Source organism: Rufibacter sp. LB8, from assembly GCF_014876185.1.
In the GTDB taxonomy this organism is placed as follows: Bacteria; Bacteroidota; Bacteroidia; order Cytophagales; family Hymenobacteraceae; genus Nibribacter.
This window is the reverse complement of record NZ_JADALJ010000001.1, coordinates 3,675,880-3,791,222: the sequence shown is the minus strand read 5'-3', so window position 1 is coordinate 3,791,222 and position 115,343 is coordinate 3,675,880. Positions and strand designations below refer to the sequence as shown.

The 115,343-nt window shown below is 51.2% G+C and carries 94 protein-coding genes and 1 pseudogene (2 of these 95 only partly in view); 48 read left to right on the top strand and 47 right to left on the bottom strand.

The genetic code is table 11. The annotated features are described in order from the left end of the window. The 6 genes from IMY23_RS15810 to uvrA form a co-directional block, all read right to left on the bottom strand. Positions 1 to 1,988 carry the start of a hypothetical protein gene (locus IMY23_RS15810; protein ID WP_192823024.1) on the bottom strand. The gene continues 3,331 nt to the left of window position 1, outside the view, so 1,988 of the gene's 5,319 nt are visible here — the first part of the coding sequence; the start codon lies at positions 1,986 to 1,988; the stop codon falls past the left edge of the window. A 21-nt stretch (positions 1,989 to 2,009) separates the two neighbouring features. After that, positions 2,010 to 2,843 (bottom strand): 50S ribosomal protein L11 methyltransferase, encoded by an 834-nt coding sequence (gene prmA, locus IMY23_RS15805; RefSeq protein WP_192823023.1) that lies wholly within the window; start codon positions 2,841 to 2,843, stop codon positions 2,010 to 2,012. Between the two features lie 279 nt (positions 2,844 to 3,122). Then, complete coding sequence (tpiA, locus tag IMY23_RS15800) at positions 3,123 to 3,887, bottom strand: triose-phosphate isomerase (RefSeq protein ID WP_192823022.1); 765 nt, start codon at positions 3,885 to 3,887, stop codon at positions 3,123 to 3,125. Positions 3,888 to 4,024: 137 nt separating this feature from the next. Beyond that, positions 4,025 to 4,522: a hypothetical protein gene (locus IMY23_RS15795; protein WP_192823021.1), complete on the bottom strand. Its 498-nt coding sequence runs from the start codon at positions 4,520 to 4,522 to the stop codon at positions 4,025 to 4,027. 2 nt (positions 4,523 to 4,524) lie between these two features. Then, positions 4,525 to 5,208: a YiiX family permuted papain-like enzyme gene (locus IMY23_RS15790; RefSeq protein WP_225986523.1), complete on the bottom strand. Its 684-nt coding sequence runs from the start codon at positions 5,206 to 5,208 to the stop codon at positions 4,525 to 4,527. 123 nt (positions 5,209 to 5,331) lie between these two features. Beyond that, on the bottom strand, positions 5,332 to 8,148 hold the full coding sequence (gene uvrA, locus IMY23_RS15785; protein WP_192823020.1) for an excinuclease ABC subunit UvrA: 2,817 nt from the start codon (positions 8,146 to 8,148) through the stop codon (positions 5,332 to 5,334). A gap of 278 nt (positions 8,149 to 8,426) precedes the next feature. On the opposite strand from uvrA, the gene IMY23_RS15780 reads away from it, so the two are divergent. The 4 genes from IMY23_RS15780 to IMY23_RS15765 all read left to right on the top strand — a co-directional run bounded on the left by IMY23_RS15780 (position 8,427) and on the right by IMY23_RS15765 (position 15,525). After that, positions 8,427 to 8,576 (top strand): 30S ribosomal protein THX, encoded by a 150-nt coding sequence (locus IMY23_RS15780; protein WP_192823019.1) that lies wholly within the window; start codon positions 8,427 to 8,429, stop codon positions 8,574 to 8,576. A gap of 596 nt (positions 8,577 to 9,172) precedes the next feature. Beyond that, positions 9,173 to 9,556, top strand: a complete 384-nt coding sequence (locus IMY23_RS15775; RefSeq protein ID WP_192823018.1) for a hypothetical protein — start codon at positions 9,173 to 9,175, stop codon at positions 9,554 to 9,556. 447 nt (positions 9,557 to 10,003) lie between these two features. Further along, positions 10,004 to 14,371, top strand: coding sequence for a CusA/CzcA family heavy metal efflux RND transporter (locus tag IMY23_RS15770; RefSeq protein ID WP_192823017.1), 4,368 nt, complete (start codon positions 10,004 to 10,006; stop codon positions 14,369 to 14,371). 2 nt (positions 14,372 to 14,373) lie between these two features. Next, positions 14,374 to 15,525, top strand: a complete 1,152-nt coding sequence (locus IMY23_RS15765; RefSeq protein WP_192823016.1) for an efflux RND transporter periplasmic adaptor subunit — start codon at positions 14,374 to 14,376, stop codon at positions 15,523 to 15,525. Positions 15,526 to 16,048: 523 nt separating this feature from the next. Here IMY23_RS15765 and IMY23_RS15760 read toward each other — a convergent pair. Beyond that, positions 16,049 to 17,308, bottom strand: coding sequence for an MFS transporter (locus tag IMY23_RS15760; protein WP_192823015.1), 1,260 nt, complete (start codon positions 17,306 to 17,308; stop codon positions 16,049 to 16,051). 339 nt (positions 17,309 to 17,647) lie between these two features. Here IMY23_RS15760 and IMY23_RS15755 point away from each other — a divergent pair, with 339 nt between their 5' ends. Then, positions 17,648 to 18,079, top strand: a complete 432-nt coding sequence (locus IMY23_RS15755; RefSeq protein WP_192823014.1) for a hypothetical protein — start codon at positions 17,648 to 17,650, stop codon at positions 18,077 to 18,079. 180 nt (positions 18,080 to 18,259) lie between these two features. Continuing rightward, positions 18,260 to 18,655 (top strand): group III truncated hemoglobin, encoded by a 396-nt coding sequence (locus IMY23_RS15750; RefSeq protein ID WP_192823802.1) that lies wholly within the window; start codon positions 18,260 to 18,262, stop codon positions 18,653 to 18,655. 281 nt (positions 18,656 to 18,936) lie between these two features. Here IMY23_RS15750 and IMY23_RS15745 read toward each other — a convergent pair whose 3' ends face one another. After that, on the bottom strand, positions 18,937 to 19,341 hold the full coding sequence (locus IMY23_RS15745; protein ID WP_192823013.1) for a DUF202 domain-containing protein: 405 nt from the start codon (positions 19,339 to 19,341) through the stop codon (positions 18,937 to 18,939). 172 nt (positions 19,342 to 19,513) lie between these two features. On the opposite strand from IMY23_RS15745, the gene IMY23_RS15740 reads away from it, so the two are divergent. The 6 genes from IMY23_RS15740 to IMY23_RS15715 all read left to right on the top strand — a co-directional run bounded on the left by IMY23_RS15740 (position 19,514) and on the right by IMY23_RS15715 (position 25,237). Beyond that, on the top strand, positions 19,514 to 20,149 hold the full coding sequence (locus IMY23_RS15740; protein WP_192823012.1) for a DUF6799 domain-containing protein: 636 nt from the start codon (positions 19,514 to 19,516) through the stop codon (positions 20,147 to 20,149). Between the two features lie 290 nt (positions 20,150 to 20,439). Continuing rightward, positions 20,440 to 21,039 (top strand): RNA polymerase sigma factor, encoded by a 600-nt coding sequence (locus IMY23_RS15735; RefSeq protein ID WP_192823011.1) that lies wholly within the window; start codon positions 20,440 to 20,442, stop codon positions 21,037 to 21,039. Further along, positions 21,014 to 21,244, top strand: a complete 231-nt coding sequence (locus tag IMY23_RS15730) for a hypothetical protein (RefSeq protein WP_192823010.1) — start codon at positions 21,014 to 21,016, stop codon at positions 21,242 to 21,244. The genes IMY23_RS15735 and IMY23_RS15730 overlap by 26 nt, the downstream gene beginning before the upstream one ends. A 141-nt stretch (positions 21,245 to 21,385) precedes the next feature. After that, positions 21,386 to 22,060 (top strand): endonuclease III, encoded by a 675-nt coding sequence (gene nth / locus IMY23_RS15725; protein ID WP_192823009.1) that lies wholly within the window; start codon positions 21,386 to 21,388, stop codon positions 22,058 to 22,060. Positions 22,061 to 22,184: 124 nt separating this feature from the next. After that, entirely contained in the window at positions 22,185 to 23,156 is a 972-nt protein-coding gene (locus tag IMY23_RS15720; RefSeq protein ID WP_192823008.1) for an SUMF1/EgtB/PvdO family nonheme iron enzyme, read from the top strand. A gap of 197 nt (positions 23,157 to 23,353) precedes the next feature. Then, a complete protein-coding gene (locus tag IMY23_RS15715; protein WP_192823007.1) occupies positions 23,354 to 25,237 on the top strand; it encodes a gamma-glutamyltransferase family protein in 1,884 nt (627 codons plus the stop codon). A gap of 392 nt (positions 25,238 to 25,629) precedes the next feature. On the opposite strand, the gene IMY23_RS15710 is transcribed toward IMY23_RS15715, so the two are convergent. Next, on the bottom strand, positions 25,630 to 26,829 hold the full coding sequence (locus IMY23_RS15710) for a glycosyltransferase family 4 protein (RefSeq protein WP_192823006.1): 1,200 nt from the start codon (positions 26,827 to 26,829) through the stop codon (positions 25,630 to 25,632). Positions 26,830 to 27,241: 412 nt separating this feature from the next. Further along, a complete protein-coding gene (gldB, locus tag IMY23_RS15705; RefSeq protein WP_192823005.1) occupies positions 27,242 to 28,237 on the bottom strand; it encodes a gliding motility lipoprotein GldB in 996 nt (331 codons plus the stop codon). A gap of 91 nt (positions 28,238 to 28,328) precedes the next feature. On the opposite strand from gldB, the gene IMY23_RS15700 reads away from it, so the two are divergent. Then, positions 28,329 to 28,958: a porin family protein gene (locus tag IMY23_RS15700; protein ID WP_192823004.1), complete on the top strand. Its 630-nt coding sequence runs from the start codon at positions 28,329 to 28,331 to the stop codon at positions 28,956 to 28,958. A 308-nt stretch (positions 28,959 to 29,266) separates the two neighbouring features. On the opposite strand, the gene IMY23_RS15695 is transcribed toward IMY23_RS15700, so the two are convergent. The 3 genes from IMY23_RS15695 to IMY23_RS15685 form a co-directional block, all read right to left on the bottom strand. Further along, positions 29,267 to 30,871, bottom strand: a complete 1,605-nt coding sequence (locus IMY23_RS15695; protein ID WP_192823003.1) for an Rne/Rng family ribonuclease — start codon at positions 30,869 to 30,871, stop codon at positions 29,267 to 29,269. A gap of 218 nt (positions 30,872 to 31,089) precedes the next feature. Then, positions 31,090 to 31,992, bottom strand: coding sequence for a M48 family metallopeptidase (locus tag IMY23_RS15690; protein ID WP_225986522.1), 903 nt, complete (start codon positions 31,990 to 31,992; stop codon positions 31,090 to 31,092). 59 nt (positions 31,993 to 32,051) lie between these two features. Beyond that, complete coding sequence (locus IMY23_RS15685; RefSeq protein WP_048922421.1) at positions 32,052 to 32,357, bottom strand: HU family DNA-binding protein; 306 nt, start codon at positions 32,355 to 32,357, stop codon at positions 32,052 to 32,054. Positions 32,358 to 32,536: 179 nt separating this feature from the next. Between IMY23_RS15685 and mutY the strand changes: the two genes are divergently transcribed. From mutY to recG, 6 genes are all read left to right on the top strand, one after another. After that, positions 32,537 to 33,613 carry an A/G-specific adenine glycosylase gene (gene mutY / locus IMY23_RS15680; RefSeq protein WP_192823002.1) on the top strand — a complete coding sequence of 359 codons (1,077 nt, stop codon included), beginning with the start codon at positions 32,537 to 32,539 and terminating at the stop codon, positions 33,611 to 33,613. 100 nt (positions 33,614 to 33,713) lie between these two features. Beyond that, the gene (locus IMY23_RS15675; protein ID WP_192823001.1) at positions 33,714 to 34,235 is read left to right on the top strand and encodes a single-stranded DNA-binding protein; all 522 of its coding nucleotides are present in this window, start codon (positions 33,714 to 33,716) and stop codon (positions 34,233 to 34,235) included. 29 nt (positions 34,236 to 34,264) lie between these two features. Then, positions 34,265 to 35,617 carry a transporter associated domain-containing protein gene (locus tag IMY23_RS15670; RefSeq protein ID WP_192823000.1) on the top strand — a complete coding sequence of 451 codons (1,353 nt, stop codon included), beginning with the start codon at positions 34,265 to 34,267 and terminating at the stop codon, positions 35,615 to 35,617. Next, positions 35,607 to 36,212 carry a gliding motility lipoprotein GldD gene (gene gldD, locus IMY23_RS15665; RefSeq protein WP_192822999.1) on the top strand — a complete coding sequence of 202 codons (606 nt, stop codon included), beginning with the start codon at positions 35,607 to 35,609 and terminating at the stop codon, positions 36,210 to 36,212. The genes IMY23_RS15670 and gldD overlap by 11 nt, the downstream gene beginning before the upstream one ends. Positions 36,213 to 36,380: 168 nt before the next feature. Further along, entirely contained in the window at positions 36,381 to 37,508 is a 1,128-nt protein-coding gene (locus IMY23_RS15660) for a PD-(D/E)XK nuclease family protein (protein ID WP_192822998.1), read from the top strand. A gap of 519 nt (positions 37,509 to 38,027) precedes the next feature. After that, the gene (gene recG / locus IMY23_RS15655) at positions 38,028 to 40,124 is read left to right on the top strand and encodes an ATP-dependent DNA helicase RecG (protein WP_192822997.1); all 2,097 of its coding nucleotides are present in this window, start codon (positions 38,028 to 38,030) and stop codon (positions 40,122 to 40,124) included. 36 nt (positions 40,125 to 40,160) lie between these two features. Here recG and IMY23_RS15650 read toward each other — a convergent pair whose 3' ends face one another. Then, on the bottom strand, positions 40,161 to 40,391 hold the full coding sequence (locus IMY23_RS15650; protein WP_192822996.1) for a hypothetical protein: 231 nt from the start codon (positions 40,389 to 40,391) through the stop codon (positions 40,161 to 40,163). Between the two features lie 406 nt (positions 40,392 to 40,797). Between IMY23_RS15650 and IMY23_RS15645 the strand changes: the two genes are divergently transcribed. Together IMY23_RS15645 and IMY23_RS15640 are read left to right on the top strand one after the other, a co-directional pair. After that, entirely contained in the window at positions 40,798 to 42,246 is a 1,449-nt protein-coding gene (locus tag IMY23_RS15645) for a hypothetical protein (protein WP_192822995.1), read from the top strand. A gap of 70 nt (positions 42,247 to 42,316) precedes the next feature. Further along, a complete protein-coding gene (locus IMY23_RS15640; protein WP_192822994.1) occupies positions 42,317 to 42,913 on the top strand; it encodes a hypothetical protein in 597 nt (198 codons plus the stop codon). Positions 42,914 to 43,044: 131 nt separating this feature from the next. Here the strand turns inward: IMY23_RS15640 and IMY23_RS15635 are convergent, their stop codons facing one another. From IMY23_RS15635 to IMY23_RS15605, 7 genes are all read right to left on the bottom strand, one after another. Continuing rightward, a complete protein-coding gene (locus tag IMY23_RS15635; protein WP_192822993.1) occupies positions 43,045 to 44,832 on the bottom strand; it encodes an acyl-CoA dehydrogenase family protein in 1,788 nt (595 codons plus the stop codon). Positions 44,833 to 44,965: 133 nt separating this feature from the next. Then, positions 44,966 to 45,262 carry a GIY-YIG nuclease family protein gene (locus IMY23_RS15630; protein WP_192822992.1) on the bottom strand — a complete coding sequence of 99 codons (297 nt, stop codon included), beginning with the start codon at positions 45,260 to 45,262 and terminating at the stop codon, positions 44,966 to 44,968. Positions 45,263 to 45,381: 119 nt separating this feature from the next. Beyond that, positions 45,382 to 46,560 (bottom strand): acetyl-CoA C-acyltransferase, encoded by a 1,179-nt coding sequence (locus tag IMY23_RS15625; protein WP_192822991.1) that lies wholly within the window; start codon positions 46,558 to 46,560, stop codon positions 45,382 to 45,384. Between the two features lie 79 nt (positions 46,561 to 46,639). Then, a complete protein-coding gene (locus tag IMY23_RS15620; RefSeq protein WP_192822990.1) occupies positions 46,640 to 46,936 on the bottom strand; it encodes a GIY-YIG nuclease family protein in 297 nt (98 codons plus the stop codon). 85 nt (positions 46,937 to 47,021) lie between these two features. Then, the gene (locus IMY23_RS15615; RefSeq protein ID WP_192822989.1) at positions 47,022 to 49,424 is read right to left on the bottom strand and encodes a 3-hydroxyacyl-CoA dehydrogenase/enoyl-CoA hydratase family protein; all 2,403 of its coding nucleotides are present in this window, start codon (positions 49,422 to 49,424) and stop codon (positions 47,022 to 47,024) included. A gap of 143 nt (positions 49,425 to 49,567) precedes the next feature. Next, on the bottom strand, positions 49,568 to 50,023 hold the full coding sequence (locus IMY23_RS15610; RefSeq protein ID WP_192822988.1) for a MarR family winged helix-turn-helix transcriptional regulator: 456 nt from the start codon (positions 50,021 to 50,023) through the stop codon (positions 49,568 to 49,570). A 250-nt stretch (positions 50,024 to 50,273) separates the two neighbouring features. Further along, positions 50,274 to 52,040 (bottom strand): long-chain fatty acid--CoA ligase, encoded by a 1,767-nt coding sequence (locus IMY23_RS15605; RefSeq protein ID WP_192822987.1) that lies wholly within the window; start codon positions 52,038 to 52,040, stop codon positions 50,274 to 50,276. A gap of 150 nt (positions 52,041 to 52,190) precedes the next feature. Between IMY23_RS15605 and IMY23_RS15600 the strand changes: the two genes are divergently transcribed. The 6 genes from IMY23_RS15600 to IMY23_RS15575 all read left to right on the top strand — a co-directional run bounded on the left by IMY23_RS15600 (position 52,191) and on the right by IMY23_RS15575 (position 56,565). Next, positions 52,191 to 53,339 (top strand): formimidoylglutamase, encoded by a 1,149-nt coding sequence (locus IMY23_RS15600; protein ID WP_192822986.1) that lies wholly within the window; start codon positions 52,191 to 52,193, stop codon positions 53,337 to 53,339. A 119-nt stretch (positions 53,340 to 53,458) separates the two neighbouring features. Then, positions 53,459 to 53,836 (top strand): four helix bundle protein, encoded by a 378-nt coding sequence (locus IMY23_RS15595; protein ID WP_192822985.1) that lies wholly within the window; start codon positions 53,459 to 53,461, stop codon positions 53,834 to 53,836. Positions 53,837 to 53,884: 48 nt separating this feature from the next. Then, positions 53,885 to 54,118, top strand: a complete 234-nt coding sequence (locus tag IMY23_RS15590) for a cytochrome b5 domain-containing protein (RefSeq protein ID WP_192822984.1) — start codon at positions 53,885 to 53,887, stop codon at positions 54,116 to 54,118. Positions 54,119 to 54,179: 61 nt separating this feature from the next. Then, positions 54,180 to 55,031, top strand: a complete 852-nt coding sequence (locus tag IMY23_RS15585; RefSeq protein WP_192822983.1) for an N-acetylglucosamine kinase — start codon at positions 54,180 to 54,182, stop codon at positions 55,029 to 55,031. After that, positions 55,028 to 55,834: an N-acetylmuramic acid 6-phosphate etherase gene (murQ, locus tag IMY23_RS15580; RefSeq protein ID WP_192822982.1), complete on the top strand. Its 807-nt coding sequence runs from the start codon at positions 55,028 to 55,030 to the stop codon at positions 55,832 to 55,834. The genes IMY23_RS15585 and murQ overlap by 4 nt, the downstream gene beginning before the upstream one ends. Positions 55,835 to 55,995: 161 nt before the next feature. Further along, positions 55,996 to 56,565 carry a hypothetical protein gene (locus IMY23_RS15575; protein ID WP_192822981.1) on the top strand — a complete coding sequence of 190 codons (570 nt, stop codon included), beginning with the start codon at positions 55,996 to 55,998 and terminating at the stop codon, positions 56,563 to 56,565. 162 nt (positions 56,566 to 56,727) lie between these two features. Here IMY23_RS15575 and IMY23_RS15570 read toward each other — a convergent pair whose 3' ends face one another. From IMY23_RS15570 to era, 4 genes are all read right to left on the bottom strand, one after another. Further along, complete coding sequence (locus IMY23_RS15570) at positions 56,728 to 56,922, bottom strand: hypothetical protein (protein WP_192822980.1); 195 nt, start codon at positions 56,920 to 56,922, stop codon at positions 56,728 to 56,730. 58 nt (positions 56,923 to 56,980) lie between these two features. After that, complete coding sequence (locus tag IMY23_RS15565; protein ID WP_192822979.1) at positions 56,981 to 57,175, bottom strand: hypothetical protein; 195 nt, start codon at positions 57,173 to 57,175, stop codon at positions 56,981 to 56,983. 471 nt (positions 57,176 to 57,646) lie between these two features. Beyond that, positions 57,647 to 58,960 (bottom strand): ribosome biogenesis GTPase Der, encoded by a 1,314-nt coding sequence (der, locus tag IMY23_RS15560; RefSeq protein ID WP_192822978.1) that lies wholly within the window; start codon positions 58,958 to 58,960, stop codon positions 57,647 to 57,649. Positions 58,961 to 59,158: 198 nt separating this feature from the next. Next, entirely contained in the window at positions 59,159 to 60,061 is a 903-nt protein-coding gene (gene era, locus IMY23_RS15555; protein ID WP_192822977.1) for a GTPase Era, read from the bottom strand. A gap of 320 nt (positions 60,062 to 60,381) precedes the next feature. Here era and hemH point away from each other — a divergent pair, with 320 nt between their 5' ends. After that, positions 60,382 to 61,413: a ferrochelatase gene (hemH, locus tag IMY23_RS15550; protein ID WP_192822976.1), complete on the top strand. Its 1,032-nt coding sequence runs from the start codon at positions 60,382 to 60,384 to the stop codon at positions 61,411 to 61,413. A 132-nt stretch (positions 61,414 to 61,545) separates the two neighbouring features. Here the strand turns inward: hemH and IMY23_RS15545 are convergent, their stop codons facing one another. Then, the gene (locus tag IMY23_RS15545; protein ID WP_192822975.1) at positions 61,546 to 62,127 is read right to left on the bottom strand and encodes a TIGR00730 family Rossman fold protein; all 582 of its coding nucleotides are present in this window, start codon (positions 62,125 to 62,127) and stop codon (positions 61,546 to 61,548) included. A gap of 244 nt (positions 62,128 to 62,371) precedes the next feature. Between IMY23_RS15545 and IMY23_RS15540 the strand changes: the two genes are divergently transcribed. From IMY23_RS15540 to IMY23_RS15520, 6 genes and pseudogenes are all read left to right on the top strand, one after another. Further along, positions 62,372 to 62,992: a hypothetical protein gene (locus tag IMY23_RS15540; protein ID WP_192822974.1), complete on the top strand. Its 621-nt coding sequence runs from the start codon at positions 62,372 to 62,374 to the stop codon at positions 62,990 to 62,992. A 5-nt stretch (positions 62,993 to 62,997) separates the two neighbouring features. After that, complete coding sequence (locus IMY23_RS15535; protein WP_192822973.1) at positions 62,998 to 64,128, top strand: AAA family ATPase; 1,131 nt, start codon at positions 62,998 to 63,000, stop codon at positions 64,126 to 64,128. Then, positions 64,101 to 64,847: a hypothetical protein gene (locus tag IMY23_RS15530; RefSeq protein ID WP_192822972.1), complete on the top strand. Its 747-nt coding sequence runs from the start codon at positions 64,101 to 64,103 to the stop codon at positions 64,845 to 64,847. Before IMY23_RS15535 ends, IMY23_RS15530 begins: the two co-directional genes overlap by 28 nt. 3 nt (positions 64,848 to 64,850) lie before the next feature. After that, entirely contained in the window at positions 64,851 to 67,448 is a 2,598-nt protein-coding gene (locus tag IMY23_RS15525) for a ribosomal protein L7/L12 (RefSeq protein WP_192822971.1), read from the top strand. After that, positions 67,438 to 67,893 (top strand): annotated as a pseudogene (locus tag IMY23_RS20360) (hypothetical protein); the annotation flags it as partial. The gene IMY23_RS15525 and the pseudogene IMY23_RS20360, both read left to right, overlap by 11 nt. Before the next feature lie 135 nt (positions 67,894 to 68,028). Then, positions 68,029 to 69,165: a lipopolysaccharide assembly protein LapB gene (locus IMY23_RS15520; RefSeq protein ID WP_192822970.1), complete on the top strand. Its 1,137-nt coding sequence runs from the start codon at positions 68,029 to 68,031 to the stop codon at positions 69,163 to 69,165. A gap of 130 nt (positions 69,166 to 69,295) precedes the next feature. On the opposite strand, the gene proS is transcribed toward IMY23_RS15520, so the two are convergent. Further along, the gene (proS, locus tag IMY23_RS15515; RefSeq protein WP_192822969.1) at positions 69,296 to 70,774 is read right to left on the bottom strand and encodes a proline--tRNA ligase; all 1,479 of its coding nucleotides are present in this window, start codon (positions 70,772 to 70,774) and stop codon (positions 69,296 to 69,298) included. Between the two features lie 203 nt (positions 70,775 to 70,977). Between proS and IMY23_RS20220 the strand changes: the two genes are divergently transcribed. Next, on the top strand, positions 70,978 to 72,051 hold the full coding sequence (locus IMY23_RS20220; RefSeq protein ID WP_192822968.1) for a hypothetical protein: 1,074 nt from the start codon (positions 70,978 to 70,980) through the stop codon (positions 72,049 to 72,051). Between the two features lie 24 nt (positions 72,052 to 72,075). Beyond that, entirely contained in the window at positions 72,076 to 73,578 is a 1,503-nt protein-coding gene (locus IMY23_RS15505) for an OmpP1/FadL family transporter (protein ID WP_192822967.1), read from the top strand. Positions 73,579 to 73,859: 281 nt separating this feature from the next. On the opposite strand, the gene lpdA is transcribed toward IMY23_RS15505, so the two are convergent. From lpdA to IMY23_RS15480, 5 genes are all read right to left on the bottom strand, one after another. Further along, the gene (gene lpdA / locus IMY23_RS15500; protein WP_192822966.1) at positions 73,860 to 75,263 is read right to left on the bottom strand and encodes a dihydrolipoyl dehydrogenase; all 1,404 of its coding nucleotides are present in this window, start codon (positions 75,261 to 75,263) and stop codon (positions 73,860 to 73,862) included. 297 nt (positions 75,264 to 75,560) lie between these two features. After that, positions 75,561 to 77,213: a 2-oxoglutarate dehydrogenase complex dihydrolipoyllysine-residue succinyltransferase gene (gene odhB, locus IMY23_RS15495; protein ID WP_192822965.1), complete on the bottom strand. Its 1,653-nt coding sequence runs from the start codon at positions 77,211 to 77,213 to the stop codon at positions 75,561 to 75,563. Positions 77,214 to 77,280: 67 nt separating this feature from the next. After that, positions 77,281 to 77,661 carry a four helix bundle protein gene (locus tag IMY23_RS15490; RefSeq protein WP_370589873.1) on the bottom strand — a complete coding sequence of 127 codons (381 nt, stop codon included), beginning with the start codon at positions 77,659 to 77,661 and terminating at the stop codon, positions 77,281 to 77,283. Between the two features lie 27 nt (positions 77,662 to 77,688). Next, a complete protein-coding gene (locus IMY23_RS15485; RefSeq protein ID WP_192822964.1) occupies positions 77,689 to 80,448 on the bottom strand; it encodes a 2-oxoglutarate dehydrogenase E1 component in 2,760 nt (919 codons plus the stop codon). 393 nt (positions 80,449 to 80,841) lie between these two features. Beyond that, positions 80,842 to 82,455 carry a hypothetical protein gene (locus IMY23_RS15480; RefSeq protein WP_192822963.1) on the bottom strand — a complete coding sequence of 538 codons (1,614 nt, stop codon included), beginning with the start codon at positions 82,453 to 82,455 and terminating at the stop codon, positions 80,842 to 80,844. A gap of 200 nt (positions 82,456 to 82,655) precedes the next feature. Here IMY23_RS15480 and IMY23_RS15475 point away from each other — a divergent pair, with 200 nt between their 5' ends. The 3 genes from IMY23_RS15475 to IMY23_RS15465 all read left to right on the top strand — a co-directional run bounded on the left by IMY23_RS15475 (position 82,656) and on the right by IMY23_RS15465 (position 84,041). Then, positions 82,656 to 82,925 (top strand): hypothetical protein, encoded by a 270-nt coding sequence (locus tag IMY23_RS15475; RefSeq protein WP_192822962.1) that lies wholly within the window; start codon positions 82,656 to 82,658, stop codon positions 82,923 to 82,925. A 110-nt stretch (positions 82,926 to 83,035) separates the two neighbouring features. Then, on the top strand, positions 83,036 to 83,305 hold the full coding sequence (locus tag IMY23_RS15470; RefSeq protein ID WP_192822961.1) for a hypothetical protein: 270 nt from the start codon (positions 83,036 to 83,038) through the stop codon (positions 83,303 to 83,305). Between the two features lie 253 nt (positions 83,306 to 83,558). Continuing rightward, the gene (locus IMY23_RS15465; protein ID WP_192822960.1) at positions 83,559 to 84,041 is read left to right on the top strand and encodes a very short patch repair endonuclease; all 483 of its coding nucleotides are present in this window, start codon (positions 83,559 to 83,561) and stop codon (positions 84,039 to 84,041) included. Between the two features lie 106 nt (positions 84,042 to 84,147). Here IMY23_RS15465 and IMY23_RS15460 read toward each other — a convergent pair whose 3' ends face one another. Continuing rightward, complete coding sequence (locus IMY23_RS15460) at positions 84,148 to 84,702, bottom strand: hypothetical protein (protein WP_192822959.1); 555 nt, start codon at positions 84,700 to 84,702, stop codon at positions 84,148 to 84,150. Positions 84,703 to 84,964: 262 nt separating this feature from the next. Here IMY23_RS15460 and IMY23_RS15455 point away from each other — a divergent pair, with 262 nt between their 5' ends. Then, entirely contained in the window at positions 84,965 to 88,519 is a 3,555-nt protein-coding gene (locus tag IMY23_RS15455) for a BamA/TamA family outer membrane protein (protein ID WP_192822958.1), read from the top strand. A gap of 89 nt (positions 88,520 to 88,608) precedes the next feature. Here IMY23_RS15455 and IMY23_RS15450 read toward each other — a convergent pair whose 3' ends face one another. Next, positions 88,609 to 88,869: a hypothetical protein gene (locus IMY23_RS15450; RefSeq protein WP_192822957.1), complete on the bottom strand. Its 261-nt coding sequence runs from the start codon at positions 88,867 to 88,869 to the stop codon at positions 88,609 to 88,611. A 252-nt stretch (positions 88,870 to 89,121) separates the two neighbouring features. Here IMY23_RS15450 and IMY23_RS15445 point away from each other — a divergent pair, with 252 nt between their 5' ends. Continuing rightward, positions 89,122 to 89,364 carry a hypothetical protein gene (locus IMY23_RS15445; protein ID WP_192822956.1) on the top strand — a complete coding sequence of 81 codons (243 nt, stop codon included), beginning with the start codon at positions 89,122 to 89,124 and terminating at the stop codon, positions 89,362 to 89,364. Between the two features lie 13 nt (positions 89,365 to 89,377). Further along, a complete protein-coding gene (locus IMY23_RS15440; RefSeq protein ID WP_225986521.1) occupies positions 89,378 to 90,475 on the top strand; it encodes an MBL fold metallo-hydrolase in 1,098 nt (365 codons plus the stop codon). 88 nt (positions 90,476 to 90,563) lie between these two features. Here the strand turns inward: IMY23_RS15440 and IMY23_RS15435 are convergent, their stop codons facing one another. The 3 genes from IMY23_RS15435 to IMY23_RS15425 form a co-directional block, all read right to left on the bottom strand. Continuing rightward, positions 90,564 to 91,205: a PRC-barrel domain-containing protein gene (locus tag IMY23_RS15435; RefSeq protein ID WP_192823798.1), complete on the bottom strand. Its 642-nt coding sequence runs from the start codon at positions 91,203 to 91,205 to the stop codon at positions 90,564 to 90,566. Positions 91,206 to 91,228: 23 nt separating this feature from the next. Continuing rightward, on the bottom strand, positions 91,229 to 91,417 hold the full coding sequence (locus IMY23_RS15430; protein WP_192822955.1) for a hypothetical protein: 189 nt from the start codon (positions 91,415 to 91,417) through the stop codon (positions 91,229 to 91,231). Between the two features lie 894 nt (positions 91,418 to 92,311). After that, positions 92,312 to 93,319 carry a hypothetical protein gene (locus IMY23_RS15425; protein WP_192822954.1) on the bottom strand — a complete coding sequence of 336 codons (1,008 nt, stop codon included), beginning with the start codon at positions 93,317 to 93,319 and terminating at the stop codon, positions 92,312 to 92,314. Between the two features lie 140 nt (positions 93,320 to 93,459). Here IMY23_RS15425 and IMY23_RS15420 point away from each other — a divergent pair, with 140 nt between their 5' ends. The 4 genes from IMY23_RS15420 (at position 93,460) to IMY23_RS15405 (ending at position 96,382) form a co-directional block, all read left to right on the top strand. After that, the gene (locus IMY23_RS15420; protein WP_192822953.1) at positions 93,460 to 94,167 is read left to right on the top strand and encodes an SIMPL domain-containing protein; all 708 of its coding nucleotides are present in this window, start codon (positions 93,460 to 93,462) and stop codon (positions 94,165 to 94,167) included. A gap of 227 nt (positions 94,168 to 94,394) precedes the next feature. Continuing rightward, a complete protein-coding gene (locus tag IMY23_RS15415) occupies positions 94,395 to 95,543 on the top strand; it encodes a ribonuclease D (RefSeq protein ID WP_192822952.1) in 1,149 nt (382 codons plus the stop codon). 62 nt (positions 95,544 to 95,605) lie between these two features. Further along, positions 95,606 to 95,992, top strand: a complete 387-nt coding sequence (locus IMY23_RS15410) for a hypothetical protein (RefSeq protein WP_192822951.1) — start codon at positions 95,606 to 95,608, stop codon at positions 95,990 to 95,992. Positions 95,993 to 96,157: 165 nt separating this feature from the next. Further along, positions 96,158 to 96,382, top strand: coding sequence for a hypothetical protein (locus tag IMY23_RS15405; RefSeq protein WP_192822950.1), 225 nt, complete (start codon positions 96,158 to 96,160; stop codon positions 96,380 to 96,382). A gap of 237 nt (positions 96,383 to 96,619) precedes the next feature. Here the strand turns inward: IMY23_RS15405 and IMY23_RS15400 are convergent, their stop codons facing one another. Further along, the gene (locus IMY23_RS15400; protein ID WP_192822949.1) at positions 96,620 to 97,852 is read right to left on the bottom strand and encodes an NAD(P)-dependent oxidoreductase; all 1,233 of its coding nucleotides are present in this window, start codon (positions 97,850 to 97,852) and stop codon (positions 96,620 to 96,622) included. 206 nt (positions 97,853 to 98,058) lie between these two features. On the opposite strand from IMY23_RS15400, the gene gcvP reads away from it, so the two are divergent. Next, a complete protein-coding gene (gene gcvP, locus IMY23_RS15395) occupies positions 98,059 to 100,974 on the top strand; it encodes an aminomethyl-transferring glycine dehydrogenase (protein ID WP_192822948.1) in 2,916 nt (971 codons plus the stop codon). Positions 100,975 to 101,463: 489 nt separating this feature from the next. Here gcvP and IMY23_RS15390 read toward each other — a convergent pair whose 3' ends face one another. The 5 genes from IMY23_RS15390 to IMY23_RS15370 form a co-directional block, all read right to left on the bottom strand. Further along, a complete protein-coding gene (locus IMY23_RS15390) occupies positions 101,464 to 103,449 on the bottom strand; it encodes an OmpA family protein (protein WP_192822947.1) in 1,986 nt (661 codons plus the stop codon). Between the two features lie 21 nt (positions 103,450 to 103,470). After that, positions 103,471 to 104,418, bottom strand: a complete 948-nt coding sequence (locus IMY23_RS15385) for a type IX secretion system membrane protein PorP/SprF (protein WP_192822946.1) — start codon at positions 104,416 to 104,418, stop codon at positions 103,471 to 103,473. 32 nt (positions 104,419 to 104,450) lie between these two features. Beyond that, the gene (locus tag IMY23_RS15380) at positions 104,451 to 110,345 is read right to left on the bottom strand and encodes a gliding motility-associated C-terminal domain-containing protein (protein ID WP_192822945.1); all 5,895 of its coding nucleotides are present in this window, start codon (positions 110,343 to 110,345) and stop codon (positions 104,451 to 104,453) included. Between the two features lie 580 nt (positions 110,346 to 110,925). Continuing rightward, on the bottom strand, positions 110,926 to 111,810 hold the full coding sequence (gene lipA / locus IMY23_RS15375; RefSeq protein WP_192823797.1) for a lipoyl synthase: 885 nt from the start codon (positions 111,808 to 111,810) through the stop codon (positions 110,926 to 110,928). A 69-nt stretch (positions 111,811 to 111,879) separates the two neighbouring features. Continuing rightward, the gene (locus IMY23_RS15370) at positions 111,880 to 112,656 is read right to left on the bottom strand and encodes a hypothetical protein (RefSeq protein WP_192822944.1); all 777 of its coding nucleotides are present in this window, start codon (positions 112,654 to 112,656) and stop codon (positions 111,880 to 111,882) included. Positions 112,657 to 112,737: 81 nt separating this feature from the next. On the opposite strand from IMY23_RS15370, the gene IMY23_RS15365 reads away from it, so the two are divergent. Further along, complete coding sequence (locus tag IMY23_RS15365) at positions 112,738 to 113,136, top strand: OsmC family protein (protein WP_370589871.1); 399 nt, start codon at positions 112,738 to 112,740, stop codon at positions 113,134 to 113,136. Positions 113,137 to 113,234: 98 nt separating this feature from the next. On the opposite strand, the gene ytxJ is transcribed toward IMY23_RS15365, so the two are convergent. From ytxJ to IMY23_RS15345, 4 genes are all read right to left on the bottom strand, one after another. Continuing rightward, a complete protein-coding gene (ytxJ, locus tag IMY23_RS15360; protein ID WP_192822942.1) occupies positions 113,235 to 113,573 on the bottom strand; it encodes a bacillithiol system redox-active protein YtxJ in 339 nt (112 codons plus the stop codon). A gap of 44 nt (positions 113,574 to 113,617) precedes the next feature. Next, entirely contained in the window at positions 113,618 to 113,953 is a 336-nt protein-coding gene (locus tag IMY23_RS15355) for a hypothetical protein (protein WP_192822941.1), read from the bottom strand. Further along, the gene (locus IMY23_RS15350; RefSeq protein WP_192822940.1) at positions 113,950 to 114,237 is read right to left on the bottom strand and encodes a hypothetical protein; all 288 of its coding nucleotides are present in this window, start codon (positions 114,235 to 114,237) and stop codon (positions 113,950 to 113,952) included. The genes IMY23_RS15355 and IMY23_RS15350 overlap by 4 nt, the downstream gene beginning before the upstream one ends. Positions 114,238 to 114,471: 234 nt before the next feature. Then, positions 114,472 to 115,343 carry the 3' end of a thiamine pyrophosphate-dependent enzyme gene (locus IMY23_RS15345; protein WP_192822939.1) on the bottom strand. The gene runs 1,108 nt beyond the window's last position, so 872 of the gene's 1,980 nt are visible here — the last part of the coding sequence; the start codon falls outside the window, past its right edge; its stop codon occupies positions 114,472 to 114,474.

Sequence of the window (115,343 nt, the reverse complement as noted above, 5' to 3'; positions counted from 1 at the left end):
GTTAAGTCAAGCGTGGCATTCTTACCGGCCGGCGACAGCGCATTTAAATGGATGTAATCAAAGTCTTTCTTGTTTCTTGATGCGTCTACAAAATGGTAGGCTTTGTCAAGCAGGTAGACATTTCCGGTATTGGGGTCATAGTCTACATAACTGCCCTGGGCCAGCGTGGTCAAGGCATTGTGGAGCGTCTCTGGTTTTATCTTGGTGCTTTCAGACATCTCCGCAATATGAAACGCACGCGTGCCCTGCTGCAAACCATAACCTACCGCCGCGTACAGTGGGTGGAAGTTGGAAATGGTCTTAATCTGCTGAAAACGGGTCTCTGTGTAGTATTCTTTGGAGTTGACCTGCGCCGGTACCTGGTTTTTGGCCGTGAGTATAGCGAAATCAATCTTTTGCTGGGTTAAATCCCACACCGCCATGTCTGTGGTCAGTTCCATCTGGTGGTACGAGTGGGAGTAGGGCGTCATTTTGTACAAGCCGTCTGGATTCAGCAAAACCAACCGCTTGGCGTCTTTGTTGTACTTGAATTTGGTGCCCGGGTGCGTGATGGAGTCTGTGCCTTGGAAGACCGCAATACTGGCCAACGGCGCTGTGATCAAACTGTCTGTGATGGTATAGTTTCTAGACGACGCCCTGAATTTGCGCACCCCGCTTTCTGACACCCAAATGCTGGAGGTACTACCGTCTAAGGCAGCGCTCATCAAGGTATTGCCGTGCAGAGACATACCGCCTATGTACTGAATGTCTGCCCCAAAGCGCTTGATTTTGGCATCATTGGTATGGGAGATGAACCGTGGGTAGCCGCTCTCACCGTTGGCTTTGGGCTTGATGATTTTATGCTCCAGATTTCCTCTGATGTCATTTTCGGCCACGGTGGGCAGGTTAAGCAACACGTCTTCGGCTTTAAACCCGGATTTTGACACGTCAATGGCCAGGCCTTTGAATTCAGCGGTGGCAACACCGCCCAGGGTGTTCCAGGAGTATTTTCCGCCCTGGCCCACGTATTGGTTTCCGTTAAGAGACACGGCACCGGTGGTTCCTTTAATGGTCACGGAGTCAAACGGCGTGGTGAAGAGCAAATCTGCTTTGTCTAAGACAATAACAGGTCCGGCCAACACGGGTAGCGGCTGCGCGAAGTACTCAAACCGTTTCTGGGTCAGGGGTTCTTCTTTTACTACCGGGGCAGGTTCCTCTTTCTTAGCCGGCGTTTTTGCCGCAGTTTTGGCGGCGGTTTTTGGCGCTGTTTTCTTTTTTACGGGCTTCTTTTTGGGTTGATCCCAGGCGGCCCAAGGGTCATCTGCCACGGGTTTGGGTTTAGTGGCTTCCCAAGCATCCCAGGCGTCTTCCTGTTTGGCTACTTTCTTGGCAGGGGCAGCTTTTTTAGGCGCAGCCTTAGCAGCGGGTTCTACTTTAACCACGGGCTCTGCCGGAGCAGGCGCGGGTTCATCTCCCCAGGCGGGTGCGCCACCGGCGTCTGCGTTTCCTTCTTTGTAATCAAAAGAGAAACTTCCGCTCAAGACGCGCATGCCGTTGCTAGGGCCTTTGTACAAGGTTTTGGAGCTTAGGAATAAGTAGGAGTTGCTCAGGAATTTCTCGAAGACTTTGTAATCTTGCTTTTGCAGGGTCTGTTCAGTCACGTGCAGGAACTTGTCAAGGTTGGCGCCGGTGTATTGGTGCACGTTCACACTGCTGGCCAACGCCCCGAAGAAGTTCTCAAAATGCGGCCTTGACTTCAGCTTTTTCTTGAGCATCTGCTGCGTGAGGTCCATCACCTTGGTTTTCTGGGCGGCGCTGAATTTGCCGGAGTTCCAGGCGGTCTCCAGGCCGGTGGCGGCTTGCAGGGCGGCCTCGTTCTTGGTGGCGGTCATCATGGCCCGCACATCTACCAGAAACTGCTCCGGGTTATCTGCGGTCACTTTATAGGTCTGCGCAAACCCCGTTACCCAACCCAGCGCCAAAACCAGAAATAAAGAAAGATGCTTCATAAGAAGATAAGATACTGAAAATTAGCCGTTTTTCCTGAAAATGGCTGAAACCCAATTGTTTTTGCTTCGCTGGGACTCTAAGGTGAGGCCATGCGCGGCTGCTTTTTCCTGCAGCACGGGGAGGTCTTCGGTGTAAAAGCCGCTCAATACCAAGGGGCATTGGGCCGGGAGCAACTGGCTGTACACCGAAATATCTTCCAGGAGCACGTTGCGGTTGATGTTGGCCAACACTATATCAAAGGGCGCCTCGCCGGTTAATACTTCGGCATCGCCTAGTTTCACTTGCAGCGCTTGACAGCCGTTGCGGGCCGCGTTTTCCTGGGCGTTTTCCACGGTCCAGTCCTCAATGTCCACGGCCAAAACATTGGTGGCGCCCAGCTGTTCTGCTAGAATGGCCAGAATTCCGGTGCCGCACCCCATGTCTAATACGCGCTTGCCTACGTGATTCAGGGTTAATTGGTTCTCAATCATAAGCGTGGTAGTCTCATGGTGCCCTGTGCCAAACGACATTTTAGGCGTAATTACCACATCATATTCCACGCCGTCTGGTTTGGGATGGAAATCGGCGCGCACAGAGACTTTGTTGGAAATCAGCAGCGGCTCGAAGTTCTTTTCCCATTCCTCGTTCCAGTTCTGCTTGGGGATGGTTTTCACCGCGTACGGAAACGCACCCGCAAAACTGTAGCGGGCCAGCACTTCCTGCAACGCCTCTTCTGAGTACACATCTTCGGTGACATAGGCCTGAAAACCTTCTTCGGTTTCCTGGAAGGTGTCATAGCCCAGTTCGCCTAATTCAGCGATCAGCATTTCAGTGTTTTCTGGTGAGGCGGTAATGGTGACTTCAATATAATCCATGGTGATGTCTTGGGTTGGTGGCAGCTTTTCAGGGCCGCCTATTTAAAGGAAACGATGGGAATGGATAGAACGTGCGTTTTCGGGCTCAATTTTGAAAACGAAGGCAAAAACGGGCACCTCACCCCCAGCCCCTCTCCCACGGAGAGGGGAGCTTTTTAATAAGCTTCAGGGTAACATTACAACAAAGCGTTTTCGGGCTCATTTCTAGAGATGAGCCCGAAAACGCTTTTGACAAATTGCTTTAACTCAGAACTCCCGACTCAGAACTCAGGACTTTTCTTAAAAGCCCTTGATGATGTCTGTGAAGTCTCTGGATTTCAACGATGCCCCGCCAATCAAACCGCCGTCTACGTCTGGCTGCGCGAACAGTTCTTGGGCGTTACCGGGGTTGGCGCTGCCGCCGTACAGAATGGTTTTGTTGAAGGCTGCCTCGGCGTCAAACAGTCTGGAAAGTTCTTCGCGTATGCTGGCGTGCATTTCCTGGGCTTGCTGGCTGCTGGCCGTTCTGCCGGTGCCAATCGCCCAGATAGGCTCATAGGCAATCACAATCTTGTCGAACTCCTCGTTGCTCAGATGCGCCACCGTGTCTCTCAACTGTTCGTTCACGTATTTGAAATGGTCTTCGGCTTCCCGCACTTCCAGCGGTTCGCCGCAGCAGAAGATGGGTTTGATGCCTTGGCCCAGCGCCGCTTTCATTTTCTTCAAAAGCAAATCTGCACTTTCATTATGGTACTGGCGGCGCTCTGAGTGGCCCACCAACACATATTCCACACCTACAGATTTGAGCATTGCCGCCGACACTTCGCCGGTGTATGCGCCGCTTTCATGCGCGCTCACGTCCTGCGCCGCCAAATGCAAACGCGGGTTGCCCTGAATCAACTTGCCCACTGCGCTCAGAAACGGAAACGGCGGCGTCACAATCACGTCCACGTTGTCTGTGGTGACTTCGTCTCTGACCATGTTGTCAATCTCGCTCACCAGCGCCTGCGCGTCTTGGTCGGTTTTGTTCATTTTCCAGTTGCCGGCAACAATGTTCTTTCTCATAGGGGTTGGTTTTGGGTGATAGGGCGTACCCTGCGTTTTCGGGCTCATTTCTGAAAATGAAGCCGAAAACGAAAGTCTGCGCCAGCCGCTAAGTTAGTGAATTGACAGGATTTGGGTTGAAGGAAAGGGAAGGAATCTTACTTAGCTAGCGCTTCCAGTTTTTTGAAAGACTTTTTGCTTAGCTCAATTGCCAATACGCCGCACTCAGCTCTATAACCGTAAATGGCTGAAGGCACTGCGCCGCGTATAACTTCCAGTTTTTTTACTCTAGCGTCAATTAATATGCTAGCAATTTTCATTACATAAGAGGATGAAGTTTCTTCATATCCCAACAATTTGCCATTCACAATAATAATTGGTTTACAATCTGTTATGATTTTGTTTGGTTTAGCTACTCTAATCTGTTTGGCTGAAATTCTGTCCGGCATTGACCGAAGCACCATTACCGCTGTGTCCTGTACCATCCTAAATGTTAGCGCCTCAATTTTTCCTCTCAATGGAAGTGTCTCCAGACTATCTAGCCATTTGTTGTTTGCCTCAACGGTAGTGATTAGCCCAGAACTTGAACCTTGTTGAGCATACCCTAAAACGGTAATAAAATTCATGAACAGGCAGAGCAGATACAGCTTCTTCATATTTACTTTTCTACAACTGTCTCCAGCAATTCTGATTGAAACATGCTGGCTGGCGAAATTACTTTCTCATCATATGGAATATTGTTTCCATAACGCTCTTTCATTTTGGCCTGCACGGGTTTGGCGCTTAAGTCAAAGTCTTTCAGCTGTCCCAGTTTCCCAATTTGCAAACCGGTGGCGCGTTGGTACACTTTCCAAATAAGTTCTGAACAGTAAATTTTATCATCTGACCATTCAAAGGTGAGGTCATAGTCTTTGCCGGCCAACGCATTACCTTCCTTTTTCATTTTGGCTAGTACTGAGGGCGTTAACACCTGCTCAGCGTTTTTCAGGCGTTTCACCACAAAATGACCGTTTTCGCCGCGGGCTATCCATTTAGCTAAGGGTGTGCTGGAAACTGGCTGCACCGCCTCAAAAACATAATAGGCGCCGTTTTCTTGGTAGATGATGCCGCAGTGGCTGTATTTAGACTTGGTGGCCACTTGAATGGCCTGACTCTGCGCTGAACGAGACGTGTGGAAAATTAAGTCGCCATTCTGAAAGGAATTCTTCTTCGCCAAATTCTGCACCTGTGCTTCCGCATTCGCTAACAGAATTGGTTTATCGTACCGCCTCTTCAAGAAATAACCTGCCGCCAACAGCGGAATCAACACTAACAGCAACAGTATATATTTCGCCTTCATCATACAAGCAAAGTACTGAAAATTGAGGAAACAAAAAGACCTGTGAGGTTATGAAAACCTCACAGGTCTACCAAGAATTTCCGTTTTCGGCTTCATTTCTGGAAACGAGGCCGAAAACGGCTTTCCTTACAACTTCGGTTTCAGATACTTGGCGGTGTGGTTCTCTTCTGACTGCTTGGCCAAATCTTCTGGGGTGCCTTCAAAGAGCAGGTGACCGCCATTGGTACCGCCTTCGGGGCCGAGGTCAATAATCCAGTCGGCGCATTTGATGATGTCCATGTTGTGCTCAATCACCAGGACGGTGTTGCCGTTTTCTACCAGGGCGTTCAGCGCGGTCAGGAGTTTGCTGATGTCATGGAAGTGGAGGCCGGTGCTGGGTTCGTCAAAGATGAACAGGATGTTGCCGTTGTGCGGCGTGGAGCCTTTGGTCAGGAACGAGGCCAGCTTCACGCGTTGCGCTTCGCCGCCCGACAAGGTGTTGCTGCTCTGCCCCAATCTGATGTAGCCCAGGCCCACGTCTTGCAGCGGTTTGAGTTTCTCCAGTATCTTGGGCTGGTCTTTGAAGAAAGTTAGGCTGTCATCAATGGTCATGTCCAGCACTTGGGAGATGTTTCGCTCTTTGTACTGAATGTCCAGAATGTCTTGTTTGAACTTCTGGCCTTCGCAGGCCTCGCAGGTGAGGTAAATATCAGCCATGAACTGCATCTCAATCTTCACCTGGCCTTCGCCCTGACAGACTTCACAGCGACCGCCCTCAATGTTAAAGGAAAAGTGCGACGGCTTGAACCCGCGCGCCTTCGCCAAGGCCTGGTCGGCGTACATGGTCCGGATGGCGTCATACGCTTTCACGTAGGTCACCGGGTTGGAGCGCGACGACTTGCCAATTGGGTTTTGGTCCACGAACTCGACGTGCGCCACCTTGTTGATGTCGCCACTGAGTTTGTCGAATTTCCCCGTGGCATCGGCGTGGCCGCCTAGGGATTTTATCAGCGCCGGCGCTAAGATTTTCTTGATTAAGGTGGACTTACCCGAGCCGCTCACGCCGGTGACCACGGTCATCACGTTCAGCGGCATTTTCACGGTCACGTTCTTGAGGTTGTTCTCACGGGCACCATGAATCTCCACGCAGTTGCGCCACGGCCGGCGCTGTGTTGGAACGGGCACTTCCATGCGGCCACTCAGGTAACGACCAGTGTAGGTGTCGCTTTTGAGCAAGTCCTGGAACGTACCCTGGAACATAAGATTTCCGCCACCGGAACCAGCCTCTGGGCCGATGTCCAGCACTTGGTCTGCCACTTCCATCATGCCTTCCTCGTGCTCCACCACAATCACGGTGTTGCCCATCTGCTGCAAGGTTCTGAGTACGCCAATCAACTGGTCAGCGTCTTTGGGGTGCAGCCCGATGCTGGGTTCATCTAAGATATACATAGAGCCCACCAAGGCGCTCCCGAGGGAAGTAGCTAAGTTAATCCGTTGACTCTCGCCACCAGACAAAGTATTGGAAAGTCGGTTCAAGGTCAAATAGCCCAGGCCCACGCGCACCAAATAACTGAGGCGGTTGGTGACTTCGGTGACTAATCGGTCTGAAATGGCCTGGTCGTTGGCGCTCAGTTCCAGGCCTTGGAAAAACTCCAGCGTTTTGGTCACGGGCATCAAGACTAAATCTGTGATGCTTTTGCCCGCCACTTTCACGTAGCTGGCGTCTTTGCGCAATCTACTGCCTTTGCAATCTGGGCAGGTGGTGCGGCCGCGATAGCGGGAAAGCAGCACGCGGTACTGAATCTTGTGCGTCTGTCCCGAAATGTGCTTGAAGAAATCTGTGAGGCCCGAGAAGTACTTGTTGCCTTTCCAGAGGAGTTCCTGCTGTTCTTCGGTTAATTCATTGTAGGGCCGGTGAATAGGAAAATCAAACCGAATCCCGTTTTTAATCAAGGGCTGCAGCCATTCGTTCTGCTTCTCGGTGCGCCACGGGGCCACGGCTCCCTCAAACACGGTGAGGCTTTTGTCTGGAATGACCAGGTCTGGGTCAATGCCCAACACGCTGCCCCAGCCTTCGCAGGTTTGGCAGGCGCCGTAGGGGTTGTTGAAGCTGAAGAAGTTGACGCTGGGCTCCTCAAACACCATTCCGTCCAGCTCAAAGCGATTGGAGAACACGCGCTTTTCTTCGCCCATCTGAATGTGGCATTCGTCGTGGCCTTCATAGAACGCGGTCTGCACGGAGTCGGCCAGGCGCATCTGCACGTTCTCGGCTTCCTCGTCATGGCGTACTACGGTGCGGTCAATCAGAATGAATACTTCGCCTTTGGGTTCTGGCTTTCCTTCGGCTATTAGTTCTTCAATGAAAAACGGTTCACCGTTGAGCAATACTCTAGAATAGCCTTTCTGCAAAAGCAAGTCCAGTTCTTTGCTGAGTTTTCGTTCTTTGCTTTGCTTGAGCGGGGCCAGAATCATGAGGCGCGTGCCGTCGGGCTGGGTCATCAGAAAATCCACCACACTGCTCACAGTGTCTTTCTTGACTTCGTTCCCAGACACCGGCGAAATGGTCTTTCCTATGCGGGCGTACAGCAGCTTGAGATAATCGTAAATCTCGGTGCTGGTGCCTACCGTGGAGCGGTTGTTCCGGATGCTCACCTTCTGCTCAATGGCAATGGCCGGACTGATGCCGCGTATGTAATCCACATCGGGCTTGTCCATACGCCCCAAAAACTGGCGGGCGTAGGAACTCAGGCTTTCCACGTACATGCGCTGGCCTTCGGCGTAGAGCGTGTCAAAGGCCAGGGACGATTTGCCGGAGCCCGAAAGGCCGGTGACCACAATGAACTGGTTGCGCGGAAGGGCCACGCTCAGGTTCTTTAAATTATGGACGCGGGCCCGCTTGATGATGATGTTCTCACGGGCATCTAATGCGTCTATCTCTGAATCTTGGAAGTTGTCTTCTGTCATATGGAATAATAGCCTCTCCAGAACATAAACCGCGCAGGAATAATTCTGTTGCGCGATTAGAAAAACACCGGGAGGCCAATCCGCAAAGGTAACCAAACGCAACGGCATTTAGAAGCCTGTTTGCCAATGCGTTTTTGGCCTCGTTTCTCAAAATAGAGCCGAAAACAAAGGTTAAATTTGCGCTTACTGCGTAGAGTTCGTAACTTTCACGCCAAGTTTCTCATAAAAGACAACTTGTCACCTATTGTTCAACCACATTCATTAAAATAAGTACCGTCATGGGAAAAGGAGATCCGAAAAGTAAAAAAGGTAAAATCAGCATGGGTTCATTTGGCAACGCCCGTCCTAAGAAAGCCAAGAACGAAGCCACCAAAGCTGCGAAACTAGGAAAAGCCACTTCAGATAAGGCTGCTACGGCAACTGCGTAGTCTGCCAATTTTTTAGAACCGGGAACGCCCGCTGGATTTCATTTCCGGCGGGCGTTTCTGTTTTTGGCCTCGTTTCTGAAAACGAGGCCGAAAACAGCAGTTGGCAGAGACACTCGTAGGAGCTTCGCACACTACGAGGTCTTTTGTGCTGCTGCTATTCCACGCATTTCGTCCCCCTTTGAAGGGGGTAGGGGGATGATAACTCGTGCTGAATTTCTTTAAAAGAATCCATAAAAGAATCCATCGCATTCCTTTCTGCCCCTATATACCGCAAGTTTAGCGCTAGCGTAACTTGTGGTTTTGCACTTGTAAGTCTATTGACTTACGTAAATTTATAAACTTACCGTGTAGGCAGCAACCATTATGCTAGCGCTAAACTTATGGCAAGAACGGAAGCAACACGCGCCATCATCTCCCTACCCCCTTCAAAGGGAAGCGGAATGCGTGCAAATTCTAAAGACAAAATTCCCGTTTTCAGCTTCATTTTCAGAAACGAGGCCGAAAACGGAAATCTTACCTCTGCCTTTTCTCTGGGCTGACAGCTTAAGGCTACTCCTGAAAATATTCCCTACCTTTGTCAAAAGACTTCCCCAACCTTGAAAGCCAGAATTCTCTTTCTTGCCGTGTATCTGTTTCTGGGCTCTCTTTTGCCCAACTCAGACCTGCACGAGCTTTCCAAGGTGTCTTACATGCTGCAGCACTACCAAACCCACGTGGCCCTGAACGGTCAACTGAGTTTCACCGAATTCCTGCACATGCATTACCAGGGCGAGGAAAACACCCGCTCAGAAAACCACGACCAGCTTCCGCTCAAGCAGATGGGCAACTCGGCGTACGACTATTTTGTGGCCATGCCCATGTTCCAATCGCCGTTTAGGGTAAACACCGCCCCAGAGCCGCAGCAATTCATTCCTTTAACGCAACCCCGCGTGCCCGACGCCTTTACCGGCAGTATCTGGCAACCTCCCCAATTCGCGTAAGCACTTCTTTTTTGTTGGTGAGTTGAGCTTGACTTCTGGCTGATTTCAAAAGGCTGAATTTATGAAAGCAGGATTTTCGCTTTAAGTCGATTTTACTTTGCAAACCGAGCCACTTCTTCTCTTTTGTCATCCTGAAAGGACCTTTTGGGCGAATTAGAATAGCGTTTAAAAAGTGCTTTTGCAGTTTGCAACCGAGATGACAAAGAAAGGGCAAGTTCTTTCAGTTCTGTTTTTATTACTGGAACTTCCGTTTTCGGCTTCATTTCCAGAAATGAGCCCGAAAACGTCCGCTCAAAAGACCTCGTAGCGTCTGGAGGACCTGCGAGCGTCTGCGCCAACAATTCCCTATTCCCGGAAACCTTAAGCTGAAATCCTGCTGAAGTTTCTAGCTAATTCGCCGCCATCGCGCCCCGCGCGCCACGGTTGGCTTCATTCCTTTTCAAAAACATGTTACAGAAAATAATTGCCTTTTCCATCCAAAACAAGCTGGTGGTGGGGCTGCTGACGGTGGCGCTGGTGGCGTGGGGCGTGTACAATGTGCAGCGCCTGCCCATTGACGCCGTGCCCGATATTACCAACAACCAAGTGCAGGTCATCACGGTGTCGCCGGCGCTGGGCGCGCAGGACGTGGAGCGGTTCATCTCGTTCCCCGTGGAATTGGCCGTGGCCAGCGTGCCAGGCATTACGGAAATAAGGTCGTTCTCGCGCTTCGGGCTGTCTTTGGTGACGGTGGTGTTTGACGAGGACCGCGACATTTACTGGGCCCGCCAGCAAATTACTGAGAAACTGAAAGAGGCCGAAGAACAGATTCCCGACGGCATGGGCACGCCCACGCTGGCCCCGGTTTCCTCTGGTCTGGGCGAGATTTACCAGTACGAACTCCATCCCGCCCCCGGCTTCGAGGCCAAATATGACGCCACCGAGCTGCGCACCATTCAGGACTGGATTGTGCGGCGGCAACTGCTGGGCACGCCCGGCGTGGCCGAAGTCAGTAGTTTCGGGGGCAAGCTGAAGCAGTATGAGGTCGCGCTGCAACCCGAGCGGCTCCGCAGCTTCGACCTCACCATTTCTGACGTGTTTACCGCGCTGGAGCAGAACAACGGCAACGCGGGCGGCGCCTACATTGAGAAAGCGCCCAACGCCTACTTCATCCGGACCGAAGGCCTGGTAAAAACCCAGGAAGACATCGGGCAAATTGTCATTAAAACTACCCAGAATGGCACGCCGGTGTTGGTAAGAGACGTGGCCGAGGTGCGCGAGGGCTCGGCCATCCGCTACGGCGCCATGGTGAACGAACACGGCGAGGTGGCCGGCGGCATTGTCATGATGCTCAAAGGCGAAAATTCCTCGGAGGTCATCACCCGCGTGAAAAACAAGATTGCCGAAATCAGGAAAACCCTGCCCCAGGGCGTGGTGCTGGAACCGTTCCTGGACCGCTCCAAATTGGTGGACCGCGCCATTAGTACCGTGGAGAAAAACCTCGCTGAAGGCGCGTTGATTGTGGTCTTCGTGCTGGTGCTGCTGCTGGGCAATTGGCGGGCGGGACTTTTGGTGGCGTCGGTGATTCCGCTGGCCATGCTGTTCGCTATTTCTCTGATGAACGTGTTCGGTGTGTCTGGGAACCTGATGAGCCTGGGGGCGCTGGACTTCGGGTTGATTGTGGACGGGGCCGTGATTATTGTGGAGGCTGTCATTCACCGCATCCAAATCAGCAACTACGCCGAGGCGGGCATCAAAAGGCTCAGCCGCCAGCAGATGGACGACGAAGTTCAGAACTCGGCGGGCAAGATGATGGGCTTCGCTGCGTTCGGGCAAATCATTATCCTGATTGTGTACCTGCCCATTCTGGCGCTGGTGGGCATTGAAGGCAAGATGTTCAAGCCCATGGCCCAAACCGTTTCCTTCGCCATTCTGGGCGCTTTTTTGTTGTCCTTGACCTACGTGCCCATGATGGCCTCGCTGGTATTGAGCCGCAACACGGTGCACAAAGAGAACATCTCAGACAAAATCATGAACGCTATTAACCGGGCGTACCAGCCGCTTCTGAATTTTGCGCTAAAGGCCAAGGTATTGGTGTTGGCATTGGCGGTGGGCTTGTTTGCCATCAGTCTGATTTTGTTCACCCGCATGGGCGGCGAGTTTATTCCGTCCCTCACCGAAGGCGATTTTGCCATTGAAACCCGCGTGCTTACCGGCAGTTCCCTGAGCGAGACCATTGCCGTGGTGCAGAAAGCCTCCAAGCTGCTCAAAGAGAAATTCCCGGAGGTGGAGAAAGTGGTCACTAAAATCGGCTCCGCCGAAGTACCCACCGAGCCCAATCCCGTGGAACTGGGCGATATGATTGTGGTGCTCAAAGAACAGGCAGACTGGACCAGCGCCGACAACCGCATTGACCTGGCCAACCAAATGTCAGAAGTGTTGCACCAGAACCTGCCCATGGCCACGTTTGGCGTGCAGCAACCCATTCAAATGCGGTTTAATGAATTAATGACCGGGGCGCGGCAAGACGTGGTGCTCAAAATCTACGGCGAAGACGTGGACCAGCTGGCCAAATACGCCAACAAAGTAGGCAAGCTGATAGAGCCCATCTCCGGCGCGCAGGACTTGTACATTGAAGAAATGAGCGGCCTGCCGCAGGTGGTGGTGGCCTATGACCGGGCCCAGATGGCCCGCTACGGCCTAACCGTGCAAGACGTAAACCGCACCGTCACGGCGGCATTCGCGGGCTTATCGGCGGGGCAGGTGTACGAAGGCGAACGGCGCTTTGACCTGGTGGTGCGGCTGAACCAACAGAACCGGCAAGACATTTCAGATGTGCAGAAGCTGTACGTGAGCAACGCCGCCGGCCTGCAGATTCCGTTGCAGCACGTGGCCAAGGTGGAGATGAAAGACGGCCCCAACCAGATTCAGCGCGATGGCACCCGCCGCCGCATCACCATTGGCTTTAACGTGCGCAACCGCGATGTGCAGAGCATTGTAGACGAAATCCAGCAGAAGATTAAAGGCCAGATAAAGCTGCCGCCCGGCTACACCATCACTTACGGCGGCGAGTTCCAGAACCTGCTGGAGGCCAAGGAACGGCTGGGCGTGGCGGTGCCGCTGGCCCTGGCGCTGATTTTCGTGTTGCTGTTCTTCGCCTTCAAATCCATCAAACAATCCATCCTCATTTTCACGGCCATCCCGCTCTCGGCCATTGGCGGCGTTTTTGCCTTGCTCTTGCGCGACATGCCGTTCAGTATTTCGGCGGGCGTGGGTTTCATTGCACTGTTTGGGGTGGCGGTGCTCAACGGCATTGTGATGATAGGCTATTTCAACCAACTAAAAACCGGCGGCATGACCAATCTGGAACAAATCATTCGGGAAGGCACGGCGGCGCGACTCCGCCCCATCATCATGACGGCCACGGTGGCTTCGCTCGGGTTCCTGCCCATGGCCTTGTCTAATTCGGCTGGGGCCGAGGTGCAGAAACCTCTGGCCACGGTGGTGATTGGCGGCCTGATTTCGGCCACGCTGCTCACGCTGGTGGTGCTGCCCATTATCTATTACTACTCGGAAAGAGGCGTGGGTACCTTCAAAAAAGCCGCATTAGGTTGGCTGCTGCCGTTCTTTTTGCTGCTGCCTTTGGCTGGTCAGGCGCAAACATCGGCGCAGCCGCTTACGCTGGAACAGGTTTTGGAACTGGCCAAGCAACACAACCAGCAACTGAAAAGCGCCGGCTTGCAGGTGGACGTTCGGAAGGCGCTCCAAAAAACTGCTGTTGATTTACCCAAAACGGATTTCACTTACAGCCAAGGCCAACTCAACAGCCCAGTGACAGATGACCGCTTTGGGGTGAGCCAGACCATTCCGTTCCCCACCACCTGGAGCACGCAGCGGAAACTGTTGCTAGAGCAGAAAAACCTGAGTCAGCAGGAGTTTTCTTTGGCGCAGCATAAGTTACTATGGCAGGTGAAGCAGGCCTACGCGCGGCTGGCGTTTCTACACGCCAGTGAGCGGTTGTTGCAGGAGCAGGACAGTATTTTCAAAGTGCTGGAGCGTGCCGCCGATGTTCGGTTCAGGACCGGCGAGACCGGCTTGCTGGAGAAAACCACCGCCACCACCCAACGGCTGGAACTCTCGGAACGGCTGCGGCAAAACCTGTCGGCGTTGAACATCGCCCAAACCAATTTGAACGCCCTGATTCAGGCACCGCAGCCCTTGGTCATTGTGCCTGCGCCGTTGCGCGTGGACAGCTTGCTTGCCCAGCCTTCGGCTCCGGAAAATCACCCGCTGCTCCAGGTCTACCAACAGCAAATTGCCGTAGCCGACCGCGAGCAGCAGGTGGAGAAAACCAAACTGGCTCCGGACATCACGCTGGGCTACTTCAATCAGAGTTTAGTGGGTACGTATGACATCAACGGCAAAATAGAGAACGCGCCAGACCGGAGCACGCGGTTCCAGGGCGTGGAGGCGGGCGTGGCTATCCCTTTGTTCCGGGGGGCGCAGAAAGGCAGAATCAAAGCCGCCGGACTGGAGAAACAAGCCGCCGAAGCTAACTTCCTGAACCAACAGCACCAGCTGAAAAGCCTTTGGGCCGCTGCTCAACAGGAAAACCAGCGACTGCGCCAGAGCCTGCAGTTTTACCAAAGCCAGGTGCTGACCAACGCCCGCCTGGCCCTCACCCAGGCTGACAAAGCCTACCGCGCCGGCGAGGTCAGCTACCTGAGTTACCTGCAAGCCGCCGACCAGCTCTTGCGCATCCAGCAAAACTACCAGCAACTGCTGCTAGACTACCAGTTAAACGTGTACCAACTCCAATACCTAGGAGGAAACTAACCATGAAAGCATCTTTTATCACCTATAGCCTGGCCAGCCTTTTCCTGTTTTCTGCCTGTTCTGAGAAAGACAACCCGAAAACCGCTGATGCTGCATCCACAGAAATCACTACCACTGAGTTACTCACCCTCACCGAGCAGCAGATGCAGAACGCGGGCGTAGAATTAGGCGCGGCTTCTGAGCAGCGGCTGGGCAGCACCTTGCAACTTTCCGGCCAGGTAGACGCCCCGCCCACTAGCGTGGTCAGCATTTCGGTGCCCTACGGCGGCTTCGTGAAAACCATGAACCTGCTGCCGGGCCAGCACGTGCGCAAAGGTCAAGTGCTGGCCACGTTACAACACCAGGATTACGTGCAGTTGCAGCAGGATTACCTGGACACCCGCGCGCGCCTGAACCTGGCCAACCTGGAATACAAGCGTCAGCAGGAACTTACTGACGAGAAAGTTAGCGCCCTTAAAACCTTGCAACAGGTGCGCGCCGAGCGCGAAGTACTGCAAAACAGCCTGGCCGCGCTCCGTGAGAAACTGCTGATGATTAACATAAACCCCGCCCGGCTGCAGAACGGCAAAATCACCCGAACTATCAGCATTTCTTCGCCCATTAACGGCTTCGTGAAAAACACTTTTGCCAACGTGGGCAAGATGGTGACGCCTTCTGATGTGCTGTTTGAATTGGTGAATACCAGTGATTTACACCTGCAGCTGAACGCGTTTCAACAAGACGTGCCTTACCTGCGCGTGGGCCATACCCTCACCTATACTCTTCCTAATGACGCCAAACCCCACACCGCCAAAATCATTCTGATAGGCCACAGCGTGGAAGGCGACAAAACCATTCCCGTGCACGCGCACCTGGAAAACCATGACGAGCACAAATTACTGCCCGGCATGTACGTCACCGCCACCGTGAACATTGAGGAAAAAGCCGTCATCGCCTTACCAGAATCCGCTGTGGTGCAGTTTGAAGGGAAATCTTATGTATTTGTAGGCAACGGCCAGAATCAGTTTACCCGCGTGGAAGTGACTACTGGGCTCAAGGGCGATGGATTTGTAGAAGTGCAGCTGCCTTCTGAAGTACAGTCTTCTAACCGGATTGCTGTGAAGGGCGCGTACAACTTGCTGGCCATGCAGGAGAATACGGCGGAGGAAGAGTAAATTAATTGTTGATTGCTGGTTGTCGAATGTTGGCTGGTTTCGCCAATCTGGAGATTGGCTTTCCCGGAAGTGCGTAGAGCGCTGGCGCTAACTCTACGCACAACCTAAACGAGGCAAAAACTTGTCTACTGGATAAAATGCTGTTTTTGGCTTCATTTCTGGAAATGAGCCTGAAAACAGCCTATATCTACTTCCGCCGGTGCGGTTCTCGAGACCTTCGTTGTGCGTAGAGTTAGCGCAGCGCTCTACGCACTTCCGGACAGCCAATCTCCAGATTGGCATTCGTAAAGGCAACCGCTTTAGGAAAGGTCAAGCCCTGTCCCTACGGATTCTGAATACGTAAATCAGCAAGTGTAAACATCCCCCTTCGCCCTCTTCAAAGGGGGAACCTGCCTTGAATTAGGGGTATACTAGATTGGATGTGAATAGATGTAAATGCGTTTTCGGCTTCATTTCTGGAAATGAGCCCGAAAACGCAATATCAGAAAAGTCCCTCTCCATTGGGGAGGGATTTAGGGTGGGGTTACAAACTCAACTTCCGCAGCTTATCGGCTTTCCAGGAAGTGAAGGCCACAACCAACAACGTCATGGTTCCGCCAAACACCACCGACGGTACTACGCCCAATAGTTTAGCGGCCAGGCCAGACTCAAAGGAACCGATTTCGTTGCTGGAGCCAACAAAGATGTTGTTCACACTGGAGACGCGGCCTTTCATGTGCTCGGGCGTAAAGGTGTGAATCAAGGTGGACCGGATAATCATGGAAACGCTGTCCAGCAGGCCGCTCAAAAGCAGTAGGAAAAACGAGAGCCAGAACCAATTGGACAACCCGAAGCCAATCATACACGCCCCGAAGCCAGCCACGCACCATAGCATTTTCTTACCGGCGTTTTTAGTGATCGGCCGGTAGGCCAGAAACAGGGCCATGCCCACCGAGCCAATAGCCGGGGCAGAGCGCAAAGCACCCAAACCCTCGGGACCGATTTTGAGAATGTCTGAGGCGAAGATGGGCAATAGAATCACAGCGCCACCGAAGAGCACAGCAAACATATCCAAGGCCAGGGCGCTCAAGATAATCTGGTTCCCGAATACAAATTTAAGGCCCGTCTGCAGGCTTTCCTTGATATTGAGTTTGGGTCCTTCGGTCTGCGGCAACGGCCTGCCGGCAATGAGGCTGTAGAAAATCAAGGCCAGCAGCACCAGCGCGGCATCTACGCCAAAGGCCATGGTCACGCCGCCAAATGCGTAGAGTAATCCGCCAATGGCGGGACCGGCCACCGAGGCCGCCTGCCAGGTGGTACTGCTCCAGGAAATGGCGTTGGAATACAACTTTCGGTCTTTGACCAGTTGCGGCATGAACGAGAACACCGCCGGACCCATGAACCCGCGAGCGATGCCGCTCAGAAAAATAATGGCGTAAATAGGCGTGGTGCCCCAGGTGCGCAGGAAATGGCCTACTTCCATGGTGTAAACCAAGAGCGCCAAGGAACAGAACAGCAACACGCTCAGCACCGTCATGATAATGCGCTTGCGCGGCACAATATCAGCGACGTGCCCGGCGTACAAGGCAACGGTGATGGACGGAATGGCTTCGGCGAGACCAATTAACCCAAGGGACAAAGGGTCTTTGGTGAGGTCATAGATTTGCCAGCCCACCACCACGGCTTGTATCTGCATGGCCAGCGTAATACAGAAACGCGCCGATATGAAGCGTCTGAATTCTGGGAGACGCAGAACCGCGTAGGGGTCATGGCGTTCTTCGGGGGCTGGGGCAGGTGTAGTCACAGGTTTATCTATTTGGGACAAAGGTACTCAGCGCACGCTTACCTCCGCTGCCAGCCAAGGGCTTACTTTCAGATTCTTTCTTCCGACGCAAAAAATAACAGTACCGTAACACAGGCATCTTTCTTCGAAAATCGGCCTGAAAACCACTGCCTGCCAAAACGGCAACTGCTTGCCAGACTTGCTTTTATCTAACTATTTAAAAATAAACTCCTACCAATAGAACATTTTTGGAAACATAGGTGTTGGCTATATATCCAAATCTTAGTCTTCTTGTTCCAGTAGGGAATTTGATGGTTGTGGACATTCTTAGTAAGTTTACCCAATTAAACACCAAGCTGTATGTCTCCATTATTTTTAGACGCCATTGCTTTAACGTACCGCCCAGACCTGGACGTGCTGTTTCTGCGTTGGCCCCAGCCTGTGTATGCGTTCACCGTGAGGGAAGTATATAAACAGGTTCTTGAGTTGGCTCAGGAGACAAACGCCCGTTACTGGCTGTTTGACATCAGGAGCCGCGGCCCTTTGTCAGACGAAGACATGGACTGGGTGACCAAAGAATTCTACCCCAACCTGCACGCCAAAGCCAGCCTTACGCATGTAGCCTATCTCCTGGCCCCGGCCCACGCCGAAGACCAGCAGACCATTGCCCTCGGCCAGCAACTCAAAGCGCAGTCCTGGTTTGGCCGCGATGCCGATTTTGAAGGCTTCACCTCTGAGACAGACGCCCTGCATTGGCTTAAGAAATGTCAGTTAGTGGAAGTGGAACGATAGCCCTACCCAAGATACCACAGAGAGGCCTGCTAAAGAAATTTGGCAGGCCTCTCTGCTTTTAGTTTCCGTTTTTGGGCTCCATTCTGTAAATGCGGCCCAAAGTGACCAACGTCATTGTTATACAGGGCACTATCTGCTAACCTTGCGGTGTTGTATTTGAAGAAGTAACTCTTGACCACCATGACCGCCACGCCCCAACAAGACATAACCACCCAGGAAGACGTTATCCAGTTAGTAGACACGTTCTACGCCCACGTAAACCAAGACGAATTGCTGGGACCCATCTTTAACCAAGTGGCCCAGGTTGACTGGGAACACCATCTGCCCAACATGTACAATTTCTGGGGAACTGTGTTGTTTGGCACCATGGCCTACAAAGGGCAACCGTTTCCTAAACACCTGGCGCTGCCCATTGATCGGTCACACTTTACGCGTTGGCTGGCCTTGTTTGTACAGACGGTAGATGAACTGTTCACGGGTACCATGGCAGACCAGGCCAAACAGAAAGCCGCCAGCATTGCCAATATCTTCCAGATGAAGATGGGGCTCTGGGCCGTGCCCCAACCCAAGTCATAAGCCGTTTTTGGCTCCATTTCCAGAAATGAGCCCTAAAACGGAAATTTCCTTTAGCCTATAAAAGCAGCAAGCGGACACCTGGTGGGGCGTCCGCTTGCTGCTTTTTGGCTGTATATATACGTGAGATGGGCCCGGGCGTACCGGCATGAGCAGGGCACCATTCAGAAAGAGGAAAAGAAAAAGAAGCGGGCGGTTTTGCATTCCAACTACACAGGCTCAGGTTCGCCGCCGCACTCCTTTTATCTCTTAAATACAATTATAGAATATAACCCATATTAGTTTTAGGCCACGCCGCTGTAGCGCGGATCTGTTTCTTTCGCCTTTTCGGCTTTGAGCAGGGCCAGCATTTGCTTGGCCGGCACATAGGCTTCGCGCTTTCGTTTAATGAGGGCGCGCTTGGCCATAAACTTGTACAACCCAACCACGCCTATCACTACCCCAACGGGAATAATAATGGCCGCCAGCCACATAGACGCATTGGTATTAAAGAACTGGTGCAGCGAAAAACCCGCAATAATGAGCGAGAGCGCCGTTCTGAGATAAGCCAGAAACGTTCGCTCATTGGAGAACTCGGTCCGCTCAATGGCCAGCGTATCCTTGATCTCGGCGTTCGCCTTCTCCTTGACTTTGAGATCCTGCTTGACCTCTTTTTTAAATTCCGGTGTCATGTAAATGTTATATTCCATAGTAAAGTTATATACGCCTTTGTTTTGACAAGGATATAGCACTTTATAAAACTTTTCAAAGAACCTATTTGCATAATTGAAATATTCTGTATAATCTGAGTGAATTTATTTTAGTTTGCCTTTTACCGCTTGCCCGCGGAGCCCGTCAGAATCACTATAGATATTACAACCCATGAAAGCATTTCTTCTGTCTGCATTTTTTCTGAGCTTGGTTGGTCTGTCCTCGCCGGAGGCTTGCTTCGCCCAAACCAGTTCCTCTTCTGATTCCCTGATCACCAAGGCTACCATTAAAGACAACACTATTTTTTGGCAGCAGGGCAAGCTGGTGCAGAACAAAGGCGGTCAGTTGTATGAGGTGCAGGAGCCCTTTCAGTATGCCAACGGCACGGTGGTGTTGCCAGACGGCCGCGTGCGCACGCCAGACGGCAAGACGGTGGCGCTCAAACCCAAAAACGCGGTGAGCCCGCAGGGGCGCGTGGTGCTGGTGGCCGATGATATTTTCACCTACGGTGCCATTGTGAACCATGAACGCCAGGTGGTAGGCGACACCGAGACCCGCATTGTGGTCATTGACGGACAGGTAACTACCGTCTCTAACCACCAGGAGAAGCACGTGTACAGCCTGGCGCAGGAGAAAAAGATTCAACTGCTGGAGCAATTGGTCAGCCTGCTGGAGCAGCGCGCCAAACTGCTGGAGACCGCCCTCACAGCCGCAGACCGCAAAACCATACAAGCCTATTATGACGGGCTCAACAAACAGCTGGCCGCCGTAGAATTTCAACTGCAAAAGTTGGGCTCCGGTAAATAGTTGGCGTACTTATTGCGGCAAAAGACATTGGTAGACGTATGCCCCAGATAAACAGCGGCCCATGGCGCCTAACAGATTGAAATTCTGCTAGTCACCCAACTACCGAACAGGCTGTTTTGGGGCTCATTTCTGGAAATGAGCCCCAAAACGAAAAATATTTTTCTGTAGTTACAGCAACCGTTGCAAAAGTGTTTTCCGCTTTCTATATTTGGTACAGATAGAATTACATCATTTCATACTAACCTCACAATATGGCTTAAACCTCTACGTTACCTTTCATGTAGATTTAGATGAACACAGTACAGCTCAGCGATTCGGCGTTAATATCGTCGTACATTGCAGGTAACGAGAGTGCGTTTGAGGAATTGGTGCACCGCCATAAAAGCAAGGTGTACACCACCATTCTGTTAATAGTAAAGGATACCTATACCGCGGAGGACCTCTTGCAGGAAACCTTCATCAAGGCTATTCACACTATGAAAAGCGGCCGTTACAACGAAGAAGGAAAATTTTCATCCTGGATCTGCCGTATCGCCCATAACCTGGCTATTGACTACTTCCGGCGGGAGAAGCGCAGCCCTATGATCACCTTGGAAGACGGCAGCAACGTGTTTAACACACTAAGCTTCTCTGAGGAATCAGTGGAATCTGTGCGGATCAAGGAAGAAACCCATGCGCGCCTGCGGGAGCTGATTCAGCTGTTGCCGCCGGCCCAGAAAGAGGTGCTCATCATGCGCCACTACGCTGACATGAGTTTTCAGGAAATTGCAGAGGCTACCGGAGTTAGTATTAACACGGCATTGGGCAGAATGAGATACGCATTAATCAACTTGCGGAAAAAAATGTCCCTTGATACCAAAGCCTATGATCAAAACCTTTACTCAGAATGATCTAGTACAGTACCTCTACAATGAACTGCCCACGCAGCAGCGCCAACACCTGGAACACGCCATGCTGGCGGACCATGACTTGGCGGAGTCCTGTGCAGACCTGCTTCTCACCCAGTGCCACCTGGCCGAAGCCTACGTGCAACCCCACCGTCGGGCCACAGATGCTATCATCCGTTACTCCAAGAGTGTGAGTTCGCCGTTGTAAAAGAACTGGCATTCAACATCACAAAAGCCCCAGATTTGCATCTGGGGCTTTTTTTTTATGCTTCGTCTGTTCTGGTGATGGTTTTTGGCTGTCTCTTGTACAGACAAATTAGCTAAATTTACCCAAGCAATTTTATAGACAATGCGCAAACAGGAACGGTACCGGCACTTAATCTCCTACTTCACCCAGAACTTCCCAGAACCGGAGACTGAGTTGGCGTACCGCAACCCGTATGAACTGCTTATTGCCGTGGTGCTCAGCGCCCAGTGCACCGACAAACGAGTGAACCTGGTCACGGTGCCGCTGTTTGATGCCTTCCCTTCTCCAGAAATACTAGCCACGGCTACCGCCGAACACATTTTCCCTTACATCAAAAGCATTTCGTACCCCAACAACAAAGCCAAACATCTGGCTGGTTTGGCCAGAATGCTGGTAGAACGGTTTGGGGGCGAGGTGCCCAGCACCATTGAGGAACTGCAGCTGTTACCCGGCGTAGGCCGGAAGACCGCAAACGTAATTGCCTCGGTTATTTTCAACATGCCCGCCATGGCCGTGGACACGCACGTATTCCGGGTGTCAAAACGATTGGGGTTGGTGAGCGCCAAAGCCAGAACCCCGCTGGAAGTAGAACGCGAACTGCTCCAGCACATTCCCACAGATTTGGTGCCCAAAGCCCACCACTGGTTGATCTTGCACGGCCGCTACATCTGCCTGGCCCGCACGCCGCAGTGCGAACGTTGTCCCCTCACCCATTTCTGCGCCTACTTTGAGAAGAACTGGCCCAACAAACCAGACGACCCGCAGAACAAACTGTAATTCCCGTTTTCGGCCCCGTTTCTGGAAATGAGCCAGAAAACAGGAACCCTGGAGCACGTAGCTTGACTTATTTTTAATACCTTATATTCCAAATTCAATTTTACTCCTAACGTTCCACTCAGTTATGTTTTCTGTCTCCCCCGCAGGCCTTCTTGGTACGTCACGCCTTCGCCTGTTTATCTGTTGTCTGTTGGTATTGCCTTTCCTGGCACAGGGCCAGACCAAAAAAGAGGCGAATAGTGGTACTATCTACCAAAAGTTCACGCCGCCGGGCGTGGCGCACTTGCGTGATAGCATTTACATAGATGTCAGGGAAATGGACAATGTCAGCTACCTGGAATATCTGTACTATGTCAAGAAAGATTCCAGCGCGGCTTATTACCAATCACAATTGCCAGATTCCACGGTGTGGCAGAATTCCTTCCCGCAGCTTAACTTAGCCAACCCGTATTATCTTCGGAATCCAGCTTTCAGGTTTTACCCGGTGGTAGGTGTGACCTATGAACAGGCGGTGGCCTATTGCCAGTGGCGCAGTGCGCTTGTCAATAAAGGCTACCGGAAAGGCGTCATCAAAAAAAGCAAGGAGCTCAAAGGCTATGACATTACCGTAGAATACCGTTTGCCTACCAAAGAAGAATGGGAATTTGCCGCCACGGCTGGCTTAAACCCCAAAGTCTATCCTTATGGCATGGCAAGACCCAGCAAAGGCCCTGCACAAACGCCCGCGGTGGTTAGCTCCCTTGTGAACTGTATAGATTCTTTGGGCATTTCGCCCCCAAAAGGTGCTGTGGCCCACGCCATGGAATTCAATGTGCTGGAGGATTTCTACTTTACCACAGATGCGCCCGGGTTCAGCTGCTTGTCAGAGAAAAGCCTGGGGCCGGAGGACGTTCGGTACAATCCGGCGAATGCTCTTGGACTGTACAACATGATTGGCAACGTGGCCGAGATGACGGCTACTAAAGGCTTGGCCAAAGGCGGCACGTTCAAACACAGCCTCGCAGAAATCTCTATTAGCCGGGACTTCACCTATGACGCGCCCACCGATTGGCTTGGTTTCAGGTGCGTGGCCGTGGTGCATGTGAAAAAGAAGTAAGATGGCTTTCCGTTTTAGGGCTCGTTACTGGAAATGAGGCCTAAAACAGGAAACCTGGAACAGTTTGTTTTGGCACCGCCGAATAGTATCTTAGAGAGACTGTTCGGCGGTTTTGTTTGGGGTTTTGGCAACAATTCCTGCTGGTTCTGGCTTTAGGTATTTCTTTGTGCTTACAGACCTCTTATTCTTCAAAATCCATGAAAAGACTTCTACCCATACTTTTTTTCTCATTTTCCGCCCTCTTTCCCGTCCTAGCCCAGCAGACCCAAAAACCGCCGTTGCATGGCAAGAACTGGATGGCGATTACCGGAAAACCGTTGGCGGCCACGGCGGGGGCCATCACGTTCCAGAAGGGCGGCAATGCCATAGACGCGGCCTGCGCTATGCTGGCGGCCACCTGCACCATGTGGGACGTGCTCAGTTGGGGCGGCGAGACGCAGGCTTTGATTTACAACCCGAAGACCAAGAAAGTCATCGCCATCAACGCCATGGGCGTGGCGCCCACCGGCGCTACGCCCGAGTTCTTCAAAAGCAAAGGCTACAGTTTTCCGCCGGAATATGGTCCGTTGGCCGCTACCACGCCGGGCACGGCGGGCGGCATTATGCACATGCTGGCCAACTACGGCACCATGAGTTTGGAGGAGGTGTTGGCCCCGGCCTTGCAACTGGCGGCGGGGTACCCCATGGAAGCCCAGACCGCCAACAGCATTGAACGCCACAAAGATCGTCTGAAAGAGTGGCCCTACAGCAAGAAAGTCTTCCTCACGCACCCCGGCGAGAAACGCGAGGCCCCGGAAGCCGGCGAAATCTTCGTGCAGAAAGACTTGCTACAGACCTTGACTAAACTGGTAGAAGCTGAAAAGGCCGCGCTCAAGAAAGGCAAATCCCGCAAAGAAGCCATCATGGCAGCCTATGACCGTTTCTACAAAGGCGACATCGCCCAGGAGTTTGTGCGCGGCAGCAAAGAGCAAGGCGGGTTAATCACCATGGAAGACCTGGCCAAATGGAAACCGCTGGAAGAAGAACCGCTCAAAACCAATTACCGCGGCGTGGACGTGTACAAACTCCAGCAATGGACCCAAGGCCCCATGATGCTGCAGGCGCTCAACATTCTGGAGAACTTCGACCTGAAAGGCATGGGTTACAACAGCACAAAGTACATCCACACGCTCTACCAAAGCATGAGTTTGGCTTTCGCCGATAGGGATTTCTATTACGGCGATTCGTATTTCGGACCTGAGGAACCCATGAAAGGGCTGCTGAGCAAGGAGTACGCCAAGCAACGTGCCAGCCTGATTATGGCCGACAAGAACAACCCCAAGATTGGCCCCGGTGACCCGTATCCGTTTGAAGGCAAGAAAAACCCCTACCTGCAGCTGCTCAAAACCCGCGGCTACGAGATGGACACCACCAGAAGGAACTTCGCACCGTCACATGACATAAGAAACGGATCTTCCATGGTAGACTACCAGGAACGCCTCTGGCTGGGCACCACCACCGTGGAGGCCGCCGACAAAGATGGCTGGGTGGTGTCTATCACGCCCAGTGGCGGTTGGCTGCCCGCCGTCATTGCCGGTAATACGGGCATTGGCATGAGCCAGCGCATGCAGAGCTTTGTGCTAGACGAGCAATTGAACCCCTTCAACGTGGTGGCACCCGGCAAACGCCCCAGAGTCACGCTCACCCCTTCCATGGCCCTGAAAGACGGGAAACCGTTCCTGTCCTTCGCGGTGCAGGGCGGCGACACGCAGGAGCAGAACCTGATTCAGTTCCTGGTGAATGTGGTAGACTTTGGCATGACCGTGCAGCAGGCGTCTGAGGCCGCCAACATCAACACCAACCAACTCTGGCTTTCGCTGGGCGGCACCAAGACCGAAGACCGACAACCCAAACCCGGCCACATTCTCCTGAACAAGAACACTGCTCAAACTGTGCGGGATGACCTGGTGAAAATGGGCTACACCCTCAGCTTTGAGGACCGCACCAGTGGCCCCATCAACGCCATTTACTTTGACTGGAAACACGGCAGCCTCTGGGGCGGCTCCAGCAACCACGGCGAGGACTACGGTATTGGCTGGTAAAAATCTGTTTTCGGGCTCATTTCCAGAAATGAGCCCGAAAACAGGAAATATAAACTTATTGGATGACCACTCAGAGGCTATTTGACTTGCCTCAAAAGGAAACAATTCTCTAATTCTGGAGGGTTTGATGAAAGAGTAAGACAGCCAGCACAGTTACGCTGCAGATTATTGGGCAACATATTTTGACGCGATCCAGCTAACGGCTACATGTACGGACAGGTCGCGACCTGTCCTGAACGGTGGCCCAAGCAATCTGTTTGCCCTGGAGTAACCAAGTGAACGCCCTCAATGGCAATGCGTGAATCTGGAATGCCAAGATCAGGAATGCGTGGTGGCCAGGTCGCGACCTTTCCGTACTTTATCTGCAAGGCCACATTATTTTCAGGAATACCTTATTTCCTACTCACCGCCTCGGTAAAGATCCTCTCCAACTTGGGCACCATCTGCAAACGGTCAAATTGCTCCTGAGCCACAGAGTGCGCATTTTCACGCATAGTTTCTAGTTCAGCCTGGTTTTGTAATCGCATTAATAAGGAATTGGCCAAAGCCTCAGCATTTCCAGCGGGTGAGTACCAGCCGCAATGGTGGGTTTCCACCAAGTCTTTGGTCCAGCCGGGGTTGGTGACCACTACGGGTGTTCCGGCGGCCAGGCTGTCAAACAATTTACCAGGCGAGTTAGCGGCTAACACTGGCAAATCTATAAAGGAAACCAGGGAGACCGCGGCCATGGAAAACAACTCAAGCATCTGGTGGCGCGGCTGCGGCGGAAGCATAAGAATGTTCTGCTGTTTCTGCGCCGCGCTTTGCAACAAAGGCTCGTCAAACCCCTGCCCGGCAAACACGAAGTGAATCTGCGGATGATTCTGTAGTAATTCTGCGGCCTGTACCAGCATGGGAATATCATTCGCCCGGCCATAGGTTCCGGCATACAGCACCACTTGTTTTCCGGCCAAGCCCAGCTTTTCCCGTAAGGCTTCCCGTTCAGTAAAAGACAGTGGCCTTTCAGGAACCTCGGTGCCGTTGACCAAGGTGGTCATTTTCTGAGCCGGAATTCCCAGACTAGAAATGTACTGCTCCATGCCCATTGATAACGGAATGATATGCGCCGCGCTTTGGTACAGGCTCTTCTCCAGATGATAGAGAAGTTTCTGCGCCGGCTTGAAAGGGACCGCGCCCATTTGGATGGGGAACGATGGCCACAAATCCTGCACCTCAAACACCCAGGGCACCTGGTGGTACTTGGCTACACGGGCGGCGGCCCAGGCCGTGGTCAACGGTGTAGAGACGCCCCAGATCACATCGGGCTTAGCAATTTTACGGCCGGCCAGTAAGGCTTTCACGGCAAACTCCCCGAAGGCTTTCACGCGCTGCCCAATCCCCATTTTGTTGTGGTACGGCACGGGCACCGAAACCAGTTCCACGCCGGGCGGCACCCAATCATACAACTGCGTGAGGCGTTTGCTTTCCCAGGCGTTGGAGGTGATGAGTGTGATCTGGTGGCGCTTTACCAGTTCTGCCATAAACGTGTAATGCCGGCACGTGGCCGCACAGTCAGGGTTATGGTGGTACTGGTGAAACAGCGCGATGTGCATAGATGCTTTTGAACGGGGATTTCCGTTTTAGGGCTCAATTTCAGAAATGAGCCCTAAAACGCGCCTTAAAAATAAAGTTGTGCTCAGATTTTCAGCTTCCTGGCCTTTGTTTTACTAGAGATGTAGTAGCTCTGTGCACCGCTGTATGCAAACATTCCTAATGAATAGGTCTTGGCTTCAGCCAGGGCTCAGCTAGCAACATTTCGGGGCTTTAGCCAAAAATAAATTTGGCTAAAGCCGTTCACACTACTATGGGTTACCCCTGGCCAAAGCCAGGGGCTATTGACTTCTATAGAGAAAGCCTGGGCATGAATTAAAGGTAGCAGTAGCACCTAAATAGGAATTCTTGCTACCTGATACCTGCTACTTGATACTTGCTACCTGATACTTGCTACCTGCTACCTGATACCCACTACTTTTTCTTCGGTTTGTATTTGGAATGCTCCAGAATCTTGCGGGCGTTTTTCTCTTCCATGAGTTGCTGCAGCGTGACGTCTGGGTTGTTTTCCATGTAGGTGCGCACAATCTGCCAGCCCACCCAGGTGCCAATGCGGCCGGGACAACGTTCACTGATCTCGGGCACAGTGGGGCGCTCGCCAATGTATTTCCTGATGGTGAACTGGCCGGTTTCGTAGAGCAGGCCTTTCTCAATGAAGTGGCCCCAGATTTTGCCTTCGTTGTACTGCACGTCTGCTAGTTGCTGGCCGGTGAACCCAATAATCAAAGAATCTGGCGTGCAGGGCATCACTTTTTCCACGAAGTAGTATGACTTGCCGTAGTCAATCATTTCGTCCAGCATTTCTTTGTTCAGGAAATCTGTCTTGTTGAATTTATTGGAGACCAACAGCATGGCGGCGGGCACCATGGTGGGTTTCTCATAGCGGTTCAAAATGTACTGCGGCGCCTGCGGCCGATATGAGGCTTTCTTCCCGATGAAAAAATCCAAACCCAGCACAATCAGACTGTCGCCCACGTACAGATCACGGCTGAGGCCGGTGATGAACGTTTTCACGGGTGGCACGTGGAACTTGGGGTAATAGTATTTCACGTGCTTGAACGCATTCTCCAGCTCCTGCTCCACATCTTTCAGGTCTTTGAACGTGGCGTCTGACTCCCGCGCCAGCTTGGCGATGCTGGTATCAGTGGCCAGTTTGAGCAGGCTCTGCGTCAGGATCTCTTCTGACGGGTAGCCGGCGCGCTGCAGAAACTTATCGGCGAACAAAGGGTTCTTTTGCAGGAACGCCTGCATCTGCGCGGCATCTTTTATTTGGAAGAAGTCCTTCTCCAGACGCTCCACCGTGACTTCTACCGGTACTTTCTGCACTTCGGGGGCCATGTCACAGGCAGATTCTTTCTGGCACCCAAAAAGCACCAAAAGCGTAAAACACAACCAACTATATCCTCGCATGAATTCTTAAGTTATCTTTACCCAAAACTACTCAACATTCACCAATACCTCTCTACCTATGAAGACGATCTCTGTCCGCGCCCTATTTTGTATGGCCGCCCTTTTATTTTTATTTTCCCAGAAAGCTGCCGCCCAAATAGAAATAGGCTTGAAGGTCAGCCCGTCCCTCACGTACCTGCGCACCTCTGCCCCGGCTGCTTTCAACCTCCAGAGCGAAGGCTCCAAAGTAGGCATTGGCTTTGGCGTGGTGGCAGATTATTTCTTCGGGACCAATTATGCGTTCAGTTCTGGCTTGTTGTTCAACTCCAAAGGCGGAAGCATCTCTGTGCAGCCAGATGGCGCTGGCAAGATGGAACAGGAAGTTGGCCTGCATTACATTGAGATTCCGCTGGCCCTGAAACTATATACCAACGAGATAGCCACCGACACGCGCGTATATTTCATGGCGGGTGGTTCTTTGAACACTTTAGTGGGTGCCCGCATTGATGGAGAGAAAGCAGACGCAGAAGGCGACAAGTACACCAAGCAATTCAATCTGTTTGAGTTTGGAGCCTTGCTAGGTGCCGGCGCCGAACTGCAGATGGGCCCCAGCACAAAAATCTTTGGCGGTCTTTCGTATCACCACGGCCTCACCAACGTGGACGACAACCTGAGCAAAGGCAACAGCAACGTAGAAATCAAGAACAGCGGCTTTTCCCTTGATTTAGGGATTAAGTTTTAATTCCCGTTTTGGGGCTCATTTCTGAAAACGGAGCCGAAAACAGGAATATGTTTTTCTGCCGCAAGTTTAGCTATAGCGTAACTTGTGGTTTTAAATCTGGTGAGCTTATAAACGAATGTAAGTTTATAAACTTACAACGTGTGCAGCCACAAGTTACGCTCGCGCTAAACTTGCGGCAGATAAGGTAAAATTGCTTTCCGTTTTAGGGCTCATTTCTGGAAACGGAGCCGAAAACGGAAAATAAGGAAAAAGAAAGAGCCCCGCTTTTACAGGCGGGGCTCTTTTTATGTTCATTTGAACAGCCGGGGCTATTCTGCTTCTACGGCGCGGTCCTGGAGACCATTCACTTCTGAATACGCCGATTTCAATTCTATCTCGTCGCCGTGTTCGTCCATCACTTTAAAGTCTGTGAGGGCCAAAGACGTGTCTTTGACAATGTTCACCCACTTCATGTACTTCAAAAACCACCTCCGCTGTTTGGAGATGAAGCCCTTGGTGTAGTACGCGTGCAGGAACGGGTGCACGTACAAGCTAATGTTTTTCTGGTTTTGCCGCGTCAATAGATCTTCAATGGTCTGATCTATGTCATCGGTGACCAAAATACTGGCTGAGATTTTACCGCTGCCTTGGCAGGTGGGGCAAACTTCGCCGGTTACAATGTTCTGCTCAGGCCGTACGCGCTGGCGGGTGATTTGGCACAAACCAAACTTGGAGATGGGCAGCACGGTGTACTTAGACCGGTCTTTCTTCATCTCGTCTTTGACTACATCAAACACTTTCTGGCGGTTCTCGGCAGATTTCATGTCAATGAAGTCAATCACAATGATCCCGCCCAGGTCCCGGAGGCGCAACTGACGCGCTACCTCTTTTGCCGCGGTAAGGTTCACATTCAAAGCGGTGGCTTCCTGGTCCGTCTCGGAGTTGGATTTGTTCCCGCTGTTTACATCTACCACGTGCAGCGCCTCTGTGTGTTCTATCACCAGATACCCGCCGCCCGGGATGCTCACTGTCTTCCCGAACAGGGATTTCAGCTGCTTTTCAATGTTAAAGTGTTCAAAGGTCTTGACTTTGCCCGAGTAATGCTTCAGAATCTTCAGCTTGTCTGGGGCAATGGTCTCAATGTAAGTCTTGATTTCGTCATGTAATTTGGCGTCATCCACCACAATGCTGTCAAAACTTTCATTCAATATGTCTCTCAACATGGAGGAGGAGCGGCCTAGCTCCCCAATTACCTTGTCGCGCTCCTTGGCGGTGCGCAATTTGGTGATGCCTTCTTCCCAGGTAGCCAACATGCCGCGGAGGTCCTTGTCTAGTTCCGCCACTTCGCGGCCTTCGGCCACGGTACGGATGATCACCCCAAAATTTTCCGGTTTAATGGACATAATGAGGCGCTTTAGACGCGTACGCTCTTCTTTGCTCACTATTTTCTTAGACACGCTTACCGTGTTAGAAAATGGCACCAGCACCAGGTAGCGGCCTGCCAGAGAAATCTCACAAGAGAGCCGGGGCCCTTTGGTGGAGATTGGCTCCTTTACAATCTGGACCAAGATCTGCTGCCCTTTTTTAAGGACATCAGCCATTTTGCCCAACTTGTCTATCTCGGGTTCAAACTTCTGGCCGGTTAGCTTGGTAGACGTGTTTTTCTGGGTCTGCACCGCTTTCACGTATTTATTGAGAGTCTTGATGTTCTCCCCTAAATCATGGTAGTGCAGGAACGCGTCTTTGGTGTAGCCAATGTCAATGAACGCTGCGTTCAGACCGGGCATCACTTTCTTCACGGTTCCCAGAAAAATGTCTCCTACAGAGTAGTTGGTATCATTTCTATCAAAGTGATACTCTACCAGGCGCTTGTCCTGCAGAAGGGCTATTCGTTCTCCATCTTGAGTAGAATTAATAATTAATTCGTTACTCAATGTCTTAGTGTCTAAGTTAGAAGAATATACCAAAGCCCAGCATCACCGCAAGGCGGCAATGTGGGCTAGTAGTTAAATAAGCGAATGCCTATTTTTTCTTATGTCTATTCTTTCTAAGACGCTTCTTTCTCTTGTGAGTAGCAATCTTATGTCTTTTTCTTTTTTTACCGCAAGGCATAGTATTGATTTTTTATGGTTGAAAATATTTTGACTCTTGTTTACTCGGCGCTGTTGAGGCGTTGCAGGTAACTGTCTACAGATGCCAATACCTCGGGCTCTTTGCTCAGTTCCTTTACTTTCAGAAACGCTTTCTGCGCTTCTTGCTTTTTGCCGGTCTCGGCCAATGACACACCCAGGTAGAACGTACCGTCTACGTGGTTGGGGTTCACGGCCAATAACTCCCTGAAACGCTCTACCGCCCGCTCATATTGGTTGGACTGCATAGACAAAACCCCCAGGTTGAAAATGGCCTTCTCATTTTTAGGGTCAGCGGCTAGCACTTCGCGCAGCAGCGTGATGCCCTGCATGGGCGTTGGGCCGGCAATGTAGGTCATGGCCAGGTTGGTTTTGGCGTTCAGGTTGGCCGGGTTGTTTTTCAGGACCTGTTGGTACAGGCTCTGGGCTTTCTGGCTTAATTGGGCAGATCGCTCCTGCGTTGCCGCAAAGGTGAACGCCTCAAAGTACTGGTCGGCTGCTTTCCTGAAACTCTGCTCACCTGGCTTTACCTGGGCCACCTGCTCGTAGAAGTACCCGGCGCTGTCATGCTTGGCAATGGCCGCGTATTTCTGCGCCAGTTCATCAGCTAGTTTGGCTTTGGCCTGGCTGTTGGCCTCCCGGTTGAACTTGGCCCGCATGTCAGCAATTTCTTTCAACTGCGCGGGGCTGGCTACAATGTGGGCGTTGGCGGGGTTTGCGTTTGCTGGGGCAGCTGCCTCTGTGGCGTGGTCCTCATGGCCCGGATGGTTGGGGTCATGGTCTGACGCGTCAGGAGTGGCAGTTGCGCCGGCTGCGGCAAATTCACCGGCCCCTTTCTCTTTGTTGATGATTACTTTGGGCAACAGCGCCATGAGCACGACGAGCACCACAGCCGTTACAACCAGGGCTATCTTACCTTTTGACATACGCTACTTGACCGGAAATAATTATAAAACAATGAGTTAGGGGGTAAAGATACTAAAAACTAGGAAACTACGGCTTCTTTGATCTTCTTGCTGTTCTTGATTTTGGCTACAAACGTCTTAGAAGGCTTGAAGCTAGGAATAAAGTGCTCGTCAATGATGATAGAGGTGTTTTTGGAAATGTTACGGGCCACTTTTTTAGCGCGCTTCTTGTTCACAAAGCTTCCAAAGCCACGCACGTAGATGTTATTACCATCGGCCATAGAATCCTTCACTACTTTGAAGAATGCCTCTACTGTAGCCGCAACGTCAGATTTCTCAATCCCTGTCTTATCCGCAATCTCTGATATAACTTCTGCTTTAGTCACTTTTTAACTGATTTTAAGTAATTGAGTAATTTTGTCTTGTCTTTACCGCATTGCTACGGCACCCCTCAAACGGGGGCACAAAGGTAAGGGCCTTTTTTGGTTAGAAAAACTATTTATTTAAAAATCTGTTGAACTTGCCACAGCGTAATAGCAGCAAACCAACACGTTAAACCCCTTGCATGGCCGCAGCCTCGCCTTCTTTTTTCAGCCAAACGCTTATTGCCTGGTACCACCGCCACCGCCGCCCTTTGCCCTGGCGCGAAACCACAGACCCTTACGCCATCTGGCTGTCTGAGGTGATCCTGCAGCAGACGCGCGTGCGCCAGGGCTTGCCGTATTACCTCAGATTCATAGAGAGTTACCCCACGGTCCACGCTTTAGCTAACGCCCCAGAAGACGAAGTATTGCGCCTGTGGCAAGGCCTTGGGTATTACTCGCGGGCCCGCAACCTGCACTTCACGGCCAAACAAGTAGTGACTGAATTTGGGGGGCGGTTTCCTGAATCATACCAGGGTCTGTTACAGCTCAAGGGCGTAGGCAGTTATACCGCGGCGGCCATTGCATCTTTTGCTTACAGAGAACCCGTGGCCGTGCTGGACGGCAACGTGTACCGGGTCTTGGCCCGGGTCTTCGGCAGGCACGAAAACATTGCAGCCCCTGCCAGCAAAAAAGTGTTTGAGCAACTGGCCAATGACTTGATTCCGGCCGCAGAACCAGACACCTTTAACCAGGCCATTATGGAGTTTGGGGCTATTCAGTGCACGCCGGTAGCCCCAGATTGCCTTTTCTGCCCGCTGCAGCAGACGTGCTATGCGTTTCAGCATGGCTTGGTGAACGTGCTACCCGTGAAAGAGAAGGCCAAAAGCAGCCGCGAACGGTTTTTCCATTACCTGGTACTTCAGCATGAAAACGGCCTTTATCTGCGCAAACGCCCGGGCAACGACATCTGGCAGAGCCTCTATGATTTTTATAGCTTAGAAACCGAGACCAGGGCTTTGCCGCCAGAAACCTTGCAGCAACAGGCCGGGCATTTGCTTGCAGAACCTGCTACCACGCTGGTGAGCACCGGCAAAGTGTACAAGCATGTGCTGAGCCATCAAAAAATCTTCGCGCAATTTTATCTGGTTTCGTTGCCCAGCCGTTTAAGGGAGGAGCAGCTAGAGAACATAGGCTTGCAGCTATATTCACTGGACCAGATAGAGGCCTTGCCCAAGCCGGTGCTTATTGATTCTTTTTTGAGAGAACGCTTTTTTTAGTTATATTGTAAGAGCATATTTGAAGTCTGATTTCGCGGCGCGAAGGCAAGAATTCAAGGTAGCTCCTGATAAATAAGTTTGTACCCCCTTTATAAACCCTATGGCAAGCATTAACAAAGTAATCTTGATTGGCAACCTGGGCAAAGACCCCGAAGTGCGTCATTTAGAAGGTGGTGTGGCTGTGGCCCGCTTCCCGTTGGCTACTTCTGAGACCTTCAAAGACAAGAACGGCGAGCGCCAGGAGCGTACAGAATGGCATAACATAGTGTTGTGGCGCGGCCTAGCAGAGGTGTCTGAGAAATACCTTAAAAAAGGCCAGTCGGTGTACATTGAGGGCAAGATCAGGACCAACAGCTACCAGGACAAAGAAGGCGTGCAGCGCTACAGCACCGAGATTGTGGCCGACAACATGACCATGCTGGGCAGCCGCAACGAAGGCGGGTCCCAAAACGGCGGCGGTGGCGGAAGCTACAGCAATGAATCTTCTAACAGCGGCGGCGGTGGTAACATGTCGGCTAGCAACGGTGGCAACAGCGGTGGCGGGGCGGCCAAAGAAACCAGCGGCGGCAGAGCTTCGGCCTCTTCTTCTTATGACGCTGAGCCCGACGATCTGCCGTTCTAATCCCTATTTGTTGAACTAACGCTTATACTTTGGAAAGTATACCTCCCTTAGGAGAGCCCTCCAGTTGGGGCTCTCCGCTTCTTTTCACCCTCACTGAAAGCAATCAGTCCCAAGCGTATGGCCTGCTGGCCGTGGCGGGCCTGCTTTTCATTTCCATTTTCCTGCTTACGGCCGCCATGGCCTCGTTCCAGCGCTTTTTAGCACCCTACCAAGACAAACCCTTGGGCACCAAAGAAGGCGCCAAGCTGCAGAATTTGCTGCAAACCCCAGAAAAGGTAGTACTGGCCGGCGTGTTTGTGAACAGTCTGTTGCATTTGCTGCTGGCATTCTGTGCTTATCGGTTTTTCACCACCACTATTTTAGAGGCATTTGATTGGCAGCACCTGTTATGGTTGGCCAGCGGCCTGGCGCTTGCTTTGTGGCTGGTCAAGACCATGGCTGTTGCCTGGGGCAAGCATCAGGGCACCGACGGTCAGCCGGCGTTCTTCCCCATTACCCAAATGGCCAACACCCTGGGCGCCCCGTTTGTGGCGGTGTTCCTGCCGCTCCGGAACATGACCCAGCGCACCAGAACCGCCTTTGGCGCACCCACCGCCGCCGAAGAACTGACCAATAGTCTGGACCAGACCGCCAACAACCAGCCCATGTCGCCGCAGGAAAAAGGCTTGCTGAAGGCCATCGTGAATTTCAGCTCCATTACCGTTCGGCAGATCATGCGCTCCAAGGTGGAAGTGGTGGCGTTTCAGCGGCGCTTGCCTTTTCCGGCCCTTATCAAGCAGATTCAGCAGCACGGCTATTCCAGAATTCCGGTGTTTACTGATGGGCTGGACAAAATGGACGGGGTGCTGTATGTGAAAGATTTGTTGCCGTACCTTACCGCGCCCCAGGATTTTGTCTGGCAGAACCTGATCAGAACACCGTACTTTGTACCCGAGACCAAAAAGATTGACGAACTGCTCCGCGAATTCCAGGAACGCCGCGTGCACATGGCCATTGTGGTAAATGAATACGGCGACACCACCGGTTTATTGACCCTGGAAGATGTGATTGAGGAAATTGTAGGCGAAATACATGACGAATTAGACGACGAAGAGGACCATTACTATACGCGTATAGATGATCACACGTTCCTGTTTGAGGGCCGCACCTCTCTGCATGATTTCTGCAAGATTGTAGACCCACCCGCCGAACTTCTGAAAGACGTGCGCCAGGAAGTGGAATCGGTGGCGGGGCTCATGCTGCGGCTGTTCTCCCGCATTCCGCATACCGGCGAGGAGATTACGCTAGGGCCCTACGTGTTCAAGATTGAAGCCGCCGACAGTAAAAAAATAAAGCAAGTACGCGTGCATGAAACGGTGCCGCACCACAACAATGAAGAATAGCAAATCCCTGTTTGCGGCTGCGGCCTTCTGCGTCAGTTTATTTTTGGCCAGTTGTGCCTCTGATGACTACACGCCCAAGCCCAAAGGCTACAACCGCATTGACCTGCCGCAGGCCAAATACCAGCCCCTGCAAGAAAAGCACCCGTACACGTTTGAGCACTCAGTATACGCCAAGGTGCTCAAAGATTCCTCTCGCCTGGCTGAACCGCACTGGATAGACCTGTATTACCCGCAGTTCAAGGCCAACGTGCAGCTTACCTACAAGAACTTTAACCAAGATCCCAAAGTGTTCAATGACTTGGTGGAAGACGCGCGCAAGCTCACCGGCCGGCACCAGATTAAAGCCTACGCCATTGAGGAAAGCCAGATCCAGACGCCCACTGGCATCACGGCCAGCGTGTTTGAACTAGAGGGCGAAGTCCCCAGCCAGTTCCAGTTCTACCTAACCGACAGCAGCAAGCATTTCTTCAGGGGCGCCCTCTACTTCAGAACCTCCACCGCCAATGACTCGCTGGCCCCCGTGATTGAGTATATGAAAAAAGACATCGTGCATTTACTGAACACCCTGCACTGGACAGACCAGGTGAAGAAGTAGATTTTCCGTTTTCGGGCTCATTTCTGGAAATGAAGCCCAAAACGGGAAAGCGAGAAAGGAAATGTGAAAGCCGAACGGTATCTTGAGGATGCTGTCCGGCTTTTTTTGTTTATAATTGGGAAAAAATTATCTAAATATTTAATGTAGTTATCATTTTAAAAATACACCATGCAAAAAGACTATACAAAGGTTTTACTAGATTTTAAATCCATACCACGAATTAAAAGAACTCGGACTTTTATGGAGATTTCTGGGTATCCACATTATGAAAATGTTTGTAGTAACATTTTAAAATTCTATCTCAATCCAAAAAATGAACATGAATTAAAAGATTTAGTAATTAATTCCTTAGCCCGCCTAATTGATAAGAATTTTAAATTTGATATAGACTTTGAAGAAGTCGAAATTCTTAGGGAGATTAAAACCATAAATGACAAAAGGCTAGACTTATTAATTCTAACAGAAAATTATGCGATTGGAATTGAAAACAAAATTTTCCATCACTTACATAATGACTTGGGAGACTATAACAATACTGTAAATTCATATTGTTACAATTCCCGCAAACCAATCTGTATTGTTTTGTCTTTAAACAAATTAACTTCTGTAGAAGATATAGAAAAAATAAACAACAGCAATTTCATTAATATTACTTACGAGCAAATTTTCTTGAACATCAAAAAGAATATTGGCAAGCACTTAAGTAGCAACAATTTGAGTTATGTCAATCATTTAAATGATTTCATGAAAACTATAGAAAACTTAACTCCAAAAACTATGGAAAACAGAGCCTTATGGGCATTTTTTAAAAATAATTCAGAAGCAATTCAAGAATTAACAGATGGTTTTACATCATACAGGAACTCACTATATCAGCAAGTATATAGATTGAACGAGACTTTACCACAAAGTGAGTTTGCTCCTCTAGTCAAAAAACAATGGATTTGGGATGGAAGGAGAGAAGGTCACAATAAATTAGCATTAGTACATGATTACAAAATAAACAACTTATATTTTATATCAATTGACACATGTATCGATATTAATGGTTGGGAAATTCAGCTTTTCGGCAGAAACAACCAATCAGCAGAGTATCTTTTCAACATTATGTGTCAGAACAAAGACTTTTTGCCACAGCCCCTCGAAAATTTTGAAAGAAATGACAGATTGATATATTTCAAGTTTGACACAGATGCAGAAATAGCCGCAGTTGCTCAAAAACTAACTGACCTTCTTGCAAGAATTGAACAATATAAGATACGTACAGAAGGAATTGTAATAGACAATTTAATATAGCCTTAACGCACTGAATTGACAGTCAGCGAATCTGGTGAGGTTAAACATTGGATAACTTCAATTGAATATTTATCCACCACCCTAAATTAACTTATTTAATCACTAAAAAAGTTGCTTTCCGCCTCATTTCTCAAAACGAGCCCGAAAATACATCTCCCCAAAAAGAAAAGCCCCGGCTAAACCGGGGCTTCCAATTGCCACTCAATGGCGTAACGCTTACCAGCGTGGAAGGTGCTTACCAGTAACCCGTACTAGCCTAGCGCAGATTGTCCCTCCTTTCTTTGGTGAGTAGATAATCTATATACGAAAGCTTCTATTTTTAGCTGCGTTTTCAAAAGGAACAAATACGGCATTTCGCCAGAGCACACCAACAAATTTAAAGTCGAAGTTCAGCGGGCAAACCTGCAGGGCAAATTAGTCCGCGTCAGGTCTTTTCTGTAATTTTACAGAGCGGCTTGGCGGGCGTTTTCGGGCTCATTTCCGGAAACGAGGCCAAAAACGGAGCTGCGTCTGCTATAGGTGTCTTCCGGTTTTTTCCATACCAAAATTGAGTTTCTGAAGGGCGTGGGGCCCCAACGCGCGAACCTGCTGCAGCTGGAGCTGGGCATTTTCACGTACGGCGACCTCATCCAGCACTATCCCTTCCGGTACATGGACCGCACGCAGTTCCACGCCATCGCGGATCTGAATGAAGACATGCAATACGTGCAAATCAAAGGTCGAATCTTAGAGAAAAACCTCTTGGGTGAAGGCCGAAAGCAACGCTTGAGTGCCATCATTAGAGACGCGTCTGGGGAGATGGAGCTGGTTTGGTTCAAGGGCGTGAAATGGATGAACGTGCAACTGAAGGTGAACCAGGAATACATCGCATTCGGGAAGCCCAGTTTGTTCAACGGCAGGTTTAACATGGCTCACCCTGACCTGGAGGAAGCCTCTGAAGTAAAGGTGGAGCAAACCTACCTGCAGCCCGTTTACCACACCACCGACAAGCTCAAGAACCACCGCGTAGACAGCAAAGTCATCAGTAAAATGATGATGGAACTGCTCAAGCTGTCGCCCACGCACCTACCCGAAACGCTCACGCCTGACCTGGTGGACAACTACCGCCTGGTGTCTAAGCGCGAGGCCATGATTCAGATTCATTTCCCCAAAAACTGGGACACGCTGCAGGCCGCGCGGTTCCGGCTCAAGTTTGAGGAACTCTTCTACACCCAGCTCAAGCTCCTGCGCACCCGCACCAAACGCAAAGCCGAACTGGCCGGACAAATTTTCAGCAAAACGCCCACGCTCACCGAGTTCTATAAAAACCACCTGCCCTTTGACCTCACCGGCGCCCAAAAACGCGTGGTGCGCGAGATTTACCAAGACGTAATAGCGGGCAAGCAGATGAACCGACTGTTGCAGGGCGATGTGGGCAGCGGCAAAACCATCGTCGCGTTCGTGACCATGCTCTTAGCTACGGATAACGGCGCGCAAGCCTGTATCATGGCACCCACAGAAATTCTGGCTGACCAACATTACCAAGGCTTAAAGCATTTCGCAGAGAAACTAGGCATCCTGCTGGGCAAACTCACCGGCTCCACCAAAAAAGCAGACCGAAGAATCCTACACGAACAACTCCGTTCCGGCGAAATGAAAATGATTGTTGGGACACACGCCCTGCTGGAAGACGAAGTGCAGTATCAGAACCTCGGGCTTTGCATCATTGACGAACAGCACCGCTTTGGTGTGGCGCAGCGCTCCAAGCTCTGGCAGAAGAACCCACGCATCATTCCGCACGTGCTGGTCATGACGGCCACGCCAATCCCCCGCACGCTGGCCATGACCCTGTACGGCGACCTGGATGTTTCTGTGATTGACGAAATGCCCGCCGGAAGAAAAGAGATCATCACCGTGCACCGCTATGACAGCAACCGCCTGAAAGTCTTCGGGTTTATTAGAGAGCAGATAAAGCTGGGGCGGCAGATTTACATTGTGTACCCGCTCATTGAAGAATCTGAAGGTCTGGAATACAAAGACCTAATGGACGGCTACGAGAGCATCACCCGCGCGTTCCCAGAGTACCAAGTGAGCATGGTACACGGAAGATTAAAGCCAGCCGACAAAGACTACGAAATGCAGCGCTTCGTGAAGCACGAGACGCAGATTATGGTGGCCACCACCGTAATTGAAGTAGGCGTGAACGTGCCAAACGCCAGCGTAATGGTGATTGAAAATGCCGAACGATTTGGATTGGCGCAGCTGCACCAGCTAAGAGGCCGCGTGGGCCGGGGTGCTGACCAAAGCTACTGCATCTTAATGACGGGCTACAAACTCAGCAAAGAAGGCAAAACGCGCATTGAGACCATGGTGCGTACCAACAACGGCTTCGAGATTGCCGATATTGACCTGAAACTGCGCGGACCGGGAGACTTGATGGGCACCCAACAGAGCGGGGTGCTGGACTTGCTGATTGCAGATCTGTCTAAAGATGCCACCATTTTAAAAGAGAGCCGGGTGGCGGCGCAGGCGATCATAGAAAAAGACCCTGACTTAAGTCTTCCGGAGCATGCCAACTTGTTGCGGCATATTCGGTCACTGAGTGCCAACGCCGTGAATTGGAGCCGGATCAGTTAGACTAAAGTCAGGGCCTCTGAAAGAGGGAAAAAATTCTTAGTTCAACGAGTAAGTAAAGTTTTTCTCAGGATTTCCTATTTTAGTTACAGGTTCGTTTTTTTGATTAGTAGGCTGTGCAAACGGCAAAGAAGGCTTTTCTCCTAAAGAATAAATATTCTGTGTAGCCACTCCGTTTTGTTTCACAATTGTTGTTGAAGCGTCTTCTTTTAAGAATTTTCCGACCAGAATCATTCCCACCAGCACCAACATCTTAAAAATAAATTTCATATACTACTCGTTAATTTTCACTTGCTATCAGGCTCTAGCGCAGGGGCTTTAGAAGAGATAGTTTTACTTTAATTTCTTTGCTTACCACCACACCGCTCTCCCCCACCTGAACTTATCAACTCAATAAGCCTAGGTATGTACGGGCAACCTTTGTTGAGGTTCTGCAACTGGCATAAAAACTTATCCACAAGTTGCAGTATGACCGTAAATAGTACTTTCACACAGAATGCTATGGTATTTAGCAGCCTGCCCAATGCGGGTGCAAAGATAGGCGCAATTTTATTAATAGGCTAGCAATTAATTATTTACATTTTCATCAATACTATTTTAGTAATTCTCTTTCATGCGCTAAACAGTTCCTAAGGCGGCATGGCGTATATTTACGGTAGGTACAAATATGAATTTTATGCGGCTCTATTTCTTTAGAACATCATGGCTTGCCGTGCTCTGCCTCCTTTTTTGCCAACAAGCAGCCACGGCGCAGAAGATAAAATCTGTAGCATTCTCCTACGCCCCTGAGACCACCGGTGACCTCTACAACCAGCGCATTCCGCGCAAGGCGTTCCCGGTGGGCGGTGCTGATTTTGTCATCTTAAGCCGGAAATCGGCGGATGCCTACGCGGTGGAGCGTTACGGGGCAGACCTCAAAACCAAATGGTCTTCGCCCATTGCTCTGCTAAGGCAGGAAACCGTAGAAGCTTTCTCTGTAAACGGCACCACTGCCCTGGTCATCACCCACCGCTTGCTGGCCGACCAGGGAAGCCAGGCCCTGTATGCCCGCCTGATAGACCTCACCACCGGCAAAGAAGTACAACAGAAGAAATTGCAGGAAGCCCCCAGCAAAAGCAGGCGGCTGAATGTGGCCCTTTCTGAAGATGGGTCTAAGCTGGTCACCTACCACACCATCACGCAAGATGAGCAGCTGCAGTCCATGCAGGCCCAGGTGTTTGACGCCTCTTTGCAGAAACTGCGCGACCGCCTCTATGACTTCAGGACTTCGCAGGGCCAGGTGAGCGCGCGGGTTATGATTGACAATGCCGGGTTCCAGTACGTGACCCTGCTCACCGACAACGCCATGCGCCTGAGCGTGCGCCGCTACAACAACCAGGACAATGAGATCAAGGTCATGGAAGTAATGGTAGGCGGCGTGTTCAATGGTGTAAAAATGTACGTGATAGATGCCTTTTACAAGGTGCAGCAAGACAGCAGCCTCTACGCCGCCGTACTTGTAGCCGAAGAGAATACCGGCACCTACCAGGCCCTTAAAATGGTCAAGTTTGACTACACCATCAACAACATGCGCTTCGCGGATGAGTTTCAGTTCACGCCCGCCTTCACCCAGAAGCTCAACCAGGCCACCGGCGCAGAGCGCATGGAAGACATTTACCTTTCAGACATTCTGGTAAGCGCAGAGGGCCACTCGTTGATTATGGCCGAAAAGAAATTCACCGAAGGGGGCGAGACCAGCCCCTACCACGCCCGTGAACTTCTGCTCTTCGCCTATGATGAATACCAGAAACCCACCTGGAACTCCGTGATTCTCAAAAAACAGACCGCTCCGTCGCAGGAAGGCTTCTCAGGCATTTCCTACAGGGCCAATTTGTTCGGGAACCGGCTACAGCTGCTCACCCTGGAGACGCTCAAGGGCAAGACCGATCTGTACAACCGTTCCCTGCACCTGCTCACCGGCGCCGCCGAACCGCCCAAAGCCGTGGGTTTGAACGTAGCCAATGACATGGAAGTGGCCTACGCCAAAGACTTCACCACCTGGCTGGACGAACGCACCATCATCACCGTCACCCGCCCTTCCAAAGCATCGGCCGGTCTCAGGTTGAGCCGCCTCACGTTTAAATAAAATTTCCGTTTTCGGGCTCGTTTTCAGAAATGAGCCCGAAAACGCCCGCCAAACTTATACAGACAAACCTATGCAAGATTTTGATTTCCCATTAGATTTCCAGTTTAAGGTCACTACGCTGGCCAATGATTTCACCGTAAAAAACGCGGGCGGCCTCACGGTTTGCTACGTGCGCCAGAAAATGTTCAAGCTGGTGGAAGAAGTGAACGTGTTCACAGATGAGTCACAGTCTGACCTGCTTTACACCATTAAGGCCAACAAGTGGATAGATTTTTCGGCGGCTTATGTCTTCAGAGACGCCGCCGGGCAAGAAGTGGGCCGGGTGGCCCGCAAAGGCTGGGCCTCTATGTGGAAAGCGCATTACGAGGTCTATGACCAACACCAGCAGCAGGACTTCACCATACGCGAAGGCAACGTCTGGATCAGGCTGGGCGATGCGCTGTTGAGCGAGATTCCGGTAGTCAACCTGCTGACCGGCTACTTCTTCAACCCCAGCTACACCGTCACCCGCCCAGACGGCACGCGCATTGCCACGCTCAAAAAACAGAAATCCTTCTTCGGAAGAAAATTCACGGTCACGCAGGAAAGCGACTTTGAACCCGGCGAACAGGAACGCATTGTGCTCAGCCTCATGATGATGATTCTGCTGGAAAGACGCCGCGGGTAAATCCCTTCGTCCACAAAAACAGAAAAGCCCCACCAATTGGCGGGGCTTTTCTGTTTTCGGGCTCATTTCTGGAAATGAGCCCGAAAACGCAAGTATAAAATGGAGACAGTCTTTCGTTTTGTGTCTAAAACTTAGTACACGAACTCGTTGGACTTGATCATCTCAGCTGCAATTCTGCGGCGGGCTTCTTTGGTGTTGTACGGCTCCAGTTTGGTGAAGCGCTTGAGGCCAATCAGCAACAGTTTCTGCTCATCGCCGGGCTCGGTCATGGCGGCCAGGGCTTCTTTGCCAGCTTTGTTGATGCGGTCAGCGGCGTCATTGATGACCACGCGCACCATGTCTAGCTGGCGCTGGGCGGCTTCCTCGCCGTTTTTGCTCACCAGTTTTTCCACGCGCAGCAAGGTAGACTCGGCAATGTACGTCTGAATGGCCATATCAGCGATGTACATCAGGACTTCCTGCTCTTTGTCTAAGGTCATCATGAATTTCTGCACGGCGGTACCGGCGGTCAAGAGCACAGCTTTCTTGAACTTATCCACGGCTTTTTTCTCGGCGGCGAACAGGCTGTTGTCTTCGTCACCGAAGTCTGGGATGGCCATCAATTCCTGCTGCACGGCGGCGGCGGGGCCCATTAAATCCAGCTCGCCTTTCATGGCTTTTTTCAAGACCATGTCCACAATGAGCATGCGGTTAATCTCGTTGGTGCCTTCAAAGATGCGGTTGATGCGGGCATCACGGTACGCGCGGTCCATAGGATAATCTGCCGAGAAGCCGTAGCCGCCGTAAATCTGCACGCCTTCGTCTACCACGTAATCCAGCACCTCAGAGCTGTCCACTTTCAAGATAGCAGCTTCTACGGCGAACTCACGGGCCGCTTCCAGCACCGCTTCATTATAGCCTTTTCCGGCGGCCAATAGCTCCTGTTCTTTGTTGTGAATGTCGTTTCCGCAACGGTACAAGGCAGACTCCACGGCAAAAATTCTAATGGCCTGCTCGGCCAATTTATGCCGAATCGCCCCGAACTTAGAGATTGGAATCTTGAACTGAATACGCTCGTTGGCATACTTCACAGACAGGTCGGTTACTTGCTTACAGGCACCCAAACACGCCGCCGCCAGCTTAATACGGCCAATGTTCAAGATGTTAAAGGCGATCAAATGACCCTTGCCAATCTGGCCCAGCACGTTTTCCTTTGGCACTTTGCAGTCTGTGAGGAACACCTGGCGGGTGGAAGAACCTTTGATGCCCATTTTGTGCTCTTCGGGACCCAGACTCAGACCTTCATAGCCTTTCTCTACAATAAAGCCCGTGAACTTGTCACCGTCTACCTGCGCGAACACAATGAACACATCGGCGAAGCCCGCGTTGGTGATCCACATTTTCACCCCGTTCAGGATGTAGTTCTCACCGGCGGCATCTAAGACAGCTTTGGTTTTGGCCGCCAGCGCATCTGACCCAGAACCGGGCTCGGTCAAGCAGTAAGAAGCCGCCCATTCGCCCGAGGTCAGTTTAGGAATATACTTGGCTTTCTGCTCCTCGGTGCCGAAGTACAAAATAGGCAAGGTGCCAATACCGGTATGTGCCGCAAAGGCCACCGGGAACGAATGCCCTGACCCCACCGACTCCGTCACGAGCAAAGATGAGTTGAAGTCCATGTTCAGCCCACCGTACTCCTCCGGAATGGCCACCCCGAACAAACCCAAATCACCGGCCTTTTTCATAAGACCTTCCATCAGGCCTTCTTCGTGGTTGTCTAAACGCTCCACCAGCGGGTGTACTTCGGTGTGTACAAACTGTTGGGCCATGTCGGCCATCATGCGCTGTTCCTCAGAGAATTCCTCTGGGATGAAAATATCCTGGGCGCTGGTTGATTTGATGATGAACTCACCGCCTTTTAGGGTTTTGTTGGTAGTTTCCATATTGTTAGGTGCTAGATTCTAGTAGTTAGATTTTAGACTTTTCATACTGATTGACTCACCTAGTGGCAGTCAATCTACTGTTACTTCATCCCTTCTTTGTCATCCTGAAAGGATCTCGGTGGCGAACTGTAACTCAGTCAGCTATTGTCAGAAAAACCATCTTTGGATTCATCGTTTTGACCAAAGCAACTTTCTCTTCTCTGTTTAATAGCTTCAATTCCTTTTCTGTCTCTATGGCGTGTTGCACGTACGTAAACCGTTCATAGTAAAGTAGTTTGTAGCAGTAGTATTTCCCGGCAAACGTCTCTGGCTTGCCTCTATTCTCTCGGTGTTCAAACAGCCTTCTGTCCAAATCATTGGTCATGCCCACGTAGAAAACGGTCTTTGTTGGATTTGACGTGATGTAGACAAAGTAATTATGCTGTTTCATAGCTTCTGCTTGTCTAGCTTGCCTCCGAGATCCTTTCAGGATGACAAAGAAGGGAGGCAGAACTTAGTAGATTCTGCCAGCCAACTTTATTCTTGCTACCTGATACCTGCTACTTGATACTATTTAAGCAACTCATAAATACCGGCTACGCCTTGGCCACCACCTACGCAGGCAGTGACCATTCCGTACTTCTTGTTCTGACGACGAAGCTCATTGAAAAGCTGAACGCTCAATTTAGCGCCGGAGCAACCCAGCGGGTGACCCAAGGCAATGGCGCCTCCGTTCGGGTTAACTTTCTCTGGGTCAATGCCTAGTTCTCTGATGACCGCAATGGATTGAGAAGCGAAGGCCTCGTTCAATTCAAACAGGTCCACGTCCTGCAAGCTCATGCCGGCGTTTTTCAAGGCCTTCGGGATGGCTTTTACAGGGCCCATGCCCATGATGCGTGGGTCCACGCCTTCGGCGGCATAAGACACCAAACGGGCAATAGGCTCCAGGTTCAGTTCTTTGACCATGCGCTCACTCATCACAATAGTGAAGGCGGCCCCGTCTGAGGTCTGCGAGGAGTTACCGGCCGTCACCGAACCATTAGTGGCAAATACCGGACGCAACTTGGCTAGTTTCTCCACAGAGGTATCAGCACGCGGGCCTTCATCTGTGTCTACCACGTAGGAGCGGGTTTTCTTCTTGCCGTTCTCATCCAAGTAGGTCTCTTCTACATTGATGGGCACAATCTGGTCCTTGAACCGGCCTTCTTCAATGGCTCTGATGGCTTTCTGGTGCGAAGCGTAGGCAAAAGCATCCTGGTCTTCGCGGCTTACTTTAAAGTCATTGGCCACGGCCTCTGCCGTTAAGCCCATGCTCAGGTAATACTCTGGATGCTCCTTGGCGATCTTGTAGTTAGGCACGGTTTTCCAGCCAATCACGGGCACCATGCTCATCGACTCGGCACCACCGGCAATGATACAGTCGGCCATGCCGGCTTGTATTTTGAAGGCGGCGGTAGCGATGGTCTCAATCCCAGACCCGCAGTAACGGTTCATGATGGCACCGGGCACGTTGATGGGCAAAGACAGGAGGGAAATCATGCGTCCCATCTGAAGCCCTTGCTCAGCCTCAGGCACCGCGTTGCCCACCAAAAGGTCATCTACGCGGGCGGGGTCTAGTTGTGGCACCGATGCCAGCAAATGCTTGATGACATCGGCGGCCAAATCATCTGGCCGGGTGAAACGGAACACGCCGCGGGGCGCTTTCCCCACTGCACTTCTGAATCCGGCAACTATATAGGCAGTTTGCATTTTCTTTTCTGTTTGTGTTTTGCTTTAAAATCCTCCCCCACTTTGTCATCCTGAAAGGACCTTGTGGGCGAATTGTAACTCAGCTTGCTATGTACAAGAAGCTCATCTTTGGATTCATTGACTTTATCAATTCCTCCTTCGCTTTTCGCCCTAGTAACTTTATTTCCTTTTCCCTTTCAATGGCCTGTTCTACATTGGCATACCGTTCATAGTACAACAATTTGTAACAGTAAAACTTACCAGCGAAAGTGTCTGCTTGGCCACGATTCTCTTTGTGTTGCTGTAAGCGAACTTCCAAATTATTAGTAACCCCAGTATAAAGAACCGTCTTACCAGGATTACTAATGATGTAGACAAAGTAGTTATGGTCTTTCATAGCTTCTGCTTGTCTAGTTCGCCCACAAGGTCCTTTCAGGATGACAAAGAGTAAGAGAAGGCCGTTTGCCGTAGCTCCCTAATCCTTAATTCCTCAGCGGTTTACCCGTGGTCAAGATGCTTTTGATACGCTCCAAGGTCTTGCGCTCACCCGTTAAACTCAGGAAGGCTTCGCGCTCCAGGTCTAGCAGGTATTGTTCCGAAACTTCAGACGGCATGGACAAGTCACCCCCGCACATCACGTAGGCTAGCTTCTCAGAGATTTTGCGGTCATGGTCTGAGATGAAACCAGCGACCTGCATGGCGTAAGCACCGGTCGTGAACATACCCAATCCGCCACGGCCTTGTACCTTGATGTTGGTCTTAGGCGTTGGCTTGGTGTAACCGGCTTCTGCCAAAGCAATAGCGGCGGCTTTGGCTTCGGCTAGCTGGCGGTTGTTGTTGAGCGTGATGCCATCGCCGCGGCGCAGGAATTTCAAATCATAAGCCTCTGCGGCCGAGGTAGAAACTTTGGCTGTACCAATGGTCATGAATGCGTTGCGGAGCGAGTTGTACTCAGTATCGCCTTCTTCATATTCAGCCGAGGTGCGCAAGGTCATTTCTTTGGTTCCACCCCCGCCCGGGATTAAGCCTACACCAAACTCCACCAAGCCAATGTACGTCTCAGCGGCGGCCTGCACGTGATCGGCGTGGAGGCAAAGCTCACAGCCCCCGCCCAAGGTCAAACCATGAGGTGCGGCCACTACCGGAATAGCTGAGTAGCGCAGTCGCATCATGGCATTTTGGAACTGTCGAATCATCAGATTCAGCTCATCATACTCTTGGTCCAGGGCGTACATGAATACCAAACCTAGGTTAGCACCCGCCGAGAAGTTGGCGGCTTCATTGCCTACAACCAAACCTCTGAAGTCCTGCTCGGCTAAATCCACGCCTTTCATCAGGCCTTGAATCACTTCTGAGCCCAGCGCATTCATTTTGGTGTGGAACTCTACGTTCAGGATGCCATCGCCCAGGTCAATTAATGAAGCACCGGCGTTTTTCCAAACCACGTTGGTGCCACGCAAGACATCTAATAGCACGAAGCTCTCGGTGCCCGGAATTACTTTATAAGTCTTAGACGGAATGTCATAGTACTGGCGCTGGTTGTTCTGGCTGCGGTAGAAGCTCTCATGACCGCCTTCCAGCATCTCATACACCCAGTCAGCAGGCTTGTAACCGGCGGCTTCCATGGCGCTCACGGTTTCGCGTACGCCAAAGATGTCCCAGGTCTCAAACGGCCCTAGTTCCCATCCGAAACCGGCACGCATGGCATCGTCAATGCGATACAGTTCGTCAGATATTTCAGGGATGCGGTTGGTCACGTATTGGAACAAGCCATACGATGTCTCTCTGAAGAAATCACCGGCTTTGTCCTGCACCTGGCTGAAGGCCTTAAGACGCTTGCGCAAATCTTCAATGGGCTTCAGGATTTCCATGCTCTGGAATTTGACCTTCTGTTTAGGGCCGTATTCCATGGTTTTGAGGTCCAGCGTCAGAATCTCCGTAGCGCCTTGCTCGTTCTTGGTTTTCTTGTAGAAGCCCTGCTTGGTTTTGTCGCCTAGCCAGTTCTTCTCTACCATCTGCTGGATGTAAGCGGGCAGTTGGAACAGGTCACGCTTCTCATCGTTCTCGCCGGTTTGGTACAAGCCCTGCGCTACTTTGGCAAGCGTGTCCAAACCTACCAAGTCAGAGGTTCTAAATGTAGCCGATTTTGGTCTACCTACCACCGGACCGGTGAGGCGGTCAACCTCGTCCACGTTCAAGCCCAGTTTCTCCATCACGTGCAAGACCTGCATGATGCCGTAGATACCCACACGGTTGGCGATGAACGCCGGCGTGTCTTTAGCTAGAACAGTTGTTTTACCTAAGAACAGGTCACCATATTTTAATAAGAAGGCCGTGATTTCTGGGTCGGTTTTGTCAGTGGGGATAATCTCCAACAATTTGAGGTAGCGCGGCGGGTTAAAGAAGTGGGTTCCGCAGAAGTGCTTCTGGAAATCTTCTGAGCGACCTTCCAACATCAAGTGGATAGGAATACCCGAGGTGTTAGACGTAATAAGGGTGCCCGGCTTTCTGAACTGCTCTACCTTCTCTAAGATAGACTGCTTGATTTTGAGGTTCTCCACCACCACTTCAATGGTCCAGTCACAGCCGGCGATGTCTTTTAAGTCATCATCAAAGTTACCGGTCTGGATCAGGCGCACATCCTCTTTCTTATAAAGGGGCGATGGGTTGGAGGTAACCGCCGTTTGCAGGGCCGCGTTGACAATTCTGTTGCGAACGGGCTTGTTATCCAGGGTCAGACCTTTGGCCTGTTCCTCGGGTAGCAGTTCGCGGGGTACCATGTCCAGAAGCAGGACCTGCACCCCAATGTTGGCGAAGTGGCAGGCAATGCGGGAACCCATGATTCCGGAGCCTAAGACCGCCACTTTCTTGATTATTCTCTTCATAGTTACGCTTGTAATGTGCTAATATACCAATGTGCTGCTGTGCTCCTTTTTCTCAGACAAGGTGCCCAGACAGCACGGTTCACTCTATGTTCAATTCCTGTTTTCGGGCTCATTTCTGGAAACGAAGCCAAAAACGGAAAACGTTACTTGGTTGACGGTTTAGCGGGGTAAATCTCCTTGGCCTCAATCAACCCATTTATCTGGCCAATGACCTGGAAGAAAACCTGCAACTGGCTCTCCGGAATGACTTCGCGCACCTTGTAGTTGAATTGCTTGACCGTGCGCCGACTGATTTCGCGTTTCTCCAGACCCAGTTCTGTGAGCAGAATGCGCACCGAGCGTTTGTCCTGGGTGTCTGCCACTTTGTAGATGAGGCCTTTCTCTTCCATGCTTTTCAAGATGCGGGTAAGGCTGCGGGCCTCCAGACCCAGCAACGGGGCAATCTTGGTGGCCGGCGTGCCTTTCTCTGGGTCAATGTTGAGCAGCACAAACCCAATGGAGGTGGTGATGTCATTCTTGGCCGCCTCTGTGTTATACATGCGGGCAATGGCGTGCCAGCACACTTTTATGTTATAGTCAACGGTTTCGTTTGCTTTCATGTTGCCGGTTCTGGGTAGAGCAAAACGTGGGTTCCCTTTTTCACGAAGGCCAGGTAGTCAGTCCTAGGCCCCATAGGGGAGCTGATCCCTTTGCTCTTACCAAATTTAGAAAAATTTGTTATGCTTGCATACTAAATTTAAAGATTTTTTTAGCCTATCCCCCTAAAATGCGTTTTGGGGCTCATTTCTGAAAATGAGCCCCAAAACGGAAAGGCAAAAAAGCCCCGCGGTGGCAGGGCTTTCTTAAGATTTACGCGGTACGGTACAGGCCGTCAATCAACTCTTTGTAGTTTGTGCTCAACACCTTGCGCTTGATGCTGAGTTTGGGGGTCATCTCGCCGGTTTCCACGCTCCAGACTTTGGGCAGCAGCACAAACTTCTTGATTTTCTCATACTGGGCCAGCTGCTCATTGAGGCGGTCAATCTCCTTCTGGAATTTGGCCACAATCTCTGGCTTGGCAATCATCTCCTCATTAGAGGTGTAGGCAATGTTATGGATCTTGCACCAGTCGCGCAGGCCGTCAAAAGAAGGCACCACCAGGGCCCCGGGGAATTTCTCGCCTTCGCCCACCACCATCACCTGCTCAATCACCAGAGACTCCTTAAGTTTGTTCTCAATAAGCTGCGGCGCAATGTATTTTCCACCACTGGTCTTGAAGATCTCTTTCTTGCGGTCAGTGATTTTGAGGAATTTGCCTTCCACCAGCGTGCCTATGTCGCCGGTATGGAACCAGCCGTCTGGGTCAATCACTTCGGCGGTGAGGTCTGGGCGTTTGTAGTAGCCTACCATCACGCTCTCAGAACGGGTCAGGATTTCGCCGTCTTCGGCAATTTTGATTTCTACGTTGTTGATGACCGGCCCTACGGTGCCAATCACGTTGTTTTCGGGCTCATAGCGGTTCACGGCAATTACCGGCGAGGTCTCTGTGAGACCGTAACCTTCCATGATCCGGATGTCGGCGCCCCAGAAAACGCGGGCCAGGCGCGGCTGCAGGGCGGCACCACCAGACACAATCACTTTCACTTTTCCGCCCAGCGCTTCTTTCCATTTAGAGAAGATGAGCTTGCGGGCCATTTTAAGCTGCAGGTCATAGAAGAAGCCCGGCGAGGTGCGGGTGTCGTATTTCTGCCCCAGGCCCAGCGCCCAGAAGAAGAGTCCTTTTTTCACGCCGGTGAGTTCGCCGCCTTTGGCCACAATCTTGTCATAGACTTTCTCCAGCAGGCGCGGCACGGTCACAAAAATGTCTGGGCTTACTTCCTTCAGGTTATCGCCTACTTTTTCAATGCTTTCGGCGAAATAGATAGACACGCCCACCGAGAAGTAGATGCAGGACACCATGCGCTCATAGATATGGCACAGCGGCAAGAAGCTGAGCGCGCGGTGTTCTTTGTTCACGGGCACAAAAGGCTTCACGTTGGTAAAGTTGCTCACCAAGTTGTTGTGGCTCAGCATTACGCCCTTAGGCGCGCCGGTGGTGCCGGAGGTATAGATAATGGAAAGTAAATCTTGCGGGGTGACGGCGGCTTTGTACGGTTCCAGCGAGGCGACATCCTCGCCTTCGGCCAGTTTCAACAGCTCAGTCCAGTGCTTGGCGCCGGGCACGTGGTCAAAAGTGTAGATTTCTTGAATGCCGGGCACCTCAGTGGCGGCCTCTTTCACTTTGTTGTACAGGTCCTCGGTAGACACCAGAATCAGTTTGGTTTCTGAGTCTTTGAGGATGTAGCGGTAATCTTCTACCGTGATGGTGGGGTACATGGGCACGCTCACCGCGCCGGTCTGCTGAATGCCATAGTCGGCGAAAATCCACTCTGGGCGGTTCATGGAGATGAGCGCCACTTTATCATCTTTGCGTATGCCCATCTTGATCAGGGCAAGGCTCAGTTTGTTGGCGGTGTCCACCACTTCCTGCGTGCTGTACTTCACCCATTCGCCGTTAATTTTGGCCCCCAGGCAATCTGGTTGCGGGAATTCCTGCACTTGCTGCGTTAAAAGATCAAAAACGCGGGTTACTTTCATAGCGGTGTCGTCTGGTTTGTGTGGTTAAGATAACGTAAAATATGGTTAAAAAAAATTCAAGCAATACGCATGAGCAACGCATATTTGTCAAAGAAGCCTACGTGCGCAAGGGGATTATTGCCTAAATTTGATTTTTGCCCCTAGCCCTGCATGAATTTATCCATCTTTTTTGAGCCTCTGCCAGAAGACACGTTTGGGTACCCCACGCACCCCGCCTCTGTTGGGAGTTACATAGCGCCGTTCATCCATTCGTTCCCAGACTGGCGGGCCGCCGAAGTGGTCTTGCTGGGCCTACCCGAGTACCGCGGTGCGGCCAATAGTACAGAAGCCACGTTCCAGGGGCCCAACCTCATTAGAAAGGAACTGTACCGGCTCATGAAAGGCACCGGTTCCTGGCTGGCCATGGACCTGGGTAACTTATTGCCCGGAATTGCCGTGGAAGACACGTACCTGCGCCTGAAAGAAGTGGTGGAGACCCTGGTGGACGCCGGCAAGTTCCCCATTCTGCTGGGCGGCTCGCATGACCTCAGCTACGGGCAGTTCCTGGGCTATGAGCACCTGGCCAAAACGGTGAACCTGGTGATGGTGGACAGCCAGCTGGACCTGCAGGAAAGCCCAGACGCCGCGCCAGAAGACAGCCATTTGCACCGCGTGCTGTTGCATGAACCCAACTACCTTTTCAGTTTCAGTCATCTGGGGCACCAGACCTACTTTACGGATAACAACACCGTGGCCGCTTTGGAGAAACTGCATTTTGAACTGTTCCGGATTGGGCAGGTGCGCCAGAACCTCAAAGACATGGAACCCGTGCTGCGGCAAGCCGATCTGTTGAGTTTTGACGTGTCGGCTATTCGGCACCAAGATGCTCCCGGGCAACTGCACGCCAACCCGTTTGGGCTCACCGGTGAAGAGGCCTGCCAGCTCTGCTGGTACGCCGGGCAGAATGAAACGCTCAGTTCCTTTGGGTTGTATGGCTACCGGCCTGAGTTTGACAACCGGTCATTGACGGCCACCACGCTGGCCACCATGGTGTGGTATGTGTTGGAAGGCTTTTACCACCGGCAAAAAAACCTGGACTTCCACAGCAACCAGTTCCTGCGCTTTTCAGTGGGCTTTCATGACAACCCCAACAAAATGCTGTTCTATAAACACCGGCAGACCGAGAAATGGTGGATGCAGGTAGACGATCTGGCGGGCCAGCGCCCTCCATTGCTGGTGCCCTGCACCTACCAAGACTACCTCATGGCCGCCGACGGCGAAGTACCCCACCGCTGGATTCTCACCCAGTCAAGGATGTAATGAGTGATGGAGTGATTTAGTGAAGGAGTCAATAGAAATCAGAGGGTGCAATTTAAACATTTTTGAAGGGTTTGAATTATTCTTGCATCTGCGTGTTTGGAGGGATACATTTATTTTCAATGGAACAAATAACACGGTTATCAAAGCAGGAATTCGTAACACGGTTTAGGCAGAGAACAAAACAGCTGGCCTTACAAGTAATTCGCTTTAGTCAACAACTCCCTAGAACAGAAGAGGCAACCATCATGAAAAGGCAATTGCTCAGGTCTGCCACCTCAGTGGCGGCCAATTACCGAGCGGCCTGCCGGGCACGGTCTGCTGCAGAGTTTCACGCTAAATTGAGCATCTGTGTAGAGGAAGCTGATGAAACCCTTTTTTGGCTAGAGTTATTAACTGAATCTGAAACGGTGCTATCATCTACCACTGCGCCCTTGTTGCAGGAAGCTTCAGAGATTTTATTCGTTTTGTCAAAAGCCAGAAAAAACACCACCAAATAATTTCCCGACATTCGCTCCTTCACTAAATCACTCCTTCACTCATTAAAAATGCTTCCAGAATACACTACCTCCCAGCTGGCCTTGCGTAATGGACAGGACCGAGACGAAATCTGGGTGGCCTACAACGGCATGATCTATGACGTGCAGAAGTCAAGGCTCTGGCGGCGCGGAAACCACTATGAGCACTGGGCCGGGCAAGATCTCACCGCTGAATTAAAAGACGCTCCACATACGGAATTCGTATTTGATAAATTTTCTATTGTAGGAATTCTAAAAAAATAACAATTCTTTCAATACTTTTTAAGAAATTTGAGCAACTTATGCTCATCTTAAGGCAAACCATATGATTTTAATCGCTGACAGCGGCTCTACCAAAACCTCATGGCGACAAATAGAGACGGAAGGGATAATGGGGCAGGCTGATACCATAGGCTTTAATCCGTATTATCAGAATACTGACCAGATTGCCCAAACCCTGCGGGAGAACTTATTACCGCAGCTTAACGGTTTCAGGCCGCATGAAATCTATTTCTACGGAGCCGGCTGCAGCGCAAAAGAGAAGAAGGATATTGTGGCCCAGGCATTGTCGCAACTCTTCCCGGGCAGCGACATTCACGTGCACCATGACCTGGAGGCGGCCGCCCACGCGCTGTGCGGCCATGAGGCGGGAATTGCCTGTATCTTGGGCACCGGTTCCAACTCATGCCTCTATGACGGCGAGAAGATTGTGGAGAACCTGCCCAACCTGGGCTTTATCTTAGGTGATGAGGGCAGCGGCGGCTACATGGGCAAACGCATTGTGCAGGCCTACCTCAACCTGGAACTTCCCCAAGACCTGCACCAGGCCTTTGTGGACCGCTACCAGACAGACCGTGATGAGATCATAGACAACGTGTACAGCAAACCGTACCCAAACCGCTACATGGCCGGGTTCGCCAAGTTTCTGTATGACAACCGCACCCATCCGTTCATTTACCAAATGATTTACCGGTGCCTGGCAGACTTCTTTGAGAAAAACATCATCAGGTACCCAGATTACCAGAACAAGGAAACCCATTTTGTAGGCTCCATTGCGTTCCACTTCAGTGACATTCTACGCACGGTGGCCCGCCAGTACAACGTACGCCTGGGCACCATTCTGGAGAACCCCATTGCCGGCCTAAGCCAATACCATCAGCAAAAAATCACCGCATGAGTACTACAGAAACCGCCTCGCACTATGACAATCTAGAGCAGATGTCTGTGCGGGAGCTGCTGACCAACATCAACGAGCAGGACAAAACCGTGCCTTTGGCCGTAGAGAAAGCCATTCCGCAACTGGAGAAACTGGTAGAAGCCACCGTGGCCAAAATGAAAGACGGCGGACGCCTGTTTTACATTGGCGCCGGCACCAGCGGCCGTTTGGGCGTGGTAGACGCGTCTGAGTGCCCTCCTACGTTTGGCGTGCCCTTTGACATGGTCATCGGTATTATGGCCGGTGGTGACACCGCCATTAGAAAAGCCGTGGAATTTGCCGAAGACGATGACCATCAAGCCATCAAAGACCTGGACGCCTACAACCTGACCGCAAATGACGTGGTAGTGGGCATTGCCGCCTCTGGCCGTACGCCCTACGTGATTGGCGGCTTGCAGGCCTGCAATGAGCGCGGCATCACTACCGGCTGTGTGGTGTGCAATGCAGACAGCAAAGTAGCCGCCGTGGCACAGTTCCCCGTGGAAGTTGTGACCGGCCCAGAGTTCCTGACGGGCAGCACGCGCATGAAAGCCGGCACCGGCCAGAAACTGGCCTTGAACATGCTCACTACCTCTATCATGATCCAGCTGGGAAAGGTGAAAGGCAACAAAATGGTAGACATGCAACTCACCAACCACAAACTGGTAGACCGCGGCCGCCGCATGATCATGGATGAACTGCAGGTGTCTGAGGAGAAAGCCAAGGAATTGCTGGATTTGCACGGCAGCGTTCGCGCGGCCATTACCTCGTTCCATTCGCACTAAAATTTTCCCGTTTTCGGGCTCATTTCTGAAAACGAAGCCGAAAACGGAAATTGCCAATACAAAAGAGAGATTCGTCTGACCGGCGAATCTTTTTTTATGCCTTCTTTTCATCTTGGCACCGGCTTTCTACGTTAGCAATTTCTGCAGCTGTTTTCAAACCTATGCACACAATTGAACCCTTCTATAATTGGCTGGAAGCCTATAACGCCTCTGAAGACGAGAAATCGCCGCTCTACGGCGCGGAGAATAATGAGAACGAGTACACGCACACCATCTACGGCTACTACATTCACCCGCAGTGGGACGACATGGATTCTGAGACGCTTTTCCTCAAGATTCTGTACGTGGATTACAATGACCGGTATGCGGTGATTGAACTCATTGGCGAGTGGAATGACACGCTCAACAATGACATCATGACCCTCAAGCGCAACATTCTGGACCTCATGATTGGCGAAGGCATTAACCATTACATTCTTATTGGGGAGAACGTGTTCAACTTCCACGGCTCAGATGACGCCTATTATGAAGAGTGGTTTGACGAAGTGGAGGAAGGCTGGATTGCCGGCTTGGGGTTTCAGGATTTTGTGGTGCAGGAGATGCAGCAGTTCCACGTAGACTATTACATCAATTTTGGCGGAACCCTGGACAAGATTCCGTGGCGCACGCTCACGCCGCCGCAGTTGTTTCAGGTGGTAGACGGACTCATGCAGAAACGGCTGGGCAGTTAAGCATATAAGTATTCCGTTTTGGGGCTCATTTCTAGAAACGAGGCCAAAAACGGAAACCTACACGCTGAGCAATTTCATTTACAGCTGTTTTTCTGCCGTAAGCATATAAAAAGAGGCGGCACCCTGGTAGGTGCCGCCTCTTTTTATATGCAGTAAGGTGGGTTATTGAGGATCAACGGCGTCAACGCTGTCTTCCAATTCTTCGGCGCGTTCCTCAGCAGCCGGGTTGTCTGCGTCATCAGCGGCGTCTTCCATTTGTTCGGCTTTGTCTTCGGCTCTGTTTTCATTGGCAGAGTCACAGGCGGTGAAGCCAACCATACCGGCGGCTAACGCGAAAGTTAAAAATGTCTTTTTCATAGTTTTATTTTGTAGGTGTAAGTAGCAAAGGTATAATAATCAGCAGAAAGGCAAGACCTTATTTAGGGTCTACTTTGTCAATGCTGTCTTTGGCTTGCCTGGCTTGTTCTGCCAGCGCCGTGTCACCGGCCATTTCGGCGTGCAGTTCAACTTTCTCTGCCTGGTCTTCCATGTTGTTTTCTTTCTTGGAGTCACAGGAGGCCATGCTGCCCAATCCGGCCAAGACGGCTAACAGACACAATGATTTTTTCATAGTTTTATTTTGTCTGGTTATCTCTTGAAAGCGTTTTAGAATTCTTACACCCTTGTGTTTTATACGGATGCCAAAACGCAGTCATGGGCATTTGTACGGAGGTATTCTATAAAAGATATATTTTTAGCGACAGATATTCAGAGAATGCTATGAATGTCTTTGTAAAAAACAAAAAAGGCCCACCCAAACTGCCTTATACAGCTTGGGTGGGCCATTAAATGAAAGACAATCAATTATTTCTGTACTTCAACAGAGTCACCCGCGGTGGTGAGGGTGTCAAGCGGGGCAGCGGTGGTCTCGGCTATGTCTGTGGCATCAGATGCTTCCTCTAGGGTGGCCGTGCTTTCCATTTTCTTTGGTTCACAGGCGGAAAACCCCATTATCCCTACTACTGCCAACAGAACAACTACTCTTCTCATGTCAATCAAACTAAATGGGTAAGACAGAAACCATGTTTCTCCAGGAGCATTTTTATTTTTTTCTGAAGACTAAGTTAACAGGAACCCCTTCAAAACCAAAATGTTCGCGCAGCCTGTTTTCCAGAAAGCGGGTGTAAGATTCTTTGATATACTGCGGCAAATTACAGAAAAACGCGAACGTGGGCGTGTGCGTGGGCAACTGCGTCACGTATTTGATCTTCACGAATTTGCCTTTGATGCTGGGTGGCGGATAGCGCTCAATCTCCTTCAGCATGGCGTCATTCAGCTTGCTGGTAGGTATTTTCATGCTCCGGTTCTCATGCACCTGAATGGCGGTCTCAATGGCTTTGTGCACGCGCTGCTTGTTCAGCACAGACACAAACACAATGGGCGGGTAGGCGATAGGCGCGATCTTTTCATAAATGGCCCGCTCCATGTCACGCATGGTGTTGGTTTCCTTTTCAATCAGATCCCACTTGTTCACTATAATAAGCAAGCCCTTCCGGTTTTTGTCTGCCAGGCCAATAATGTTCATGTCTTGGGCCTCAATTCCGCGCGTGGCGTCTAGCATCACAATCACAATATCACTTTCCTCCAACGCCCGCACAGACCTGAGCACCGAGTAGAACTCAATGTCTTCATGCACCTTGCTTTTCTTTCTGAGCCCAGCCGTGTCTACAATAATGAATTCCTTGCCAAACGCGTTGTAGTGCGAATGGATGGAGTCACGCGTGGTACCGGCTACATCTGTCACAATGTTGCGCTCTTCGCCCAACAACAGATTCACGAAGGACGACTTGCCCACATTAGGTCTGCCCACTACGGCAATGCGCGGAATACCGGCCTCGGGGTTTTCAATGCCTTCCTCCGGGAAATGTTTGACCACGGCATCCAGCAATTCACCGGTGCCTGAGCCGTTCTGGCTGGAAACCGGGAAAATCTCAGCGTCAAAACCCAGTGCGTAAAACTCACCGGCCAAATGCCCGCGGGCGTGCGTATCTGCTTTGTTGGCTACTATGTAAATGGGTTTGTCTGAGCGGCGCAAGACATCGGCAAATTCCTGGTCTAAGCCAGTGAGGCCCGCGTCTACGTCTACCATGAACAGAATCACATCGGCTTCTTTAATGGCCAATTCTACCTGCTTTCTAATTTCTCCCTCAAAAATATCATCTGAGCCGCGCACATAGCCGCCGGTGTCAATAACCGTAAAATATTTGCCAACCCAGTTGCCGTGGCCGTAGTGGCGGTCACGGGTTACGCCGCTCTCATTGTCCATGATGGCTTTGCGGGTTCCTACTAAGCGGTTGAAAAGGGTTGATTTGCCCACGTTGGGGCGTCCTACAATGGCGATGGTATTTTGTGCCATAAACTTGAAATGTGCGTCTTGAGGCTCCTTTTAAGGAATCACTCCCAACACGCGGGTTAAACCTGCGGTATCGCCTTCGTGGCGCCGCTAGGGAATTTTGATGATATCACGTTGTGAGTATCACGTAGTGAGTAGCAAGTATCAGGTAGCAAGACTTTCCGAAAAATCTTGATACGTGATACCTGCTACTTGCTACTCTTATAAGCTATTATATCCAAACCGGTCCAGCAAACGCTTATCAGCGCGCCAGTTTTCGTTCACGCGTACGTAGAGGTCCAGGAACACTTTTTTGCCGAAGAACTCTTCCATGTCCAGACGGGCCTGGGTGCCTACTTTTTTAAGGGCCGCGCCTTTGTCCCCAATCACAATGCCTTTCTGGCTTTTGCGTTCCACAGAGATTTCGGCGCGCATTCTAATGATGGTGTCGTCTTCCTTGAATTCTTCCAGCACTACCTCGCAGCTGTACGGAATCTCCTTTTTGTAATTCAAGAAGATTTTCTCGCGTATCATCTCGGCGGCAAAGAAACGCTCAGGCTTGTCGGTTAGTTCATCTTTGGGGTAATAGGCGGGGTGCTCGGGCAGCAAATCCAGAATCTTCTGGAAAACGCCGTTGGTGCCCTGGCTGTGCAGCGCCGAGATGGCTAAGTATTCATGGGCCGGAAGCTGTTCTTTCCAGTATTCTACTTTGGCAACTACTTCTTCCTGGGTGGCCTGGTCAATCTTGTTAATCAAAAGCAGAATTGGCGCTTTGGCTTTGCGCAACCGCTCCACCACTTCGCTCTCGTCGTGCTTTTCGTAGATATCGGTCACGAACAGAATCACATCCGCATCCTCTAAAGAGGCGTGCACGAAGCGCATCATGGATTCATGCAGCTCGTACTGGGGCTGAATGATGCCGGGCGTATCTGAATAGACAATCTGGAAATCGTCACTGTTCAAAATACCCATGATGCGGTGGCGCGTGGTCTGGGCCTTAGACGTAATGATAGAAAGTTTCTCCCCCACCATCACGTTCATCAGGGTAGACTTGCCCACGTTGGGCTTGCCAATGATGCTTACAAACCCCGCTTTGTGCGGCTTCTCTGTTGCGTTATTCTCCATCTCTCAAAACAATTTGCAAAGGTACGGTTTTAAAACGAGTTCTGTGTCTGGAGTTGTTGATTGTTAATTGTTTATTGGTTGAAAGACGAAAAAATTGCCAGGTTCATTTGAAGTCATGCTGATTGGCAACAACCCCAAACAGAACAAACTCGGCGGAAGCCATAGCTCCAATCAACCATATTTCCGTTTTCGGGCTCATTTCTGGAAACGGAGCCAAAAACAAACTTCTCACAAGTTGGTTCTGGGCATGACGAATATCATAAAAGAGGGAGCTGGCTGAAATGGCCTATTTCCGTATCTTTGCATTTCAATTAGAGCGCATGAAGAACGAAGCTTTATCTGGTAAAACCGGTGTCTTATTAGTGAACCTGGGCACGCCAGACTCGCCTAATACCCCAGACGTGCGCAAGTACCTGCGGGAGTTTCTGCTAGACAAACGCGTGCTGGACATTTCGGCGCCTGCCCGCTACGCGCTGGTGAACGGCGTCATAGCCCCGTTCAGGGCCCCAAAATCCGCGAAGATTTACAAAGAGCTCTGGACCGAGCGCGGCTCACCATTACTGTTCCATGGCTTGGATTTGCAGAAGCTGGTGCAGGAAAAACTGGGCAAGAGTTACCACGTGGCCTTTGGCATGCGCTACCAGAGTCCCAGCATTGAGAACGCCCTCAAAGAACTGCAAGACAAAGTGGTGGACCGCATTATTGTGTTACCGTTGTTTCCGCAGTACGCCTCGGCCAGCACGGGCTCAGTACAGGAGAAAGTGATGGAACTGGTGAGCAAGTGGGAAATCATTCCGGATATCAAGTTCATCAGTACGTTCTGTAACCACCCGGGCTTTATCAACACCTTCGCCGAGATTGCGCGGGAGCACATGGCCAAACGCGACTATGACCACGTGCTGTTCAGTTACCACGGCCTGCCCGAGCGCCAGATTCTGAAAGGCAGTACCAAGGGTTACTGCCAACTGGGCGTCTGCTGCAACACGTACCATTCTAGAAACCGGTACTGTTACCGCGCGCAGTGTTTTGAGACTTCGCGGCAGCTGGCCAAAGCGTTGAATATTCTCGAGGATAAATACACCGTCTCGTTCCAGTCAAGGTTGGGCAAAGACCCGTGGCTCAAGCCGTACTCAGATTTCGTGTTGAAGGACTTGGCGGCAGCCGGCGTGAAAAGCGTGCTGGCCTTCAGCCCCGCGTTTGTGGCCGATTGCCTGGAAACCACCATTGAAGTGGGCCAAGAGTTTAAGGAAGAGTTTGAGGCCGCCGGCGGCGAACACTGGCAACTGGTGGAAAGCTGCAACACGCACCCAACCTGGGTCAACGCCGTGGTAGACATGATTCATGATGCTTGATTGTACGTAGCAAGTATCACGTAGCACGACATCTTACAAACAGAAAAGCCACTGAAATTTCGGTGGCTTTTCTGTTTTTTGAGGTTCTGTTTTCGGGCTCATTTCCGGAAATGAAGCCTAAAACGGAAATGCTTAAATTCTCTTGAAGTCTACAAAATCTTGCGAGGTAGCAGCGGCTTTTTGCAGCACCAGTTGCAGCAATTCATTGGGTTGGTCGGATATAAGTAAACCGCTCTTTTGGTTTGCTTTGATGAATCCTTCTTCCACGGCTTGGTCTATCATCTGCAGAAACGGATTGAAGTAGCCGTTCACGTTCAAAAAAGCGGCTGGTTTCTGAATGATGCCCAACTGGTTCCAAGTAATAATCTCGCAGATCTCGTCAAACGTCCCGAAACCGCCGGGCATGGCAATAAACGCATCTGACTCCGCGGCCATAATGGCTTTGCGCTCGTGCATGGTCTGTACCACATGTAGTTTGGTGAGGCCGGTGTGCGCCACCTCCATGTCCACCAGGCTCTTCGGAATCACCCCAATGGCCTCGCCGCCGCCGGCCAAGACCGCATCTGCTATCACGCCCATCAAGCCCACTTTTCCGCCGCCATACACTAATCTTATTTTCTGCTCTGCGAAGAGCGTTCCCAAGCTTCGCGCCGCTTCTTGGTAAACCGGGTTCTGGCCGCTGTTGGCCCCGCAGAAAATGGCAATGCTTTTCATATGCGTTTTGGTTGAAGTTATAAAGCCAAAGGTAGGAAAGTGCCACTAATTGATTTCTGTTTTGGGGCTCATTTATGGAAACGAAGGCAAAAACGGGAATTCGTTCATTACCCAACAAAGACTAAAAACTGGCGCTTGATTAAATTATCTATAAATTGGGTAATGAACTATCTTCGGGCGGAGAGCGGAAGAAATTTTTACAACCCTTTTCAAGAAGTATGTTTAGGGCAACGGAGACAACAAGATGCAACATCCTTTTTTTCAGACCATAGACAGCCTCCGGCGGAAGGAGGAACTGATGTTGTTTACCAAAACAATGGAGATTGGTGCAGAGGAAGAGGTGTTGGTAGCAGAGTTGCTGGCTTTTGAGTATGAAAAGGAAAGCTTGAATTTCCCATTCAGCGCACCTGCCTTTACTGCAGACGCTGCCCTTTGGGGCGCCAGAACCGTGTATTTTGCATCGCAGTTGCTTTTGTACCGTGAGCAGCCAGGCACAGAGATTCCGCTCCTTTTGCCAGAATACAATAAGCCACCTACTGCCGCCGCTATGTTCTCTGCAGACCTTTGTCTTAGGTTCCTGCCACCTCTGCTCCAGCAAGCGTTTGCCATTAACCCAGAAGATGCCTTAGTGTCTGTGCTAGAGAATCATCTGCAACAGTGGCATTATTCTGCTATTGGTTATGACCTGCCCTTGGAGAAACTGAATTTTGAGGAGGTGCTAAAAAACCAATGCCTTTTGCAATTGTATGCAGACAGGATAATAGACCGGAAAGCCTTGAAATTAGCAGAACAGGCACCTGTCAAAGAACAAATAAAAGCCAGCTTAGGCCATTACGCTTCTACTTTCTGGAGCGCTTTATCTTAGAATCCATGACCCAAATTGACACATTAAACAGCGTACTTTCTTACATCAAAAATTCTTTCATTGGCAAAGACGAAATCATTGATCTGCTGGGTATCAGCCTGATTGCCAAAGAAAATATTTTCCTGCTGGGCCCGCCCGGAACGGCTAAGAGTGCCATTGTCCGTCAGCTTTCTACCTGTCTTGAAGGCGGAAAAAATTTTGAATACCTTCTCACCAGATTCACAGAGCCCAATGAAATTTTCGGGCCATTTGATATTAGGCAACTAAAGGAAGGAGAATTGGTGACCAATACAGAAGGCATGTTGCCAGAGGCTTCCTTGGTTTTTCTGGACGAGATTTTCAACGCCAACAGCGCTATCCTGAACAGTTTGCTCACAGCCTTGAACGAGAAGATATTCAGGCGCGGAAAGGAAACCAAAAAGCTGCCTGCCCTTATGTTTGTAGGCGCCAGCAATGTGCTTCCAGAAGATGAAGCTTTGAACGCGCTGCTTGACCGCTTTTTAATTCGGGTGAATTGTGACTATGTAGACCCAGACTTACTGCACGAGGTACTTTTAGCTGGATGGAAACTGGAGAACAACGCTGCTGGTGAACACCCAACCATTACGCCTGACCAGATCATAGACTTACAGAAACAGGCGAGGCTGGTAGATTTAACGCCTATCAGAAAACACTACGTAGACCTGATCCACAGCTTGCGGAACACCGGCATTAAAGTGTCTGACCGAAGAGCTGTAAAGCTCCAAAATCTGATTGCCGCCAGTGCGCTGGTCTGTAAACGCACTGCAGCCAATGTCTCTGATCTCTGGGTGCTGAAATACATTTGGGACACAGAGGAACAAATTGAGATTTTGGCCGGCATCATCAATAACCTGATAGAAAAAACAACAGTAGAGGCAGCCCATCCGCAGGCACTTTACAACAAGCTACCTAACCCAGAGGAAGTACTAAAAGAAGTAACGTACCTCACCCAGAAATGGCAGACAGAAGACCTTTCTTTTGAGGAGCAGAACATAATCAAAGACAAACTCCGGTATGTGCAAACCCGCTGTGAGTGGATTAATAACCCAGAACAGAAAAAGTATATCCAGCAGGAAATAGAAAATCTATGGCAGAAGATTCTACAGACCGTCTAACTTTTCTACTGGAGATAGCGCAGGAGCACGCACCATATCTTACCTCCATCCGGCATTGGCACAATCTGAAAATAGCGCGTGAAAAAGAAACCTACTGGATTAAGGACTTTACCCAAAGCCAAATTGATTCCATAGAAGTTAAAAGTATTCCGTTCAAGCAACTATACACGCTGCAAAACAATTTGCTGTTCCCAGATGGCAGTAAGTTGCCGGTCAAGCGTATGGCCACTTCGCTGCTGTGGACACCCTTGGAACGCGGCTTGCCAGTTACCTTGCCTGTTTACAACCACAACTTCTTTGGCCTGCAAGAGAAGCTACCGGTAAAGCTGGCACCATCAGAACTGGAGCAGCCTTGTTTTGGGCTTCTCACCTCTACAGAGAGCTTAAGCGCCTATGCCCAAACTGCCCCAGCCATCAGACTACAAAACTTAGATTGGGTTATTCTGAACCAAGTGAATGCCTTGGTTCTAGGCACACCTACAGTTCCCATTTCTGGAGCTACGTTTTGGAAGAGAAACAGTCATTTACTACCAACGGGCTATGATTTTGAGTTATCTATTCTAGCCGATGTCATTCAGGAGAGCATAAATCCAGAAGAAGAGCACTGGGTGCTTTGGAGCGAAGACGGTACATACAGCTTCATTGAAAAAAGCCAGTTACAACCTTTATCTATCAGTTCTGTGCGGTTGTCACTGAATGTGAAACCTATGCCTTCTTAGCTCATGGAGTTTCACGAATACTTGCAGTCTTACAAAAGCTACTTTTGGCGTTGGGAAGATCATACTGAAGTGCTGGCTATCCCTAACGGCAGCACTATTGTCTACCGTGACTTTGTGCTCCAGGCGTTAGAGCATCTTTCTGAGCAGGGGCTTCCACCATTTGGTGCTCTTTTGTTGGCTACTATCGCTACCAACCATTCTATGGGAGAGGATTTAAAGCAAGTAGAAGAGGCAATGACAAGCGCCATTCATGACGCCATACATTCTTCTCCCCAGAACCATGTTGATTATGTGCCTTTAAAAGATGCTTTAGTTTTTTTAAAAATCCTGGCGCAATTACCTCCTGCCTATACCCAAGGCAATAAACGACTTCAGTTATTCCAGGTGCTGTTTGAGAATTGTCATAATCTGGTCTCCAATGTGAAGGCCAAAAAGCTGGCAGGGAGTATAAAGCACACATTGGCGCACCACAAAGGCAGCTTTATTGATGTGCTGGAAAGACAGGAAACCTTTATTATTGGCACTTATAAGAAAGACTTCAGGTGCATTGGCCTTCTGATAAAAAAATTCCCAGACACTGAGTCAATCATTGCCAGCATGGCGGCGGTGGTACCCTTACCAGAGGTAGAGATAGAGCTGCCTGAGCAAGCTGCCACTGGGAAAAGTTCAGAGGAATTCTTAGATGAGCTTACCAGCAATAGTAAAACATTTCAGATAGGTTCTTTGGTCAAGCATATCTGGTCTGGGCTGAACATACAGTTGCACAATCTGCTGCCCAGCGAGCAGCCTTTGGGCGGTGTTTCTGACTTGGCCAACAAAGGGAATTTTGACAAACTCTTAATTTCTGAGTTTGCCAATGATGATTTGGTCTTCCTGTCTAGGCTCGCAAATAATGAAGCCCTCTACCTGCACCGTGAAACGCCGCCTACTACAGATAAATTAGAGCGGGTACTCCTTTTGGATGTTTCGCTGAAAAGCTGGGGCACGCCTAAGCTTTTGGCATTCTCTGCACTGATAGCCATTGCCAAACACCCTAAAACTGATATTGCCTGCACAGCGTTCGCGGTGAGTGACACGTACCAGCGTCTGCATTTTGACACGGTAGATGAAGTCATAGAAAGCGTAAACAAAGTAGAAGGCGTACTCAATCCTGCCAAAGGCCTTGCCCAGTTTTTTCAAGAATACAACTCTGGTAAGAAGACTGAGGTTCTTTTTATCTCTTCGCCAGACACGTTAAAGCACCCCGAAGTGCAGAAGGTGATAAGTGATTTCCAAAGCGGCTTTAAATATTGGATTACCACCAGTCAGGAGGGTACACTAGAATTCTACAAAAACCAGCACAACAGCAAAAAGCTGGTTCACAAAATGCACCTTCCGCTGGAAGAGCTCTGGAAACGCCCCGTAGTTGCCTCTACACAGCCTGTAATAAATGAAGGGCACCATGCTGCTGTTCCTCTTCTATTTCCCTACACGGCCAACTATAAAAAATTCCTGAGCTCCGGCGATGACTACTTTCTGGTTACCCCTGAGAAAAAGCTTCTGTATTTTTATGGGTTGAACTCAACCCCTGCCCAAAAAGGCTTGGAGCTTTGGCTGGAAAATTTGCCTTCTGGGGTGTCTTCTTATGAAATAGGCCCAGACGAAAATGGGGACTACATCTTCCTTTGCTTCAAGAACAATACCCGCGAAATCACTTTGCACAATCTAACTACCAATGAAAAGGAGGTTCTATATTTTAATGACTGGCAATCTTCTACCTTTCCAGAATTCTTCTTTTATCAAGGCGCCTTCTATTATGTAACTATATCCCACTACTGGAAAATTGAGCAGTTCCCAAAGTGGCAACTTGTAAAACATACCAATTCTGGAATGGAGTTAAACCAAGCCTACACAGACAGGCAGGAACAATTGAAAAAAGCGGTTAATGCATTTCAGCCTATTTCGCTTTCAGTACTCAAAAATCTCTCTGAGGTTTATATCAACCAAAACCGGAATCTGGTATTCAATAAACATGCCTTACAACTGAATGACCACGGCATTATTCAACTGAAAACCACGGCAGAATCTAATAGGGAAGCTATTATAGAAGCCCAACCCACTACAACTGACAATGAATTCGTCTTTCCTAATGGGTGTACCGTCACGCTGAACCGGTCTGGAGTGTTTATTTTGACATCTTCTGAATCAGAAGAAGAGGAATTGTATGACGTTATTCTACAAACCGCTGGATCCAATAAAGAAAATTTAGTAAGAGCTATTCAGGCAAGAACAAATCTTAGGCAGAGGTATGCGAAAGACATTGTAGAATTCGCCCCAAGGATAATTAAATCAAAAATAAGCAAGACAGAGGCAGATGTATTGAGCATGGACATAGGCGAGTTTGGCGGGGTTGCCGAAGTTGTTGTTGCCCAGAAAGGCAATGTGGCCTACATTCCCTCTGTGATTGATGGGGCTTTGGGAGTAGCCACTCAACATTATTTTGCCGGCAGCAGCTATTATAATCCTGACCGGACAAGCGAACTACAGCTCATTAATTCTAAAACCTTCTATGAAACCTATATCAAAGGTTTTATCTCACAGGTAGTTGACCATGGAAATTAGAATCACACCAGCACCCCGAAATCTATATCCTTTAGGCGGCGTCTTGATAAAGAGTCCCTCTGTTAGGGAGTGGGTGCAACAAATTCAGTACATGGGGGTAGCCTTGAGTCAAGTAGAGGTCTACCCTGTGCCCAATATAACCCCTAACAGCCTCTGGGGTTGTCTGCTCCTTTTCAAGGGGGGCGTTCTTCCTACTGCCATCGGCAAAAGCACCTATTGTCAAGTTCTGAGAGAGCATATTTACCTGCCAGAGAATTCTGTGATTCAACCAACGTTATCTAATGAGGAGCTGCAAAATCTGTTTCCCCGCAACCTGCACCTTTTTCACCCTGAAGTGGGTTTGACGGAGTTAGAGGAACAGGTGAACTGGCATGGCCTTCTAAAGATTACCCAGCAGAAAAGCCTACACGTTACCAAGCCAGCAAAGGGCGTTAAAATCCCTGGTCAAATCAAGAGCGCCCAAATCTTTGAGCTTCCGCCAGAAGAAGTCATTAAGAAATTGGAGGAGGGCTTTTTTCCAAAGAAAGAGCCGTTGAAAGACAAGCCGCTTACTTTACTGGAGAAAGCCAAGCTGGGCGCTTTGAGCCTTATTTTCAAAAAGGAGCCTAAAAACAGCAACCTAGCTTCCATTCAACCAGCTACACCTGCCAGTTGGTTTGAAAAATTAGCTAAATTTCTCAAAGGTGAGAAAACAGAAATTGTAGATAAACTACAAGTAGATTTTGATGAGCTTACCAGGCGCAACCAAAGCGAAATTGACAAACTGCTGGACCTGTTCAAGAAGAATCCAGAGGAGGCAATCAAATATTCTATTCCCTTAGATATGGATGGCGCTAGCAGGGGCGGTGACCTAGGCTTGTTTACCTTCTCAAAACTTTGGGGAGATTTCTCCCTGTTTAGTAACAGGAATTTCAATATGTCTGTTGGTGGTGCTTCTATTTTGCCCAACGAGCACTTTCAGCGGCTTCAAGCTCAATATACCCAAGCGGCCAAAGACTTTGTAACTAACAACCAATTTCATAAAGCTGCCTTTGTGTACATGAAGCTTCTGAAAAACGATTTCATGGCTGCGCAGACGCTGGAGAACGGAAAACTTTATTCAGAGGCCGCCGCCGTTTACCTAAAAATTAAAGCCAAGGCCAATGCCGCTGAATGCTATGAAAAAGGGGGCATGGTGTCTCAGTCTATTGAGTTGTATAAAGAGCTGAACAATCATGAAAAAGTTGGTGACCTGTACCTTAGAATCAATAACACCGCAGAAGCCCACAGGTATTATGAAAAAGTAATATCTACCCACAAAGGAGTTGGCAAATATGTAAAAGCAGCGCTAATTTATCGGAACAAGATAAGGGATACCGCTCAGGCACAAGCCCTGTTGCTAGAGGGGTGGCGAATTGAAAAAGACGCCTTCAATTGTCTGAACAACTATTTTGCCACGTTTGAAGATTCTATGCTTTTATTGACCGAAGTAGAAGCCATCTATGCCAAAGAAACCACGTCTAAAAATAGGGTAAGTTTTTTACAGTTGTTAAAACATGAATACCAGAAGCACCCAACTGTTGCAGAGAGCATCAAAGATATTGCCTACGAGATTGTAGCTCAACAATTGCCTCAGAACCCAAACGTAGCTTCTGAACTCAGCTCATTTAACAAGAAAGACAAGAACCTGACGAAGGACATTATGGCTTATAAGCTACATCGGAAATCTTTGCGATAAGCTATTCCTGTTTTCGGGCTTGTTTTCAGAATTGAGGCCAAAAACAGGAACGGGAACCGCATATGCAGCTCCCGTTCCAAAATCTTAAGAGACATTTCCACATCTCCATATTTCCAAATCTTCAAATCACCTAGTAAGCTCTCGCGAAGTACACGCGGCGCGATGACGGTTTGCCGGTAACCATGTCCACACCTTCTTCCTCCGGAGAATCCAACCCAATGCAGCGGATGGTGGCTTTGGTTTCTTCTTTGATGCGCTCTTCGGTTTCTGGGGTGCCGTCCCAGTGGGCCAAGATGAAGCCAGGTTTTTCGTCTAGCAGGCGCTTGAACTCGTCATAAGAATCTACTTTGGTGGTGTTGGCTTCTCTGAAGTTAAAGGCGCGTTGGTAGATGTTGGTTTGAATCTCGTCTAGCAACGCAGGCACCAGATTCACTAAGTCATCAAATTGCTGTGACGATTTTTCTTTGGTGTCGCGGCGGGCCACTTCGGCGGTGCCGTTCTCCAGGTCACGACCACCAATAGCGATGCGCACGGGCACACCTTTCAGTTCCCATTCGGCGAATTTAAAGCCAGGGCGCTCGGTGTCGCGGTCATCAAATTTCACGGAAATGCCTTTGGCTTCCAGTTGTTTTTTTAGGCCTAGGACTTTCTCTGAGATTTGGGCCAGTTGCTCTTCTCCTTTGTAGATGGGCACAATCACCACTTGAATAGGCGCCAACTTTGGAGGCAGCACCAGACCTTCATCATCAGAATGGGCCATGACCAAAGCGCCCATCAACCGCGTGCTCACACCCCAAGACGTTCCCCACACATGCTCCAGCCCGCCTTCTTTGGTCGCGAATTTCACATCAAATGCTTTGGCAAAGTTCTGGCCTAAGAAGTGAGAAGTTCCAGCCTGCAGGGCTTTCCCGTCTTGCATTAAGCCTTCAATGCAATAAGTATCTAAGGCTCCCGCGAAGCGCTCGTTAGGTGTCTTCTTTCCTCTTATGACCGGCAAGGCCAGGAAATTCTCAGCGAAGTCGGCGTACACGTGCAACATGCGTTCGGTTTCTTCTACGGCTTCTTTGGCGGTGGCGTGGGCGGTGTGACCTTCCTGCCAGAGAAACTCGGCGGTGCGCAGGAACAGACGCGTGCGCATTTCCCAGCGTACCACGTTGGCCCATTGGTTAATCAATAACGGCAAATCGCGGTAGCTTTGGATCCAGCCTTTGTAGGTGCTCCAGATAATAGCTTCTGAGGTAGGCCGAACAATTAGCTCTTCTTCCAGTTTAGCATTGGGGTCCACGCGCAGTTTTCCGGGTTTGTCGGGATCGTTTTGCAGGCGGTAGTGGGTAACCACGGCGCACTCTTTGGCGAAACCCTCGGCGTTCTGTTCTTCGGCCTCAAACAAACTTTTGGGCACAAATAGGGGAAAGTAGGCGTTGGAGTGTCCTGTAGCTTTAAACATATCATCTAATATGCGCTGCATTTTCTCCCAGATGGCGTACCCGTACGGTTTAATGACCATGCACCCGCGCACGGCGGAGTTCTCGGCCAGGCCGGCACGCTTCACCAACTCATTGTACCAGAGGGAATAATCTTCACTGCGTTTAGGCAACCCTTTGCTCATTTTTAGTATCTTTGATAAAGACAGAATATAGTAAAATCACAATAAATCGGCACGGAATTTGCTTCATTTTTCTTTAAACGCTCCTATACCTTTTCGGCTCAAAAATACGTTAATATATCAGAATAGAAACGTTGGCAGACCGGATACTCGTGTTTCTTGGCTTGTGAATTGATTAAGCATCCTTTTACCAACACTTTACTTACATGAACTACTCTAATATAAAGCTTGCCCTATTGCCTTTGCTGGGCTTGCTGGTTAGTGGGTGCAGCGGTACCTCCAACCTGCAGACCAGCGAGACAGATGATGTGTATTTTTCCTCCAGAGACAAGGTGACCTACGTGGAACCGGTATACCCCACTGAGACCACGGAGCAAAGCCAGGTGGCCAGAAATGAATCTGGCGAGGTGACCGAGCGCGTGAGCGACCCCGAGACCTACAGCAACACCCGGCGCAACACCAATGACCAGCCGTACCAGTACTCCTATTATGATGCGCCCTTCGGGAACCCGTACTGGGCGTACCAATCAGCGTTTTACTCCCCCAGCCGCTACTACAGAGGCATAATGATTGACCCTTGGATGGACCCGTTCTATGACCCGTTCTGGGGACCGAGCATGGCCATTTATGACCCGTGGTGGGGACGCCCCGGTTTCTCTATTGGCATAGGCCTGGGCTATGGTCGTTACAACCCTTGGGGCTATGGCTACGGGTATGGTTACAATCCGTACCGCTACGGTGGTTATGGGTATGACTCCTATTATGACGGTTTCTACCGGGGCAGTGCAGTGGCTAGCCGCAACGTAAGCTATGGTCGCAGAACAGATAGAAGCTCTAACACAGATGTAGCCGGACGAAACATTTCTAGAGGGGGTCGTGGTACTGTTGGCAACCAGGGAACATCCAGAGCACAGGATGCCGTGGTACAACCGGGCCAAACCGGCCGCACCAGAAGAAACGGCACCATTTACCAGGGCGGCACACAGCCAGGTACGCAGACCAACCCACAACCAGCGCCGGGCAGACGCCGTGAGGTGATTATCCCTTCACAGCAAAACCGCTCCAACACGGGTGGTGGCCAGACGCCTCCTCCAGGCAGACGCCGCCGTGAGGAACCAACTCCTTCCGCCGGCCAGGTGAGTCCACGTCGTGAGTCTACGCCCACGCGTTCGTATGAACCGCCAACCCGTTCCTATGAGCCGCCAACCAGGTCTTCTGGTTCGTCAGGGGGCAGTAGCTCTGGAAGCAGTTCAGGCTCCGGCCGCAGAGGTAGAAATTAACCCTTTTCCTTTTACAACCATCAGATGAAAAAATATAGCTTTCTTTTGGCCTGCCTGGCGTTGCTAGGCAGTGCCGGGAAGGGTTTTGCCCAAACCGAGATTGACATTCTTCGGTATTCCCGCACAGATTTCGGTGGCACTGCCCGCACCATGGGCATTGGTGGCGCCAACGTAGGCCTTGGCGGCGACGCCGGCAACTTGTACTCCAACCCCGCAGGCCTGGGCTTGTTCCGGCGATCTGAGATCTCGGTTTCTGCTGGCATGAACTTCAATGAGGTCAATTCCACGGTAGAAGGCAGCGCCGGCATGAATAACCGTAACAACCTCAACATTCCGCACTTCTCAGCGGTGTTCTCCACCAGAAAGGCAGATGACGAGGAAGGTGATTGGCGGGCCAGCAACTTCGGGATTTCCTTCACGCGCCAGAACAATTTTAACCAACGGGTTTTCTACCGGGGCGTAGCGGGGCAGAACTCCATGCGCTTCGGGGAATATGCCGCACAGTTGGCCAATGCAGATGACCCCACCGGCGCGCATGACTTTACCTTGAATTCATTGCAGGAGCTGGCGTATGAAACCTATCTGTTGTCTGAAGATGACTTTGGGTATTTTTTGAGGGATGTGAGCTTGACTAACCCGTACCAGGAAACCATTGAGTCCAGCGGATCACAGAACCAGTGGGATTTCTCTTACGGGGCCAGTTTCAGAGACAAGCTGTTTCTGGGCGCCTCCATCGGGTTGTCATCGCTTAAGTTCAAGCAGACCCGCACCTACACAGAGACAGACCCTGCGGCTAACATTTCCAACGTAACGCTCTATGACAACCTCAGCACTGAGGGAACCGGGGTGAACATCAAAATTGGCGCGCTCTTCAAACCGGTAGACGCCCTCCGGATTGGGGTTTCAATGCAGACGCCTACCTGGTACACGCTCACAGACAATTTCAGAACGCAGCTTGACGTGAATTTCAACACAGCGCCAGAGCCCACGCTGAATCTTTTCCAGACGTTTTCCACTGATGACGGTGTGTATGAATACAACCTGACCACGCCGTTCAGGGCCAATGGAGGCGTGGCTGCTTTTATTGGTAAATATGGTTTTGTGACCGCCGATATGGAGTATGTAGACTACAGCGCAGGCAAACTTTCTGCCGGTGACTACAACTTCCAGGATGAAAACATGGCTGCCAAAAGCGTGTACTCCAGCGCTGTAAACTACAGATTAGGGGCTGAGGCGCGGTTAGACGTGTTCAGGCTGCGGGCCGGTTACGCCCTGTACGGTGACCCGTTCAAGAACAGCAGCGTGGACCAAGCCAAGACGTATTTGACCGGTGGCTTTGGCATACGGCAGACCAATTACTTTATTGATGCCGCCCTGGTCTACAGCAAGTTCAACAGCGTGTACTCTCCGTATGTGAACTCAGACTTCGCGGTGCAGGGCTCAGAGTATGAAGGCCTGACCACGCCAGAAGTAAACAGCAAGCATGAGAACACCAATTTTGTGGTAACCTTCGGGTGGAATTTCTAAACCTGTTTTTAGGCTCATTTCCAGAAATGAAGCCAAAAACGGAAACCAAAAAAGCGAAGGCCTCTTCTGTACACACAGGAGAGGCCTTCGCTTTTTTCAGGAATTCACTTGAATTTTTCAACTCGTAAACGCTTTCGTTGAGCGTTAGCGCAGGTAAACGCCTGACAAGTAAAATTCCGTTTTCGGGCTCATTTTCAGAAACGAGGCCAAAAACGGGAAAACAACAAAGCCCTCCCCTGAAAATTCAAGGAAGGGCTTTTGGTTTAAATTAAAAGGCTGAATTAAATATGAATGGCTCTATTCTCAGTAGCGGCCAAACAAGCTTCTTTCATGGCTTCGGTGTACGTTGGGTGCGCGTGGCTCATGCGCGCAATGTCCTCGGCGGAAGCCCGGAATTCCATAGCCACTACGGCTTCAGCAATCATATCCGCAGCGCGTGGCCCGATCATGTGTACGCCTAAGATTTCATCGGTCTTGGCATCTGCCAGTACTTTCACGAAACCGTCGGTGTCCATAGACGCTTTGGCGCGGCCAGATGCTTTGAACGGAAATGAACCGGTTTTGTAGGCAACGCCGTCAGCTTTCAGTTGCTCCTCAGTGAAGCCCACGCCCGCTACTTCTGGCCAGGTATAGACTACGCCCGGGATCAGGTTGTAGTTGATGTGCGGTTTCTGGCCTACAATCTGCTCGGCTACCAACACGCCTTCTTCTTCGGCTTTGTGGGCCAGCATGGCTCCGCGTACTACGTCCCCGATGGCGTAGATGCCGGGCACGTTGGTTTGCAGATGGTCATCTACGGCAATCATGCCGCGCTCGCCTAGCTGTACACCCGCGTTCTCCAAGCCCAGACCTTCAGTATACGGTTTCCGGCCCACCGACACCAGGCAGTAATCTCCGTCAAACGTCACGGTTTCGCCTTTGGGGTTTTCTGCGGTCACTTTCACCACATCTCCTTCTACCTGCGCCCCCGTCACTTTATGCCCGAAATAGAACTGGAAACCCAAGGTCTTTTTCAACACGCGCTGCAACTCTTTGCCCAAGGCACGGTCCATGGTCGGGATGATGGCATCTGTGTATTCCACCACCGTTACCTTAGACCCCAGACGCGCATAGACAGAACCCAGTTCCAGGCCAATCACACCGCCGCCAATCACAATCATGTGCTTAGGCACTTCTTTCAAGGTCAAAGCTTCAGTTGAGGTGATGATGCGGTTTTTGTCAACGGGCAGGAACGGCAAGTTCACCGGCTTAGAACCCGTAGCGATGATGACTTTGTCGGTTTCCAGCTGCTGCTCGGCCCCGTCTTGACCCGTGATTTTAATGGTGTTCTTGTCCACGAAGGAGCCCAGGCCGTTGTACACGTCCACCTTGTTCTTCTTCATCAAATAGGCAATGCCGTCATTGTTCGACTTGATCACACCACTTTTGCGGTTAATCATCTGCTCCAAATTCACCTGCAGGTTTTCCAGGTCAATGCCGTGCTCCTTAAAGGTGTGTGCAGCGTTGTGGTAATGCTCAGACGAATCTAGCAAGGCTTTAGACGGAATACAGCCTACGTTCAAGCACGTACCGCCTAATACTGAATATTTTTCAATGATGGCTGTTTTCAGACCCAACTGTGCGCAACGCACGGCGGCCACATAACCACCCGGACCTGAACCAATGACCGTTACATCGTATTTCATGTTCTTTCTTTTAAGAGGAAGGATTTCCTCGTTCTTCAAAAATTATGTTGGCAGTAGAAAAATTACTCTCCCACTGTTTTGGTCTTCTTTGCAAAATCAGCCCACATCCCCTCTATCATCCTGAAAGGACTTTGTGGGCAAGCTAGAAAAGCGCTTACTAGAAGCCACTACAGTACGCCACCTAGATCCTTCCAGGATAAAAAATGAATATAGATGGCTAGAAATTACTGCTTCGCTGCCAATTATAATAAAGGAGGAGCAAACCTAAGCCTACCCCTCCTTCACCACTTCAAAATACTAAACGCCTAACAGAAGTCTCATCGGGTCTTCCAACAACTCCTTCACTCGTACCAGGAAGCTAACCGACTCTCTACCGTCAATAATACGGTGATCATACGACAGCGCCAAATACATCATTGGTCTGATTTCTACTTGGTTGTTGATAGCCACCGGGCGGTTCACAATGTTGTGCATTCCCAAAATGGCAGACTGCGGTGCGTTGATGATAGGCGTTGACATCATAGAACCGAACACGCCACCGTTGGTGATGGTGAACGTACCGCCAGTCATTTCGTCAATGCCCAGTTTGTTTTCGCGGGCACGTTTAGCCAGGCGCACTACCTCTTTCTCAATGCCATCCAGGCTCAGGCCTTCAGCGTTGCGAATCACCGGCACTACCAGACCTTTCGGCGCAGACACGGCAATGGAGATATCGCAGAAGTCATTGAAGACCATTTCAGCACCGTCAATCTGAGCATTTACCGCAGGCCATTCTTTCAGGGCCACGGTACAAGCTTTGATGAAGAACGACATGAAACCTAAGCCTACTTCGTGCTTCTCTTTGAAAGTCTCTTTGTATTTGGCGCGTATGTCCATGATCGGTTTCATGTCCACCTCGTTGAAGGTGGTGAGCATGGCCGTTTCATTTTTCACAGACACCAATCTGCGCGCTACGGTTTTGCGCAGGCTGCTCATTTTCTCACGGCGTGAGTTTCTGGAACCCGCGGCGGCTGGCGCCGAAGATTGAGAAGCTGCAGCCGGTGCCGAAGAAGCCGCTGGTTGCGCTGCCGGAGCAGCTGGCTTGGCCTGGGCATTCTGGGCATCTTCTTTGGTGATGCGGCCGTCACGGCCTGAACCAGATACATCAGCAGCCGAAATACCTTTCTCAGACAAAATCTTACCTGCAGCTGGTGAAGGCGTACCGCTGGCATAAGTAGAAGCACCTCCAGCTGGAGCAGAAGCCGCCTGCGCCGCTGGGGCACTGGCTTGTGGCGCGGCAACCGGAGCAGAAGCCCCAGAACCGGCACCTACTTCAATGCGGCAGATAGTAGCACCAATTTCAACAGTGTCGCCTTCTTGAGCCACAATTCTTAAAACACCCGCTGCCTCGGCAGGAAGTTCAAACGTAGCTTTGTCCGATTCCAGTTCGCAGAGAACCTCATCCATAGAAACCTGGTCGCCGTCAGCCTTCAGCCATTTGGAAATAGTTACTTCGGTGATAGACTCGCCTACCGTCGGGATTTTCACGTCCAGGGTTTGACCAGAACCAGCGCTATCCCCGGTTGCAGGAGCAGTTGTAGCCTCGTTTTGGTTACCGCGATTAGGGGTAGCCTCAGCAGCCACGGTGCTTTGCGGGTCGGTCACGGTTTTGGTTTCGGTGATGCCTTCTTGGGTAGCAACTGTGGTTGGTGCTGGAGCAGACGCTTGGGCAGCACCGCCGCCTTCAATGGTACAGATTACCTCGCCGATGGCAATGGTATCGCCTTCCTGGGCTTTGATACGCAGAATACCGGCAGCCTCAGCGGGCAGTTCAAAGGTGGCTTTGTCTGATTCCAGTTCGCAGATCACCTCGTCCATGGCCACTTGGTCGCCGTCTTGTTTGAGCCATTTGGCAATAGTTACTTCCGTGATGGATTCCCCTACAACCGGCACTTTTACTTCTAATGACATAGTCTAATTAATTAGGAATTAAGAATTAGGAATTAGGAATTCCTATCCAAATCTTTTTATCTGTTGTCTAAGAGTCTGAGGAGCTTGTATCTCCTTGTCCCCGCATTGTTTTAAGAATTGATCCAATAATCTTCAGCAGTTCTTCACAATCGTTTAAAAGTGAAGTTGCCAAGTTGGGCGTCAGGTAATCAGTGTCTCTTAGCAAACGCAGCCAATAATGTGATTCTCTAGCTTCTTTGTAGCTAATCCAAAGCTTAGCCATAAAATCTCTTTTGCTCTGGGCTCCTACGGCTTCCTCAGCATTGGACCCAATAGAGGTTCCGCTTCTGAGAATCTGCTTACCAATGACGTAATCCCTTTTCTCATCACTTAAGAATTGGTATAATCTGATGATTCGAACGCCAAAGCTGTAACTTTTGGTCAGCAAGACGTTCTCCTCTTTCATCATTCCTAATTCTTAATTCCCAATTCTCAATTATATACTGAAGGCTTTTTCAATGATGGCGCGCTGCTCTTTCTGGTGGATTTTGTTATAACCCGTGGCCGGTGAAGAACTTGGCTTACGTGAAACCACATCTACCACGCGGCTGCGCATCACGCTCAGAATATAGGTCCAGGCGCCCATGTTGAACGGCTCTTCCTGTACCCAGAACACCTCAGCACCTGGATATTTGTTGAGTTCGCGCTCCAACTGAACATCTGGAAACGGATGCAACTGCTCCATTCTTATAATGGCTACATCTTTGCGATTGGTTTGCTGCTGCTCTTCCAGCAATTCGTAATAAATCTTGCCGGTGCACAGCAACACTTTGGTCACTTTCTTGGCCTCGGCATAGATATCACCAATTACTTCCTGAAAAGCACCTTTGGCAAAATCTTCTACCGGCGACATCACGTTCTGGTGACGCAGCATAGACTTAGGCGCCATGTGAATACACGGTTTCCGGAACGGCAGGGCTAGTTGGCGGCGCAGCATGTGGAAATAGTTGGCCGGGGTGGTACACTGCGTTACGTACATGTTGTACTCAGCGGCCAATTGCAGGAACCGCTCTGGGCGGGCGTTGGAGTGCTCCGGACCCTGACCTTCATAGCCGTGCGGCAGTAACATTACCACACTGTTCATGCGTTGCCACTTAGATTCTGTGGACGAAATGAACTGGTCAATCATAACCTGCGCGCCGTTGGCGAAGTCCCCAAACTGCGCTTCCCAGATTACTAAAGCATTGGGATTTGCCATAGAATACCCGAACTCGAAACCCAGCACGGCATATTCAGACAGCAGGGAGTTATAGATTTGCAGTTTCTGCTGATTCTCAGAAATGTGGTTCAGGTTGGTATAGGCGGCGCTGGTGTTGGCGTCATGCAAAACCGCGTGGCGGTGCGAGAAAGTACCACGTTGCACATCTTGCCCAGACATCCGCACAATTTTACCGTCTAAAAGAACTGAACCGAAAGCCAGCAATTCCGCCGAAGCCCAGTTCAAAGACTTGCTCCCGAAGAACATGTCCTGGCGCTCTTTGGTCAGTTTCTCAATCTGCTTGAGTGGCTTGAAGTTCTCTGGCAGCGTGGTCAAGGCTTTGCCTACTTGCTCCAGCGCTTCCATAGAAATTCCGGTCTCTGGGCTCTGGTGGAAATCTTCTGGCCTAGAGCGTCTCAGTTCCTGCCATTCTTTCTCCAGCACCTGGTAATTGTACGGCAAGGGCTCCTGCTTCACCATGTCCAGGCGTTCCTGCAGCATCTGCCGGAATTCCTTGTCCATTTCTTCGGCCACCTTGGTATCTAAATCGCCGCGGCTCACCAGGGCTTTGTTATAGATTTCACGGGGGTTCTGGTGCTTGGAGATTAAGTTATAGAGTTGTGGCTGCGTGAATTTAGGCTCGTCTGCTTCATTGTGCCCATGGCGGCGATAGCACACCATGTCAATAAACACATCATTATGGAATTTCTGACGATATTCGGTGGCCAGACGCACGGCAAAAACTACTGCTTCTGGGTCATCACCGTTCACGTGCAGCACCGGCGCGTCAATGATTTTGGCTAAATCTGTGCTATAGATAGAAGATCGGGCGTCTTCAAAGTCAGTGGTGAAACCAACCTGGTTGTTGATCACGAAGTGGATGGTTCCGCCGGTGCCGTAGCCTTCCAGTTTGGCCATTTGGGTCACCTCGTAGCCAATGCCCTGGCCCGCTACGGCGGCGTCACCGTGAATCAGGATAGGCAATACCTTGTTCACGTCACGCTCATACATGGAGTCCAGCTTGGCGCGCACAAAGCCTTCCACTACTGGGTTCACCGCCTCTAAGTGCGAGGGGTTGGGCGCCAGTTTCAGATTCACTTTATGGCCAGAAGGGGTATCTACCTCGCTGGAGAAACCCATGTGGTATTTCACATCGCCGTCACCCATGGTCAGATCCGGAACGGCGGTTCCCTGGAATTCAGAGAAGATCTGCTCGTAGGTTTTGCCCATGATGTTGGCCAGCACGTTCAGACGGCCGCGGTGGGCCATGCCAATCACTACTTCTTTCACGCCCAGCTCAGCGCCTTTGTCAATAATAGCATCCAGCGCCGGGATAGTAGTTTCGCCGCCTTCCAGAGAGAAGCGTTTCTGCCCCAGAAATTTGGTATGCAAAAAGTTCTCAAACACTACTGCCTCATTCAGTTTAGACAGAATGCGTTTTTTATAATCTATAGAGGGATTGAAACTCAAGGAGTCTTTCTCCACTTTTTGCTTGAACCAGGCCAGCACTTCGGGGTTCCGAATGTACATGTACTCAAAGCCGATGGTGCGCTCGTATATTTTTTTCAGAGAGGCCAGAATATCGCGCAGCGTGGCTTTGCCCAAGCCAATTTCTGAACCGCTCTGGAACGTACTATCCAAATCTGCCTCAGACAGCCCAAAGTCAGACAAATCCAGCAACGCCTTGCGGTCTTTGCGCGGACGCACCGGGTTGGTGTTGGAACGCAGATGACCCCGTGACCGGAACGCATAGATTAAATTACGAACCTGGATTTCCTTTTCTACCTCAGCGGCAGAGGCCGTGGCACCCGTTGACTTGGCCGGTGCCTCAGCTGCACCCTCCTGGCCGTTCCCGTTGGGGTAGGTCTGAGAAAAGTCAAAGCCTTCAAAAAATTTCTGCCAGCCAAACTCTACAGATTCTGGTTCTTGCTGGTATTGCTTGTATAGTTCGTCAATGTAAGCGCCGTGCGCATTGGCGATATATGAGTATTTATCCATAATGATTGAAAGTACTTGCTAATGCTTCGGCAAATTAGAAAATGTTGATTAATAACCTAATTTACATATTCGCATAAGCAAATATAAAATAATTCAGTATTGTTATTTATAAAGCTAAAGTCATAGATACTCTCCCAAACAGCCTATTCTTCCTATCAATACGCGTAAAAACAGCTTTAGGCGAAAATAGAGATAAATTGTTAGCACACAAATATTTAAGACTTAGAAACCTATTCTTATGAGGCCAAACCAATTTGACAAACTTTTCTCACCATAAAATCAGTCTCTTTTATAACCCAGTTTACAGGAGCTTATTATATAAAAGCTGCAGAAGGTTTGGGTATTCCTGTTTTCGGCCTCATTTCCAGAAATGAGCCCGAAAATAGGAATTAGCTAACGCTCCCGGTGCCGTACGAAAACCGGGACTTCTGAAATGACCGCTGAAATGCGGCTTTCGGTCTCGGGGCCTTCCTGCACAAGCACACCGTGCGCTGAGTCTTCTACAATGGTTTTTTTGCGCCAGCCTTTTACAGTTGAGGCATCAGTAACTTCGTCTAAGCCGCTGCCGCCAAAAATATGCACGTAACTTCCTTCAGTGGCGGTGCCGCGTAGCACAAACACATCATCTTGGCCCAGGCCGTACAGGCTTATTTTATCTGTCTCATTGGCGAAAAAAGTTCGGCTGAAGAGTTTTTCGCCGTTGACCCCATTTTCTTTCAGGGCAAACACTTCTACCACCGTTCTGCCCTGTGACAGGCGGTGCACCACAAAGCGTTCGCGTTCATCAGAGCCTGCCACTAGTACGTGCTTGGCCAGAACGCGGTAATACTCCTCGGCGGCTTGCGGCAAGCGGGCCAGACGGCTTTTGAGGGTTTGGTAGGTTTGCTGGCCCACTAAATCATAAACGGGCTTGGGAAATTCCTTCACCGCGGCCCGGAGCACCGAGTCAGAAAGGGCCAGTTGCAACTCCCGCGCCAGGCGCCTGAAATCAGCTATGGAAACCTCGGCCAGGGCACGTTGATCAATGAAAGATGCGTTGATGGTAAGCCCAAACACATCTTTGAACTCGGGGTGGAAAGACTCAAACTTGCGCGCCGCGAACTTGCGGGTAGCCAGCCACGGAATCACGCCATCATCATAATGGCACAAGGCCTGGTCGCGGTCTTTGGGGATGGGTTTGTAGAGAACTTGTGGGCCTTGGTGGTATTCGGCCCAATCCCATTGGCCTTCATGCCGATCCCAGTCGCTAAGGAGCAAGTCCAACAGGCGCGCGCGGGCGTAGGCCCACTGGTCAATGCGGTGGTTGGGCGAGCGGTAATGGCGGCTTAGCATGGTCTCAGTGTCTACCAAGTCAGTGGCCTGCCCAAATTTCTTGGTCAATGAAGCCCTGGTGGTGAATTTCTCTTCCATCAGGAAAAGTTTATTGCCTACCAGATGGGCATATTGCTTGAAATCCTGGTCAGTGGGCAGCACAAACACCAGATGCGGGGTTGGATGGAACACGCCCGCGGCCTCGGCCAGCGGCGCCACCACCAAGGCCGCATATGGGTTGGTGGCCGAGACCTGGTCCCGCACAAAGGCACCTACAAAGGTCTTCCGCCAGAAGGGGGGCAGCACACTAATGGGGTCTTTGTCCACGGACCGCAGCGTAAACCGGCGGCCCAGTGAGTCTGTGAGCGTGAGGCTGGTGGTTTGCATGCCGCCCCCCAGTTTCTCAATGCGCAGGCCACCCTGCTGCTCGTTCATGTGGAACACCTTGGCCTTGACGGGCGTGGCCCAGACCTGCCGGTAATGCTTGCCCAGAAAAAAGGCCCCTACTTTGCTGATTTTGTACTGCAGGCCCGCGGTGGCCCACACACTGTCTGGCGGGTTTTGGAGCAGGCGCCGTTCGCCGAAGAAAGCGGTGGAACCCAGGCTTAGCGCGGTGGGCTGGTCCGTGAAAAAAAGTTGAGCCAACCCATACAGGCACAGGATTCCTACTACCGCACGTATGATGCTCTTTTTCATGTAAGCCGTTGGTCTGCCAGAGTTCAGCTTTACCTATAAAAATAGCCAAAGGTTTAAAAACTTGCCCGGCGTGCGTTTTTGGCCCCGTTTCAGGAAATGAGCCCGAAAACGATTACCTTTAACTCGCATGGGCCCGGTTAACCTTAGCCGGGGCTGTTGCGTTAAAAAAACATTCCACCCTTAACCCTTACACAACGCATATGGCAAACGCTACCTACAACGGCATTACCCCAGAACTATACAACAACTTACGCGGCAAACTCAGCGCCGCCGGCATTGAGCTGGAAGGCAACAGCGGGCGCGTGTCTAAGCAAGGCGTGACCGCCGATTATGCCTATGATGAGGCTTCTCAGCAGCTGCAGATCAACAACGTGGCGGTGAGCTTTCCGGCCAGCATGATGTTCAGCCCAGACAAGATTATCCAGAAGATCAACGAGGCCGTGCGCGGCGCCGGCGGACAGGTGGCATAAATGTCTAAAAAAGTGTGACCTTACAAGGGAACGCTGCGTATAAACATCCCGGCTGGGTGCCCAACGCCCCGGCCGGGATGTTTCTTTTTTATACCCAACCAAGACTTACTATGGAACAAGCAGCAAATACCACCTCTACCTCATTGGTTCAGCCCAAAGATTTCGCCCGTACGGTGGAGTCCATCATGCACGTGTACCAGGGCAAGCATGACGTTCTGCCGGAGTTACTTTCAGATGCCGGAGCCATGTTGTTGAAGGCGCGCCAGAAAATGACACCCGTGCAATTGATTCTCTCTGTGGCCGCCGTGGCCATTGGCGCCATTGTGCTGGTGTCTTACGGCAACAACCAGTTCACCGAGGTAGAGGAAGTGAAGCATTAAGCAGACAGACCGCTTCGTGCTAAAAAAGACGCCCCGCTGGCTTTTTCCGGCGGGGCTTTTTTTATTATTGGCGAAGCAAATTAATCTAAAGAAGGTACTTCTGTTTTCGGCCCCATTTCCAGAAATGAGCCCGAAAACAGATTTTTTTTGCCAGGTGTTTTCATGCGAAACCGTGGTGATATTTTTGGTGAGAAATGGTGCAACATGGCACTTAGCAGCGGCAGTTTGCGTTTTCTGAATACCCCATTCTGCTATGGCCACCAGAAAGAAAAAGAAATACGCTCTTGCTCCCGCGCCGCTCACCGCCCAGGAGCGTGTGAGCCGCTACATGCGCGGCAACAAGAGCAAACACACCCAGCCAGAACTTTTGTTGCGCCGCGCGCTCTGGCAAAACGGACTCCGTGGCTACCGCCTGCACTGGAAGCAACTCCCCGGCAAACCTGATGTCTGTTACCCAGGCCGTAAGTTGGCTATCTTTCTGCACGGCTGTTTCTGGCACCGCTGCCCGCATTGTCTGCCCGCCCTGCCCAAATCTAACACTGCTTTCTGGCAAGAAAAATTCACCCGAAACCAACAACGTGACCTTAAAAACCGCGCCCAACTGAAAGCCGCCGGCTGGCAGGTGCTGGTAATTTGGGGATGTCAACTGGAGCAAGATTTGGCGGGCTGTCTTTTCACCATAAAAGCCTTGCATGAAGGCGGTGTTCCTGACAGTTACTGGCTGGAGGCGGCGTAGAACGTCACATAAGTAAGGGCAAAGTTGGTAATTCCGTTTTTGGCTTCGTTTCCAGAAATGAGCCCAAAAACGGAAATTTATTCCCGATGCGATAGAAAGTACCTCTTTAGCTCCAAGTAGTAGGTACACCAGCCGCCCGGGCTGCATAACCTGCCGCTGAGGCATGCAGCAGTGGTAAGACCATGTTCACTTCGGCTTCAAATTCCACATGGAAATCTTGGGGCAGTTTCTGAAGTTTGCGTAGCATCTCCTCGGCCCGCTTGGCCAGAAAAAGACCGATGGCTTGGGTGGCACCTGAATAGGTCTGGAGCAATCCTTTCTGGTGAAAAAGCACTTCCTTCAAAAGCCTTATAAGCAACTGTACTTCGCCGTAAGCGTCTTTGGTGACGTTGGCGTGGTAACTAATCTGCGGACACACCAACCGCAGATTAGTAAGCAAATCTGCCGCAGAATAATATAAGCCACTAGCCTGGATCTGAATGATGTTCTGTAACTTTTCACGGCGCGCCTCCAGACCTTCTTGGCCGTTTTCCAGCAACTCAAACCTCAGCCGATCTTGCAGCAACTGGTTAGGAGCCAGCAGTTGCAGCAGCAGTTTGTCTTTGCGGGTTTGGGGCATGGACAGCAGGGCGGCTTTCAAATCTAGGGGAATGGTAGGCATGGCAGGTCAATTGGCTAGAAACAGAACAAAAAACCACAGTGTTTTATTCCCGCTGCCGTGATTTCCCTCTTTAATAATAGCGATTCTCCTATCTTTTATTATTTATAAGCCGCTAATGCGCAAAAGGGCTAACCTAAACCCGGCTAAACTTCGTAAACAGCGGCAAACCGTCTGGTCATCTCCATGGCTGGCGGAATTAGCGTTTTGGGCTTCGTTTCTGAAAATGAGCCCCAAAACGGAAAGTTCCTCACCTATTCACTGTATGAAACCACTCTTACCCCGTTGGGTAACTCTCTTTCTTTTGGGTCTGCTCACAGGCTCTCCTTTCTTAAGTTGGGCTCAATTACCTGCGCTGCCTGCCGGGCAACCGTCGCACACGGTGTTATTGGTGGGCCGTACTGCGCCTACCTTGGGCAGTGCGGCACCCTTGCCGGCGCTTCGGGCACATTTGCAACAGGCCGGTGAGAACAGCACCCTGGTCTTTCTGGGGAATCCGTTTCTGCCATCGGCATTGCCTGGGGTCTCGGCACCCGGCAGACAGGCCCAGGAAGTGCAATTGAAGATTCAGCTGCAACACGTGCAAGGCTACAAAGGCAAGACCATCATTATGGCCGGCGAACATGACACCCAGGGCCGCATAGACCAGGGCGTGCGCAACCAGGAACGCTACATTGCCCAATACCTGCAGAACGACAAACTCTTCTTGCCCGAGAACACCTGCCCCGGCCCTTCTGAGCTGGCCCTCACAGATGACGTGCACCTGCTGCTGCTAGACACGCAGTGGCTTCTGCCCCGCCGCCGTCTGGATGAGGAAGAGGAACAGCGCGGCTGCCCCAACACCGGTTCCACGGCCACATTGGCGGCCGTAGATGACCTGTTGCGCAGCAATGAAGACAAGAACCTGCTGGTGGGCCTCACTATTTCGCCTAAGATGAAAAGCCTGGAGCACCGCCTCATGCACCGGCAGTTGGCCCAGTTTTATTCGCAGCACAAGGGTTTGGTTCATGTAGAAGGCAATTCGCCCGCGTTGCAGTACCAAACCTTAGACAGCATTCATTACCTAGGCGCGGGCACCGGGGCCACCAACATCTCGCCCGTAAAAGAAGCCGCCACGGCATTCTCGCAGCAGGCCAGCGGCTTCACCAAAGTCATGTACTACCCCAACGGCGAAGCCTGGCTGGAAATCTATACCGCCCCAGACAACCAAAGCGCCACCGCGCAGGTAGTGCACCGCGCCCTGCTTTCGCGCAAGCCTACGTTAAAACAGGTGGAGGCGCGCATCAAAAACATGAAACTGAGCTTTGCGGGCAAAACCGCCACGTTGCCAGCCAGTAACTACTACAAATCAAGCGGTTTCCGGCATTGGCTCATGGGCGAAAACTACCGCCCGGAATGGGAGCAACCTGTGACTTTGCCCGTGTTTGACATAGGTACGCAGCACGGCGGTCTCAAAGTGATTCAACGCGGCGGCGGCTTCCAGACCGTGTCTTTGCGCCTGGAAGACAGTACCGGCAAACAGTACGTGCTGCGCTCCGTGGAAAAATACCCCGACGACGCCCTGCCTCGCATCTTGCGCCAGACCATTGCCGCCGACGTGGTGAAAGACCAGATTTCGGCCTCTCACCCGTACGGCGCCCTGGTAGTCACGCCCTTGGCCAGAGCCGCCGGCGTGTACCATACCAACCCGAAGTATTTTATTATTCCAGATGACCCCAGGTTTGGCCGTTATTTGAAAGGCTTCGCCAACACCATTGGTTTGTTTGAGGAGCGCGGCGATGAGGACATGTCACACCTGGCCAGCATGGGCAACGCCAAGAATGTAGTGGGCACCGAAAAAGTCCTGGAGAACCTGCAGGAAGACCAGAACGATGTGGTGGATCAACTTTCTGTGCTCCGCGCCCGGCTTCTGGATTTTTACATAGCTGACTGGGACCGCCATGATGACCAGTGGCGCTGGGCCGAGTTCAAGAAAGAAGGCAAAGGCAAAGTGTACAGACCCATTCCCAGGGACCGTGACCAGGCGTTCTTCGTGAACCAGGGCGTGATTCCAAACATTGCCAGCCGCCGCTGGATTCTGCCCAAGGTGCAGGGCTTTGACGAGAGCCTGCGTGACATCAAAGGCTTCAACTTCAACAACCGCTATTTTGACCGGTACTTTCTCACAGAACTGGAGCGATCGCAGTGGGTAGCCATGGCAGATTCTGTGGCCGCGTCCCTCACAGATGAGGTGATAGAAGAAGCCGTGCGCCAGCTTCCGCCGGAAATTTACCAATTGAAAGGCCCAGAGCTGGCCCGTATTCTCAAGGCGCGCCGGTCTTCCCTTAAACGTGACGCAGAGGACTACTATGAATTCCTGGCCCAGAAAGTAGATGTGGTAGGCACAGACCAACCCGATTTATTTGAGGTAGAGCGTCAGGCCAAAGGCGTAACCGTGGTGTCTATCTACAAGAATGACAGAACCCCAGAGAACCGCTTTTACCACCGCACCTTTCTGCCCGAAGACACGCGTGAGATCAGAATCTACGGCTTAGGCGGCGATGACCAGATCACCGTGACCGGCCAGGGCGAAGACGGCATACGCCTGCGTTTGGTGGGCGGCCCCGGCCAAGATGAAATCACTGACAAATCACGCGTAGAGGGCCTGCGCCGTCTGACGTATGTATATGACGAACCCAACGGAGCCAAACTGGAACTGGGCACTGAGGCCCGCGAGTTTACGCACCTCAAGCCCACGGCCACCTATGACCGAAGAGCCTTTAAGTACAACTACCTGGGCCCGCTGGCATCACTGGAATTTAACCGCGATGACCGCTTTCTCTTAGGCGCCGGGGTGTTGCTGGAGACGCAGGGCTTCCAGAAAGAACCGTTTGGCATGCGCCAGCGCCTGATGGGCAGCTACGCCTTCGCTACCAAGTCTTTTCTAGTGGACTACAATGCGCATTTCACGCGGCTGCGGCTGGGGCTGGATGTACAGGTGAACGTGAACTTCAAAAGCCCGGGCTTCTCAGACAACTTCTTCGGGTTGAGCAATGAAAGTAAGTACAATGATGAGATAGACATTGACTATTATCGTTACCGGTCTTCGCAGTTCTACAGCAATGTGTTGTTTGGCCGAAAAGTAGGCGAATATGAAACTTTGTTCCTAGGCCCAGCCCTGGAGACGGTGAACGTGGAGCGCACACCTGGCCGCTTCCTGGAATCCTACGCCGCCACAGAATCTGACAGACTGGCCACGTATTATGACCCAAAAACCTACGCCGGGCTTAGAGCCCAATATGTCCTGGACTCGCGTGATTTGCCGGCCTTGCCTTCTAAAGGTGTACTGTGGTCTATTAGCGCAGACGTCATGAAAGGCACCAAGTCTGGCTCCCGGGATTATGCGCGGGCACATTCGCAGTTCTCCATTTACAAGACCTTGCGCATTCCGTTCAAGCTTACCCTGGCTACCCGTTTTGGCGGCGGCTACACCTTCGGGGACAACATCGAGTTCTTCCAGGCTCAGAACTTAGACGGACTAGCCAACCTGCGCGGCTACCGCAGAAGCCGTTTCAGCGGCGAAGGCGCTTTCTACAACAATACTGAGGCCCGCCTGCGGTTGTTCAGCTTCACCACCTATTTGTTCCCGGCGTCTGTGGGCGTGTTTGGGTTCCATGATGTGGGCCGCGTGTTCGTGAAAGGCGAAGACTCCAAGGAATGGCACAGCGGCTACGGCGGCGGGGTGTGGCTCTCACCGCTCAACCAGGTGATTATCTCGGTGGGCTACACCAAATCTCAGGAAGACGCCATGCCCTTGATCAAAGCCGGTTTCTTCTTTTAACCACTGACTCTTATAAAACAGGAAAGGCTACCCAGTTGGGTAGCCTTTCCTGTTTTAGGGCTCATTTCTGAAAATGAGCAGGAAAACGCTTAGTTCAGGAAAATGGAGAACAGCTCAAACCGGCTGGAAGAAAAACTCCAGTGCGACGGCGAGGGGTGAATCTCTTCGCCTTCTTCGTCAATAATGGTCAGGGCCATGCCCTCTTCCAGGTTCAAGGGTTCAGTGAAATGTTTCACGGTGTACACGTGGCCTTCTTCAATCCATTCGTCGGGTTCAAAGCTAGGCAAAGTAGCATCAATGCACTTGGCATACACGCTCATATAGCTGGGAGGAAAAATCAGATTTACCATGTCTTATAAACGATAAGCGGTTGAGAAAAATTCCGGCGGCCCTTCAGTCACCTCTCTCCGGTAGTGCAAAAATCTCGCCAAGAACTGAAAGGGCTTTCTGGCTACGTGTGGACTAGTATAGACAACTTTTTTGAGAAGTGCAACGGCACCCCAGATTTTTTACGACCCAAGACACCCTCTTTCCCCCTTCTTCGTACACACAAAAACCGCCCAGCCGGTTCATACTTATCTTCTACCTAACCATTTACCTATATGAGCACCGACAACAAATACAACGAGGAAGAAAAACTAAAAGGCAAACAGTCTGCCGATGACCTGAAGCAAACCTCAGAAGAACCGGGCGCCGAGGCCAAAGGAAACGCCAGCGCCCAGCAGGGCGGGCAGCAGCCGGGCAACAGCCAGGGCGGACAAGGTGGCAAGGCCACAGACGGCGACCAGAATTCCCGCCATGACACAGATGATGAGATGAGCGTTTTTGGCAGATTAGACAGCTAAGCAAACCAGCCCTATGCAAGACCAAATAACATCCATTCTCAAGCAAAAGCAGAAGAACTGCTTTCAAGTAGCGCCCGGCATTCTGGGCATGGAAATAGTGTTTGTGAACCTGTTCTTCATTGAAAACCCAGACAAATCATGGGTACTCATAGACGCTGGCCTGTACGGCTCCGCCGATAAAATACGCAAGGCCGCCGAAGAACGGTTCGGGAAAGACAATCCGCCTAAGGCTATTTTGCTCACGCACGGGCATTTTGACCACGTGGGCGCCCTGCAAACTTTAGCTGATATCTGGCAAGCGCCCGTGTACGTGCACCCGCTGGAGTTACCGTACCTCACTGGTCTGTCCAGCTACCCACCACCAGATTCCAGCGTGGGCGGCGGCGGCATGGCGTACCTGTCATTCATGTACCCCAAAAAACCCATCACGTTCAGAGGACGGCTGGAGTTGTTGCCCTCAGACGGGTCTGTGCCGTTCATGCCAGAATGGAAATGGCTGGAGACGCCGGGCCACTCTCCGGGGCACGTGTCTTTCTTTAGAGAACATGACCGCGTGCTCATTGCCGGCGATGCCTTTGTGACCAGAAAACCAGAATCTGCGTTGGCCGTCTTGACCCAGAAACAGGAAGTCTGCGGACCGCCGGCTTATTTCACGCCAGACTGGGCCGCGGCTCGGGCTTCGGTGCAGAAACTGGCGCAATTGAGACCGGCCATTGCCGCCAGCGGCCACGGCCTGCCCATGCAAGGCACAGCCCTGGCCCAAGGCCTGGATGAGCTGGCGCGCCTGTTTGACCAGTTGGCTATTCCAGACAAAGGCCGTTACGTGCCAGAGGCCGCCGTGACAGACAGAAGAGGCATTGTGCACCTTCCGCCGCCCGTGGGCAACACTGTTCCTAAGGTATTGGCCACCGCCGGTTTGGTGGCCTTAGCTGGTTTGGCTACGTACGCGCTCACCCGTCCTCGTAAAAACGCCACCAACGCCCGCATTAAAACCACCTGGCCCGGCGCAGCCAGTAGCAGAAGTAACCAATATGCCACGGCGGTGCCTATGTCACATGATGCCTCGGTTTTAGACCATAACCCCACTACTACTTCCAACAATTACCCGTGATTTTTATGAAATCCATTTAAAACAGAAGAGCAAGCCAGATTGGCTTGCTCTTCTGTTTTTGGGCTCATTTCTGTAAATGACGCCAAAACTAGAACCCGATGGCCTTTCTCTTGAGCACCGCGAACTCCTCTTGGGTAATGGTGCCCTGGTCCAGCATCTGCTTAAGCCGTTCAATGGTGGCAATATCGTCTTGCACGCCGCCGCCGCTCACGCCGCCAGCATTCATCATGCCGCTGTTTTGGTTTTTCTGGTAGAAGCGTTCTTCATTGAAGTGGTCGTTCTGGTAGAAATCTGCGGTTGGGGCAGCGGTGGCCGCCGGGGCCATGTAGGCGTCATTGGGTTTGGTAAAGGCGTGCATGACGCGGTATTCCAAATCAGAATCTACGGCGCCGCCGCGGTAAAACGGAAAGCGCGTGAGGGCATTCTGGTCAATGTTGGCCAGGAACACCTGGTTGTTGTCATCGTCTAGGTGCGCGGCCCCAATGGGTACCAGCAGGTGACGGGCGTCTGTGTCTGGGAGAAACCGGTCTTTGTCCACGTCAATGTCCAGGTAGCGCACTTTCATGAGTTCACGGTCTACAATGAGGTCGTCTACTTTTCCCAGGCGTTGGCCGTCGGCGCCTATTACTTCCCAGTTTCTAACGTCCAGGTTGCGGTCAGCTACTTTAAAATCTTTGAGGTCATGTAACGGCGTCAGGCGGGCTGGTCCGTTGGAAGATGAATATGCCATGTTGTTTTGAGTTAATGCAAGGTTTACAAATGAAGAAAAGGGGCCACGGATAGAATCATGGCGGGAGCAGGCGCGTTGGTCACCGCGGGGTCACCGCCATCGGCGTTCAGCACATATTTGTAGACCAGCCACCCGATGACCAGCAAGGCCAGCAGCACCAACAACCAGCCCCAGCCGGAGCGTTTTTTGGGTTCAATGTTAATTTCAGCCATAGTTTTAGTTTGGTAAGGTTAGGAGTATAATATTTAGCCTAACGTACGCAGCCCAAAAGCAGAGGTTTATAAATCAGGAATTTGCGATGGTGCGCGCGGAAGTGGCGGAAGATTGATTTCCGTTTCCGGGCTCTAAACTGGAAATGGAAGAGAAAACGCAAATGGCAGAGACGCTCGTAGGAGCTGCGCGCACTACGAGGTCTTTTGAGCAAGCGTTCGTCGGGTCCTCCACCGTAGAGACAAGGCGGTGCCTGGTCTCTACAAAAACCTCTGCCGCAAGTTTAGCGACAGCGTAACTTGTGGCTAAACATGTTGTGAGTTTATAAACTCACGTCAGTTGATAAACTGACCAGATGGGAAACCACAAGTTACGCTGCGCTAAACTTGCGTCAGTGATATTTATTAGGAAATGATACTTGTGTTTTCGCCTCCATTTCCAATTTAGAGCCCAAAAACGCAATTGGCGCAGACCTCACAGGTTTCCAAAACCTGTGAGGTCTTTTGAGCAGGCGGCACTGCTGATGCCCAAAACGCAGACTGCCTTTCAAACTGTACCATTTCCAGGCTTTCCATCGAGCGCCTAAGCAGGTTCCGTCGCCGGCAGGCGGGTGCCGAAGGCGCCAGGAAGCTGGTACAGCGCGAGAGGGGAAGGCGGGGCCTCGCGGCCGTGAGCGCTCGGAGCCCGGCTATGGAAAAGGCTGTCTTGTAGAACTCAGGATGGAGCGGGGGTTTGGAAGGGAGGCAAACTGCATGCACAATTACTGTTAGAACCGCAGCTTGGGTTGTCGGTGATAACACCAACAACGGCGAAGGGAACTGTCTACCCAAGCAAAGAAAGAATGTTCTTTAGATCCTTCGACAGGCTCAGGATGACCTTCTTGGCTTTCGCCTTTTCTACTTCACCTCTGGAATCTTCGGAAACGCTATAAACTCCCCTTCTGGGGTGAAGAGCAAACTGAGAGGCTCAGTGGGATCCTGTAAGATTTGCGCGGCGGAAATTCCCCACTTGGCCCAGGAAAGAGCCAGCAACTTGGCGTAGGCGCTGCTGTCCCAGGCGTTGAAGATCACGTTAGTGACATCGTCAATGAGGGTGTCCATGACCACGTGGGTATCCTGCGGTTTCACGGAGCGCAGCAGGTAATCTGGGACCACGTTGAGCAGGTAGCCGGCGTAAAAAACGCGGGCGCTGAACTCGGCGGCCTGAATGGGTTGCAGGGTTTTGGTTTCCAGCACAGCCCATACGCGGCGCAGGGCGTCTTTGATCATGGCATTGTCTAGCAGGCAGCAGATAATAAGCGCGTTGTCCAGCCGCAGACTGAACATCATGGTGCTCAATTCGTCTCTAAATTCAAACCGATTGGGCTCCGCTGAGGCATCTACGTCTACAATAAACACCGAGGCAGGCACGAAATCAGCGAAGACCATGGGCACCCGCAGCGACTGCAGCACCCGGTAGAAGGCCTGGAATTTCATGAGCATTTTGGGCTGTTCGCTCACGGCGTACTCGGGGCGCACCAAGGGATCCTGCTCTTTGATGAGCTCGGTGATGAGCGTACCGTAAAACATTTTGCCTAACCACTGGAAGAGCACTTTTTCGTCTAAAGCTCGAAGACCAGCTACGCCTTTCAACACTGCTTTCTGTACCTGTTCCTCCACAGGTGCCAAGGCGTTGGTCTGGCAGTTCGCGCAGCACGGAATCTTGAGGTCTTGGTAGGCTACTTGGCTTTGGTCCAACAGCAACAGGGCCTGCTGCCCGAAACCGTACTGTTCCATCAGCCAATCGGGGAAAACCGTGGTCTGCTGCTCTGGGGCAATGGTGGTACCGCACAGAAAACACAGGTGGCGCCCGAAGCGCATGCCGTCAAAAGGGTCAAACAGAGTAAGGTCTTGGGGCTGAGGCATAAGTAACGTGCTGAAAACGCAAAGATACGCAACACTTTTTTGCGGTGGGCAACAGACATGGTTTCCTGGCGTTCCCCTTTTGGGCACAGATTCGGCACAGAACTTGCATTGCCCCGTTTGAACCTTATTCAATGACCACTATGAAAGCATTATCCTACACCACCCTTGCGTTCTTTTTCGCCTTGCTCAGCTTCTCTACTATGGCCCAACAAAGCTCCATCCCGCCGCTGGTGAGCGTTTCTGGCCAGGGCGAAGTGAAAGTGCAACCTGACCAGATCACGTTTATGACCGGCGTGGAAGTGCGCGAGAAAACCCTGGAAGAGGCCCGCAAGGTAGCCGACCAACGCACCGCCGCCCTTATTGCCTACCTCAAGAAAAGCGGCGTGGAAGAAAAAAACATCCAGACGGCCTACCTTTACTTACAGCCAATTTACAACGGTGAATACGGACAGACCACGCCGCAATTTTACCTCGCCAACCGCACCGTCACCGTCATTCTGACCAAAGTGCAGGGCTTTGACGCGCTGCTGGAAGGCTTGTACAAGGCCGGTGCTAACCGCGTGGACGGCATCAGTTTCCAGAGTACGCAACTGAAAAAGCACCAGGACGAAGCCCGCAAGAAAGCCATTCAAGACGCCAAACAGAAAGCCACCATGTTAGCCGCTGAACTGGGTGCCAAAGTGGGCAGACCGTACCAAATCAATGAAGGCGGCGCCAACGCCCCTGGCCCTGTGTTCGCGAAAATGGCCAGACAAGAACTGTCCATGGACAGCGGCGGCGGCTCAACCTTGGCGTTGGGGCAAATCACCATCACTTCGTCTGTTGACGTGAGTTTCATTCTGGAATAATATCCCTGCCCTTTACGGGTTTAAAACATAATGCCCAGGAAAGCTGTTTTTGCCTTTGTTTCCAGAAACGAAGCCGAAAACAGCTTTTTCATTTTTATTCGTTTTGGAAACAATAGCCCTCCAGGAGCCGAGCTGTAAAAAATGTTTGGCGAATTTTGAAAGAGCGGCAACCAAGTGCCGTGTTTGTACGTGGAGCGAATTCCTGATTTTTGGGTACATTTGAGATTATGAAGGAACCTGCATTCGTTCTGGAGGGAAAACCGGTACACGTGGTAGAGACGGCCGAGGCGCTGCAAGCGGCGGCCCACCATCTCAGCCAGAAACCAGAGCTCGCCCTAGACCTTGAGTTTGACCAGCACCATTACACCTACGGCTTCACGCTTTGCCTGATTCAGATATCAGACGGGCATGACTGTTTTTTGATTGACCCTATTCCGGTGAAAGACCTGCAGCCCCTCTGGGACGTGCTGGAGAACCCGGCCATCACCAAGATTTTCCACCACGCCAACAATGATTTAATGTTGTTGAGCATGTTGGGCTGCCAGGTGCGCAACGTGATTGACACCGCCGTGGCCGCCAAAATCCTCAACTACTCCAAGGCCGCTCTGGGCGTGTTGCTGGAAGAGGAACTGGGCCTCAAGCTGGACAAATCACAGCAGATGAGCAATTGGAACCACCGGCCTTTGACCAAACGCCAGTTGGAATACGCCGCCCAAGACGTGCTCTATCTGCATGCTTTAAAGGAAGTGATGGTCATGAAGATTGAAGGCCTGGGCCGCATGAACTGGCTTTTGGAAGAAGGGAAACTGCTGGAGGAAATCACCTACACCGAGCAGGAAGACCCGCACCTCAAAATCAAGTTTCCGCAGCGGCTCACGTATTTTCAGCAGTTCATTTTGTTGCCTATTTATGAGTTCAGAGACCAGCTGGCGCAGAAATGGAACTTCCCGGCGGGCCAAGTGATCAATACCAGCGCACTCATGGCCCTGCTCACCAACCCCGAAGGCGACATCAAAGACTGGCTTTACCACACCAAAGGCATTCATGGCCGGGTGCAGCAGGAGCGCTATGAGGGGCAACTGCAACGCATTGTAAACGGGGCCGTCCAGGAGGCCTACAAACGCAAAATTCCGCATCGTCTGCCGCCTAACCCATATCCGCCCCGGCTCAAGACGCCAGAAACGGAGGCCCGCCGCGACCAATTTGGGTTGGTGCTGAAAGCTTTGATAGATAAAGTTGGGGCTTACACCGCGCCCATGCTGCTGGACCAAAGCATTATCACGCACTATAGCCAAACCGGCGAAGTGGTGATTCCCAAAAAATACGCCCGCGAGATAGTTCTGGCCACCGCAGAGGAACTGAACATCACGCTGTAGTTTTTGATACCTTATTATATTTCCGGTGGGCACCTTTTCATTGACTCACCCATGCTTTCCCTATGCCCAAGAAAAGTTTAGAGTTTGGTTTGTATCCGTGGTTTCCGGGGTATGGGTACGCGCATATTCATCCGGCCAACCGCCGCGAGTTTGAAGCCCTGGAGCCGCACAACAAGGTTTTTGAGAAATTTGACGAAATCAACGGTTGGTTGCTGTTGCGCTACGGCGACGAAGAATTCAAAGTGCGCCCAGAACTGTTCACCAACGTGGAGCCCTTGCCTTTCACCTTCGGGGAGTGGGTGAAACCGGCCAGCCAACCCAACGGCCCCGTAGCCGAAATCACCGATATTTACTGGAGCCCGCCAGAAGACGCCGCCTATTTCGCGCTGCGCCAGGGCAAACGAAAACTAGATGGCGTGTACCGCCAGGACCAACTACGGCCCGCGTAAAATTTCCGTTTTCGGGCTCATTTCTGGAAACGGGGCCGAAAACGGGGAATGTTATTATAGGACCAAGGTCATTTTCCTTTGGGGACTTCACGGGTGAGGCGGCTCATCTAATCTTTCTGAGCCATATGCCGTATAACTCTCAACTGAAACCAAAGAACTACCACTATGAAAAAAGTAACGCATCTAGCCGCAGCCGCCATGGTCGCCTTGACCTTCGGGTTTGCGTCTTGTGACTCTAAAACCGCTGAGAACGCTGAGAACACCGCCGAAAGCGCAGCAGATGAAATTAGCACAGAGGCAGATGAGACCTTCTCTTCCACTGACACGGTTTCTGTGAAAGACGAGCCTGTGAAAGACGGCGTGGCCGACAGAGCAGATTCTATCAAGTAGTAAATCATATCTGTATCATTACAGAAAGCCCGAATCTGGTAAAACAGGTTCGGGCTTTCTGTTAGTGCATGCCTGGTAATTTAACGTTTTGCCATTTTCCGTTTTGGGCTTCATTTCCAGAATTGAGCCCTAAAACGGAAAGCGAATCCATGAAAAAAGCCCTGTAGAAACAATCTTTCCACAGGGCTTTTTCTTGCCACCGAAGGCTAATTAACCTCCAACTTTATACTTAGAATCTTACTCCGGTTTCGTCAATCCGCCGGAGGCGTAATCCTGCAGATATTGGAACCGTTCGGTGAGTTGACCGCCTTTGGTGATGGTGGCGCGCGCCAGCACGCCCTGCTGGTCTTGGTTCACCAGATGCGGCAGCACCTCGTCAATCAACTGGCGGCCAAAATCACGCGATGCGTTGCGCGGAAGTTCGCAGGGCAGGTTATCAACCGCCATGACGGTGATGTTCTTCTCAGCGCTGTAGGCGGGCGCTAATTCCCCGGTTTCTGGGTTGTAATCAAAGGCCGGGTCGGCAATGGTGCTCACGCGCTTGGTGCAGGGAATGGAGCCGTCCACGTCACAGGTAATGTCGGCCACGGTGTTGATCTTGAATTCTGGCTGGCGCATGTCTTCCGGGGTGAAGAGCACGGGCGCGGCGGGGTTCCAGTAGGCGCAGCCCATGAGCAAATCTGTCACCTTCGCAAATTTGTCAAACGTGGACTGGTAAAGGTGCGGGTTCTGGTAGAAATCTTTGGAGTCCCAGACAGAGACATCTGGCCGAACATGGTAATCTGAGGAGCGCAGCTGCACAAACACCGGCTCATTGAATTCTTTGTAGAGGTAGTCAAAGACACTCACCTGTTTTAACTTCATGCGTTCCAGCACTTCCAGGGCGCCGTTGGCCACGCGCCCGCCGCCGGTTACGGCAATCTTGATGGCGGGCAGGTTTTTCACCTTGAAGAATTCCTCCAGCATGTCTTCCATGTCATAGCACTCATGGGCGGGTTTGAGGTGGAACAGGTTCCATTTGCGGCCATAGGTGAGCAACCCGTTGTACGCGCCCACAATACCGGCCCACCGCCCGAAGGCCACTACTCTGTCTCCCTGCTCATTGGTGATACACTCATAATCAATAAGCGTGATGTTTTTGGCCAGCACCGCCTGCAGCAGCTTTTGGTTATGCGCCTGCTTTTTAATAGTGTGCGAAAAAAAGAAATACGTTTTGTTAGGGATAAGGTGGTCAATGGGCACTTCCTTCACGCCCATGAGCACGTCACAGTTGGCCAGGTTTTCGCGCAGCGGCAAGCCCAGGCTGGTGTATTCCTCGTCGGTGAAGCAGCGCACCGGGCTGGGCTGTACCACCAACTGCGCCTTGGGGAATGCCTGCAACACCTCTAAGCATTTTTTGGGGCTGAGCGGCACGCGTTTGTCTATCGGCACTTTTCCTTCGCGCAGCACGCCAATCTTTATTTTTTCCATGGGTAATTCTCTCTCAATGATGGGGCGTTTTGGGGCTCATTTTCAGAAATGAGCCCCAAAACGGGTTCAACAAAATCCTGGGCCGCAATTTACAGGTCCCAACCATACTTTAGTAAATTTTAACCTGTACTTTTGTTAAATCATTTGAAGCTAACGCTTGTTAACCAAGGATAAAGACCTGTTCTACCCGTTAATTCCCATAATTAATGATCTTCAAAACCAAACCAGCAGACATTTTCAAAGAACGCCACAACGGCCCCGTGAAAGAGCAAGTGCAGGAAATGCTGCAAGCCATTGGCGCGTCTTCCTTGGACCAGCTCATTGATGAAACCGTGCCGGCCGCCATACGCCTCAAAAAGCCCTTGAACCTGCCTGCCGCATTGACCGAGCGCGATTTCCTGCGTAAGTTCGCGGGCATTGCCAAGCAGAACAAACTGTTCAAATCCTACATTGGGTTAGGCTACCATGATACTATTTTACCGCCCGTTATCCAGCGCAACATTCTGGAGAACCCAGGCTGGTACACTGCCTACACGCCCTACCAAGCTGAGATTGCCCAGGGCCGTTTGGAAGCCTTGATCAACTACCAGACCCTGGTGATTGAATTGACCGGCATGGACATCGCCAACGCGTCTTTGCTGGATGAAGCCACCGCCGCCGCTGAGGCCATGAACCTGCAGTTTGCGCTGCGCAAAGGTTCGCGCAAAAACGCCATGCGCTACTTTGTCTCCAATGAAGTTTTGCCGCAGACCCTGGATGTGTTGCTGACCCGTGCCACGCCTTTAGCCATTGAACTAGTAATCGGTGACCACCGCGAAGCGAATTTAAACGATGACACTTTGTTTGGCGCACTGGTGCAATATCCGGCCGCCAACGGCGAGGTGTTTGACTACACAGACTTCATCTCACAGGCGCACGCGCAGGATATGTTGGTGGCTGTGGCCGCTGATTTGTTGAGCTTGACCCTGCTCAAAGCCCCCGGTGAAATGGGTGCCGATGTGGTGGTGGGTTCCTCACAGCGTTTTGGCGTGCCCATGGGCTACGGCGGACCCCACGCCGGTTTCTTCGCGACCAAAGATGATTACAAGCGCTCCATCCCGGGCAGAATCATTGGGGTTTCTATTGATGCCAACGGGCAGAAAGCTTACCGTATGGCTCTGCAGACGCGTGAGCAGCACATTAGAAGAGAGAAAGCCACGTCTAACATCTGTACTGCGCAGGTGTTGTTAGCGGTAATGGCCGGTATGTACGCCGTATATCACGGACCGCGCCGCTTGAAATACATTGGTCTGAACATTCACAGCCTGGCTCAGATTCTGGAAAAAGAATTGAAAGGCTTGGGCTTTGAGCAATTGAACCAGAACTACTTTGACACCCTCAATCTTCGTCTGGAAAGCGCAGATTTGCAGCAGGCTTTACGTCAGGAAGCTGAGGCGGCAGAAATCAATTTCCGTTATTTCGGCGAAAACCAGGTGGGCATTTCTCTGAACCAGAACACAGACCTGAGCGAAGTAAAAGATATTCTGGCGGTGTTCGCGAAGGTGGCGGGCAAATCTAATTACAGCCTGGCCCTGGAAGAATTACCGGAGGAAACCAACATCACCTGGCCTGAAGGCTTAATCAGAACCTCTGAGTATCTTCAGCACGAAGTCTTCAACAAGTACCATTCTGAGAGCGAGATTCTGCGCTACATGAAGTACCTGGAGAACAAAGACTTCTCGCTCACGCACGGCATGATTCCGTTGGGTTCCTGCACCATGAAACTGAACGCCACCGCTGAAATGATTCCGGTGACCTGGCCAGAGATTGGTTCCTTGCACCCCTTTGCGCCCGCTGACCAGGCTAAAGGCTATGCTCAGATTTTCGAAGACTTAGAAGCGTGGTTGTGTGAAATTACTGGTTTTGCCGCCATGAGCTTACAGCCCAACTCCGGTGCCCAAGGCGAATACGCCGGTTTGATGGTGATCAGAGCCTACCATGAAGCCCGCGGCGACCACCACCGTACCATTTCCTTGATTCCTTCTTCGGCACACGGCACTAACCCAGCCTCTGCGGTTATGGCGGGCATGAAAGTGGTGATTGTGAAGTGCGATGAGCGCGGAAACATTGACGTAGAAGACCTGAAAGCCAAAGCCGAACAGCACAAAGACAATCTCTCCTGCCTAATGGTGACGTACCCTTCTACGCACGGCGTGTACGAGGAAAGCATCATTGAAATCTGCCAGATTATTCATGACAACGGCGGCCGTGTGTACATGGACGGTGCCAACATGAATGCCCAGGTTGGGTTAACATCGCCGGCAAATATTGGAGCCGATGTGTGTCACCTGAACCTGCACAAAACCTTCTGCATTCCGCACGGGGGCGGCGGACCAGGCGTGGGGCCGATTGGCGTAGTAGCTGATTTGGCGCCGTACCTGCCAGGCCACGCCGTGGTAGATTTGGGAAGACCGGAAGCCATCAATGCCGTGTCTGCGGCACCTTGGGGCAGCGCCAGCATCTTGCCTATCTCTTATGCTTACATTGCCATGATGGGCGGCGAAGGTTTAACTGAGGCAACCAAAATGGCCATCTTGAACGCCAACTACATTAAAGCGCGTCTGGAAGAACATTATCCTGTTCTCTATGTAGGAACCAATGGTCGTTGCGCCCATGAGATGATCTTAGACTGCCGCGCCTTCAAGAAATTCGGGGTAGAGGTAGAAGACATTGCCAAGCGTTTGATGGACTATGGCTTTCACGCGCCTACGGTTTCTTTCCCGGTGGCGGGTACTCTAATGGTAGAGCCCACGGAAAGCGAAAGCAAACCAGAACTGGACCGTTTCATTGAAGCCATGATTTCTATCAGAGAGGAAATCAGAGAAGTGGAAAATGGCACCGCTGACCAGAAAAACAACGTGTTGAAAAACGCGCCGCACCCGGCCCACATCGCGCTGGCTGATAACTGGAGCATGCCGTATTCCCGTGAGAAAGCAGTATACCCCGTGGCATACACCCGCACCGCCAAATTCTGGCCAACCGTGAGTCGCGTAGACAGCGCCTACGGCGACCGTAATTTGGTTTGTAGCTGCGCCCCAATTGAAGCCTATAATGAACAAGGCCAGGAAATGAAGGCGGTGTAAACCTCTTTCACTTTTATGCTTCTTGAAAGGCCTGCGGAAACCCCGCAGGCCTTTCCCGTTTTCGGGCTCATTTCCGGAACGAGCCCGAAAATGGGAACCAAGAAATCCCCTCTCCCCCTGGGAGAGGGTTAGGGTGAGGGCCTTAGATATTATAGTAAAGCTTTCGGCAGAGACACTCGTAGGAGCTGCGCACACTACGAGGTCTTTTGAGCCAGCGGTATTGTCTGTAGCGTTGTGTCACTGACACGACGTGGGGCTACGCAGCAAGTCAAGGCTCTCCTGCCAGAAACCGTTCTAAGCAAGTTGATGTCCCGGAATTAGGTTATTGCATCAAGAGACGCCGCCGTTGCATGGAGACACGTTGTTACAGAATATCGACGCTAGGTTTCTGAAATGCGTTTTTGGCTTCATTTCTGAAAATGAGGCCGAAAACGGAAAAAGCCGCCCAGGTTAGGGCGGCTTCTTTCGATATTAGAAATCAATCAGTTGTTACTTGATCTGGAATTCGGTGCGGCGGTTCATCTGGTGTTCGTCCTCGGTACATTCCACACCATCGGCGCAACGGTTAACCAGCTTGGTCTCCCCGTACCCGCGCCAGCTGAGGCGGTTGCGGGCAATGCCTTTAGACACCAGGTATTCCATGGCGGCCTGGGCTCTGCGCTCAGACAAGATTTGGTTGTAGCCCAATCCTTCGCGGCTATCTGTGTGCGAGGCCAACTCAATTTTAATGGTTGGGTTGTCTTTGAGCGTGCGCACCACTTTGTCTAATTCCAAGGCGGCGTCTGGTCTAATGTTCCACTTATCCAAGTCATAGTAGATGTTCTCTATCGCGATGATCTGGTTCACGGCGCTCTTATCAAAGATGAGCGTCACGCGGGTGGTATCTGCCAGGCTGGTGGTGTCAATCTTGACGGTGGCTGATTGGCTCAGATAGCCATATTTCTCGCCCATGAGTTCATACACATTGCCTTTCATGACTTGGTATTTGTACTCGCCGTTAGGGTTAGAGAAGGCAATGGTAGAATCTGTGGTGCCTTGTATGGCCAGTTTCAACCTCACATCGGCCAACGGCTGGGTAATGCTTTTCTTGCTGGGCATCTGCACGCGTTCCAGGGTGGTCACCAATAACACGGCATTGCCTAACAGCTTGAAGCTGTAGATATCATCTGTGCCGTTGTTGCTGTCACGGTTAGAAGACATATAGCCAATGGGCTCGTTCTTGGCATTCTGCATGAACGTCATCCCGAAGTCATCTTTAGGCGAGTTCACCGGGGCGCGCAGGTTCTCAGGCTTAGTCCAGGTGGTGCGGCTTCCTTTTGCTCTGAAAACATCTAAACCACCAAAGCCTAAATGTGTATCAGACGAAAAGTAGAAGTTGCCAGCCTTGTCAAACGCGGGAAACATCTCTTTGCCGCTGGTATTGATGGCCGGACCGGCGTTTACCGGTTGTCCCCAAACACCATCGGCTTGTTTTTCTGTGTAGTAGATATCGGTTTCACCTAGCCCGCCGGGCTTGTCTGAGACAAAGTACAACACCTGTCCGTCTGGTGAAAGCGCCGGGTGGCCCACGCTGTACTCGGTTACTTTGTTGTATTCAAACGGTTTCACGTTCCCCCACTTGGCTCCGTCACGCTGCGCCGAGAAAATCTCCAGGCGGTTCACGTATTCATTGGTCATGGGCTTTTTCACCCAGCTGGTAGGGTCTACGTTGGCGTTCTTCTGCTTCACTTCCACCATTTTGGTGCGGGTGAAATAGATGGTGCCCGAGGTAGAGTCCATCACGGCCGGGCCGTCATGGTAAATGTCATTCAGCGTTTCATCTACCAACACCGGCATTTGCCAGGTGCTGTCTGCGTTGCGCTGGGCATAGAACATTTGTAGGTACGGGCGGCCAGTCCAGCCATAAGTACCTGCGTCTTTGTCTTTCTCATTGCTCACGGCACCGCCACGGTCTGAGGTGAAAAGAATACCTTCTTCGTACACCGTGGGGCTGAAATCAGCGTTTCCGGAGTTGATAGGCGTCTCGTTCACAATAATAGCCGAAGGCGGTTCTGCCAGCAGTTTCAGGGCGGCGTCTGCGGCCACAGCTTTGGCATTGGCTTTGGCGGCTTCTGCGGGCACCTTCATACCATAGTTCTGGTACTGGGTCTTGGCCTCAAAATACTTACCGTTGCTGCGCAGAGCCTCTGCGTAATAAAAGATGTTAATAGGCTCTGCTTTGGGGTCTACCAGTACTTTGGCATACCACTCCTCTGCTTTGGCGGTCTGGCCGGTAAGGCGGTACGCGTCTGCCAGGCGCTGCGCCCCTTGCAGGGTTGGCTCTTTCTTAGCGAAGACCTCATTGTATTCCTCAATAGCCAGCGTGTAGTCAAAGTTCTCATAGTGCAAATCTGCCTTGCGCGTGGTGGTACAACCACCTATCGCAAAACTACCCGCCAGGAGAAGGATGAGTAGAGATTTGTATGGTTTTCTCATAGTGTGTTCAGGTTAATAAGATTAGAAATACCGTGGGGTTACCATTTTGGTTGGCTGCTTTCTTAAGACAGTGTAACCAACTGATATTTCATGGGTTGCTAAGTCACTGAGCGTGTTGTGCAAGGTAAAGTCATAGGCGTAACCCAACCTAAACCTCTTGGACAAAAAGACATCTGCCATCACCACAACGGCATCACGTTGGCTTAGATCCTTGCCTTCAAAATCATTCTTGAAGATGTTGATACCAGTTCTGTAGGAAGTACCCAACCAAACGCGCTCTTTAAATAGGAAGAAGAAGTTGAAGTCTACGTTAGAAGGGCCGTCAAAATTGTCCTTCAGCATGAAACTTGGTTTAAACTTGACGTTGGTGCCTAAATCCACCACATAGCCAGCGGTGAAGAAGTAATGGCGTTCTGGGTCAAAATTGATGTCTTCGTCAATCTCCAACAAGTCGGTCACGGAGATACCTGCATAGAAGCGTTCCGTGTGGTAGAAAATACCCATGTTCAAACTAGGACTCCAGGTAGTTTCTTTCTGCCCAATGAGTGTAGGATCATCTGGTTCATAGTTCTCCCATTTTGTGGGGTCAACCGCAAAGTGTGACACCCCAGCGGCCAATCCTATACTGAAAACCCCGGTGGAGCTCACTGGTAATTTCACAGAGGCATCAACCGTGAAGTTTTTCCTGTTTGTAGCAAAGATCTCATCACGGGTGGCATGGAATCCCAAACCTATCCGCTGGTTCTTGGTAAGCCCATCCACACTAATGCTCTGTGTGTTGGGTGCTCCCCGCAGACCTGTCCACTGGGTTCTATGGAAGGCGTTTGCTGTGACATGCTCCTTGGTACCGGCATAGGCTGGGTTAATCACCAGTTGGTTGAAGATATATTGAGAATACTGGGGGCGTTGTTGGGCTCGGAGACTATCTCCGGCCAACACCACCATGATCAGCAATACTAATTTTTTCATGTTTTATGTAGATTAAGTTCTTGTCTTTCTGTTTAGCGAACTACTTGCACCGGACCTCTGAACGTCTGTTCCTCTCCGCCACAGCCTCTCACTCTCAAGACATAGAAGTAGGTAGCTTCTTCCAGACCATCGGCTCTCCAAAGTGGTCCGCCTGGTAAACCGTAGCCACGTGCTCTGTAGACTTCATTTCCCCAACGGTTGTAGATGAACACATCATTGTCTGGGTATTTTTCCAGGTTTCTGATCACCCATGCATCGTTCTTACCGTCACCGTTTGGTGTGAACACGTTCGGGATACTAATCTGCGTGTCTGCATCAGCGGCATCTATCTGAATGCTGGCCTCTGCGCTTCCGCAGCTGTTACCAGTGTTAGTAGCTACCACTCGTAGAGTACCGGTGTTGTTTGGCGCTCCAGAGGTTAGTGTCACGCTGGTGCCAGTGGCTGTGATAGCCCCTCCTGCGAAGTTGAAGCCTGCTGGTGCGGTCCAGGTATACGTCACGCCTGCCACAGGATTCTGGATGGCAAACTCTAAGCCGGTACAGGCTCCTGTGTTGTCCAGAATAACTGGCGCGGCTGGCGTTGAACCCGGGGTTACCGGTGCAGTTGAAGCTGACACTGGCGCACATGCTCCTGCCCGTGTGGCAGTAACAGTTACACCACCGGCAGTTGTACCGGCTACTACCTGTACTTGCGTTCCATTTGCCGGGCCTTGAATGCTCCAGCCAGTTCCTGTAGTTGTCCAGGCGTACGTAACGCCAGCTTCTACATTAGCGACACTGTAGGTATATACAGTTCCAGCACACAAGGCTGGTCCGCCTTGAATCACCGGTGTGTTAGGAGCAGCACTGATAGTCAACGTGAAGGTAGATGGCAAGCTGTTGGCACAATTGGTACTGCTGTTTAAGGCTACAAAAGTTAAGTTGTATGTACCTGGTGTTGCATCTGCTGCTACTTGAAGCGTGATGATGTTACCACCACCTTGCACTCTGGTAACACCTGTTGGCAGGCCGGTCACTTCAAAGTTGGTTACTCCAGCAATGGCCGTTACGTTAAACACAGCGTTGGTTCCTCTACAAACGGCTTGGTTGGCGGTGCTTGGGGCAGTTGGCCGTACGCAGACATCCACTTCATCTGTGTTGTCATCATCATCTGGGTCTTCCTCGCTACCAGTTATCACGGCAACGTTGGTCCAGGTACCCACCCGGTTGGTGGCGGCGGTGATGGTCAACTCAGTAGTCTGACCGGCGGCCAAAGTGCCAATGGTCCAGGTGTTATTGGCGTAGGCGCCGTCTGGGCTAGCACTCACAAAGGTGAATCCTGCTGGCAAGACATCCTGCACCGTTACATTGGTAGCCGTGGCTGGTCCTGCGTTGCGGGCACTCAAGGTAAAGACAACCTGGTCACCCAAGGTCACCTCACTGCGGTTCACTGTTTTAGTAATGGACAGGTTAGCAGCCCCTACCCCAGCCCCTACCACCGTGATGACGGTAGAGGTGTTGTTCTGCGGTTGCAGGTCAGCTTGGTTGCCTCTCACCACGGCGGTGTTCACAATAGTTCCGGTGGCGGTAATGGTACCGGTCACGGTCATGGTCACGCTTTGGCCTACGGCCAGGTTCCCTATTGACCAGACACCTGTGGCATCATTGTATGTACCACCCGTTAACGTTGGCGCTCCTGTGAAATTCACCTGCCCCCTTGGCAACACATCTACTACCAGTACACCCGTGGCGCTGTTAGGACCGTTGTTGCGAGCCGTGATGGTGTACACCAGTGTTTCGCCTACGTTGGCAGTGGTTCTATTCACTGTTTTTACTACCTGCAAGTCTGTGGCAGTAATTGGGTCTGGGTCTTCTTCTCCACCTGGGGTAATCACGGTTATGACAGTAGAGGTATTATTCTCCGGACGTTCATCTGTCTGGGCACCTCTGATCACAGCCGTGTTAATGATAGTTCCAGTTGTAGCAGTAATGGTTCCTGTCACACGCAGCACCACTGACTGGCCTACGGCTAAGTTTCCTATGTTCCAGATACCAGTGGCTGCATTATAAGTGCCACCACCTGTAATCAAAGGAGCCGTTGCGAAAGTTACCTGACCAGATGGCAATATATCTGTTACGGTCACTCCGGTAGCGGCACTTGGTCCATTGTTGCGGGCAACAAGTGTGTAGGTTAAGGTTTGACCGGCAGAAGCACGCGCTTTGTCAACAGACTTCACAATTTGCAGGTCTGTCAGGTTGGTCGGCACTTCAGTACCAGGACCTACCACCGTCACTACGGTTGAGGTATTGTTCTCAGGGCGTGGGTCTGCTTCGTTGCCGCCAATGGTGGCAGTGTTCACGATAGTTCCGGTAGCGGTGATTGTTCCGCTCACGGTCATAACCGCCGTCTCATTTGCTGCCAGGTTTCCTATGTTCCAGATTCCGGTAGCAGAATTATAGCTTCCGGTTGACACATTAGGTTGGCCATTCAAATTCAATTGGTTGATTGGCAGGATGTCTCTTACATTTACCCCGGTAGCATTGGCTGGGCCGTTGTTGCGGGCAGTAATCACATAAACCAACGTCTGTCCTACTACAGCACGAGACTTATCAACCGTCTTGGTTACTTCCAGGTCTGCCAGCATACCTGTGGCAGGGCCATTGTCAACAATGGTGATGACAGTGGAGGTGTTGTTCTGCGGTTGCGGATCAGCTTCGTTGCCTCTTACCACGGCGGTGTTCACAATGGTTCCGGCAGTGGTGATAGTACCTGTCACGGTTAAGGTGGCAGTCTGACCTGCTACCAGGTTGCCCACGTTCCATACGCCGGTGTTGGTGTTGTAGGTACCAGCTGAAACTGTTGGGGCTGTAGCGAAGGTCACTTGTCTTACCGGCAGGTTATCAACTACCAAGACACCGGTGGCATTGTTAGGGCCGTTGTTTCTTACGGTAACCGTGTAGGTTAATTGGTTTCCTACCTGGGCGCGGGTCTTGTCAACGGTTTTTACTACTTGTAAATCGGTAGAAGCATTCGGGTCTGGGTCTCCGCCACCGCCATCTGTCACTACTGTGATCACGGTGGAGGTGTTGTTCTCAGGACGTTCATCTGTCTGGTCACCGCTGATTACCGCCGTGTTGACAATAGTACCGTTGCCTGTGATTGTTCCTGTCACGGTTAGTTCTACTGACTGACCAGCGGTCAAGGAACCAATGGTCCAGATACCAGAAGCAACATCATAGGCTCCTGTTGTGGTAGTTGCAGTTCCAAAGTTGGCAAGGGCCGTGGGTAGCACGTCTCTAACGGTTACGTTGGTTGCCGTGCTTGGCCCCAGGTTACGGGCTGTCACTTTATAAGTAATGGTCTGGCCAATGGCGGCGCGGGTTTTGTCAACCGTTTTCACCACTTGCAGGTCAGCCAGGTCACCAGGTACTTCTGTGCCCGGGCCTACCACGGTAATAACGGTTGAGGTATTATTGTCAGGCTGTTGATCTGCCTCGTTTCCGCCAATGGTGGCTGTGTTCACAATGGTACCAGTGGCATTAATGATACCGGTCACCGTGAAGGTCACGCTCTGACCAGCGGCCAGGTTGCCAATGTTCCATCTGCCTGTACCTGTATTATAAGTACCAGCCGTCACTGTTGGGTTACCAACAAAAGTTAATTGACCGGTAGGTAACACATCCACTACCACAACGCCTGTGGCGTTGGCAGGGCCGTTGTTACGAGCGGTAACCGTGTAGACAAGGGCATCTCCTACGTTGGCACGGGTTCTGTTCACGGTTTTCACCACTTGCAGGTCAGCCAATACGCCAGGGTTCTGAGTATCTTCCACTACCGTGATAACAGTAGAGGTATTGTTCTGCGGTTGCGGATCAGCCTCGTTGCTTCTACCGGTGGCGGTGTTTACAATAGTTCCGGTGGCGGTGATGGTTCCTGTCACCGTGAAAGTGGCAGAGGCGCCAGCCGCCAGGTTACCTACGTTCCAGACACCTGTTATATCATTGTAAGTACCGTTGGTCACAGCAGGAGCAGTAGTGATGTTCAACTGTGCCGTTGGCAACACATCTACCACCAACACGCCAGTGGCATTGTTGGGGCCGTTGTTTCTCACAACAACAGTGTAGGTGAGTGTCTGACCTACGCGTGCTCTGGTTTTGTCTACTGATTTAACTACTTGAATATCCGTGGCTGCATTCGGGTCTGGGTTTCCACCGCCGCCGTCTGTTACCACCGTCACTACGGTAGCTGTGTTGTTCTCAGGGCGTTCATCTATTTCGTTTCCGCTGATGACCGCTGTGTTGACAATAATACCGTTTGCCGTGATGGTACCCGTTACGGTTAAGGTAGCTCTGGCACCGGCTGCTAAGTTGCCAATAGTCCAGACTCCGGTGGTGGCGTTATACACACCAACTGATTCATCGGCCTCTCCAAAGGTTGCAAACGCAGTTGGCAGCGGGTCTCTAACCACTACCCCAGTGGCGTTGTCAGGACCTGCATTGAAAGCCTCTACTGTATACGTAATGGTCTGGCCAATGGCGGCGCGGGTTTTGTCTACAGATTTAGTTACCTGCAAATCAGCGAAAGGACCTGGGTTGTTTGGGTTTTGCCCTACTACCGTTACTACAGTAGAGGTGTTGTTGGTAGGCTGCGAGTCAGATTCATTTCCTCTCACAATGGCCGTGTTCACTATAGTACCTGTACTGGTGATAGTACCTGTTATAGTTAAGGTGGCGGTTTGCCCTGCGGCTAAATTACCTACCACCCATATACCAGTGTTAAAGTTATAGGTACCGGTAGAGGTAGTGGCCGGGCTGGTGAAGTTCACCTGGCTGCTAGGCAACACATCCTGCACTACCACACCTGTAGCATTGTTCGGGCCGTTGTTTCTAACGGTTACCGTATAGACAAGGGCGTCTCCTACATTGGCGCGGGTTCTGTTCACCGTTTTCACCACCTGCAGGTCTGTTACCGTGTTGGGAACGTTAATAGGAACTTCGGCAGTATTGTCATCCTCATCTGGGTCAGGCTCATTAGCCGTCACTTGCACGCGGTTAATAATGTTATTTCCGGCGGCAAGTACTCTGGCACGTAGCGTTATGACTACTGACTGCCCAAGTGGCACTGATCCTAAACTAAAGGTAATGGTGTTGCCGGCAAACGTGGCCGGTATGGTGGAAGGGCTGAAATCTACAAAGGCAAGTTGGCTGGGCAGGGTTTCTACCACGCGTACGCCGGTGGCATCATCTGGGCCCTGGTTCCGAACAGTGATGGTATACGTAACCGTGTCTCCTATAGCGGCTACCGGTCTGTCTACTGTTTTGGTGATGGCTACATCCGTCTCTGAAATCAGCGGAAGGAAGATGGTGTTGTTGTTTAACGAAATTAAGCCGTTCAATGAAAACAGACGGCCTTCATGCGTGGTGCCGTTGCTGAGCGCGATGTTGTTGTTGACAAACACATTGCCCTTTAAGGCCGAAGAAGTACCAGGTATACCGCGGTCGCCTATGATTATATTACCGGTTACCCTGAAGAACACATTTCTTGGCTGGGCGCCGTTCTGCACAGAAATAACAGAACCTTCATCAATGATGAGGTCACCGTTTATCTGAAACACAAAAACTGCGTCTCTTGACCCAGCACCGTCTAACCTTAATTGGCCAGACAACCGCGCATCACCGTCAAACCGGTACACCCCGCGGGTAAGTACCGTACCATTGACGGCCTCGGGCGTACGGCCAAAACCCCTACCTAGCTGCTGCCCGGTAAGGTTGGCGGTAGGCGCCAAGGCACCCAGCGCGCTGTAAATGCGCTCAGCCTCTGCATCAGCTGCCTGCGCTTCTGCATCATTGGCCCTAATCTGCCCCAGCACTACGCCCGGAGGAAAACCTACGGGCGCACCCGTAGTAGTTCCTAAATCAGCGTACACCAAGGTGGTCCCAATGTTCACGACAGAATTGCCTAACACTGCGAACTCCTGGGCTGCCCCTAAAGCCGGGGCATTTTGAAGCTGTGCTTTTGTTGAAAATGAGATAGCAAACAACGCTGCTATCAAGTGTAAAATTTTCTTCATGCGACCACGTAACTAGTATGATAAAAACAACTCAAGTCTTATATAGTCATATTGGGATATGAGCACCTCCATGTACTTCCTTTTACCACAAAAGTTGCAGCCTATAAAAAAGATACAAATACAACATAACGTGTAAAGGTGAGCATTTTAAAATTGGGAACGTCAGTTATCTTTTAGGCTTTAAAGAAACCGTTTCCAATAGCGCAGGGAAAACCCTTAAATGCGCCTTAAAATGGTCCTCTATTGCCCTTTGCGTGGATTCTTGGGATGAGCGGAATAGCTTTGAAATAAGAATAGCAAAATAACTATATATGAATAATGCAAACGTATTTATACCATACAACCGTTTCAACTCCTCAGAAATACCTTAGAAAAATCAAAACCTGGCTTTAAACGAAAGAAGCCCAGCAAGGTTGCAGGGCTTCTTCATTCTTCTATGGTTTAAATACGTGTCTTGTTATACGTTCACGTGCCGTTCAGCATGGTAGGAAGACCGCACTAACGGACCGGATTCCACATATTTAAGACCACGTCTTAGGCCCTCCTCGCGGTAATGCGCAAACAGGTCTGGGTGAATGAACTCAGCCACTTCCAGGTGCATTTTGGTAGGTTGTAGGTATTGACCAAGAGTCAGGATATCCAGGCCGTTCGCCACCAGGTCATCCATGGCTTGGTAGACTTCTTCCTGAGTTTCGCCCAAGCCCAGCATGATGCCGGTTTTGGTGCGCTTGCCGTATTCCTTAATGCGTTTGAGCTGCTCCAGGCTGCGGTCATACTTGGCCTGGGGGCGTACCTGGCGGTACAGGCTTCTCACCGTTTCCACGTTATGTGACACCACTTCCTGGCCCGCAGAGATCATCACCTCCAGCGCGTCCCAGTTGGCTTTTACATCTGGAATGAGGGTTTCAATGGTAGTCTGCGGCGAAAGGTTCTTGATCTGCACAATGGTTTCATGCCACACGCTGGCCCCACGGTCTTTGAGCTCGTCGCGGTTCACGGAGGTGATCACAGCATGCTTCACGCCCATGAGCTGAATGGCTTCGGCCACGCGGCGCGGCTCGTCCAGGTCATATTCATTGGGCCGGCCGGTGGCCACTGCGCAGAAAGAGCAGGAACGGGTACACACATTGCCCAAAATCATGAAGGTGGCGGTGCCGGCACCCCAGCACTCCCCCATGTTAGGGCAGTTGCCGCTTTCACAAATGGTATGCAGTTTATAGGTGTCTACCAGCTGGCGGACTTTGGCGTATTCTTTGCCAATGGGCAGTTTTACGCGCAGCCAATCTGGCTTTCTATTTTTTGTCTGAGCTTCAACCGGTTGTATGACCGGCAATGCAATCAATTGATCCATGCAGCAAAGGTACTAAGAGAGGAGCGGATAGGCAAAAAACAGCGGGGCTGCGGGAATCGTTCAACGGCGGTGGCCGTAATACAGGGTCAGGTACAGAGAAAAGAACCTGTTCTGGTTTTTCACGCCTTCGTCAACGCCCGTGCCCTGCACAATGATGATGCGGCTGGGGAACATTTCATAGAGCATGCCCACCTCAATACCGGTCACGCTTTCCATGTAACGGCCATACTCAAAACTGACGCCGGCCTTCACGTGCGCACCTACTTTGAAAGAGGGCTCAGACAACCCAGTGAACACGCCGGACCCACCCACAATTCGGTTAAGGTCAGTATGAATGTTGGGGTCATAGGGCTCGGCCCGCACATCAACAGGTCCAATGGGTTGGCCGTTGCGGTCTAAGCGAGTATAGTTGTAGTCTATGTAATAAGGCCCAAGCACGGCAATGGACGGACCAGCGGCAAAAATACCGTTTACCTGCACGCCAGACTCGGCGGCTTTCTTGAAAAAGGTGTACTCCCGCCCATAATTAGGCCGAAGCGCGAAAAAGTAGTTGCGTTTTCCTTTCACAAACGTGGAGCCTGTGTAACGGTTCTGGTACTGCACCTCTTTGGGATGCTTCACCTCTACGGCCTCCAAACCCCAGAACTGGTACCACTTGCCCTGCATGAGGTACACCTGCTTGACCATAGCCCCGCCCAGCAACCCACCGTTGGTGTTGAAATTCAGCCCATAGGTGAATTCACGGGTGTAGCTTTCATCTTCTTCCAGCCCCTGTGCCATGGCAGCGGTGCCGGACAAGAAAATAAACAGGCAAAAGGCTGTGAAGATTCTGCGCACGGTAGAAAAGGAGTTGTTTTCTTTAAAAGTAAGTAACTTTACAAGCACCTGCAAATCTTAAAATATACCACAATGAGTTCCATGACGCTACAATACACCGGTCAGTTACGCACCCAGGGCACGCACCTGGCCTCTGGCAACACCGTGGTAACAGATGCCCCCGTTGACAACAATGGCCGCGGCGAAGCCTATTCCCCCACTGACCTGGTCTGCAGCGCCTTGGGCAGTTGCATGATGACCATCATGGGCATGGTAGCCGACCGCAACCACATTGACCTCACAGGCATGACCATGGCCATCACCAAAAGAATGGCCGCTGACCCCAGACGCATCTCTGAGATTGTGCTGGAGGTGCAGATGCCCGCCCGGGACTTCAGTGAAAAAGAGAGAGCCATGCTGGAGAATGCCGCCCGCACCTGCCCGGTTGCCTTGAGCCTTCACCCAGAGCTTACCCAAACGGTGTTGTTCCAGTACGCGTAGCGCTTCTCTCTAACGCACGCAACCCCTTCCTTCTTATACAGCTAGCCCCGGTGCCAGATTATTTCTCATAGAATCTGGCACCGGGGCTTTTTGTTTCACTAAGAGGCCAGTTTTTTTACTTCCTGCAGGTTAATGCCCAAATGCGACCCATGGTACTGGCACTGCCCGTCTTTGATCACTAGCAGCTGCGGGGACTCATGCCGTACACTAAACGTCTCTGCTATTTGGTTTGAAACCGGCCGGTAGCTCAACAAGTCCAGGTAATAGGGTTTCACGCTGGTGAGACCGGCGTCTGGCCACTGGCGCTCCAGCCTGCTCTTGGCCGTGGCACTAATGGAACAGCTGGTGCTGTGCTTGAAAATAACGACCGGCTGGGTTTTAGATTCTTCTTTTATTTTCTCTAACTGCTCAGCGCTGGTGAGGGAATGCCATTGCATAGTCTACTTCTTTAGGTTCAGGGGAAATACGTAAATCACCGCGTTTACCTCCGCTTTCTAGCCGATTTATTTTTCCTGGCTTTCAGTTTGGGCTTGTTGGTGGCGGTGCCGGCTTCGTTTATGAGCATGAGTTCCTGCTCCTGGGGACCTTTTACCCGCTTGCGGCCGCTTTCGCCGCGCTTGAACGCCACGGCCTCCATGTTCAGGTGTGACTCATTAAAGTCGGTTTGCAGGCGCTTGGCTTCTTTGAGGCTACGCCGAAGTTCTTTTTCCTGTTGGGCGGGGGTGAGAGACGCCACCTGCGCCAGACTGGGTTGCGCCAGCAGGCAAAAAAGCAGCAGGCTTGTGGCTACTATAAAGGATTGGGCAAACGTCTTCATAAGGTTATCCCTAAAAATCCAGATTTCTTTTTCTTGGTAGGCATCTTGGGACCTTTTTTCTTCAGTAGCCCCTTCTTGTCAAATTCCATGTCCCGGCCACCCAGGTCACGTCCCTCATTGGCCTGGTCTTGTGGGGTAGGTTCGCTCCTCTTGAACATAGCCAGCGGCGAAAACTTTTTCTTGCCAGACACGTCTGGGCACGGAATTCTACCGGAACTGCAGCCGCTCATGACCAGCACTGCCGCCAGACTCAAAATCCCCAGAAAAGTTTTCAGCTTCTTCATAGACATGCTCAACAACTTTTATACGGTTTCCCACATAATTCGGGTAAAAAGCAGGGCGTTTTGGGGCTCTGTTTCTGAAATGACCCCAAAACCAGCGCCAACGTTGCTTTACAAAAATACCCAGATTAATTGGTACATTTTCTATATAGCGCAAAAAATTCCCGTTTTCGGGCTCATTTCCAAAAATGAGCCCGAAAACGGGAATCCTACAATTTGTCTTCGGCTGCGCCGATGTTAGAAACTCAATAGCTGTTCCACTTTTTCTTTCAGGCGTTTCACCGGCAGAAATTCCTGCTCCAGCGGCGGCGCAAACGGAATGGCCGTATCCAGGCCACCCACGCGTACCACCGGACCATCTAAAGACGTAAAGCAGTGCTCAGAAATCCAGGCGGCAATCTCGGCGCCTATGCCGCCGGTCAAAGTGTCTTCATGCAAGACCAGCACGCGGCCGGTTTTCTCCACCGTCTGCCGAACGGCTTCTTTGTCCCAGGGCAGCAAGGTGCGTAAATCCAGAATATCGGCGCTCACGTCTGGCATGGTTTGGAGCAGTTGCTTGGCCCAGTGCACGCCCATGCCGTAGGTGATGATAGAAAACTCGTCCCCCTCCTGCGCCAGCCTGGCTCTGCCAATCTCCACGGTATAATAATCGTCTGGAATAGACTCGGTGAGCGAACGGTAGAGCAACTTGTGCTCAAAATACATGACCGGGTTAGGGTCTTCAATGGCCGCGTTCAGCAGGCCTTTGGCGTCATACGGCGTGCTGGGGTACACAATCTTGAGGCCGGGCGTGTGGAAAAACCAAGCTTCGTTGCTCTGGGAGTGGAACGGACCGGCTGCCGCGCCCGCGCCCGTGGGCATGCGCACCACCACATCGGCGTTCTGGCCCCAGCGGTAGTGGCTTTTGGCCAGATTGTTCACCACCTGGTTAAAGCCCGAGGTCACAAAGTCCGCGAACTGCATCTCAATCACCGACTTCTTTTTCTTGATGGACATACCCAGGCCAATGCCCAGAATAGCGCTCTCGCACAACGGTGTGTTTCTAATGCGCTCCTTCCCGAACTTCTCCACGAAGCCCTCGGTCACTTTGAAGACGCCGCCGTACTCGG

Excerpts from the sequence above, each read along its gene's own strand:
- IMY23_RS15475 (WP_192822962.1), top strand. The coding sequence starts at position 82,656 with ATGGCAAACGCTACCTACAACGGCATTACCCCAGAACTATACAACAAC.
- IMY23_RS15405 (WP_192822950.1), top strand. The coding sequence starts at position 96,158 with ATGAAAAAAGTAACGCATCTAGCCGCAGCCGCCATGGTCGCCTTGACC.
- era (WP_192822977.1), bottom strand. The coding sequence starts at position 60,061 with ATGGAGAATAACGCAACAGAGAAGCCGCACAAAGCGGGGTTTGTAAGC.
- murQ (WP_192822982.1), top strand. The coding sequence starts at position 55,028 with ATGAGTACTACAGAAACCGCCTCGCACTATGACAATCTAGAGCAGATG.
- IMY23_RS15430 (WP_192822955.1), bottom strand. The coding sequence starts at position 91,417 with ATGGCTGAAATTAACATTGAACCCAAAAAACGCTCCGGCTGGGGCTGG.
- IMY23_RS15780 (WP_192823019.1), top strand. The coding sequence starts at position 8,427 with ATGGGAAAAGGAGATCCGAAAAGTAAAAAAGGTAAAATCAGCATGGGT.
- IMY23_RS15455 (WP_192822958.1), top strand. The coding sequence starts at position 84,965 with ATGAAACCACTCTTACCCCGTTGGGTAACTCTCTTTCTTTTGGGTCTG.
- IMY23_RS15615 (WP_192822989.1), bottom strand. The coding sequence starts at position 49,424 with ATGAAGAGAATAATCAAGAAAGTGGCGGTCTTAGGCTCCGGAATCATG.
- IMY23_RS15765 (WP_192823016.1), top strand. The coding sequence starts at position 14,374 with ATGAAAGCATCTTTTATCACCTATAGCCTGGCCAGCCTTTTCCTGTTT.
- IMY23_RS15770 (WP_192823017.1), top strand. The coding sequence starts at position 10,004 with ATGTTACAGAAAATAATTGCCTTTTCCATCCAAAACAAGCTGGTGGTG.
- IMY23_RS15575 (WP_192822981.1), top strand. The coding sequence starts at position 55,996 with ATGCACACAATTGAACCCTTCTATAATTGGCTGGAAGCCTATAACGCC.
- IMY23_RS15690 (WP_225986522.1), bottom strand. The coding sequence starts at position 31,992 with ATGTCAAAAGGTAAGATAGCCCTGGTTGTAACGGCTGTGGTGCTCGTC.
- gldB (WP_192823005.1), bottom strand. The coding sequence starts at position 28,237 with ATGCGAGGATATAGTTGGTTGTGTTTTACGCTTTTGGTGCTTTTTGGG.
- IMY23_RS15445 (WP_192822956.1), top strand. The coding sequence starts at position 89,122 with ATGAGCACCGACAACAAATACAACGAGGAAGAAAAACTAAAAGGCAAA.
- IMY23_RS15450 (WP_192822957.1), bottom strand. The coding sequence starts at position 88,869 with ATGGTAAATCTGATTTTTCCTCCCAGCTATATGAGCGTGTATGCCAAG.
- IMY23_RS15675 (WP_192823001.1), top strand. The coding sequence starts at position 33,714 with ATGGCAAGCATTAACAAAGTAATCTTGATTGGCAACCTGGGCAAAGAC.
- lpdA (WP_192822966.1), bottom strand. The coding sequence starts at position 75,263 with ATGAAATACGATGTAACGGTCATTGGTTCAGGTCCGGGTGGTTATGTG.
- IMY23_RS15485 (WP_192822964.1), bottom strand. The coding sequence starts at position 80,448 with ATGGATAAATACTCATATATCGCCAATGCGCACGGCGCTTACATTGAC.
- IMY23_RS15385 (WP_192822946.1), bottom strand. The coding sequence starts at position 104,418 with ATGAAAAAATTAGTATTGCTGATCATGGTGGTGTTGGCCGGAGATAGT.
- IMY23_RS15715 (WP_192823007.1), top strand. The coding sequence starts at position 23,354 with ATGAAAAGACTTCTACCCATACTTTTTTTCTCATTTTCCGCCCTCTTT.
- IMY23_RS15460 (WP_192822959.1), bottom strand. The coding sequence starts at position 84,702 with ATGCCTACCATTCCCCTAGATTTGAAAGCCGCCCTGCTGTCCATGCCC.
- IMY23_RS15505 (WP_192822967.1), top strand. The coding sequence starts at position 72,076 with ATGAAAAAATATAGCTTTCTTTTGGCCTGCCTGGCGTTGCTAGGCAGT.
- IMY23_RS15640 (WP_192822994.1), top strand. The coding sequence starts at position 42,317 with ATGCAAGATTTTGATTTCCCATTAGATTTCCAGTTTAAGGTCACTACG.
- IMY23_RS15595 (WP_192822985.1), top strand. The coding sequence starts at position 53,459 with ATGGAACAAATAACACGGTTATCAAAGCAGGAATTCGTAACACGGTTT.
- proS (WP_192822969.1), bottom strand. The coding sequence starts at position 70,774 with ATGAGCAAAGGGTTGCCTAAACGCAGTGAAGATTATTCCCTCTGGTAC.
- IMY23_RS15390 (WP_192822947.1), bottom strand. The coding sequence starts at position 103,449 with ATGAGAAAACCATACAAATCTCTACTCATCCTTCTCCTGGCGGGTAGT.
- IMY23_RS15490 (WP_370589873.1), bottom strand. The coding sequence starts at position 77,661 with ATGATGAAAGAGGAGAACGTCTTGCTGACCAAAAGTTACAGCTTTGGC.
- gcvP (WP_192822948.1), top strand. The coding sequence starts at position 98,059 with ATGATCTTCAAAACCAAACCAGCAGACATTTTCAAAGAACGCCACAAC.
- IMY23_RS20220 (WP_192822968.1), top strand. The coding sequence starts at position 70,978 with ATGAACTACTCTAATATAAAGCTTGCCCTATTGCCTTTGCTGGGCTTG.
- IMY23_RS15410 (WP_192822951.1), top strand. The coding sequence starts at position 95,606 with ATGCCCAAGAAAAGTTTAGAGTTTGGTTTGTATCCGTGGTTTCCGGGG.
- IMY23_RS15400 (WP_192822949.1), bottom strand. The coding sequence starts at position 97,852 with ATGGAAAAAATAAAGATTGGCGTGCTGCGCGAAGGAAAAGTGCCGATA.
- mutY (WP_192823002.1), top strand. The coding sequence starts at position 32,537 with ATGGCCGCAGCCTCGCCTTCTTTTTTCAGCCAAACGCTTATTGCCTGG.
- IMY23_RS15590 (WP_192822984.1), top strand. The coding sequence starts at position 53,885 with ATGCTTCCAGAATACACTACCTCCCAGCTGGCCTTGCGTAATGGACAG.
- IMY23_RS15415 (WP_192822952.1), top strand. The coding sequence starts at position 94,395 with ATGAAGGAACCTGCATTCGTTCTGGAGGGAAAACCGGTACACGTGGTA.
- IMY23_RS15440 (WP_225986521.1), top strand. The coding sequence starts at position 89,378 with ATGCAAGACCAAATAACATCCATTCTCAAGCAAAAGCAGAAGAACTGC.
- IMY23_RS15735 (WP_192823011.1), top strand. The coding sequence starts at position 20,440 with ATGAACACAGTACAGCTCAGCGATTCGGCGTTAATATCGTCGTACATT.
- gldD (WP_192822999.1), top strand. The coding sequence starts at position 35,607 with ATGAAGAATAGCAAATCCCTGTTTGCGGCTGCGGCCTTCTGCGTCAGT.
- odhB (WP_192822965.1), bottom strand. The coding sequence starts at position 77,213 with ATGTCATTAGAAGTAAAAGTGCCGGTTGTAGGGGAATCCATCACGGAA.
- ytxJ (WP_192822942.1), bottom strand. The coding sequence starts at position 113,573 with ATGCAATGGCATTCCCTCACCAGCGCTGAGCAGTTAGAGAAAATAAAA.
- IMY23_RS15605 (WP_192822987.1), bottom strand. The coding sequence starts at position 52,040 with ATGAAAGTAACCCGCGTTTTTGATCTTTTAACGCAGCAAGTGCAGGAA.
- IMY23_RS15435 (WP_192823798.1), bottom strand. The coding sequence starts at position 91,205 with ATGGCATATTCATCTTCCAACGGACCAGCCCGCCTGACGCCGTTACAT.
- tpiA (WP_192823022.1), bottom strand. The coding sequence starts at position 3,887 with ATGAGAAAGAACATTGTTGCCGGCAACTGGAAAATGAACAAAACCGAC.
- IMY23_RS15425 (WP_192822954.1), bottom strand. The coding sequence starts at position 93,319 with ATGCCTCAGCCCCAAGACCTTACTCTGTTTGACCCTTTTGACGGCATG.
- IMY23_RS15720 (WP_192823008.1), top strand. The coding sequence starts at position 22,185 with ATGTTTTCTGTCTCCCCCGCAGGCCTTCTTGGTACGTCACGCCTTCGC.
- IMY23_RS15585 (WP_192822983.1), top strand. The coding sequence starts at position 54,180 with ATGATTTTAATCGCTGACAGCGGCTCTACCAAAACCTCATGGCGACAA.
- IMY23_RS15630 (WP_192822992.1), bottom strand. The coding sequence starts at position 45,262 with ATGAAACAGCATAATTACTTTGTCTACATCACGTCAAATCCAACAAAG.
- IMY23_RS15545 (WP_192822975.1), bottom strand. The coding sequence starts at position 62,127 with ATGAAAAGCATTGCCATTTTCTGCGGGGCCAACAGCGGCCAGAACCCG.
- IMY23_RS15525 (WP_192822971.1), top strand. The coding sequence starts at position 64,851 with ATGGAGTTTCACGAATACTTGCAGTCTTACAAAAGCTACTTTTGGCGT.
- IMY23_RS15480 (WP_192822963.1), bottom strand. The coding sequence starts at position 82,455 with ATGAAAAAGAGCATCATACGTGCGGTAGTAGGAATCCTGTGCCTGTAT.
- IMY23_RS15645 (WP_192822995.1), top strand. The coding sequence starts at position 40,798 with ATGCGGCTCTATTTCTTTAGAACATCATGGCTTGCCGTGCTCTGCCTC.
- IMY23_RS15635 (WP_192822993.1), bottom strand. The coding sequence starts at position 44,832 with ATGGAAACTACCAACAAAACCCTAAAAGGCGGTGAGTTCATCATCAAA.
- IMY23_RS15540 (WP_192822974.1), top strand. The coding sequence starts at position 62,372 with ATGCAACATCCTTTTTTTCAGACCATAGACAGCCTCCGGCGGAAGGAG.
- prmA (WP_192823023.1), bottom strand. The coding sequence starts at position 2,843 with ATGGATTATATTGAAGTCACCATTACCGCCTCACCAGAAAACACTGAA.
- IMY23_RS15355 (WP_192822941.1), bottom strand. The coding sequence starts at position 113,953 with ATGAAGACGTTTGCCCAATCCTTTATAGTAGCCACAAGCCTGCTGCTT.
- nth (WP_192823009.1), top strand. The coding sequence starts at position 21,386 with ATGCGCAAACAGGAACGGTACCGGCACTTAATCTCCTACTTCACCCAG.
- uvrA (WP_192823020.1), bottom strand. The coding sequence starts at position 8,148 with ATGACAGAAGACAACTTCCAAGATTCAGAGATAGACGCATTAGATGCC.
- IMY23_RS15420 (WP_192822953.1), top strand. The coding sequence starts at position 93,460 with ATGAAAGCATTATCCTACACCACCCTTGCGTTCTTTTTCGCCTTGCTC.
- IMY23_RS15465 (WP_192822960.1), top strand. The coding sequence starts at position 83,559 with ATGGCCACCAGAAAGAAAAAGAAATACGCTCTTGCTCCCGCGCCGCTC.
- IMY23_RS15350 (WP_192822940.1), bottom strand. The coding sequence starts at position 114,237 with ATGAAGAAGCTGAAAACTTTTCTGGGGATTTTGAGTCTGGCGGCAGTG.
- IMY23_RS15470 (WP_192822961.1), top strand. The coding sequence starts at position 83,036 with ATGGAACAAGCAGCAAATACCACCTCTACCTCATTGGTTCAGCCCAAA.
- IMY23_RS15740 (WP_192823012.1), top strand. The coding sequence starts at position 19,514 with ATGAAAGCATTTCTTCTGTCTGCATTTTTTCTGAGCTTGGTTGGTCTG.
- IMY23_RS15650 (WP_192822996.1), bottom strand. The coding sequence starts at position 40,391 with ATGAAATTTATTTTTAAGATGTTGGTGCTGGTGGGAATGATTCTGGTC.
- IMY23_RS15790 (WP_225986523.1), bottom strand. The coding sequence starts at position 5,208 with ATGATGAAGGCGAAATATATACTGTTGCTGTTAGTGTTGATTCCGCTG.
- IMY23_RS15570 (WP_192822980.1), bottom strand. The coding sequence starts at position 56,922 with ATGAAAAAGACATTTTTAACTTTCGCGTTAGCCGCCGGTATGGTTGGC.
- hemH (WP_192822976.1), top strand. The coding sequence starts at position 60,382 with ATGAAGAACGAAGCTTTATCTGGTAAAACCGGTGTCTTATTAGTGAAC.
- IMY23_RS15795 (WP_192823021.1), bottom strand. The coding sequence starts at position 4,522 with ATGAAGAAGCTGTATCTGCTCTGCCTGTTCATGAATTTTATTACCGTT.
- IMY23_RS15710 (WP_192823006.1), bottom strand. The coding sequence starts at position 26,829 with ATGCACATCGCGCTGTTTCACCAGTACCACCATAACCCTGACTGTGCG.
- IMY23_RS15365 (WP_370589871.1), top strand. The coding sequence starts at position 112,738 with ATGACGCTACAATACACCGGTCAGTTACGCACCCAGGGCACGCACCTG.
- IMY23_RS15530 (WP_192822972.1), top strand. The coding sequence starts at position 64,101 with ATGGCAGAAGATTCTACAGACCGTCTAACTTTTCTACTGGAGATAGCG.
- IMY23_RS15755 (WP_192823014.1), top strand. The coding sequence starts at position 17,648 with ATGTCTCCATTATTTTTAGACGCCATTGCTTTAACGTACCGCCCAGAC.
- IMY23_RS15745 (WP_192823013.1), bottom strand. The coding sequence starts at position 19,341 with ATGGAATATAACATTTACATGACACCGGAATTTAAAAAAGAGGTCAAG.
- IMY23_RS15700 (WP_192823004.1), top strand. The coding sequence starts at position 28,329 with ATGGCCGCCCTTTTATTTTTATTTTCCCAGAAAGCTGCCGCCCAAATA.
- IMY23_RS15535 (WP_192822973.1), top strand. The coding sequence starts at position 62,998 with ATGACCCAAATTGACACATTAAACAGCGTACTTTCTTACATCAAAAAT.
- IMY23_RS15600 (WP_192822986.1), top strand. The coding sequence starts at position 52,191 with ATGAATTTATCCATCTTTTTTGAGCCTCTGCCAGAAGACACGTTTGGG.
- der (WP_192822978.1), bottom strand. The coding sequence starts at position 58,960 with ATGGCACAAAATACCATCGCCATTGTAGGACGCCCCAACGTGGGCAAA.
- IMY23_RS15750 (WP_192823802.1), top strand. The coding sequence starts at position 18,260 with ATGACCGCCACGCCCCAACAAGACATAACCACCCAGGAAGACGTTATC.
- IMY23_RS15625 (WP_192822991.1), bottom strand. The coding sequence starts at position 46,560 with ATGCAAACTGCCTATATAGTTGCCGGATTCAGAAGTGCAGTGGGGAAA.
- IMY23_RS15610 (WP_192822988.1), bottom strand. The coding sequence starts at position 50,023 with ATGAAAGCAAACGAAACCGTTGACTATAACATAAAAGTGTGCTGGCAC.
- IMY23_RS15620 (WP_192822990.1), bottom strand. The coding sequence starts at position 46,936 with ATGAAAGACCATAACTACTTTGTCTACATCATTAGTAATCCTGGTAAG.
- IMY23_RS15565 (WP_192822979.1), bottom strand. The coding sequence starts at position 57,175 with ATGAAAAAATCATTGTGTCTGTTAGCCGTCTTGGCCGGATTGGGCAGC.
- IMY23_RS15730 (WP_192823010.1), top strand. The coding sequence starts at position 21,014 with ATGATCAAAACCTTTACTCAGAATGATCTAGTACAGTACCTCTACAAT.
- IMY23_RS15660 (WP_192822998.1), top strand. The coding sequence starts at position 36,381 with ATGCAAAAAGACTATACAAAGGTTTTACTAGATTTTAAATCCATACCA.